This window comes from Variovorax sp. PBL-H6 (assembly GCF_901827155.1).
Lineage (GTDB): Bacteria > Pseudomonadota > Gammaproteobacteria > Burkholderiales > Burkholderiaceae_C > Variovorax.
The window spans coordinates 108,302-217,419 of sequence record NZ_LR594660.1 but is presented as its reverse complement, the minus strand read 5'-3'; the positions used below and the strand labels follow the sequence as shown (position 1 = coordinate 217,419).

Annotated in this window: 117 protein-coding genes, 6 tRNA genes and 2 pseudogenes; 56 read left to right on the top strand and 69 right to left on the bottom strand. The window is 62.4% G+C overall.

The window, feature by feature from the left end:
- Positions 1–46: 46 nt before the first annotated feature.
- The 9 genes and pseudogenes from G3W89_RS29380 to G3W89_RS29340 all read right to left on the bottom strand — a co-directional run bounded on the left by G3W89_RS29380 (position 47) and on the right by G3W89_RS29340 (position 10,492).
- A complete protein-coding gene (locus G3W89_RS29380; RefSeq protein ID WP_162571007.1) occupies positions 47–1,942 on the bottom strand; it encodes a ribonuclease R family protein in 1,896 nt (631 codons plus the stop codon).
- 617 nt (positions 1,943–2,559) lie between these two features.
- Positions 2,560–4,416 (bottom strand): hypothetical protein, encoded by a 1,857-nt coding sequence (locus G3W89_RS29375; RefSeq protein ID WP_162571008.1) that lies wholly within the window; start codon positions 4,414–4,416, stop codon positions 2,560–2,562.
- Positions 4,417–4,817: 401 nt separating this feature from the next.
- Entirely contained in the window at positions 4,818–6,656 is a 1,839-nt protein-coding gene (locus G3W89_RS29370; RefSeq protein WP_162571009.1) for a type IV secretion system DNA-binding domain-containing protein, read from the bottom strand.
- Between the two features lie 72 nt (positions 6,657–6,728).
- On the bottom strand, positions 6,729–7,406 hold the full coding sequence (locus tag G3W89_RS29365) for a uracil-DNA glycosylase (RefSeq protein ID WP_162577707.1): 678 nt from the start codon (positions 7,404–7,406) through the stop codon (positions 6,729–6,731).
- 36 nt (positions 7,407–7,442) lie between these two features.
- Positions 7,443–7,850 carry a hypothetical protein gene (locus tag G3W89_RS29360; protein ID WP_162571011.1) on the bottom strand — a complete coding sequence of 136 codons (408 nt, stop codon included), beginning with the start codon at positions 7,848–7,850 and terminating at the stop codon, positions 7,443–7,445.
- 150 nt (positions 7,851–8,000) lie between these two features.
- Complete coding sequence (locus tag G3W89_RS29355) at positions 8,001–8,576, bottom strand: hypothetical protein (RefSeq protein ID WP_162571012.1); 576 nt, start codon at positions 8,574–8,576, stop codon at positions 8,001–8,003.
- 178 nt (positions 8,577–8,754) lie between these two features.
- A pseudogene (locus G3W89_RS29350) lies at positions 8,755–8,952 on the bottom strand (efflux RND transporter permease subunit); the annotation flags it as partial.
- Between the two features lie 101 nt (positions 8,953–9,053).
- On the bottom strand, positions 9,054–9,992 hold the full coding sequence (locus G3W89_RS29345; RefSeq protein ID WP_162571013.1) for a hypothetical protein: 939 nt from the start codon (positions 9,990–9,992) through the stop codon (positions 9,054–9,056).
- A 146-nt stretch (positions 9,993–10,138) separates the two neighbouring features.
- Positions 10,139–10,492 carry a hypothetical protein gene (locus G3W89_RS29340; RefSeq protein WP_162571014.1) on the bottom strand — a complete coding sequence of 118 codons (354 nt, stop codon included), beginning with the start codon at positions 10,490–10,492 and terminating at the stop codon, positions 10,139–10,141.
- 909 nt (positions 10,493–11,401) lie between these two features.
- Here G3W89_RS29340 and G3W89_RS33435 point away from each other — a divergent pair.
- The 5 genes from G3W89_RS33435 (at position 11,402) to G3W89_RS29315 (ending at position 13,780) form a co-directional block, all read left to right on the top strand.
- Positions 11,402–11,554 (top strand): hypothetical protein, encoded by a 153-nt coding sequence (locus tag G3W89_RS33435; RefSeq protein WP_232076895.1) that lies wholly within the window; start codon positions 11,402–11,404, stop codon positions 11,552–11,554.
- A gap of 79 nt (positions 11,555–11,633) precedes the next feature.
- Positions 11,634–12,113, top strand: a complete 480-nt coding sequence (locus G3W89_RS29330; RefSeq protein WP_162571016.1) for an NUDIX domain-containing protein — start codon at positions 11,634–11,636, stop codon at positions 12,111–12,113.
- A complete protein-coding gene (locus G3W89_RS29325) occupies positions 12,110–12,418 on the top strand; it encodes a hypothetical protein (RefSeq protein ID WP_162571017.1) in 309 nt (102 codons plus the stop codon). Before G3W89_RS29330 ends, G3W89_RS29325 begins: the two co-directional genes overlap by 4 nt.
- Positions 12,415–13,221, top strand: coding sequence for a metallophosphoesterase (locus G3W89_RS29320; protein WP_162571018.1), 807 nt, complete (start codon positions 12,415–12,417; stop codon positions 13,219–13,221). Before G3W89_RS29325 ends, G3W89_RS29320 begins: the two co-directional genes overlap by 4 nt.
- 28 nt (positions 13,222–13,249) lie before the next feature.
- Complete coding sequence (locus G3W89_RS29315) at positions 13,250–13,780, top strand: HD domain-containing protein (RefSeq protein ID WP_162571019.1); 531 nt, start codon at positions 13,250–13,252, stop codon at positions 13,778–13,780.
- A 21-nt stretch (positions 13,781–13,801) separates the two neighbouring features.
- On the opposite strand, the gene G3W89_RS29310 is transcribed toward G3W89_RS29315, so the two are convergent.
- The 3 genes from G3W89_RS29310 to G3W89_RS29300 all read right to left on the bottom strand — a co-directional run bounded on the left by G3W89_RS29310 (position 13,802) and on the right by G3W89_RS29300 (position 17,074).
- Positions 13,802–14,629: a hypothetical protein gene (locus tag G3W89_RS29310; RefSeq protein WP_162571020.1), complete on the bottom strand. Its 828-nt coding sequence runs from the start codon at positions 14,627–14,629 to the stop codon at positions 13,802–13,804.
- 70 nt (positions 14,630–14,699) lie between these two features.
- Positions 14,700–15,317 (bottom strand): hypothetical protein, encoded by a 618-nt coding sequence (locus tag G3W89_RS29305; RefSeq protein ID WP_162571021.1) that lies wholly within the window; start codon positions 15,315–15,317, stop codon positions 14,700–14,702.
- A gap of 179 nt (positions 15,318–15,496) precedes the next feature.
- Positions 15,497–17,074 (bottom strand): hypothetical protein, encoded by a 1,578-nt coding sequence (locus tag G3W89_RS29300; protein ID WP_162571022.1) that lies wholly within the window; start codon positions 17,072–17,074, stop codon positions 15,497–15,499.
- Positions 17,075–17,191: 117 nt separating this feature from the next.
- Here G3W89_RS29300 and G3W89_RS29295 point away from each other — a divergent pair, with 117 nt between their 5' ends.
- The 4 genes from G3W89_RS29295 (at position 17,192) to G3W89_RS29280 (ending at position 21,020) form a co-directional block, all read left to right on the top strand.
- Positions 17,192–19,276, top strand: a complete 2,085-nt coding sequence (locus G3W89_RS29295; RefSeq protein WP_162571023.1) for a hypothetical protein — start codon at positions 17,192–17,194, stop codon at positions 19,274–19,276.
- Between the two features lie 130 nt (positions 19,277–19,406).
- Positions 19,407–19,784 carry a hypothetical protein gene (locus G3W89_RS33055; RefSeq protein ID WP_174258344.1) on the top strand — a complete coding sequence of 126 codons (378 nt, stop codon included), beginning with the start codon at positions 19,407–19,409 and terminating at the stop codon, positions 19,782–19,784.
- Positions 19,785–19,872: 88 nt separating this feature from the next.
- Positions 19,873–20,583 (top strand): HD domain-containing protein, encoded by a 711-nt coding sequence (locus tag G3W89_RS29285; RefSeq protein WP_162571024.1) that lies wholly within the window; start codon positions 19,873–19,875, stop codon positions 20,581–20,583.
- An 89-nt stretch (positions 20,584–20,672) separates the two neighbouring features.
- The gene (locus G3W89_RS29280) at positions 20,673–21,020 is read left to right on the top strand and encodes a DUF4145 domain-containing protein (RefSeq protein ID WP_162571025.1); all 348 of its coding nucleotides are present in this window, start codon (positions 20,673–20,675) and stop codon (positions 21,018–21,020) included.
- Between the two features lie 979 nt (positions 21,021–21,999).
- Here G3W89_RS29280 and G3W89_RS29275 read toward each other — a convergent pair.
- The 8 genes from G3W89_RS29275 to G3W89_RS29240 all read right to left on the bottom strand — a co-directional run bounded on the left by G3W89_RS29275 (position 22,000) and on the right by G3W89_RS29240 (position 28,823).
- Positions 22,000–23,112: an NUDIX domain-containing protein gene (locus G3W89_RS29275; RefSeq protein WP_162571026.1), complete on the bottom strand. Its 1,113-nt coding sequence runs from the start codon at positions 23,110–23,112 to the stop codon at positions 22,000–22,002.
- Positions 23,113–23,310: 198 nt separating this feature from the next.
- On the bottom strand, positions 23,311–23,922 hold the full coding sequence (locus tag G3W89_RS29270) for a hypothetical protein (RefSeq protein ID WP_162571027.1): 612 nt from the start codon (positions 23,920–23,922) through the stop codon (positions 23,311–23,313).
- 124 nt (positions 23,923–24,046) lie between these two features.
- Positions 24,047–24,559 carry a hypothetical protein gene (locus tag G3W89_RS29265; RefSeq protein ID WP_162571028.1) on the bottom strand — a complete coding sequence of 171 codons (513 nt, stop codon included), beginning with the start codon at positions 24,557–24,559 and terminating at the stop codon, positions 24,047–24,049.
- Between the two features lie 44 nt (positions 24,560–24,603).
- Positions 24,604–25,122 (bottom strand): hypothetical protein, encoded by a 519-nt coding sequence (locus tag G3W89_RS29260; protein WP_162571029.1) that lies wholly within the window; start codon positions 25,120–25,122, stop codon positions 24,604–24,606.
- Entirely contained in the window at positions 25,122–26,831 is a 1,710-nt protein-coding gene (locus tag G3W89_RS29255) for an NAD+ synthase (protein ID WP_162571030.1), read from the bottom strand. The genes G3W89_RS29260 and G3W89_RS29255 overlap by 1 nt, the downstream gene beginning before the upstream one ends.
- Positions 26,832–26,966: 135 nt before the next feature.
- Positions 26,967–27,485: an NADAR family protein gene (locus G3W89_RS29250; RefSeq protein WP_162571031.1), complete on the bottom strand. Its 519-nt coding sequence runs from the start codon at positions 27,483–27,485 to the stop codon at positions 26,967–26,969.
- A 58-nt stretch (positions 27,486–27,543) separates the two neighbouring features.
- On the bottom strand, positions 27,544–28,095 hold the full coding sequence (locus G3W89_RS33430) for a nucleoside triphosphate pyrophosphohydrolase family protein (protein ID WP_232076894.1): 552 nt from the start codon (positions 28,093–28,095) through the stop codon (positions 27,544–27,546).
- Positions 28,092–28,823 carry a nucleotide-binding protein gene (locus G3W89_RS29240; protein WP_162571032.1) on the bottom strand — a complete coding sequence of 244 codons (732 nt, stop codon included), beginning with the start codon at positions 28,821–28,823 and terminating at the stop codon, positions 28,092–28,094. The genes G3W89_RS33430 and G3W89_RS29240 overlap by 4 nt, the downstream gene beginning before the upstream one ends.
- Before the next feature lie 214 nt (positions 28,824–29,037).
- Between G3W89_RS29240 and G3W89_RS29235 the strand changes: the two genes are divergently transcribed.
- Positions 29,038–29,268, top strand: a complete 231-nt coding sequence (locus G3W89_RS29235) for a hypothetical protein (protein WP_162577705.1) — start codon at positions 29,038–29,040, stop codon at positions 29,266–29,268.
- A 419-nt stretch (positions 29,269–29,687) separates the two neighbouring features.
- On the opposite strand, the gene G3W89_RS29230 is transcribed toward G3W89_RS29235, so the two are convergent.
- From G3W89_RS29230 to G3W89_RS29175, 12 genes are all read right to left on the bottom strand, one after another.
- Positions 29,688–30,545, bottom strand: a complete 858-nt coding sequence (locus tag G3W89_RS29230; RefSeq protein WP_162571033.1) for a hypothetical protein — start codon at positions 30,543–30,545, stop codon at positions 29,688–29,690.
- A 5-nt stretch (positions 30,546–30,550) separates the two neighbouring features.
- Entirely contained in the window at positions 30,551–31,051 is a 501-nt protein-coding gene (locus G3W89_RS29225) for a hypothetical protein (protein ID WP_162571034.1), read from the bottom strand.
- 246 nt (positions 31,052–31,297) lie between these two features.
- On the bottom strand, positions 31,298–31,798 hold the full coding sequence (locus tag G3W89_RS29220; protein WP_232076893.1) for an alpha-ketoglutarate-dependent dioxygenase AlkB family protein: 501 nt from the start codon (positions 31,796–31,798) through the stop codon (positions 31,298–31,300).
- Positions 31,799–32,030: 232 nt separating this feature from the next.
- A complete protein-coding gene (locus G3W89_RS29215; RefSeq protein WP_162571035.1) occupies positions 32,031–32,249 on the bottom strand; it encodes a hypothetical protein in 219 nt (72 codons plus the stop codon).
- A gap of 11 nt (positions 32,250–32,260) precedes the next feature.
- Positions 32,261–33,499, bottom strand: a complete 1,239-nt coding sequence (gene pncB / locus G3W89_RS29210) for a nicotinate phosphoribosyltransferase (RefSeq protein WP_162571036.1) — start codon at positions 33,497–33,499, stop codon at positions 32,261–32,263.
- Positions 33,500–33,659: 160 nt separating this feature from the next.
- Entirely contained in the window at positions 33,660–35,387 is a 1,728-nt protein-coding gene (locus G3W89_RS29205; protein WP_162571037.1) for a hypothetical protein, read from the bottom strand.
- On the bottom strand, positions 35,380–36,204 hold the full coding sequence (locus tag G3W89_RS29200) for a protein phosphatase 2C domain-containing protein (RefSeq protein ID WP_162571038.1): 825 nt from the start codon (positions 36,202–36,204) through the stop codon (positions 35,380–35,382). Before G3W89_RS29200 ends, G3W89_RS29205 begins: the two co-directional genes overlap by 8 nt.
- 122 nt (positions 36,205–36,326) lie before the next feature.
- Positions 36,327–37,241 (bottom strand): hypothetical protein, encoded by a 915-nt coding sequence (locus G3W89_RS29195; RefSeq protein ID WP_162571039.1) that lies wholly within the window; start codon positions 37,239–37,241, stop codon positions 36,327–36,329.
- Between the two features lie 132 nt (positions 37,242–37,373).
- Positions 37,374–37,712 (bottom strand): hypothetical protein, encoded by a 339-nt coding sequence (locus G3W89_RS29190; RefSeq protein WP_162571040.1) that lies wholly within the window; start codon positions 37,710–37,712, stop codon positions 37,374–37,376.
- Positions 37,713–37,859: 147 nt separating this feature from the next.
- Entirely contained in the window at positions 37,860–38,501 is a 642-nt protein-coding gene (locus G3W89_RS29185; protein ID WP_162571041.1) for a hypothetical protein, read from the bottom strand.
- 133 nt (positions 38,502–38,634) lie between these two features.
- Positions 38,635–39,036: a hypothetical protein gene (locus G3W89_RS29180; RefSeq protein WP_162571042.1), complete on the bottom strand. Its 402-nt coding sequence runs from the start codon at positions 39,034–39,036 to the stop codon at positions 38,635–38,637.
- A 69-nt stretch (positions 39,037–39,105) separates the two neighbouring features.
- A complete protein-coding gene (locus G3W89_RS29175) occupies positions 39,106–39,735 on the bottom strand; it encodes an alpha/beta hydrolase (protein ID WP_232076892.1) in 630 nt (209 codons plus the stop codon).
- 559 nt (positions 39,736–40,294) lie between these two features.
- On the opposite strand from G3W89_RS29175, the gene G3W89_RS29170 reads away from it, so the two are divergent.
- Complete coding sequence (locus tag G3W89_RS29170) at positions 40,295–40,708, top strand: hypothetical protein (protein WP_162577704.1); 414 nt, start codon at positions 40,295–40,297, stop codon at positions 40,706–40,708.
- Positions 40,698–40,976, top strand: coding sequence for a hypothetical protein (locus G3W89_RS29165; RefSeq protein WP_162571045.1), 279 nt, complete (start codon positions 40,698–40,700; stop codon positions 40,974–40,976). The genes G3W89_RS29170 and G3W89_RS29165 overlap by 11 nt, the downstream gene beginning before the upstream one ends.
- A gap of 178 nt (positions 40,977–41,154) precedes the next feature.
- Here the strand turns inward: G3W89_RS29165 and G3W89_RS29160 are convergent, their stop codons facing one another.
- Positions 41,155–41,388, bottom strand: coding sequence for a hypothetical protein (locus G3W89_RS29160; RefSeq protein ID WP_162571046.1), 234 nt, complete (start codon positions 41,386–41,388; stop codon positions 41,155–41,157).
- 318 nt (positions 41,389–41,706) lie between these two features.
- On the opposite strand from G3W89_RS29160, the gene G3W89_RS29155 reads away from it, so the two are divergent.
- On the top strand, positions 41,707–42,714 hold the full coding sequence (locus G3W89_RS29155; protein WP_162571047.1) for a hypothetical protein: 1,008 nt from the start codon (positions 41,707–41,709) through the stop codon (positions 42,712–42,714).
- A 256-nt stretch (positions 42,715–42,970) separates the two neighbouring features.
- Complete coding sequence (locus G3W89_RS29150) at positions 42,971–43,435, top strand: hypothetical protein (protein WP_162571048.1); 465 nt, start codon at positions 42,971–42,973, stop codon at positions 43,433–43,435.
- Between the two features lie 42 nt (positions 43,436–43,477).
- On the opposite strand, the gene G3W89_RS29145 is transcribed toward G3W89_RS29150, so the two are convergent.
- Complete coding sequence (locus G3W89_RS29145; protein WP_162571049.1) at positions 43,478–43,768, bottom strand: hypothetical protein; 291 nt, start codon at positions 43,766–43,768, stop codon at positions 43,478–43,480.
- Positions 43,769–43,931: 163 nt separating this feature from the next.
- Here G3W89_RS29145 and G3W89_RS29140 point away from each other — a divergent pair, with 163 nt between their 5' ends.
- Positions 43,932–45,200: a site-specific DNA-methyltransferase gene (locus G3W89_RS29140; protein WP_162571050.1), complete on the top strand. Its 1,269-nt coding sequence runs from the start codon at positions 43,932–43,934 to the stop codon at positions 45,198–45,200.
- A gap of 119 nt (positions 45,201–45,319) precedes the next feature.
- Here G3W89_RS29140 and G3W89_RS29135 read toward each other — a convergent pair whose 3' ends face one another.
- On the bottom strand, positions 45,320–45,715 hold the full coding sequence (locus G3W89_RS29135; protein WP_162571051.1) for a hypothetical protein: 396 nt from the start codon (positions 45,713–45,715) through the stop codon (positions 45,320–45,322).
- A gap of 523 nt (positions 45,716–46,238) precedes the next feature.
- On the opposite strand from G3W89_RS29135, the gene G3W89_RS29130 reads away from it, so the two are divergent.
- The 5 genes from G3W89_RS29130 (at position 46,239) to G3W89_RS29110 (ending at position 46,731) form a co-directional block, all read left to right on the top strand.
- Positions 46,239–46,315 (top strand) — tRNA-Glu (locus G3W89_RS29130).
- A 43-nt stretch (positions 46,316–46,358) separates the two neighbouring features.
- A tRNA-Arg gene (locus tag G3W89_RS29125) sits at positions 46,359–46,434 on the top strand.
- A 9-nt stretch (positions 46,435–46,443) separates the two neighbouring features.
- Positions 46,444–46,520: transfer RNA gene (locus G3W89_RS29120), tRNA-Asp, on the top strand.
- A 10-nt stretch (positions 46,521–46,530) separates the two neighbouring features.
- Positions 46,531–46,606 (top strand) — tRNA-Arg (locus tag G3W89_RS29115).
- Positions 46,607–46,657: 51 nt separating this feature from the next.
- Positions 46,658–46,731, top strand: a tRNA-Asp gene (locus G3W89_RS29110).
- A gap of 101 nt (positions 46,732–46,832) precedes the next feature.
- On the opposite strand, the gene G3W89_RS29105 is transcribed toward G3W89_RS29110, so the two are convergent.
- Positions 46,833–48,076 (bottom strand): IS3 family transposase gene (locus G3W89_RS29105; protein WP_162571052.1). Its coding sequence is split into 2 segments (ribosomal slippage): positions 46,833–47,779 and positions 47,779–48,076, totalling 1,245 coding nucleotides; the frame shifts between segments, so codons are not numbered across the junction.
- Between the two features lie 150 nt (positions 48,077–48,226).
- On the opposite strand from G3W89_RS29105, the gene G3W89_RS29100 reads away from it, so the two are divergent.
- Together G3W89_RS29100 and G3W89_RS29095 are read left to right on the top strand one after the other, a co-directional pair.
- Positions 48,227–48,310 (top strand) — tRNA-OTHER (locus tag G3W89_RS29100).
- Positions 48,311–49,537: 1,227 nt separating this feature from the next.
- Positions 49,538–50,329 carry a glutamate--tRNA ligase gene (locus G3W89_RS29095; RefSeq protein ID WP_162571053.1) on the top strand — a complete coding sequence of 264 codons (792 nt, stop codon included), beginning with the start codon at positions 49,538–49,540 and terminating at the stop codon, positions 50,327–50,329.
- On the opposite strand, the gene istB is transcribed toward G3W89_RS29095, so the two are convergent.
- Both istB and istA read right to left on the bottom strand, forming a co-directional pair.
- Positions 50,330–51,169 carry an IS21-like element helper ATPase IstB gene (gene istB / locus G3W89_RS29090; RefSeq protein ID WP_162570835.1) on the bottom strand — a complete coding sequence of 280 codons (840 nt, stop codon included), beginning with the start codon at positions 51,167–51,169 and terminating at the stop codon, positions 50,330–50,332.
- Positions 51,162–52,685 (bottom strand): IS21 family transposase, encoded by a 1,524-nt coding sequence (gene istA, locus G3W89_RS29085; protein WP_162571147.1) that lies wholly within the window; start codon positions 52,683–52,685, stop codon positions 51,162–51,164. The genes istB and istA overlap by 8 nt, the downstream gene beginning before the upstream one ends.
- A 148-nt stretch (positions 52,686–52,833) precedes the next feature.
- On the opposite strand from istA, the gene G3W89_RS29080 reads away from it, so the two are divergent.
- Both G3W89_RS29080 and G3W89_RS29075 read left to right on the top strand, forming a co-directional pair.
- Positions 52,834–53,133 carry a hypothetical protein gene (locus tag G3W89_RS29080; RefSeq protein ID WP_068673940.1) on the top strand — a complete coding sequence of 100 codons (300 nt, stop codon included), beginning with the start codon at positions 52,834–52,836 and terminating at the stop codon, positions 53,131–53,133.
- Entirely contained in the window at positions 53,133–53,582 is a 450-nt protein-coding gene (locus tag G3W89_RS29075) for a peptidyl-tRNA hydrolase (protein ID WP_068673938.1), read from the top strand. Before G3W89_RS29080 ends, G3W89_RS29075 begins: the two co-directional genes overlap by 1 nt.
- 66 nt (positions 53,583–53,648) lie before the next feature.
- Here the strand turns inward: G3W89_RS29075 and G3W89_RS29070 are convergent, their stop codons facing one another.
- The 5 genes from G3W89_RS29070 to G3W89_RS29050 form a co-directional block, all read right to left on the bottom strand.
- The gene (locus G3W89_RS29070) at positions 53,649–54,506 is read right to left on the bottom strand and encodes an NAD(+)/NADH kinase (RefSeq protein WP_068673936.1); all 858 of its coding nucleotides are present in this window, start codon (positions 54,504–54,506) and stop codon (positions 53,649–53,651) included.
- Between the two features lie 48 nt (positions 54,507–54,554).
- Positions 54,555–55,043: a nucleoside 2-deoxyribosyltransferase domain-containing protein gene (locus G3W89_RS29065; protein ID WP_068673935.1), complete on the bottom strand. Its 489-nt coding sequence runs from the start codon at positions 55,041–55,043 to the stop codon at positions 54,555–54,557.
- Positions 55,044–55,100: 57 nt separating this feature from the next.
- Positions 55,101–55,724, bottom strand: a complete 624-nt coding sequence (locus tag G3W89_RS29060) for a hypothetical protein (RefSeq protein ID WP_068673933.1) — start codon at positions 55,722–55,724, stop codon at positions 55,101–55,103.
- 40 nt (positions 55,725–55,764) lie between these two features.
- Positions 55,765–56,490, bottom strand: a complete 726-nt coding sequence (locus G3W89_RS29055; RefSeq protein ID WP_162571054.1) for a hypothetical protein — start codon at positions 56,488–56,490, stop codon at positions 55,765–55,767.
- 62 nt (positions 56,491–56,552) lie between these two features.
- Complete coding sequence (locus G3W89_RS29050; RefSeq protein WP_162571055.1) at positions 56,553–57,425, bottom strand: cysteine hydrolase; 873 nt, start codon at positions 57,423–57,425, stop codon at positions 56,553–56,555.
- Positions 57,426–57,649: 224 nt separating this feature from the next.
- Between G3W89_RS29050 and G3W89_RS29045 the strand changes: the two genes are divergently transcribed.
- The 5 genes from G3W89_RS29045 (at position 57,650) to G3W89_RS29025 (ending at position 61,285) form a co-directional block, all read left to right on the top strand.
- Complete coding sequence (locus G3W89_RS29045) at positions 57,650–58,324, top strand: NUDIX hydrolase (RefSeq protein WP_162571056.1); 675 nt, start codon at positions 57,650–57,652, stop codon at positions 58,322–58,324.
- 12 nt (positions 58,325–58,336) lie between these two features.
- On the top strand, positions 58,337–58,783 hold the full coding sequence (locus tag G3W89_RS29040) for an NUDIX domain-containing protein (RefSeq protein ID WP_068673924.1): 447 nt from the start codon (positions 58,337–58,339) through the stop codon (positions 58,781–58,783).
- A 22-nt stretch (positions 58,784–58,805) separates the two neighbouring features.
- A complete protein-coding gene (locus G3W89_RS29035) occupies positions 58,806–59,303 on the top strand; it encodes a regulatory protein RecX (protein ID WP_068673922.1) in 498 nt (165 codons plus the stop codon).
- A gap of 58 nt (positions 59,304–59,361) precedes the next feature.
- The gene (locus G3W89_RS29030) at positions 59,362–59,895 is read left to right on the top strand and encodes a macro domain-containing protein (RefSeq protein ID WP_068673919.1); all 534 of its coding nucleotides are present in this window, start codon (positions 59,362–59,364) and stop codon (positions 59,893–59,895) included.
- Between the two features lie 844 nt (positions 59,896–60,739).
- On the top strand, positions 60,740–61,285 hold the full coding sequence (locus G3W89_RS29025; RefSeq protein WP_068673915.1) for an alpha-ketoglutarate-dependent dioxygenase AlkB: 546 nt from the start codon (positions 60,740–60,742) through the stop codon (positions 61,283–61,285).
- Positions 61,286–61,579: 294 nt separating this feature from the next.
- Here the strand turns inward: G3W89_RS29025 and G3W89_RS29020 are convergent, their stop codons facing one another.
- Together G3W89_RS29020 and G3W89_RS29015 are read right to left on the bottom strand one after the other, a co-directional pair.
- Entirely contained in the window at positions 61,580–62,167 is a 588-nt protein-coding gene (locus G3W89_RS29020) for a ribonuclease HII (protein WP_068673913.1), read from the bottom strand.
- Positions 62,168–62,355: 188 nt separating this feature from the next.
- Entirely contained in the window at positions 62,356–62,694 is a 339-nt protein-coding gene (locus G3W89_RS29015) for a hypothetical protein (RefSeq protein ID WP_146041332.1), read from the bottom strand.
- A 160-nt stretch (positions 62,695–62,854) separates the two neighbouring features.
- Here G3W89_RS29015 and G3W89_RS29010 point away from each other — a divergent pair, with 160 nt between their 5' ends.
- Both G3W89_RS29010 and G3W89_RS29005 read left to right on the top strand, forming a co-directional pair.
- Positions 62,855–63,247: a hypothetical protein gene (locus tag G3W89_RS29010; RefSeq protein ID WP_068673909.1), complete on the top strand. Its 393-nt coding sequence runs from the start codon at positions 62,855–62,857 to the stop codon at positions 63,245–63,247.
- Positions 63,248–63,346: 99 nt separating this feature from the next.
- Entirely contained in the window at positions 63,347–64,258 is a 912-nt protein-coding gene (locus G3W89_RS29005; protein WP_162487226.1) for a S49 family peptidase, read from the top strand.
- Positions 64,259–64,369: 111 nt separating this feature from the next.
- Here the strand turns inward: G3W89_RS29005 and G3W89_RS29000 are convergent, their stop codons facing one another.
- On the bottom strand, positions 64,370–64,726 hold the full coding sequence (locus G3W89_RS29000) for a hypothetical protein (protein ID WP_162571058.1): 357 nt from the start codon (positions 64,724–64,726) through the stop codon (positions 64,370–64,372).
- 143 nt (positions 64,727–64,869) lie between these two features.
- Complete coding sequence (locus tag G3W89_RS28995; RefSeq protein WP_068673903.1) at positions 64,870–65,259, bottom strand: hypothetical protein; 390 nt, start codon at positions 65,257–65,259, stop codon at positions 64,870–64,872.
- A 235-nt stretch (positions 65,260–65,494) separates the two neighbouring features.
- On the opposite strand from G3W89_RS28995, the gene G3W89_RS28990 reads away from it, so the two are divergent.
- Positions 65,495–66,385 (top strand): hypothetical protein, encoded by an 891-nt coding sequence (locus G3W89_RS28990; protein ID WP_162571059.1) that lies wholly within the window; start codon positions 65,495–65,497, stop codon positions 66,383–66,385.
- A gap of 57 nt (positions 66,386–66,442) precedes the next feature.
- Here the strand turns inward: G3W89_RS28990 and G3W89_RS28985 are convergent, their stop codons facing one another.
- Complete coding sequence (locus G3W89_RS28985) at positions 66,443–66,832, bottom strand: hypothetical protein (RefSeq protein ID WP_162571060.1); 390 nt, start codon at positions 66,830–66,832, stop codon at positions 66,443–66,445.
- A gap of 112 nt (positions 66,833–66,944) precedes the next feature.
- On the opposite strand from G3W89_RS28985, the gene G3W89_RS28980 reads away from it, so the two are divergent.
- A complete protein-coding gene (locus tag G3W89_RS28980; RefSeq protein WP_068673897.1) occupies positions 66,945–67,190 on the top strand; it encodes a hypothetical protein in 246 nt (81 codons plus the stop codon).
- 118 nt (positions 67,191–67,308) lie between these two features.
- Here the strand turns inward: G3W89_RS28980 and G3W89_RS28975 are convergent, their stop codons facing one another.
- Positions 67,309–68,031 (bottom strand): DUF262 domain-containing protein, encoded by a 723-nt coding sequence (locus G3W89_RS28975; RefSeq protein ID WP_162571061.1) that lies wholly within the window; start codon positions 68,029–68,031, stop codon positions 67,309–67,311.
- A gap of 88 nt (positions 68,032–68,119) precedes the next feature.
- Entirely contained in the window at positions 68,120–68,557 is a 438-nt protein-coding gene (locus tag G3W89_RS28970) for a hypothetical protein (protein WP_068673893.1), read from the bottom strand.
- A 419-nt stretch (positions 68,558–68,976) separates the two neighbouring features.
- Here G3W89_RS28970 and G3W89_RS28965 point away from each other — a divergent pair, with 419 nt between their 5' ends.
- The 3 genes from G3W89_RS28965 (at position 68,977) to G3W89_RS28955 (ending at position 72,237) form a co-directional block, all read left to right on the top strand.
- Positions 68,977–70,002, top strand: a complete 1,026-nt coding sequence (locus G3W89_RS28965) for a tyrosine-type recombinase/integrase (RefSeq protein ID WP_162571062.1) — start codon at positions 68,977–68,979, stop codon at positions 70,000–70,002.
- Positions 69,986–70,435 (top strand): helix-turn-helix domain-containing protein, encoded by a 450-nt coding sequence (locus tag G3W89_RS28960; protein WP_162571063.1) that lies wholly within the window; start codon positions 69,986–69,988, stop codon positions 70,433–70,435. The genes G3W89_RS28965 and G3W89_RS28960 overlap by 17 nt, the downstream gene beginning before the upstream one ends.
- 707 nt (positions 70,436–71,142) lie before the next feature.
- Positions 71,143–72,237 (top strand): hypothetical protein, encoded by a 1,095-nt coding sequence (locus G3W89_RS28955; RefSeq protein WP_162571064.1) that lies wholly within the window; start codon positions 71,143–71,145, stop codon positions 72,235–72,237.
- A gap of 924 nt (positions 72,238–73,161) precedes the next feature.
- Here G3W89_RS28955 and G3W89_RS28950 read toward each other — a convergent pair.
- Both G3W89_RS28950 and G3W89_RS28945 read right to left on the bottom strand, forming a co-directional pair.
- Entirely contained in the window at positions 73,162–73,506 is a 345-nt protein-coding gene (locus G3W89_RS28950; protein ID WP_162571065.1) for a hypothetical protein, read from the bottom strand.
- 193 nt (positions 73,507–73,699) lie between these two features.
- On the bottom strand, positions 73,700–74,281 hold the full coding sequence (locus G3W89_RS28945; protein ID WP_162577702.1) for a hypothetical protein: 582 nt from the start codon (positions 74,279–74,281) through the stop codon (positions 73,700–73,702).
- 238 nt (positions 74,282–74,519) lie between these two features.
- Between G3W89_RS28945 and G3W89_RS28940 the strand changes: the two genes are divergently transcribed.
- A complete protein-coding gene (locus tag G3W89_RS28940) occupies positions 74,520–75,395 on the top strand; it encodes a hypothetical protein (RefSeq protein WP_068673887.1) in 876 nt (291 codons plus the stop codon).
- A gap of 61 nt (positions 75,396–75,456) precedes the next feature.
- On the opposite strand, the gene G3W89_RS28935 is transcribed toward G3W89_RS28940, so the two are convergent.
- Positions 75,457–76,605, bottom strand: a complete 1,149-nt coding sequence (locus G3W89_RS28935; RefSeq protein ID WP_068673886.1) for a hypothetical protein — start codon at positions 76,603–76,605, stop codon at positions 75,457–75,459.
- Between the two features lie 115 nt (positions 76,606–76,720).
- Here G3W89_RS28935 and trxA point away from each other — a divergent pair, with 115 nt between their 5' ends.
- Together trxA and G3W89_RS28925 are read left to right on the top strand one after the other, a co-directional pair.
- Positions 76,721–77,032 (top strand): thioredoxin, encoded by a 312-nt coding sequence (gene trxA / locus G3W89_RS28930; RefSeq protein ID WP_162571066.1) that lies wholly within the window; start codon positions 76,721–76,723, stop codon positions 77,030–77,032.
- 151 nt (positions 77,033–77,183) lie between these two features.
- The gene (locus G3W89_RS28925; protein WP_162571067.1) at positions 77,184–77,405 is read left to right on the top strand and encodes a DUF2158 domain-containing protein; all 222 of its coding nucleotides are present in this window, start codon (positions 77,184–77,186) and stop codon (positions 77,403–77,405) included.
- Positions 77,406–77,480: 75 nt separating this feature from the next.
- Here G3W89_RS28925 and G3W89_RS28920 read toward each other — a convergent pair whose 3' ends face one another.
- Positions 77,481–77,969 carry a hypothetical protein gene (locus G3W89_RS28920; protein ID WP_162571068.1) on the bottom strand — a complete coding sequence of 163 codons (489 nt, stop codon included), beginning with the start codon at positions 77,967–77,969 and terminating at the stop codon, positions 77,481–77,483.
- A 1,313-nt stretch (positions 77,970–79,282) separates the two neighbouring features.
- Between G3W89_RS28920 and G3W89_RS28915 the strand changes: the two genes are divergently transcribed.
- Positions 79,283–80,785 (top strand): replication initiation protein, encoded by a 1,503-nt coding sequence (locus tag G3W89_RS28915; protein WP_162571069.1) that lies wholly within the window; start codon positions 79,283–79,285, stop codon positions 80,783–80,785.
- On the opposite strand, the gene G3W89_RS28910 is transcribed toward G3W89_RS28915, so the two are convergent.
- Both G3W89_RS28910 and G3W89_RS28905 read right to left on the bottom strand, forming a co-directional pair.
- Positions 80,782–81,540, bottom strand: a complete 759-nt coding sequence (locus tag G3W89_RS28910) for a hypothetical protein (RefSeq protein ID WP_162571070.1) — start codon at positions 81,538–81,540, stop codon at positions 80,782–80,784. The two genes, G3W89_RS28915 and G3W89_RS28910, sit on opposite strands and share 4 nt — an antisense overlap.
- 266 nt (positions 81,541–81,806) lie before the next feature.
- Positions 81,807–82,607 carry a vWA domain-containing protein gene (locus G3W89_RS28905; protein ID WP_162571071.1) on the bottom strand — a complete coding sequence of 267 codons (801 nt, stop codon included), beginning with the start codon at positions 82,605–82,607 and terminating at the stop codon, positions 81,807–81,809.
- Positions 82,608–83,613: 1,006 nt separating this feature from the next.
- Here G3W89_RS28905 and G3W89_RS28900 point away from each other — a divergent pair.
- The 9 genes from G3W89_RS28900 (at position 83,614) to G3W89_RS28860 (ending at position 90,936) form a co-directional block, all read left to right on the top strand.
- Positions 83,614–83,907, top strand: a complete 294-nt coding sequence (locus tag G3W89_RS28900; protein ID WP_068673866.1) for a hypothetical protein — start codon at positions 83,614–83,616, stop codon at positions 83,905–83,907.
- A 94-nt stretch (positions 83,908–84,001) separates the two neighbouring features.
- On the top strand, positions 84,002–84,706 hold the full coding sequence (locus tag G3W89_RS28895; RefSeq protein ID WP_162571073.1) for a hypothetical protein: 705 nt from the start codon (positions 84,002–84,004) through the stop codon (positions 84,704–84,706).
- Positions 84,707–85,347: 641 nt separating this feature from the next.
- Positions 85,348–85,767 carry a hypothetical protein gene (locus G3W89_RS28890; protein WP_146039457.1) on the top strand — a complete coding sequence of 140 codons (420 nt, stop codon included), beginning with the start codon at positions 85,348–85,350 and terminating at the stop codon, positions 85,765–85,767.
- A gap of 13 nt (positions 85,768–85,780) precedes the next feature.
- Positions 85,781–86,125, top strand: a complete 345-nt coding sequence (locus G3W89_RS28885) for a hypothetical protein (protein WP_068673860.1) — start codon at positions 85,781–85,783, stop codon at positions 86,123–86,125.
- A 42-nt stretch (positions 86,126–86,167) separates the two neighbouring features.
- Positions 86,168–86,497 (top strand): hypothetical protein, encoded by a 330-nt coding sequence (locus G3W89_RS28880; RefSeq protein ID WP_068673858.1) that lies wholly within the window; start codon positions 86,168–86,170, stop codon positions 86,495–86,497.
- Between the two features lie 446 nt (positions 86,498–86,943).
- Positions 86,944–87,357, top strand: a complete 414-nt coding sequence (locus G3W89_RS33050; protein WP_174258345.1) for a hypothetical protein — start codon at positions 86,944–86,946, stop codon at positions 87,355–87,357.
- 130 nt (positions 87,358–87,487) lie between these two features.
- The gene (locus tag G3W89_RS28870) at positions 87,488–88,207 is read left to right on the top strand and encodes an SIMPL domain-containing protein (protein WP_162571074.1); all 720 of its coding nucleotides are present in this window, start codon (positions 87,488–87,490) and stop codon (positions 88,205–88,207) included.
- Positions 88,208–88,454: 247 nt separating this feature from the next.
- Positions 88,455–89,405: a hypothetical protein gene (locus G3W89_RS28865; RefSeq protein ID WP_162571075.1), complete on the top strand. Its 951-nt coding sequence runs from the start codon at positions 88,455–88,457 to the stop codon at positions 89,403–89,405.
- A 319-nt stretch (positions 89,406–89,724) separates the two neighbouring features.
- Positions 89,725–90,936, top strand: a complete 1,212-nt coding sequence (locus tag G3W89_RS28860; RefSeq protein ID WP_162577701.1) for a WGR domain-containing protein — start codon at positions 89,725–89,727, stop codon at positions 90,934–90,936.
- A gap of 51 nt (positions 90,937–90,987) precedes the next feature.
- Here the strand turns inward: G3W89_RS28860 and G3W89_RS28855 are convergent, their stop codons facing one another.
- The 3 genes from G3W89_RS28855 to G3W89_RS28845 form a co-directional block, all read right to left on the bottom strand.
- Complete coding sequence (locus tag G3W89_RS28855) at positions 90,988–91,398, bottom strand: hypothetical protein (protein ID WP_162571077.1); 411 nt, start codon at positions 91,396–91,398, stop codon at positions 90,988–90,990.
- Positions 91,399–91,498: 100 nt separating this feature from the next.
- Positions 91,499–91,963 carry a GatB/YqeY domain-containing protein gene (locus G3W89_RS28850; protein WP_162571078.1) on the bottom strand — a complete coding sequence of 155 codons (465 nt, stop codon included), beginning with the start codon at positions 91,961–91,963 and terminating at the stop codon, positions 91,499–91,501.
- A gap of 224 nt (positions 91,964–92,187) precedes the next feature.
- Positions 92,188–93,573 carry a hypothetical protein gene (locus tag G3W89_RS28845; protein ID WP_162571079.1) on the bottom strand — a complete coding sequence of 462 codons (1,386 nt, stop codon included), beginning with the start codon at positions 93,571–93,573 and terminating at the stop codon, positions 92,188–92,190.
- Positions 93,574–93,651: 78 nt separating this feature from the next.
- Here G3W89_RS28845 and G3W89_RS28840 point away from each other — a divergent pair, with 78 nt between their 5' ends.
- Complete coding sequence (locus tag G3W89_RS28840; protein ID WP_162571080.1) at positions 93,652–94,728, top strand: GIY-YIG nuclease family protein; 1,077 nt, start codon at positions 93,652–93,654, stop codon at positions 94,726–94,728.
- Positions 94,729–95,424: 696 nt separating this feature from the next.
- Here G3W89_RS28840 and G3W89_RS28835 read toward each other — a convergent pair.
- Positions 95,425–95,874, bottom strand: a complete 450-nt coding sequence (locus tag G3W89_RS28835; protein WP_162577700.1) for a hypothetical protein — start codon at positions 95,872–95,874, stop codon at positions 95,425–95,427.
- A 192-nt stretch (positions 95,875–96,066) separates the two neighbouring features.
- Between G3W89_RS28835 and G3W89_RS28830 the strand changes: the two genes are divergently transcribed.
- Positions 96,067–97,167, top strand: coding sequence for an AAA family ATPase (locus G3W89_RS28830; RefSeq protein ID WP_162577699.1), 1,101 nt, complete (start codon positions 96,067–96,069; stop codon positions 97,165–97,167).
- A 118-nt stretch (positions 97,168–97,285) separates the two neighbouring features.
- Here G3W89_RS28830 and rnhA read toward each other — a convergent pair whose 3' ends face one another.
- Positions 97,286–97,786, bottom strand: coding sequence for a ribonuclease HI (gene rnhA / locus G3W89_RS28825; RefSeq protein WP_162571082.1), 501 nt, complete (start codon positions 97,784–97,786; stop codon positions 97,286–97,288).
- Positions 97,787–97,946: 160 nt separating this feature from the next.
- Here rnhA and G3W89_RS28820 point away from each other — a divergent pair, with 160 nt between their 5' ends.
- The 4 genes from G3W89_RS28820 to G3W89_RS28805 all read left to right on the top strand — a co-directional run bounded on the left by G3W89_RS28820 (position 97,947) and on the right by G3W89_RS28805 (position 102,471).
- Positions 97,947–98,981 carry an ATP-binding protein gene (locus G3W89_RS28820; RefSeq protein WP_162571083.1) on the top strand — a complete coding sequence of 345 codons (1,035 nt, stop codon included), beginning with the start codon at positions 97,947–97,949 and terminating at the stop codon, positions 98,979–98,981.
- A gap of 18 nt (positions 98,982–98,999) precedes the next feature.
- Complete coding sequence (locus tag G3W89_RS28815; protein WP_068673835.1) at positions 99,000–99,926, top strand: hypothetical protein; 927 nt, start codon at positions 99,000–99,002, stop codon at positions 99,924–99,926.
- Between the two features lie 22 nt (positions 99,927–99,948).
- Positions 99,949–101,235: a vWA domain-containing protein gene (locus tag G3W89_RS28810; protein WP_162571084.1), complete on the top strand. Its 1,287-nt coding sequence runs from the start codon at positions 99,949–99,951 to the stop codon at positions 101,233–101,235.
- Positions 101,236–101,454: 219 nt separating this feature from the next.
- Positions 101,455–102,471, top strand: a complete 1,017-nt coding sequence (locus G3W89_RS28805; protein ID WP_162577698.1) for a glyoxalase superfamily protein — start codon at positions 101,455–101,457, stop codon at positions 102,469–102,471.
- A 58-nt stretch (positions 102,472–102,529) separates the two neighbouring features.
- On the opposite strand, the gene G3W89_RS28800 is transcribed toward G3W89_RS28805, so the two are convergent.
- From G3W89_RS28800 to G3W89_RS28770, 7 genes and pseudogenes are all read right to left on the bottom strand, one after another.
- Positions 102,530–103,537, bottom strand: coding sequence for a hypothetical protein (locus tag G3W89_RS28800; protein WP_162571086.1), 1,008 nt, complete (start codon positions 103,535–103,537; stop codon positions 102,530–102,532).
- A gap of 110 nt (positions 103,538–103,647) precedes the next feature.
- Entirely contained in the window at positions 103,648–103,962 is a 315-nt protein-coding gene (locus G3W89_RS28795; protein ID WP_162571087.1) for a hypothetical protein, read from the bottom strand.
- A gap of 111 nt (positions 103,963–104,073) precedes the next feature.
- Entirely contained in the window at positions 104,074–105,747 is a 1,674-nt protein-coding gene (locus G3W89_RS28790; RefSeq protein ID WP_068673825.1) for an ATP-binding protein, read from the bottom strand.
- Positions 105,748–105,912: 165 nt separating this feature from the next.
- Positions 105,913–106,866, bottom strand: coding sequence for a queuosine salvage family protein (locus G3W89_RS28785; RefSeq protein WP_162577697.1), 954 nt, complete (start codon positions 106,864–106,866; stop codon positions 105,913–105,915).
- A gap of 92 nt (positions 106,867–106,958) precedes the next feature.
- Positions 106,959–107,330: a hypothetical protein gene (locus tag G3W89_RS28780; protein ID WP_068673821.1), complete on the bottom strand. Its 372-nt coding sequence runs from the start codon at positions 107,328–107,330 to the stop codon at positions 106,959–106,961.
- 117 nt (positions 107,331–107,447) lie between these two features.
- Positions 107,448–107,798 (bottom strand): annotated as a pseudogene (ssb, locus tag G3W89_RS28775) (single-stranded DNA-binding protein); the annotation flags it as partial.
- A gap of 55 nt (positions 107,799–107,853) precedes the next feature.
- Positions 107,854–108,240, bottom strand: a complete 387-nt coding sequence (locus tag G3W89_RS28770) for a hypothetical protein (RefSeq protein ID WP_068673817.1) — start codon at positions 108,238–108,240, stop codon at positions 107,854–107,856.
- A gap of 187 nt (positions 108,241–108,427) precedes the next feature.
- Here G3W89_RS28770 and G3W89_RS28765 point away from each other — a divergent pair, with 187 nt between their 5' ends.
- Complete coding sequence (locus G3W89_RS28765) at positions 108,428–108,649, top strand: hypothetical protein (protein ID WP_146039464.1); 222 nt, start codon at positions 108,428–108,430, stop codon at positions 108,647–108,649.
- On the opposite strand, the gene G3W89_RS28760 is transcribed toward G3W89_RS28765, so the two are convergent.
- Entirely contained in the window at positions 108,636–109,043 is a 408-nt protein-coding gene (locus G3W89_RS28760; protein WP_068673813.1) for a hypothetical protein, read from the bottom strand. The two genes, G3W89_RS28765 and G3W89_RS28760, sit on opposite strands and share 14 nt — an antisense overlap.
- Positions 109,044–109,118: the final 75 nt, after the last annotated feature.

Genomic DNA, 109,118 nt, shown 5'->3' with positions numbered 1-109,118 from the left:
CCAAAGAAAAGCCCCCGCCGGATAACCGATAGGGGCTTGAAATCACTTAGTACAGACGCGGGCGGACCGCCTCCGGAATCGCGTAGAGCTCGGTGCGGCCGTCCGCGTCCTCGAGGTCCACCCAGCTGACGCTGAGCTTGTGGCCAGGTTCCCAGACGGCGCCGTTGACCCAGTGGCCGGCCTCGGCATCGTACTCACAGCCGTGGGCCTGCAGCACATCCGACTCCAACAGCGCAGAGCACTGCCAGGCTGGAATCACCACCCGCAATCCGCGCCGGCTGGAGCTGACCACGTGGGCGTTGAGCAGGTCGCTCTTCGCGACGTCGCGTGCGAGCAGCCGCTTCTTGATGCGGTCCCAGACATAGCGTTCGGCCATTCGCGAACCGTGCGCGCGTCGCGAGCACTGCTCACCTAGCGAAACCACGGACTCGCCGAGGTCCTCGCCCAGCAGGAGCCGGTGCACCAGCAGGTCAACCAGCCGACGAATCGGACTCGTGAAGTGCGTGTACGCCGCATAGCCCAGGGAGAAGTGGCTGGCGGTGCCCGGTTGGTACACAGCGGACTGCATGACGCCCCGAACTGCCAACTCAGCCTTGAGGCCGCTGCCGCCTTCATGCGCGCTCTTGATGAGCTGAGCGAGAGCGGGCAGAGCGGGCGTTTCACCCTCGAGCGTCAGGCCGTGCGCGGTAGCCCAGTCCTTGAGCTCCGTCCAATCTTCCATTTCGGGGGTTGCCTGGTGCCGGAAGAGGCCGGCGGGCAGCTTGTCCTTCAGGTGTTGGCCGACGGCATTGTTTGCCAGCAGCATCAGCTCTTCGACGAGCTTGTGGGCGTCCGTGCGTTGTTCGAATTCCAGGCTGTACTCGCCATCCTCGCGGATGACCAGCTTTGCCTCCTTGTCATCAAAGGACAGCTGGCCGCGGACCTCGCGTGCTGCGAGCAATTTGCGGAAGACCGCCGTCAACGCCGTCAGCGACGTTTCGATGCTGTGCGGAAGGTGCGTCGCGTTGTCAAACCAGGCCTGAACCTGGTTGTACGTGAGGCGCGCTGCCGAGCGCATTACAGCGCGATAGAACTTCTTGCTCAGCACGCGAGCGTCGGCGTCCAGCTCCAGCTCGGCGACCACCACGAGGCGGTCTTCGCCCGGAACCAAGGAGCAGACCCCGTTGGAGAGCTTCTCGGGAAGCATCGGAACCGTCTTGCCCGGCAAGTAGACCGAGGTGCCACGCTCGCGCGCCGCACGGTCCAGAGCACTGCCCGGCTTGACGTAGTGAGAGACGTCGGCGATGGCCACGTAGACCTTCGCGCCCCCAGAAGTCAAAGGCAGGCCGTAAACGGCGTCATCGAAATCCCGGGTGGACTCACCATCGATGGTAACAAAGGGAATCTGGCGTAGGTCCGCGCGACCCTTGAGGTCGTCAGCCGACAAGCTCAGCGGGATGCGAACCGCTTCCTCGTGGGCGCGCCGGTCGAAGTGCGGGGGAAAATCGTGCAGCGCAAGTGCGTAGTCCTGGTCGAAGCCGCGGCGGTCGCGCGCCCCCAGGATGCGCTCGAGGCGAGTCCGGAGAACCGGTGCCTTCAAGTCGATGGCCTCGGTTCGAACCGAAACCACGCCAGCGGCGGCGAACGTCAGCCCTCGCACCTCGATGGGCATGAAGCACGGCGCATCGGGAACCAGCATCAGCCGGCCGTCAACGACGTTGATGGTGCCCTGCCAGGTAGAAGGCTTGCGCTCCAGAACGCGGATGTCGCCCGCCTGGAATTGGCCGGGCTTCTTGGGCGACTCGACGATGCTGCAGAGAACGGTGTCTCCGGGGACCACCTTGCGCATGAGTGGCGGCGGAACGAAGAATTCTTCGCCGGCAGCCGTGGTCAGGAAGCCGAAGCCTTTTGGATGGGCGGTGACGACACCTTCCTGGGTGTTGTGTTTGTTGTTGTTGGTCATTGGATTGGTCTTTATGTTGAGTGTCCTTGTCTGGCGTATAGCGCAGAGAGGGCCACGCCGCCCTTGCGCCGCTTGGTGCGGGTTTAGGCAGGCTGTAAGAGATAGAGGCAGTGCTTAGGCGTTGCATCTATTTTAGCAGCTTAAGGTCTGAAGCTAAACCAGTTTAGCTTCTTCGCCGGCAGTTTAGACGCATCATTTGGCGTTACTTCGGAGCTCTCGGGAGCGGCAGAGCTGTCGAACACCATTCAAGGACTGGACAGCCTGGCGGACCCCGCCTACAACAAGCAGATGGACACCGTCCGTGACCGGTTCGACCAGGAGTCTCGCGGCAAGCCCGACGTCGAGGTAGCCAAGGCCGTGGACTTCGAGCAAGCCGCCCGGGTTTCGGGGGCAGGAGACCAAGCCACACGACCTGGCGGAAACCTTCAGGAAGTTCGGCGAGGAGACTGCCACCAGTTCGCCTGATGAGCCAGACTTCAGGGAAACAGCAGGCGAACAGGAACGCGCCTCGGAAGCGCCTGAAGCAGCCGAGGCGGAAGAGATGTCCATGGCCGAGTAATCCCAGGCTCCGCAAAGCAAAGGCCCCGCATCGCGGGGCTTTTCTCGTAGCGCATCGTTTACGAGCCGCCGCCCAGCTTGAAGACCTTGACCCTCTCTAGCTCCCTCGCAGCCGGTTCCTCCCGCTTGAGCTCCTCGCGGGAAATCGCAGGCGCCTCATGATGGCTCTCGCTGACCTGCCTTGTGCGGTCACGCATCTCCTGGATGCGCCTCTTGAGGGTGTCATCGCCCAATTCAGCCGCCGCAGGCGCCGCTGCAGGCTGTGCGCTTGCGGCGGCCCGCGGTTGCGCCGCATCCCGGGGTTGCACGCTACGGTCCGCTCGCTCAAGGAAGTCCCGACCGGCGCGGTCGGCCACTTCAAGATTGGTCGTCCCCACAGGGAGGTTGGGCGCAGCGGCACGCAGGTTCCTGACCGTTTCAAGGTTCAGGCCTTTCTCTGCGATGTGCTCCAGCGTCTTTGCAAACACGACGGTGTCGCCCTGCCTCGCCACCTGGGCAGCGCTGCGCTCGGTGGTCGCCGTGGCAAGGGCCTCGCCGGACTTGTGCAGCACGACAACGCTCTGCCCTTCGGGCCGCACATTGGCATTCGCGCGCACAGCAGCCGCAATCTCTCCAACTTTGGACACCGCCTCGCGGTCGAAGCCCTGGCTGCGCATGTGCTCTGCGAGCGTTTGTTCCAGGGTCGCGCGAGGCACGGCCGCTGGCGCAGGGGAGGGCGCTGCGAGAGCCTTCTCCAGGTCCCGCGATGGCTCAAGCTTGCCAACAGCAGGACTGTTTTTGTCAGCGACGACAGTAGCCGGCAGGCCGGGTTCGCGCGCGACCACCGGCTTGGCTTCGGACATCTCCTTCGTTGGTGCACCGGACTGCGGGTGGGCGAGGCCACCTGAAGCACGAACCTCCGACGGCTGAACAACTTCGATACGCTTGGTGTCGACGGGCCTTTCGGCAGGTGCGGCCTCCCCGCGGCTTGGACCTTGGGATGAGTTTCGCAATCCAGATGGTTCGGGTTCGGCACCGGGGCGCTCACCGGCTGGATTGGACCGCAGGGGCGCCGCAGATTCCGGAGCTTCTGCGCTTCCGCGCCCACGCTCGGCAGCCACCCTGGCCTGCTCGCCCTGCCCGTCAACCTGCCTGGGCCCTGGAGCGGAGCCCTGCTGCGGTGTTGGTGCTTCAGCGGCGCGAGTCACATCCTTGGCCTGTTGCCCCGCCCCTTGGACGGTCGTGGGTCGGGCAGGATGCGAGGCGCTCTTTGCCGGCTGCGGCGGCCCTTGCTTCACTGCCGCAGGTTCTTCTCGCTGAGCCTTCGCGACGGACGCTGTGCTGGCCCCTTCTATCGTGGCAGTAGCCTGAGCTGTGACCACCTCCCGCGCCGCGGCGGCGTCAGGCTGTTCCGCGCGTTGGGACGAAGCATCAATCTGGCGGTCTGAAGCTTCGAGCACAAGCTCGCGATTTGCCTCCAAGGCCGTCAGTGGCTTGACTTGTGCGGTCGAGGTGCTGGGCGCGGCACTCGCACCTGCAGCCCCTTCGGGTGCTCGCTGCTCGGCGACCGCGGCGTCCAACGCCTTCAGCAAGCCTGGGTGCTGGGCCACCCCCTTGTTGTGCGCAAATGAAATGGCGTCGCCAGGGGCGTCGCCTCGGTCAGCGGCACGCTGCAGCGCGCCAGCGACCTTGTTGAGTGCGCCGACCTTTTCCTTGATGAGCTCCAGGGACTCCGAATCTGCAAGCAAGTCGGAGACATGAGCCAGAGGCGGCCCGGTAAGTCGGCTTTGGGCAGCGACCAGCATCTCCTCGCGAGCCTTACCTTGCTGAAGCGCCGAGTTCAGGAAGTTCGCAGCTCGGTTGAGTTCCTTCGATTCGGCCTTGAACTGGTCGCGCCAGGCAGCAGAAGCCGCGACTTTAGAATTCGCCTGCTCCACGCCTGCGAGACCCACAGCGGCGGTGACCGCCCCCTTGACCGCGCCGCCAAGGCTCAGCGGCGCCGCGTCAGGCGCGCGCTTGGCTTCTTTCCTCTCAGTTTCCCTGCTCTGCTCGCCCTGTGCACTAGCCGCTGCGCCGGTCTGAGCCGTCGACGCAGCTGTGCGTGGCTTTCCCTTCACTCCGACAGGCTGTGAAGGCGTAGCAGCTGACGGCCCCCTTGAAACGGAAGCCGCAGGGGCTTTCTGCGCGCCGGGCCCGCCGGCAGGGCGGGAACCGCCAGTTCCCAGGAAGGAGAACACGTTTTCCGCGGCGTGAGCGCCACTGCGCGGCCGCTTTCCCTTTGGACGGGGCCCTCCCCCGGAATTCGACTGCGATGGGGACGAGTGAGGTGTCGACATGGTCAGCGGCTGGAATCAGATTGCGGAGCTCGGCGCAGCAGGTCGAGGCCGGGAAGCTTGACGGCAGGGCCAGCTCGGGAAACAAGGAGCTTCGAATCCGCCGGAAGTAGTCCGACCTCGGCCTTGGCAGGCGCCGTCGCTTGTGGATGGACTGGCAGAAGTGGCGCGCCGCCTAGCGGTAGGACGGGCGCCTTCGGCTTCGCCGCGGCCCCCACCTCAGGGCGTGGGGGCGTCGAGGCGTCGGCGGCCGGGACGTCAGCCACGAGCTTCAGCATCGGGCGCTTCGTGAAGTCCCGGCCCACAAAAGCGGCGGCAGTAGTGGGGCGGCGCTTGGCAGGCAGCTCGAGCTTCACCTGGCAGATGGGGTAGTTTCCGGTCAGCTTCAGAAACCCTTGCAGGTTGGGAAGTCCCTGAATCTGCGACGGCAGCAAGGCCCGTTGGGTGGCCTGCTGCTCGTTCTGGCTCGTCGAGTCGCCGGTGTCGGATGTGCTGCTGCTGCGGTTCTTCCGCAAAAGCTCAACGTCGCCGATATAGCGCGACATGTATTCCGAGGTGTCTGCGTCAGCGCACCGCAACACCAGCCAGCTGGACAAGCACGATAGGATGGTCTGCGCCCCGAACTCGCCGTATCGGTCCCGAAGCTGCGAGACGGACTGAACGCCCAGCAGCAAGCAACCTCCCGCCTTGCGAGCCTTCGTGGCCACAGCCTCGATGGACTGCACGCGGCCGATAGAGGCGAACTCGTCCAGCACCAGCCAAATTCGACGGTTCTCGTCGGGGGGCATCGAAAGAATGGTTCGCGCGGCCACGTCCAGCACGCAGGCGATTAGCGCTCGAAGGCTGTCGAGCTGGTCGTCCCTGTAGGTGACATAGAGAAAGCCTGAGTGTTCCTGTCGAATCATCTCCGACACGGAAAACGGCTCACCGGCATTCGGCAGGTATGCGTAGGGGGTCAGGTAGTTCGCGGCGATGGTCCGGATGGAGCCGAACGTCTTCTCCGACGAGAGCTGCGCCATCGCAGCTGTGCCTTGAAGCAGCTCCTTGAGCTCAGGGACCGTGGCCGCCTGGACGTAGTAGAGGAAGTCCCGCAACGTCATCTTGTTCTTTGACCACAGCTGCCGCAGCACGCACGACACCAGTGTCTGAGCGTATCCATTCCATTCCTTACTGTCACCGACACCATCGGGAACGATGGAGCGCGCCATGGCTTCGGCATCCCATTCACCCTGCATCTCGAGAACGGGCGACCAGTTGACGCACCGGGCGTCGAATGGGTTGAAGACAAAATCGGTGTCGGCACGGTAGTGCTTCTCCATGAAGCCGCCGCCGCTGTCGACAAGAATCACCGTGTCATTGGCTGCACGGAGCTGGTCCAGGACCTGGTTGATGGCGACCGACTTGCCTGTGCCGGTTGAACCGGCGAAAAGCAGGTGGTACGGCTCGGAGTCGAAGGGAATCGGCACGCCCCCGATTTCGAGCCGGGTGGGCTTGCGATTCGCTTTGACCTGACGCTTGACGACAGCAGCGGTTGCGACGTTCGTCCCGCGTTTGACTTCATCCTTACCGCCTTGACGCGACTTCAGGAGGTTGTAGATGGCTGGAACGGCGAAGCCGGTCAAGCCTGCAACGAGCGCGAGCTTGAAGTCCGGCGCATGCCCGACGGCGTAGAGGAACCAACCCGCGGATGCTATGGCCCAGGCCCACAGCGAGAGCTCCAACGCCTTCTTGACCAACGGGAAGGCGTTGTTCCACCGGGATGCGCACTTTCGCCACATCCACAGGAGCGCAGCGCCGCTGAGTCCGGCGCAGAAGGCTGGCGCCAATTGAGAAACGAAGTCCATGACCACGGAAGTCCAAAAATGGGGTACTAGCCGTGTAGGGAGGGGACTTATCCCGCGCGCACGCGCGGCACTTCAACGGAACGACGAGGCGAGAGCCTGAACCTGTTCGCGAAACTGATTGATACCTGCCATCGCCGGGTGGCGAACGTAGGGCGCTTCGACGCCCTGGACCTGCAGTTGCCGTTGGGCCACTCGGCCGACCGCAACAACACGGGCCGTACCTAGCAAGGTCAGCATGTCACGAAGCACGTCCGCGCAGGCAGCCACCTCTTTCGGCGTTGGGGCACGGTTCGACAGCGGTTCACCGGGCTTGTGCGGGTGACACGGAAAGGCGTTCCAGAGAACGAATTCTTCCGGGGCCAGTCCGAGGGAGAGCAGCAAGCCCCATACGGTGCTGGCAGTCTGCTCGTTGGCCCCCTTTTTGTGCAGCTCCGGGAGGCTGGTCTGCTGCTTCGGTCCCTCGAAGACCGCGTGGTGTGGAATCACCGGGTGGTGCCCGAGCATGATGCGCTCCGACGTCATTGCAATGCCACTGACGCGGCAACCTCTGTGGCCGGGTGCCTCTGCTACCAACAGCAGGCGGGCCTTGCCCACCCGCGCGGCCAGGTAACGCTCCAGATTGGCTGCCCGGATGCTGGGGCCCAGTTCGTTCTGGTCGTTCACCGGGTCGTGGTCTCGCCATGGATTGAAGACATCCGGGAAGGCTGGGAGCGCCCTCAGGGATTCCACGAATTGGAGAGGGGTGGTCATATGCTGCGTCGATTTCCGGGCCTGAACGGACTGCGGTTAGCGACCGGGCGCCTGCCCGGCCGAGCCGGCGCGCGAGCCCAGCGGCAGACCTCGCAGCGGTGCGCCGGGGTCTTTGCCACCTTGCGCTGCCTGGATGAGAAGGCGCTTGGCCTTGAGCTCCTCGAAGTCCGCCTTCAGCTTCTGCTTGACGGCCGCCATCGAGTCGATGTCGCCTTGCGTTTTCGCCTTACCCAGTCGCTCGAAGGTGGCGTTGATGCGAGCTTCGATGGCGTCTGTTTCCGCATTGGCAGGAATTGCGTGAGCGCCACCGGGGACGCTGGCGGGGTCCAGCCAGATTTGGCGGGCGCCCGAGCTCGGCGCGCCGGCCAGCGACGGGGACTGCGCCAGGCACACGGATGCTGCAACGCACAGGGCGGTAGCAACAGAGATGCGGTTGAATGTCATTCGGAATCCTTCGTGTTGGGGAAGCTGACCCGTCTAGCCAATGGGTCAGACGGAGCGCTATAGCAATTGCGTGCAGCTACCTGGTTTAGCCGCGGCCCATGAAAAAGCCCCGCGCTGCACGAAGCAGGGCGGGGCTTGGGGCCTGTCGGTTCAGCGCGCAGGTTGCGGAGCTGGCCGGGCGGGCGGCGGGCCGAAGCCGTCGCGCGGGGGAGGCGGATGGCGTCCTTCGGCATCAGGGCCTGGTGGTCGGCCGCCTCGGAACTCGGAATGCCGGAATTCGGCGTCCGCGCGCTGCTTCAGCTCGGCACGTGCTGCACGCAGCGCGGCGTGGTCCCGCTTGAGCCTGTGCTTCATGGCCAGGGTAGCGGCTTGGTCGCCCGTACGCTCGGCCTCTGCCAGGTTGGCGTGGCTCTCGGCAATCGCGGCGTGGAGCCGGTGCATCTCCGGGGTCGGCTTGAACTTCGCGCGCCTGGCATGCGCGTGCTCACCGCGTTGGACCTTCTCGGCGTGTGCACGCAACTCCGGGCGGGGGCCGAGCTCCGAATGGAGCGGCGGAGGGAGAGCCTTGAAGTCGTCTCGAGCCTGCGCAGGCGTGGACACTTGTCCCGGAGCGTGGTTCGTCGGGGGCTGCACGCGATTCACAAGCGGCGCGCCTTGCGCAAAGGCGCTCGCTCCGGCGAGTGTCATCGCGCTGGCGAGCAGCAGGCGGTTAATTTTCGTTCTCATCTAAATCCTTTCACTAACAAACGGCGAGGGACGCCGCCCTTAGTAAAGGCACCTCCCCTAGCGTGGGGCACGCGGAAACCTGGCCAGGGGGCCGGGCCTCGTTCATCTGCAATGCAAAGGGAAAGGCACCTGCGGGAGGTGCCTTTTTCTTAGAGCGAGTATTCGCCGCTTGCGTCGGTTATGCCGTCACTCTGCGACCGGACAAGCTGTAGGCGGCAGGCACCACGACCAGCCTCAGAAGAGTCGAGCTGACCATGCCGCCGATAATGGCGACTGCCAGAGGCTCGTTGTTCTCAGAGCCAGCTCCGAAACCCATCGCCGCCGGCAGCATGGAGAGAATGACCGTCAGCGAGGTCATAAGGACCGGGCGCAACCGTCCGCGCACGTAGGTCCGGGTAGAACTTGAGTAAGGCCGAGGCGCGGCAAAAGAAAAGAAGCTCGCCCGATACTGGCGAGCTTCACGAAAATGAGACGGCGCTATGCCTTCGCGGGCTGCTGGAGCAGGCCTTGCGCAAACAAGGACCCGGCCTGGCGCCGAATGCCGTCGGCGGCCACTTCCCTCTTGTGCTGGGAAGCACCCGACATCAGGACCTGCACAACGACCATGCACGCGACCAACGAGCAAAGGAAAACCACCGGCAGCCACCACAGGTACTTCGTACCATCCGTCGCGGCGAACTCGAGCGCCCCTGCGACTGTCCAATTGCGCTGGCGGGCCGCATTGAATTCGGATTCAACCTCCTTCAAGCGCCTTTGCGTCGCGCGGTATGCCGAATAGACCCGCTCGGTTTCTGCGTAACGACCAGGTGTCAGACGGAGGCGGTCGGCGCGTACAGTGACTTCCCTGGCCTTGGCCATCTCCGCGTATGCCACGTTGTACGGCGGATACTCGGCGAGCCAGCGAGGCGGCCGGTCGTTGGCATAGCTCGCGAGCAGGTAGAACATGGCGAACGCGGTGACGAGAAACGTGAGCACGTAAATCGTCTTCATCCAAATCACGTCGGCCACCAAGCCGCCGCGCCGCACGAACGACCGGAACCCCTTCGGGTCTTCTCGCGACTCGCCGGTATCCAGGTTGCTCGCAAAGAGGTACGTGCCACTGCTACTTCCTTCTGGGCCACCCCACATAACCGAAACCCTGTTCCCCGGCCGTACGGGCAGGGACCAACTGTTCCAGCTGAAGGAATGCTCGACGCCGGCGTCATCTCGCACGAACAAGTCCTGATGCTCAACGGACTCCGAAGTGATGCGCGGGGGCGCCACGTAGCCCCCGGAGGGACCTACCGAGCCGCCGCCGCCACGCGACGACACGAGCGTCTCAAAGGCACGTTCGGAGTGCAATACTTCGCCGGTGACTTGGCACGTCCAGGCCGCCTTGCCGCTTGGCCCAATCAGTTTTTGGTTCACGACTGCCATTACATACTCTCCTCTGACACACGCGAGAGTCACCCTTGGGCGCCCGCGTGCTGCTAAAACTCATCTCTCGATGTCCTAATCGGTCTAGCGACCATCGCCGCTGCGCCAAAGGACACCCCGGGCCAGCAGCGCCGGAGGAAATGAGGTCAAGCAACCATCTGGAAAGTCGGCAGGTCTTCGAACTGCTCGTTCTGCGCCGTCAGGAGGCCGAACAGCGTCTTGGCGGCCCAACTCTTGGCGGTCAGGGCCTCAGCAACCTTCTTCTCGACGGAGAACATGTAGCTCATCACGAGCGAAGTGCACTGGCGATACACCGACTTGTCCATCTCCAGGTCGCCACCGTCAACGCAATCCATGTACTCGCATGCAGCGAGGGCGTCACCAGCCTGCACCGCATCCGCGGCAAGGGCGCGTTCAGCGTTGCGTTGAAGCTGGAAAAAATAGGCTTGCTCCGACTCTTCAATCTTCGTACTGGAAACAACCTTAAAATCGTAAACCATCTAAAAGCTCCGTAAACACCATTTAATCGATAGGCTGAAATGTACGCAGGTAGGACATTTCCTGCATCCGGTTTCAGAGCTCAAATGTGGGCATCCTCACATTCGCGCTCACTTAAGCATTCAGCGAATACTTTAGACCTATCGAGGTGCCGCGCGGGGCAAATCAGCTGGCAGACGGGCATTCAAGACGCCCGTTGTCCCAATAGAACGGGACTCCAGGACGGCCGTCCCAACGCTGCCGGCCTCGCGGGCGGGGCGTTTCTCGGAGGGCGTGGTGGAGGCTGTTGCAGTGCTTTTCATCTGTCGGTCGATTCCTACATGTCTGCGTTGTTGGAGCCTACATTTTAGCTTGAGACCTATACCGTTGCAAGGCTAAATCGGCTGCTATTTACGGTATAGACTAGAAAGTATCAGCTATTGCCTTGACACTATCACTTTATGCTTACAGCTAACGCAATTCCCCTATGCGTTCCACGTTGGGATGAACGCGCCGCCCTGAAGGAAGGGGCGGAATACAGCCGAGAGTTGGGCTTCCACGTGCCCGCGGAGGCCTACCTTGACAACGTCTGGAACTGGCTTCCGCTGCGGTGGAAGTACCCTGACAAGCCTGCGCTGCTCCCCGAGATGCTCCCTTCCTCCAGTTGGGAACAGAATCTGCGAACGGCCCTCACTCCAGCCAAGTGGGATGCCTTGCGTCGCCACTGCTACGCGGCGGCAGGAAACCGCTGCGAAATCTGCGGGGAAGCAGGGCGGGTCGAATGCCACGAAAAGTGGGCCTTTGACGACCTGATGTGCGTCCAGTCTCTCGGGGGGCTCATCAGCCTTTGCGGTATTTGTCACAAGGCGCACCATCTAGGGTTTGCGAGACGCCTTGGCGTCTATGGGCAGGTGCTCGAGAAGATGATGGACGTGAACAGCTGGTCCCACGCACAGCTTGGGCAGGCCATGGAGCAGGCCGAAAAGCTTGCCCAGGAGCGAGACCGCTACTACTGGCACGTGGACCTGTCCTGGCTCGAAACGGGCCGATATAACCTTATCTACCAGCTCGACGGCAAGCGCTAAGGGCGTGACGCGCGACGGCTAAACAGCGCTCGCTAAATGGGTGACATCCCCCGCGGCCGCTTCCCGGCCCTTGTCACCTATGCAACAATACGTTTTAGGGTTTGCGTTTGAGCAGGCCAGCGCCCAGGTCGCTCTCATCATCAAAGCTCGCCCCGCTTGGCAGGCGGGGCGGCTCAACGGCATTGGGGGGAAGGTAGAGCCGGGCGAGACGGCGCTCCAGGCGATGGTTCGCGAGTTCAGAGAAGAGGCCGACGTGAGCACGGAAGTGGGCGAATGGGACTTGTATGCGGTGCTCCGCGGTGACGGCTTCGAGGTTTTCACGTTCCGAGCCACTCTGGACAGCGCCCGGTTCGCACAGCTGCGTTCTTGCACGGATGAGGCCGTTGTCGCGATTCCGGTCTTCTCCGAGCAGTTGGCCAAGCATGCCCTATCGAATGTGCCCTGGCTCATCGCCGCGGCGCAGGACCCTGACTGCGGGCGCATTGTCCTGACCGTCGACTACGCCGGCGGAGCCAAGGAGCGCGCGCGGCAGGCGCTCGAGGCGACGGGGGCGCCATGAAGGAATCGTGGGAGCACACCAAGTTCGGTGGCCGGGCTCGGCCGCACCTCCCGGTGACGGTCGATTCGGTCAAGGGCCAGCCGTATACAGGGCCGCGCGAAGAGCTCCGCCCCGACGGCTTCTACATCGCCAAGCCAAAGGGCTCCTACGGACCGTTTTGGCTACGCGCGTACCACGCTTGGCTGATTCTGACCAACCGCGCGATGGCCTTCCAATTCACGGTCGACCACCTCCGGCTCGCGGGGCTGCCAACAAACCCGGCGGAATACGAACGAGTGGCCAAGACCACCCAGGGGAACTCATGAAGCTGCATGTCCTGTCGGACCTCCATTTGGAGTTCTACGCCTCCGGCCCACTGCCTGTCCTCGCGGATGCGCTCGTTCTCGCGGGCGACATCGTCCTGACGCGCGACCTAGGCCCGCTGCGCGAACTGGTGTCGAACTACGCCGCCGCCGGCCGGCCAGTTTTGTTCGTCCCTGGCAATCATGAATTTTATTCTGCGGTCATGAGCGACGCCTTGCGCCAACTGAGCCGTGAGCTGCCGAAGGCCGGCGTCACGCTGCTGCACAACCGCTTGGTGCAGTTTGGGGGTGTACGCTTCTTCGGCGCCACGTTGTGGACCAACTACCTGCTGGGCACAAACGGTGGTTCTGCCGCCTACAGCATGCACGCCGCGCGTTCGATGCTGGTGGACCACCGCGCGATTGCGCTGCGCCGCAAGGGGGAGCTCAGGCACTTCGACCCTTCCGACGCTGCAGCGGCGCACCGGAAGTCGTTGCGGCTGCTCAGAACCAAGCTGAGCACGCCGTTTGCCGGCCGTACGGTCGTCATCACGCACCATGGCGTTCACCCTGGAAGCATCGCGCCGCGCTATGCGGGGGACTCCATCACCCCTGCCTTCATCAGCGACCTGCGGCCCCTCATAGAATTGCTCCAGCCCGCCCTGTGGGTTCACGGCCACGTTCACGACTCCTTTTCCTACGAGCATGGGCAGACGCGCTTCGTCGTGAATCCACGCGGATACCCGCGCTCCAAGTACCCTCCCAAGGGCGAACCGATGCGCTTCGAAAACTCGTCCTTCAATCCAGCGCTGGTCGTCGAGGTTTGACGACACCTGACAATTTCCGAGCTAAACGATGACTTCAGATGCTGGTAAAGTGATGCGGGCCGCGCTCTTCTCGGCGGAGAAGCATCGCAGGCAGCGCCGCAAGGACGCGCAGGCGGACCCGTACATCAACCACCCGCTCGCCCTGGCCGCGGTGCTGGCGGATGAGGCGGGCATCGATGACGGGGTTATCCTGGCCGCTGCGCTTCTCCATGACACGCTGGAGGACACGGACGCCACGGAAGCTGAGCTGCTGGAGCTGTTCGGCGCTGAGGTCCTTCAGGTCGTTCTCGAGATGACCGACGACAAGAGCCTACCGAAGGCACTGCGAAAACAGTTCCAAATCGACCATGCGCCTCATGCCTCCCGAAGGGCGAAGGCCGCCAAGCTTGCTGACAAGATTTGCAACCTGAGGGACATGGCCAAAAGCCCGCCTGTGGGATGGCCGGACGAGCGGGTGGCGGCGTATTTCGCTTGGGCGAAAGCCGTGGTTGACGGCCTGCGGGGCGAGTGGCCCCTGCTCGAGCGCCTGTTCGACGAGGCCCACGCCCTCCGCAGCTGAGACCGAGCGGAGGCGCCCTGACTATGCGCCAGCCCCTTGCAGGCATGGCTGCCCTATGGCCGTGGTCAGCATCGAAAGCGTTAGCTCAGGCGCCAGCGCTTCAGTCACGACCCGCTGAGCATCCTGGACACTTTGCCACGCCAGCGTTCCTTCAAGTGCTTTAGCCTGGCGAAAAGCACTGAGCGCGGTGTAGGCAGAGCCTCCATCCAGCGGATGCGCCTCAAAATAGGCCGTCAGTGCCATCTCGTCGACCGCCACTCGAACTCGCTGTTCGTAGGATGGGAGGGCTTTGAACACCTCCGCGGCCGTCAACCAGGCGGGCTCAGGCACCTCCACGGTGAAGCTCGGCCCAGACCGGCCATCCAGGCACTCATCCCAGGCGAGCCGGCGCTTGCTCCACTGCAGCACCGACACATCGTCCGGCTTGTCCGTGTTGTTCCAATAGCCGTATGCCCGTGCGACGCCCAAGCCAAGAACCCGGTTCAGGGCCCCGGGAAGTTCCGATTGGAGCAGGCCGAGGTAGCTGTCCTGGCGACGGCAGTGCCACAACACGAACTTGGCTTCAAAGTCGACCGCAGGGTCGCGTCGATTTGTGCGGCGAATCGCTGCCTGCCGAGCCTCAAGTTCGGCCTGCGCCGCCTCCAGCGGGCTCTGCCCCGCTCCCGCCCCTGCCGAAGCCTTGCCAAGTGCTACAGCGTCGACGAATGAAGCCGCTCGCAGCGCCAGGAACTGGTTCTGCTGGCGCTCGGCCAAGTCAGCCAGCTGAGCAGAGGCCCTCCCGAGGCTCGAAAGCACCTCAGGAAAGTGCTTGGCCGTCATTCGAAAGCCGGTATAGACCTTGGTACTCATTGATGCGCCAGATGTAGAAAGGCCGCGCCGGGCGAGGGCGCGGCCTTTAGGTAACGGGGGCCCGGATGCCTCAGCGGATTGCCTTGCCGTCTTTGTCGTACTTCGGCGTGAACGTAAAACCGTACTCCTGAACGCTTGCCGGGTAGAGCGTTCCCGTCTCGCCGAAGCCGGGGAACTTCCCGATGCGCGGGAGCTTCTTCAAGCAGTCGTCGTATCCAGGGTCACCCTTGCTGCACAGGACGCCTACGACGATGTTGCCTTCACCCTTGGCCACAAAGTCCTTGTTCACGTCGTACATGCCAGTCTGCCGCACCTCCACGCGGTCGCCCGCCTTCAGGGCCCGAAGGTGGTCAGGAACCATGGCCGACGTCGGCCATACCTTCTGCCCCGTGCTCACCCACGCGCCGTACTCGGGTTGCCGGATGTTCAGTCGAACTACGCGCATGTCGTACTCCGGAGAGCCAGACTCGATTCCGAAGGTGTAGAGAATATTGCGATTGGCAAAGGGGTAGTTGCCGGGCCAAGCCTCGTCGAGCACGACTTCAGCCGCGATATTCCGATGCTGCATGTTCGCAGGAAGCCCCGTCCCAGCGTTGAGCGTCTTGTTGATTCCATGGATGATGGGAGTTTGACATGCCGACAGCATCACTGCCGTGATGGCCACGGCGAATCGGGAAACAATCTTCACTTCTTTGCCTTGATATAGGTGGAATCTTTGCGCCGACCGTTGTCGGAATTCTTTCGTACTTAGTGCGCCTATTTTAGCACACAAAGGCGGCCTATACCATATGCCATCCCTATAAGCCAACGGTCCCCGACGATTTTAGATGTCGGCGCCGTTGTGTGGCATGAGAAGGATGGGCCCCTTTACTGGCCGAACCCGCCACCCGCGTCGTTGCGAACAATCTTTCCGCCGTTATCCCGCAAGAATTGAACCTGATTTTGCTCGATATATTGGTCCGCGTGCTGGATGACGCCAGTCGCACCGGCGCAGTTGGCCAAGGCCGCTCCAGGAGGGCAGGTCCCCTGAAAGGTGGTTGCGAAGCCAGTCAGCGCGTTCCCGTACGCGTTTCCGGTGATTTCGTTGTGCGTCAGGGGGACGACCTTCATGTTCAGCAGCTGGTTGTTCTTGTCGTAGTTAGGGGGGTCGTTGTATCCCTTGACGTTCTCCACCTGGCCATAAATGGCGTTGTAGCCGAACTTCAAGGGGCCACTGAGGTCGGCCCCCCCTAGCATCATCGCGCCCCCGATAAGCGCAGCCTCCACCGCCACGGACATGGCGAGGCTACCCATGGTGACGCCAGCAGCCGCAAGGTAGCCGCCCATGACGCCTGTCGCAACGCCGGACGTCACCGCGCCGGTCGCGGCCGCGGCATTCAGACCGACGGCTGCACCAATGCCTGCAACGGTAAAGCTGAGCACCACCGCGACGACCAGCACAGCGAGCCAGCCAAGGCCGGACTTCGTCCATTGGTCGATAAGCCAGGCGTCCTCATACGCGGAGAGCGAGCCGCCTTCGTACTGCTCAAACATGACGCCGGCACTTGCCGTCTGGTACAGGGCACAGGTTGTGGCGCGAGGGTCATTGGCGCAGTATGCGGCCATGGGGATGGTGCTCGAGCGCGCTTGGAACTGGGCGGGATAGCCAATCAGCCATGCGGGTTTTGCCATCCCGTAGACCTTGGTGGTCACCTTTTTCTTAAAGGCGTTGCCACTCTTGGTCTGCGTCTGGTCGAACCGAGTTTGAGCAACCGCAAGGACGCTCAGCGGAGCTCCGACATATCGCATTGCATGTCCCACAACCACTTGCGCTCCCGACACGCTCAGGTTGCAGAACGTCGTGCTAGCCGGGCAGGTGAAGGCCTCGAAGGGGTTCAGTCCCGGAGTGTCCCCTGCGATACGGCGCTGAGGGTCGAGATAGGCGCCGGACGCCTTCCAGAAGTTGCCGTGGCTCGGCGCGAACTTCGCATGGTAGAGGCCCGATGTCACACTGTTGCCGCTACCACCCTTTTCGAGCTTGAAGATGTCGACCGACATCGTGTTGTCCAGCGGGTTGTAGCGCGCGAACACGAAAGGCACGTTGGACGGAAACATCTGGACGGCGCTCGTGACCTCGCTGGAGGGAACGCCGAGCGCGATTGCAGCACGATTGGCCATGGCCAACGATTCGGTCGAGGGCGGCAAGACGCCTCCGCCGGTTGTCACCGTGGGGGCTGGGACCTCGGCAATGCGCTCCCACTGGAGCTTGGGATAGGCGACGACCTGGCTGCCGAAGCGCTTCGCACTGCAGGCGGGGTCCATGCCCTGGTCGGCTGCGAGGACGTTGGCGCAGTTGCTGATAGGCGCGGCTTGCGCGAAGGCCTTGGGCATGGGCGCAGGCATGCCCGTGAACAGCAAGCTTGCCATCACGAGATAGGAGACGGAGCGCAGAAATGGCTTAAGCATTTTCAGCTTTCATTGAGACGTTACGCCGTCTAGCTACCGGCGGTTTAGACAGGCCGAACCGGCGTGGCTAAACCCTCGTTCCCTATACCGCGTACACCACAACCCGGCCTCACCTCAATGAAACGCCTGTTCATCATCCTTGCCGCGCTGCTTGTCGGCACAAGCAGCCTCGCGCAGACGCCGCGGGCGCGTCCTCTGACGTCCTCTCCCTTCAAGACCGTCCTGTACAGCAGCCAGGAGGTCAATATCAAGGGCGAGAGCGTGGCGCATGCTCGGGTTGCCCCGTTGGCGGTAGCGTCGGGGGGGCTCGCTGCCGACAGGCTTGTGACGGAGGTTTCAGGCTATGACGTCGGGACGCTCCCGAACATCCCGATTGGAAATCCGAGCACCCAGCAAGCAGCCCTGATGGCCGCAGAGATGTGGATGCAGATGAACCAGAACGCGTTCACAACGAAGGTGGGGCGGTACATCAAGAAGGAAGGCATCTCGAATGCTTTCTTCTCCTTTACCCAGGAATTCAACCTGGCCACGGCGACCGGTGTGCGCAAGAAGGCCATGGCCTGGAATGCAAACATCGACACCAGCGGCCGCGCTGTGTACGGCAGCCCCAAAATCATCGACAGCGACCCTGTCTTCATCCTTGCCCAATACACGCCCAAGACCATGGTGGATGGCCTCCCTCAGAGCTGGGCAAATAGCCCCCTCGCCGGGATGCTCTCATACGAAGTGCGCAACAAGAAGTGGGAGCCCATCACCAGCCGTGTCACGGTGGACACAGGCGGCGCCTATGACCAGGACCAGTCCGGCTCGGACAAGTTGGCTTGCCTGATGGACCACGGCTACTACCCGGGCATCTGCTACGGGCCGACGACTATCCGGCAGCTGCTCAACGATTATGGGGCAACGGCGGCCTTCGTCGACTACGTGCGCCAGCTCGAGCCGGTGTACGTAGAAGACGCGAACGGCGACATGGTCGCACAGGGCGCGATTTCCTATGACGCACGCATTGTCAGCTGCGGCTCGCTCAAGAACTCCGGCTTTTTCGGCTACGCGTTGAGCTTAACCGCCGAGCGGTACCTGGCTACGCCGTCCACCGGTCTGGTTCAGTACCAAGCGATTCAGCAGTTCCAAGGGAAGATGGCCTCTCCGACTGAGCCGTTCTCGAAGGAAATCCCTATCGGCGAGCTTCAAGGGCTTAGCCCCGATACGTACGTGATTTCACCGCATCCGGGCGACAACAGCCTGATGCGCCACGACAGCACGCCTAACATCCTGTACGTAGCGCCCCTGCGCTCGGACGCTGCAGGAAGCGGCAACTTCGACAACATTGCAGCCTCACCTGACATGGCGGTGAATCAAGTGTCGCAAGTCGGACCGGTGCGCGAGTTCTACATCGGCACGATTGGCGACAACTACTGGCCCTCGGGCGTCTACGACCGAGCTGTCGGGTTCACGACAGGCAACCCAAAAGCGACGGATGAATTCGCCATGATTGCCGAGGGCTTCGACGACTGGATGATGGTCAAGGTGAACGAGCACATCGTTTTCCTTGGGCCCGCCCCAGGCATGGAGACACTGGAGCTCAGCACGACGCCAGGGACCGGTCTCCCCGCTAGTGCCGGCTGCACCCTTGGTGCGACCGGGAAGTACGAGTGTGCAGGAGGGGCCATCGTCGACTCAACCCCCGCCAGCTGCTTCGGGGGCCGGTTGAATTGCCAGTGCCCCGAGGGGTACACCCTGGAAGAGCAAACCTGCGTGATTCGCGCGCCCCAGTCCTTCGACTATTGCGACGCTCAGATGTCCGGCGTAGGTGGCGATGCATCGAATCCGACCGTGGAAGGGTACACCTGTGGGCAGGGCTGCAGGCCCTTCATGGTCAAGTACCTGCACAACATCAACAACCTCAACCCCAACCCGTTAACAGGCACTGGCTGCGGGTACCCCGAACTCAACCAAAGCTGGTTCTTCAACGCTTATGTTGACCTTCGCCCCTTCCTGGTCGCGGGGTACAACACCCTCTCCTTCCGCGTCATCGTTGCCGGCAACGGGGAAGGCTGGATTCGCGTGCGTACCCAATCGTGCGCGATGGCAGACATCGCCCCGGGCGGTGAGCCTCCGCCGGTGCCGGCAAATGGGGGGAACGGCGGCGTTGGAAATACCGTAGGTGGCATCGTCAACGAGCCCGTGCTTCCAGGCCAGTGATGAGCTGCTAGCTCCTCTACATAGAGCCCGCTTCGGCGGGCTTTTTCTTTTAGCAGGGCGTGTCCCGGTTGCTAGACATGTCGTTACCCCTCCGATACGGGGCTCACCAGAAGGACAGGACACCATCACCATGACCAAGAAGACCACGGCCAAGGCCAAAAAGAGGACCGCATCCAGCAAGGCCGCTGCGGCGACTGGCACGGCAAAAAAGCCGGCCACGAAGAAGGCTCCTGCGGCCAAAAAGCCTGCTGTCAAGAAGGCTCCCGCCAAGCGGGCAACGCCGAAGAAGGCTGCTGCGAGTAAGTCTGCACCATCGGCCTCGGGGCTGTACCTTGGCAAGGAACTCTACAAGCAGACCATCGATGGCCTGCGCGCCCAAGGGCTGGACCAGCAGGACGCGGTGGACACCCTGCGCGTTGGCCTCCGCGAAGCGAATGGCCGGCCCGTCCCGGTCCAGCTGCGCGGCACCCACGCCTCGAACGAACCGAACATGCAGCTCGCTGCCTGATTCAAGAGCCTACCAACCTGGTAGGCTCTTTTTTGGGGGCTGCGGGCCGTTCGTGTCTAGACGGGCAATAGAACCCCAAGGAAATTGCATGACGATTCACTTTGACATCCCCGCCGAGCTCGCCTGGCTAACTGCCCCAGCCCCTCATGAGGAGTTGGCTCGTCTTCGCGCGAGCGGTGAGCTCAGACGATTCCTGCCAGAGGTCGACGCGCTTTACGGCATCCCGCAAAGCCCGGAGCACCACCCCGAAATCGACACAGGAAGGCACATCGAGCTGACCCTGGAGGCCGCAGCGATGCTGTCCTCAGACCCCAAGGTGCGCTACGCCGCTCTCGTCCATGACCTGGGCAAGGCGCTGACGCCACAGGGCGAGCTGCCCCAGCACATCAACCACGAGCACGCCGGCCTCGCTCCGGTCGCTGAGGTGAGCGACAGGCTCGGCGTCCCGAACGACTGGAAGACCCTGGCGTTGCTCGTCTGCGAGCATCATCTCAACGTGCACCGCGCGTTTGAGATGAACCCACGGGGCGTGATTCGGCTGTTCGAGCGGCTTCCGCTCGTTGCCCAGCCCGAGTTGCTCGAGCCTTTCCTGATAGCCGTCGAGGCTGACAAGCGAGGCCGGGCCGGGCAGCTGCATCGCGACTATCGGCAGGGAATCTTCCTGCGCGAGGCGTTCCGCTTCCTGCTTGAGAACCCCATCCCTCCCTACGAGACCATTGACACGCCCGCCGGCGTCGCCGTTCACAGAACGCGCCTCACTGCCCTGGCGGAAGCCCGTAGGGCTGTCCTGGCCGCATAGCCTGCGGTAATTCTCCCAAGCGCCCCTCACATCCAGGGGCGTTTTTTTTTATGCTCGATACCTAGACGCGAGAACTACTTCTGCGCTGCATGTCCGACATCGAGCTTGTCATCACCTGGTCCCGCCGGCTGGAAAAACTGCTGGCCACACGCTATGGTGCCCGAGGAAAGGGGCTTCACGCGCTCACGACTGCCGCGCGCCACCGATTGCCTCCAAACACCGAACCGGGCCTGCGCTGGATTGCCACCATGAGGAACAAGGTCCTGCACGACGACGGTTTTCGGCTCGGAAGCCGCCGCGATTTCGCCAAGGAGTCGCGGCGACTGCAGCGCGCGTTGGGCTCGGCGGGCACCGGCCTCCTGGCGAAGGCTCGTGCAGTTGTGGTGCTTGGGCTGTTTTTGGCCGGAATCTGGGGATTTTCCCGCGGTTTTTATTAAGCGCGAGCCAATTTTATGCACGAGGTTGCTAGACGTTTTATATACCAATCATTAGCACCCCATGCAAACACAACGAAAGGCGCTCCTTGCTGCCATCGCGCTCACCGCGATGCAGCTATCCACAAGTGCCCTAGCTGCCAAAGAGCAGTGCCTGGTCTTCAACCGGGAACTTCAGAAAATTGAGCACAAGCTCTGTGACGTCCCGGACAAGCTGGTCGACGCCGCCGTTCAGGAAGCCAGCCAAAGCGGGCAGGCATGCGCTTTACCGGACCCCGCGCTAGCCAGTTCACCTGAGCCGGGCGCGCCGCTTCCAGCCGCCGCTTCCCCAGCGCCGCCCGACGTGCTCTCGACGGTTGAATGGCGGCAAGCGCAGCCCGAAGGTGGAAGCCCGCCGACATACCAAGGCTTCAGCGCGGGGGTTTCCGCTTCAGGCATGGGCAGCCCCGCGACGCCTACCACGAGCGCGGTAAAGGCAACGCGCGAATCGTATGCCGCTAGCCGCCCTGGCGAGTGGAGTCCGAGCGTGAAACGCGAGACTTCGAGCAGTTGGACGCCACCGGACGTGCTCAAGCCGAACCCGAGAGGCAAAGCAGCGTGGAACGCCTTCGAGTGCCTGCTCGTGCTCGCGGTCATCGCGACCTTGATGGCCTTCGCGGTCAACTGGAGCGATGCGGACGACCGGCGTCGCGCAGAGGCCCGGCCCCGGACATCGCCGCCGGGACCGCCGGCGGGCGGCCCAAAGGCCTCACGCAACACAGCCTTCCAACAGCCTGTCCGTACGCTCTCCATCCCGGACCGCAAGAAGTATGGTCTGAGTTGGCTCCCGGCTCCAGGCTCGCCGGGAGGTCCCTTGGCACGGTTGGTCAGCGGTTCCTCTGTGACACCAAGGGCCTGAACACCGTCGCCTTCACAAATACCGAAAGCGGAGCACATGCTCCGCTTTTCCATGCGCTGCCAACCCTCCCGGCCGGGGAGGGCGTTAGGCAATCGACAGTTTCTGTCGGGATGCACTCTTTTGACCAACGCCGAGCGGTCGCGACGTAATGCGCAGGAAGTGGTCAAGGATGTGAAAGTGGTCTTCGAAGAACTGGTCTTCCATGCGTGCCAGGTCAGAGATTCGCACCCATCGCGCCTTCTTGGCACCTCCATCAGGGTCGAACTGCGCGTTGACCTCCGGGAGTCGCAGGTTTCCGAGATTGAACTTGAAGGCCTGAGAAATGATGCGGCCGCGCGGGCTGCGACCTGGGTGGTCGAAGACGGCCGAGTCCTCGAGCGCGTCCAGCAGCGTGGTATCCAGGAAGGCGAGCCCGGTCTCCTCCGCAAGCTCCCGCACCGCTGTCTCATAGAAGCGGTCGCCATCCTCCATGAAGCCACCGGGCACGGCGTAGAGCCCCTTGCCCGCGCCTTCACCTCGCTGGATGAGCAGGACATGCCCACCGCAGATGACCACCGCGTCGCCGGCGTTGGAAGACTTGATATGCCCCCACTTTGCCTTGTAACCACGCAGCCACTCAGCCTCCCATGCGAGGGTCGACCGACAGGGCAGCGACCACCAGGCCGTCAGGTAGTCGTAGACGCCCGCGGGGACCATTGGCTTGAGCAACATGAAAATTGCTTCGCGCGGCTGGCCAGGGGTGTCGAACAGGACACTGCGAATCGCTGTTGCGTCCAGGTCCGAGAATCGGGGACGCTCTTGAAGCGCCCACCCAGGGAATCGGTTCAGGTAATAGCTCGTGTGGTCTTTGAAGTGTCCGACCAGCGCGACCTTGCGGGCAGCGGGCACCACCTCGGCGACACCGGCACGCACTGCAGCAACCCAGTCAGCGTCCTCGTAGTAGTCCCGGACCGGCACGAAGAACACGCGCTCGCGGTCCGATTCGGGCAGCGCCAGCCGAATCATGTCGGCGCGCTCCTGCCAGGTGAAGGGATTCTTGGGGCTGCGCGCCTGGAAGGCGGAGCCCAGGACGATGGCAACCTGCGGTGCGAGCGCCAGTGCGTCGAGGATGAGGGCCTGGTGGCCGAGGTGCATGCCCTGGAAGCGGCCGATATAGACAGCGAGGTCGAAGGAAGACGGTGGGAGCGGGGAAGTCATGCTTTATGGTGTGAAAAAGCGCAAGGCCTGCGCAGGCCTTTAGTATAGCATCGTTCGTTGCACTGCGCAACTAACGAAAGCAATGTCGTTTGAGAGCCGTTTCCTCTTTTCTTCTTCACCAAACGGCGCCCAGTTGCTGCAACCAAGCGCCATAAAAAAACGCCCCGTGATTGGGGCGTCCTAAAATGAAAGTGGAGGTCAGATGCCGTCGGTCAGCCCAAGCTTTATCCGCGCATTGGCCACCGCGGTTGCGGCATCTCGTGCCTCGGCAATGACGGCCCACGTCGAGTCGGTTGGCTGCACCACTGTCCAGCGACCGTCGCGTTCGCCAACAAAACAACCTGGGGGCAGTTGGTCAAGCGACGACGCCGCGGGGCCTTCGGGAACAAGGGCCACCTTAGGCTCCGCCGTGTGCTTCAGCAGATAGGGGTCCGTGAAATGCACGCCGTGTCCGCCCTCGGGTGTGTGCACCCAGGAAAGGCGATGGCGAATGGCCTTGTAAAGCTCGAACGCAATCTTCGCATCCGTAGGGGTGGATTCGCTGCCGATGGACTTGGAGCCTCCGAGGGTGTAGCCCGTCAGTACGGCCTTAAGCTGTTCGACCAGCTTGTCGCCCTCGAGCAGCGCGCCGTTGGCCAAGGGCTCGCCCTTCTGGCTCGTTATGCCGCCGTAGCGGACGAACTCCATCAGGTATTCGAGCTGGCCCATGCCCAGTCGCCCCACGAGCTCGAGTGCATCAGCCAGTACGTGGCTTTGCTTCTGGCTCAACCCGATGAGGCTGTATCGGAGGTTGGCGTCAAGCTGTGTCATGAATGTCCTTTTGTTTGGTGGAGCGCGCGAAACGGCGGGCCCGGATTTGAGGTCTGTGCGGCGTGTAGCAATTTTGGCGCAACTACCGGCCCCGGCCGTTACAGCACCGTTGCGCCAACGGCGGTCAACGGGGAAGGGTCTCAAGCACCGTTTGAGGCAGCTCGCCGGCGTCAATCAGCTTCTGAAGTCTGCGCATCCGGTACTCGGCGCCGCCTTCCGTCACGATGAGCTCGTGCTCGAACCAGGGCCACGCCGTCTTGCTCATGTCGACGCCTCTGGCCACCTCCTGACCGTAGACAGCCCGAAACTTCTTGAGCAATTCCGTTAGGCTGTAGCGGATGCCGGCAGCCACCTGGTTGAACTCCGAAAGAGCGGGCTGCTCCGTGGCAAGTTGAACCTTCAAGTCACGGTTCTGATTCCAAGCCGTATTGCTTCTCGCGGCGGCCGCCAGCCCCGCGTTCAAGGCGCGCAGTCCATTTTCCCGGTGCTCTCCCTCCGGAAGCTGCAGGACGGCGTCAAGGCCTTTCCTGTAGATGTCCAGGGCGGAGCCTGCCAAGCCGTCTGCGCTGTTCGACTCGAGCAGGCCCCTGAGGTAGTGGTGGCTGAGGGGGTCGTTGTAGTTCTTCTGTGAAGTCATCGTGGTCCTTAAGGCAGCGGAGCAGGGCAGGCAAAACCGCGGGGTCAGGACGCGGGCGCGTCAGAAGGCGAGTCAGGAGCGGCGGGGCTGGCCAAGCTCGACTCGAACCGCCCAAAGATGTGGTTCACGTAATTCGCGGATACGGCCAACTCGTGCTCGAACCAGCACCAGCTTGTCTTCCAGATATCCACGCCTTTCGCCTCCTCCAGCTTCGCGGCCTCCCTGAACTTGCGCTCCACAGTCGCCATCTGGCCCCGGGCTTGCCTGGCGAGTTCATTGAGCTCGCTGAGCTCCGGACGCTCGAGCTTAAGCTGCTCCTTCAGGCGCACGTTCTCGCCGTAGAGCTCAGCTCGGCGTATGGCGGCGCTCACGCCGCTGTTGAAGGCAAACAGAGCCGCCTTGCGGCCCTCGCCGACCGGCAGCTCGAGCAGCCCGTCAAGGCCGGCGCTGAATGACTTCACCACATGGTCCGCCAGGCCCAGCTTCCCCGGGCTTTCGAGCAGGTCGGCCAAGTAGCCGTGGCTTTGAGGGTCGTTGTAGTCTTTTTTGGGTGCGTCGGGCATCAGACCACCTTGGCGGCAATGGGCATCTGACGGCCGCTACCGAACGCGCGCGCCCGGACACGGATGATGGGAGGTGCCTGACGACGCTTGTATTCGTTCCGTGCAATCATCGTTCGCACCCGCAGAACCAGCGCGCGGCCTTCCTCGGTTTCCATCAAATCGCTGACGCGGCGGATTGCGTTGGCCTTTTCGTCAGAAGCCAGGCGGCCGCCCTCGATGAGCATGCGAAGCACGTCGTCCAGCACTTCGTAGGGGGGCAGGCTGTCGGTGTCCTTCTGGTCGGGCGCCAGTTCCGCCGACGGGGGCTTTTCGATGATGGCCACAGGGATGATTTCGCGCTCGGCCGTCGCGTTGATGTGGCGGCACAGCTCGAACACCTCGGTCTTGTAGAGGTCCCCGATGAGGCCGAGGCCGCCATTCGTGTCGCCATAAAGCGTGCAGTAGCCGACCGAGATTTCGCTCTTGTTGCCGGTGGTCAGCAGCAAGTGACCGAACGCGTTCGAGTACTCCATCAGGATGGTCCCGCGGGCGCGGGCCTGGAGGTTCTCCAGGGGAAGCCCCTTCAGCGGCTGCCCGAAGGCTGCCTCGAAGCCCGCGCCGAAGGCGCTGACGACGTCCTTGATAGCGTGTGTGAGCAGTGGGATTCCCAAGTTTCGGCAAAGCGTCTCAGAGTCGCTGACAGAGCCCGTACTGGAGAACTTTGACGGCATCGTGATGGCCGACACGTTCTCTGGCCCGAGTGCTTCAACGGCCAGGGCGAGCGTTAGCGCGCTGTCAATGCCGCCCGACGAGCCGACCACGACTTGTTTGAACCCGCAACGGCGAGCGTAGTCACGCAAGCCCAGGACGATTTGCTGGCGGTAAAACTCCATCGTGGGCAGGCCTTCGACGGACACGACCGGTAGTTCCTTGTCATCGGTTGCGAAGAAGCGCCCGTTGTCGAACCCCAGCGTGCGCACCTCTTCCATGAAACGCGCCGCCTCGTATTGCACTGTGTATCCCTCGCGGGTCGGGACGACAGCAAACGAGCCGCCGTCGTAGACCAGTTGGTCGTGCCCGCCGATGTGATTGACGTAGAAGATTGGGAGCTGGTTCACCGCGCTCGCCTGGCCGAACACGCGGTGGCGCACCTCACGTTTCCCGATGTCGCAGGGGCTCGCGTTCAGCGAAACAATAAGGTTCGGTGCTGCATCACGGAGGCGGTTGAAAGGGTTGACGATGTAGTCGGAGCCATCGTTGTTCCAGCCGTCCTCGCAGATGAGCAGGCCAACTCTCGTGCCTTGCACGTTGACCACGCAGGAACGGTCCGGGCCCGGCTCAAAATGGCGACGTTCGTCGAAGACACCGTAAGTCGGCAAGAGTTGTTTAGCGTACATCCCGCATTCCTTGCCGTCACGGATGACAGAAAGCGCGTTGTGCAGCTGTTTCCCCGGGCCGCTGCGCCGGCGCGGAAGGCCGAATACCCAGGTGAGCTCCGGATGCGCCTTCGACGCGGTCAACAACTGGGCGAAGCCGAGTTCGACCCGGTCCAGGAACTCGGGCTCGTCCAGCAGGTCTCCGGGGTAGTAGCCGGTAAGCGCGAGCTCCGGAAAGACGACCAGGTCGGAACTGGCGGCCGCGGCCTGAGCCGCCGCCTCGGCCATCTTGGCAACGTTGCCGAAGATGTCGCCGACGGTGAGGTTGAGCTGAGCGGAGGTGATGCGAATCATTGTGGTTTTATGCAGCTGTGTTGTCTGGGAAACATGCACAGTATAGCATCGTTCGTTGCACGGTGCAACTAACGGCGGCTATAGAAAACCCACCGCAAATGCGGTGGGTGATTCGAAGTTTCGGACGGGTGGTGCCTAGAAGAGCGTCGGTGCCGGCGCTGCGCGCTGAGCCGAACGGATGGCGGAGCGAACACGCATCAGGAGGTATCCCAGGCGATTCGCGCCGCGCCAGGTCTCGGTGTCAAGAATGCGGGGGTCATAGGCCGCAAGACCCACGCCGTACAGCCGGTCGGTCGGGCTCGCTTCGATGATGAGCTTCTCCTCGCTCGCCATGAGCACGCCATGCGCAGACGCGACCTGCGTGAACTTGTCGAAGAGCCCCTCGAAAAGCACCGCTTCGCTTGCGGCGTCCCAAATCGGCTTGACAAAGCCTGACACGGCCCGGCCCAAGGCCTTTTGTTCGCGCGGGTCCGGCTCTACCAGGATGGCTGCCATGCTGGTGGCATCCCCGAACAGTTCGGCCTTCCGGTACATCATCAGCTGCTCGGAGCAGTTGAAGTCGATGCCGCGGCTGGTGAACTTTCCTATGTTCCAGTTCGAAAGGGGGCTTTGCGCGCCCCAAAAGGTGACGATTTCGGTGCGAAGAAGCTTCATTGTGATGTCCTGTTGGTTTCCTATCCGGTCTAGCGACAGGACAGCGACCTATAGGACCTCAGCGGTCTTCGCCACTACCGTGCATCGTTCCGCGCGCCTTGCGGCCGAGAATCTTGTGCTGGTTCTCTCCCAGCACTTCGGACGGCGTGAAGCCATGCGCCCGGCAGAGCCGCGCCCAGTAATAGGCCACGTCACCCAGCTCCTTGCGCAAGTGAGCGCGGTCGAGCTTGCCGTCGCGAAGCCACTTTTTAAGCAGCTCCATGACCTCACCGGTCTCACCCGACAGGCCGAGCGACATGACGGTGTGCTGGCGCAGGTCCAGCTTGTCGCCATCACCGCTCATCCAGAGGTCGACGGTGAACTGTGCGTACTCGTCGATGTCGGTGCACGGCTTCGCTTCAGCAGGCAGGGGCGGCGCCGGGGCCGGTTCTGCAGCGCGCGAGCTTTTGACCACCCAAAGGCCGAAGAGCAAGCCCACGATGACTGCAAGATGCTCCATCCACAGCTCGAGCTCAGCGCCCAGATAGGCCGCGCTACGCACCAGGAGCACGCAGATGGCGATGGAGCCCAGTACCGTACGAGCAGCGGCGAACTGCCGGGCCGCGCTCATGCGTCGACTGCCTCGATGCCGAGGTTGCTGAAGATTAGGTCCAGCTGCGTCTTGAGCTTCTTGGCGCTCGCGGCCGCCAGCACGTTGCGCACGCCGGCCTTCGGGTCGCCGCCGTCTGCCGCCAGCGCCTTCGAGTCGGCCAGGAGCTGCTTCGGGTCCATTGCGGCCAGTTCCTCGATGGTCTTGCCCAGCGACGCGGCCAGCTGAAACGTGTCGCTCTCCGGAATTTCGCCGTATGCCATCACGCCGAGGTTGGCTGCCTCCTCGACCAGCTTGCCGAACACCACTTCTGAGCCGCGACGCGGCGGCACCTTGTTCAGCACCAGCATGATTTTCCCCTCGTCGAAGCCAAGTTTCTCGATAAGGAAGTGCAGGGTGCTGATGGTGTCCGTCTGGACCTTCTCCGAAGGCTCGGTGGGCACCAGCACCTTGCCGATGAACTCGTGCATGCCGTCGTAGCTCGACAGAGCAGCAAAGAAGTTCGACACGTTCGAAGCGCCCACGTCGACGATGACGGGTGCGGACATGGCCGCTTCGATGGCTTGCTCGAGGATTGCGCTCGTCTGCTCGGCGGAGAGCTGCACGGCCTCCCCCTGGTTGTATCCAGCGTTGACGTCTTCCACAGCAAAGACCCGCACGTCCTTGAGCCGTGGCACAAGCAAGTTGCGCGTCAAAGTTGTTTTTCCGACGTTGCCGCTGAAATTTGCGACCATCACGATTGGGTACATGCGCTCTCCGGAGGAAGTTGACGCCACGGCCTCTGATGGGCCACAGCACTTCCTCGTTTAGGGGAACGTTTTAGCCGGGGGGTGGGGCCTAAGCCGAGACGCTACTACCCGTTACCCCTTCGTTACGCTCGTCGACTGGGCCTCGGTTAAAATCCGCACTTCTCGAAACCGTCACTCCCCTGCGCTGGGACATCGACGGAACCTACAGAGCTCCATGTCCAAAGCAGCACCCCAGACCTCCATCGACTCCGGCGGGCTTCGCTACCGCAACAAAACCCCCGGCTCGCCCTTTGCAGTGGGCGGCAACTTCGGAAGTTCGACCATGTCGTGCTTCAAGTGCGGCACTCACCGCAACCGCTCACTGCTGCAATCCAAGCAGCTGCTGGGCCGGACACACTTCGTCTGCGCCCCGTCTTGCAAGGCGCTGGCAGAAGCCGCGAACTGACGCCAGCCCCGAGCGCGCGCTCGGGAGGCCCCGCTGCTAGCGGTTTCGAATCCGCAATTTCCAGCGAAATTCGGTCGAGCAGGGCTGCGCTCGGCGCCTCTGCGGGGTGAGCCTCGTTAGGGTGACGCCGTAGCCGTCGAATCCGAGGTCATACCGGATGTGCCGCTCAATCTCCCGCAGTGCTTCCTCTGTCCAAGTCACCCAAGACGGTGACTTCGTCGACACGCCCAGATAAACGATGCGGCTGGCACGCGGCCAATGTGCCATTAACCCGTCAGAGAGGTCGAAGCGGCGGTTTGTGCTCGTATGCAGCGGTCTGCCACGGCCATCTGTGAAGTTCAGCGTTGACCGGGATGGCCATAGGTTGGGCGCGCTCGGCCGCTGGTCGCGGGTCAGCAAATTGAGGTTCCGTGCTGTAGTCATTTGTTCTCCAGAAACCCGTCCGTGTCCTGATGGACGGCGGCAGCATCAACCGGACGGCAGACGGCGACAGCCTCCCGGGGCTCACGAGCTGTGAAGTGCCCAGCAGTCAGGCTTGTCACCGTGTCCCGTGGCCACGCCGCGGAGTGAACAGCCTGTCGAGGGTCGCACCAGCAGGGGACGATGAGCGTGGCCGAACTCTGCAGGCAAGGCGTCGCCCCTCCTGGCCAAACCAAGCCGACGTCTGCATTCCATGCACCCGAAACAACGCTGCTGGGCGCGTTCGCGGGCCCAAAGAACTCACCCATTGCCGCCCCATCGAGCTCCTGCAGCGCCGACGCGGCCATCGTTGTCGAGGCTACCTTAAAGACGGCGCTAGCGGCATCAGCGACCTTGCCTGCCGGCCCGCACGCGAACGCCTTCACCGTCTTCAGGCTTGCCCATTCCCACGGCACACTCGCAACGCCTAGCACCAGCTCGAGTTGATGACGGCCGCTGGCACGAATTGCCATCACTGCGGCGTCAACCGCTTCGGCCTCCTTTATCCTCCGCGCCGGAAGCTGCGCTACCACAATCAGGCCTGATGGCCGGAACTGGGACAGCAGCTCGCTTAAGGTTCGCAACAGGTCCTTGGCAGACGCTCGCACCCAGTGCTCGGTCACACCCTGCAATTGCCCAGCCAACGCAGCGGCACTTGGCTGCATTCCGGCATCGAGGTTGAGCAGCACAACAAGCCGCGGGACTTCGGTGCGCTCGCCGTCAGGGAGGTCGAACGCATAGCCTCCGCTCGCAACGAAGATTTCGGCCCCGTCCTGCAAACAGGCCAAGGGTACCAAGGGGGCGGCGGCGCGCGACACCGGCGTCAGGCCGGCAGCTGGGCGCTGTACTTCTCGCAGAACGACTGAATCTTGACCAGGTCTGCCCGGGTGACCGTCTCCGGGAACTGAATCCTCGCCTTACGGCGCGTGTCCAGCTGGATGGCCCATTCATGTACCACGGTCGACGTGGCATTGCCCACGGACTTCATGATGAGGGCGGCCACCGGGTCGACATCCTTCGGCTCGTTCGGCTGAGCTGCCGGGAGGATGGTCGCGAACTTGCGGAATCCCTCGTCCCAGACGAAGCGCGTGCTCATCCCGCGACGGCCAAGAACGAGTTTGCCCATCTGCAGGCCTTCCAGAGCGTTGAGTACCGTTCGGATTCGTCGGGGTCCAAGTTTAGTCAGCTTGACGAGCCGCTCAACCGTGACCGTTTCCATCTTGTTTTCATAGGACCGTAGGGCGTCGAATACGCGGCGGGCATCGCCGCTTTGGATGCGCATGGACTTCAGCTTCTTCTGCAGGTGCATCGTCACGGTGGTCATTCTGGAAGCTCCTTCTATTGCAACCGAATGTACCAGGTAAACAGCGTAAGCGTGCAGTCGCTTAGCCTTTTTAGGCTCTTAGCGTGAGACCGGTGAGCAGCCGAGCGACCGGAGCAGGGCGGCTGCCTGCTGGCAAAGCCCTTTCCGGCTATCGAAAGGTTCTGCGAAACGTAAGGTTCACCCGACTCGAATCGCCAGGCTCCTTGAAGATGCCGTGGCGCCATTCGTTCTGACAATCGCCCTTCATCACCAAGAGCGAGCCCCCTGGGAGCGAGTTCTTGTGCCGCATGCCGGTCTTCTGTGCTCGAAGACGAAGGTTCGCGAATCCCCGAGAGAGATTGAGGCGATGACGGGCTGCGGGCCCAACTGGGTCTCGTCGTCCGAGTGCATGCCGATGGAGTCATTCCCGCTTCGATAGCGGTTCAGCAGGACGCTATTCAGGTCCGTCGGCACCCCATGGTCGCAAAGGTAGGCCTCTATGCGCTGACGGACGGCTTTCAAGGGGGCGGGCATCGCCACCGGTTGGTGAAGGATGCCGGAGTAAGCGTAGGGCACGTCCCCGAACCAAGCCAGTTGGCGGGGGAACTCCACCAGGCGACCGCCCCAGCTGGCCATCTTGGTCTGCCACTGAATCCCGTCCAGGCAGAACTCAAGCAGCTCCGCATGGTGTGCGGGAGTGAGGAAGGCGGGTTCCCACAGCACGTCAGGGAACGGGCCGATGAAATCTGAGAAGAACGAGTTGTCCATAGGTCCTTGCAGCGGTCTCTTTCCCCAGGAGGCGGGCTTCGGTCCGATTACGCGACGGCGGTGGCAGCGAAGCCGATGACCGTCATGCCCGCGCCGAACGCAAGCAGAACGGCCAGCTCGAAGTTGTCGAGGAATCGCGATTTGAGAGAGTAGGTTGCAGGCCTGTTCCTGGGCCTTTGAGGGTTGAACCTCGTGTAGGCAGGTGGTTTACTCGAGGCCGTCTCCGCGCCTGCTACGCATCCGCTGTGGCCAGGTCCAGCTCCGCGAGCTTCCATGCCTCTGTACCGGAACAGAACACGTCCTGAGGCCGGTTCGCGCGGTCCAGGCCAAAGTAGAGGCCAAGGTCCTCGCCATCGACGGACATCACCATTGCGTCCTTGCCCGCCCGACGACCGTCGGGGTGGTCCGCTCGAACCCGGACGAAACCGCCCCTGTTGAGAATGTGCGCCATGCAGTGCCCCTTCAGACGGCGGGCGCCGTGTGGTTGAAAACCTGCCGGAGGTACGCCAGGAAGGTCTCGTCCTTGCACAGCGTCTTCCCCGCGGAATCGGACAGCTTGGCAGTAGGCTGACCATTGCAGCTCATGAGCTTCATGACGATGTTCAGCGCAGGGACGCCCATGTCGTTGGTCAAGTTCGTACCGACACCGAAGCCCACCTGCACGCGGTCGGCAAAGTGGCGATAGAGGTCGAGCGAACGCGGGATGTCGAGGCCATCCGAGAACACCAGACGCTTGGTCCCTGCGTCAACGCGCAGCTTGGCGTAGTGGGCCAGGGCCTTTTCGCCCCACACCTTCGGGTCACCTGAGTCGTGGCGCAGACCGTCGAACAGTTTTGCGAAGTACAGGTCGAAGTCCGCCAGGAACGCGTCCATGCCAACAACGTCCGTGAGCGCAATCCCGAGGTCACCGCGGTACTCCTGCACCCAATCCTCCAGGGCGGCCTTCTGGAAGTCGCGCAGGCGCACGCCAAACGATTGGTAGGACTGAAGGTATTCGTGCGCCATCGTGCCGATTGGCACCAGGCCGTGCTTGCGCGCCAGGTAGACGTTGGACGTGCCCTTGAAGTATTCCGGGACCTCCCGCGCGAGGGTGGCGACCACCTCGTCCTGCCATGCACCAGAGAAGCGTCGGCGCACGCCGAAATCGGAAAGGTCGAACGGAAAGCGCCGTGGCGCCTCCTTGCCGAAGGCCTTGAGCATTGCAATCTTCTCGGCGAGGCGCGCGCGGCCTTCTTCTAGCGCGAGAGCTTGGTCGACATTGCGGAAGTAAAGCTCGTTGACGATGGCGAGCACGAAAATCTCAAACATCATGACGTGAACCTGAGGTCCCGTCGCGACAATGTTCAGGGCATCCCCGCTCACGGAAACCTTGATGAACTTGCGCTGAAAGTGGAACAGCGCAAGGAAGTCGACAAAGTCCGATTTGATGTACCGCAGGCCGCGCAGATAGGTCAGTTCGTCTTCACTGAAGCGCAGGGTGCACAGGTCGTCCAACTGCTCGTTCACCTCCGCCTCGAGCTCTGCCAGCGGAAACTGCGGTTTGTTTCGACAGACAAACGCATACTCCGCGTGTGCACCAGGGTGCCGATGGAGCATCGCCTGCAACATCGAGAACTTGTAGAGGTCGGTTTCCAGCAGGGAGCGGATGACAGGAACGAAGGGCTCTCTTGCGGAGGCCTGGGTTGCGGTGAAAGCGGTCATTTTTTGAGGTGGCGGCATTGCCGCGCGGGAAGGTGTACGTGCAGTATAGCACCGTTCGTTGCGCCGCGCAACTAACGAAAGAGGCGAGGCCGCGCCTGTCGTTCTCTTCCTCACCATGCTGTGCGTGCATCGAGGTGACGCCTACATGCATCCTGCCGAACTAGCTCAAGCTGAGCTTCATCACCTCGCCGTCCTCGAAAGCTCCTATACCGGCGCCGAGCGAGAAGAGCCGCAGCTCGCCGGCCAACCCACTCCTGTCAATCTGCTTGCGGGCCGCCCCTTTGGCAACAACGAGAGCGTCCTCCTCGCGCAGCACCCCGACACCCGAGGAGCTGGCCGCCGCGTCAACCCCCAGCGTCGCAACAACCACCACCTCTTCAACCGCCCACCGCCCGGCCTTGAACGCAAGGGACAGTCGGACGGTCTCACCGTCGACGCGGCGGACAGCCGTAAGCCAGACATTCGACCGGTCAAGGCCAAACCCTTCGGCGACCTTGTAGCCCTTCAGGCCCTCGGCCGGCCCCTGCAGCACGCCGTCCCCTTCAAGCACCCCCACGAAAGGCATGCCCAGGCAGTCTTGCACGAAGCCTCCTCGGAAAAACGATGTCGAGAGGATGGCTGCCGGCCATTGCTGGCGCACAGCCAGCACCAGGCGCCCGCCCAGCTCAGCGGCGTCAACCTCGACCAGACCGTTCGACACGCCAGGCGCAAGCGCGAACACGCGATTCCCGGACTGCCAGACTCGTAGAGCGGTCGAGGGGAGGTTGCTGCCCGACGGCCCGCCGAGCGCGCGACAGGAAAGCGACACCCCTGGCCGGAGCCGTAACACGACCCGGTAACCAGCCGTCCTGACGATGGCGGCCTCGTGCCGAAGGACTTCTTGCAGCTCGCCTTCAGTGACATCAGCTACGGGCGACTTGGCGAGCGCATCCCAAAGCACCAGGCCCGAGGGGCCACGCGCGACGACAAAGCCGTTGAAGGCGGCCAGAATCTTGTCGCCAGCGTGGCCAAGGCGCTCCAGCTTCAAGGAGCCTGCGAGCGTCTGCCGGACGCGCAGCCGCGGCGCGGTCTGTGTCGCAAGCGTGCTCGCAAAGGTTGACGGCGGTTCCGAGCGCTCTCCGGTAGCGAAGGTGAGTTCGTACCAAGCGCGCAAGGCGGGCGGGATGCCCGCCACGAGCCTCGCTGCGGGCGGTAGGCGAACCTTGCTGTCAAAGAGGGACGCGCGCGACCGCATACGCTCCTCGAGCGCCCCGCGACTGAAGTCCGGGTGGGTACCCTTGTAGGGATGAATGCCGGTCCACAGCTGAAACGTGACCACGGCCCAGGCAAACCAGTCACTGCCTTCGGAAAACTCGTTCTGGGAATAGTCGCGGATGGAGGGCATGATTGCCGTGGCAGGGAAGCCAGGCAGCTGCCAGGAGTCCACATCGATTGCCGTTGGCAGCAACCCGTGGACGAGCCAGTTCATCTCGTTGGCGTCGACCATCAAGGCCTGGTGGTCATGAGCGGCGATGGTGATGCCTCGCATGGCCTCTACAACCTTCGCCGTCTCGGTAAGGCCAAACTGATGGGTGTCCCTCCAGCTGTTCGTGAATGCCTTGTAAAGGGCTTCTCCGGGCGCCTTCGGCAGCGACAGCCCAATGAAAAGTCCATTCTTGTCTCGAAGGATGGCTTGCGGAGCGGCGATGCCGGGGTGCTTGATGGCCGCCAGGGCGGCGACCTTGCGCTCCATGCCCGCCCGGATTGCTTTGGCCGGCTCCAGGTAGACCTTGTACGCCGTGTCCCCCTTGACGTAGACCGAACCTTCGCCACCGGTGGCAAGGTGGTCGTTTCCCGTCAACACAAGGCTTCGGCCTCCTTCCGGGTAGACGGTGACGCGCTCACTCATCGCCCGGCTCCCGGTCAAGCCAGATGCCGGCGACCGCGAGGTCATCTGTCGGCATGCCCCCCGCCTTCAGCCAGTCTCGAGCAAGCTTGGCCACCCGCCTACGCACGAACTCCCCTGTGGAGTTCTTCACTGCGGCCACCGCGGCAGCCGTTGCCTCAAGGCCTTCCTTGGTCGTGCCGAGCCCGTCACTGCACACAAAGACGGCATCCAGGTCCTGGCGCTTCACGTCCAGGGTGAGCTCCCAAGCCGGCGCCTGCGAGCTCTGAGCACAAACGTCGCTGCCCAGGACGCCGCCGTTGGCATCGAGCCTGGTACGTACGCAGTTCCGCAGCTGGTCCCTGTATTGCTCGTCGTAGGCAGTCTCCAGGGCAGGGTCTCGGAGGTACTGAAGGTAGAACGGGGCATTCGCAGAGTATTCGACCGACCAGACGGATAGGCCTCCGTCCCTGTGTCGGGCGATGACGACTCCGTCCCCGAACAGGCAGCAGCGCACAAGTGCACCATCGCTTTGGAGTACGCCGAGCGTCGAAAAGCCGTCCTCTGTGCTGAGGTTGGCCAATAGGGGCTCCGCCCTCTCAAGCACGCGGCGCTGCAGCTCGTAGGCGGGCAGCAGCTCCCCCGCAGCGCGAATGAGGACGCGTCGTGCGGCAAGCGCCCAGACACGGGCGCCGAGGTCCGAGGCCCCTCCACTAGAGCACCCATCCGCGACCACTGCCCATGCGACTCCTTCGGCCGAGCCCGCAAGGCAATAGTCCTGGCACGCCGTCGCCGCTGCGGTATGGCTGCTCCCTGTCAACACGGCATGGTCTGTGTGCATGCTCAACCCCTTTTGCTTGCGATGCTCAGTGTAGCTTCGTTCGTTGCTTGGTGCAACTATCGAACCGCAGGAAAAGGCCACCAAGGATTGATTCATCCCTGGCGGCCCGAATTAACGCTGTGCTACGCGATTGCAGGTTCCTGCTCTTCTTCGAAAGCGCGCACGATGTTGGCTCCGTGGAAGAGCCTGCCACCCCCGATGACCCCCGACGGCACCCATCCCGGTCCCTCGATGAACTTCATCCACGAGGTGAAATTGCCTTCATCACGGCGATGCCGATACTCCGTGACCATCCAGGCAGCGAGTTCCTTGGCAGTCGCGAACACCGGGGAAATGGGGCTGCCTTCGGTGGTGTGCTCCCAAATCTGGTAGCCCAACCCTGCCGGAGGCTCCACCTTAGTCCACTTCTCGGCCTTTTTCCTCAGCCGGTTGGTGCGCCAGATTTGACACTCGCCTTCACACGCGCTGCACGACATCGGGTGGCCCAACCGCTTGCATTCGGCTCTGATAACAGCCCAGGAGTTGATACTGTCGTGCCCCATGCCTCCGATGCTCCACGCGTTGACTTGCGCCGCAGTGGGCACGACCGCCGGCTCTTTCTTCACCCAACCGTCGCCGGGGCTGAACGTGGAAGTGAAGTCCCAGAGGCGGTCAGCCTCCAGCAGAGCTGCGACGTCGTCGTCGTTGAGGTGGTGGCTCCACTGCTGATTGAACAGGTCGCACAGCCGTTGCGCCTCACGATTCAGTGCGACGGGCCCTTGACCGTAGAACCCGGGTGCGCTCTCCAGGTTCCTCGACGCGAACGCGATGATGGGCGCGTCTTCGGTCGTCCAGGGCCTGCTGCCTCTGTCCTCCGGTCGAAAGGCCGAGTAGCCGTACCACTGGTTATGCAGCTCGGTGAGCTGCGGCGATTCGCCTCGCCCGCCGCATTGCCGGCACGGTCGGGCATGCTTGCTGAACGGATTCAGGAAGCCCTTCCAGACCTTTTCCAGCGGCCACTTGAAGTCCAGTGCGACTCGCTTGAGTTCACGTCCCATGGAAGTTCCTTTGACGCAGTGCGTCGTACTTGGGCTCGGGGCCCGTTGATAGAAATGCTCTGGGACGTGTAGAAACCGCGCGAGGGCCGCGCAAGCCCGCCTTAGGGCCAAGCGCGTGGACCCTGGCTATGGTCAGGTGAGCGATTCCAGGTCTGCTATGACCTTGGTGCAGACCTCGAGCGGAGGCTTCCCGGGGAACTCGTTGTTGGCCCGGTCCACGGCAGCGTGGACCGCTTTACCCAGCGCCAGGCGGTCGGCACCGCTCTGGTCCGCCTCCGCGGCGACCACATCGGCCAGTGCGTCCGAGAGACGCTCGAGCGCGTCGGAGGGCATGCCGCACTTTTCGGCAACCCGAAGGCCGTAACCGATTTTTCCTGCCGTAGCCAAGAGGTCGTCATCGGCTGCGGTCGCTGCCAGCGGCAGCAGCAGGAGGGCGGCCGCGAGGCCGAAGGGGGCAAGTTTGCGAGTCATGTGCGTGAAGGAAGTGCGGTTGCGCAGTGCAGTCACCGCCTTTAGCCAGCCCTGCTGGGCCTAGGCGGCACGGCGGCGTGGCGACTTTTGGCAGAAAAAAAGAGCCCTCCGTCTAAGCGGAGGGCTGAGCGCGGCGAGCGCGCGAATCTAGGCGGTTGCGGTGCCCTTGCGAGCTTTGCTGGCCTTGGTAGCAGAGGGCTTCGCGCTGCCATTCGACTTGGCTGCGCGAGTGACACGATAGAGGTCGAAAATCATCGTGGCCTCGAGCTGCGCAGGCGCCATGCGGGCATGGTGAGCCACGAATTCATGAGGACGGGTGAACACCGCCTCGTGGTCCGCAGGAAGCTTCAGCGCACCGGGCGCCGGCAGCTTGCAGCGGTTCGCCAGAAAGATGGCGTGACCTGCGCACTGTGCTGAGGTCTTCGCCTGCTCCTCCCAGTTCGGGCTTTCGTAGTCGATGCCTGCCGTGTGGCAGGGCATCCGGATACCCGAGTCAGCTTGTGCCAGAAACTCGCCAGGCTCCGAGGCTCCGAGCCAGCCAGGAGCGCTGTTGCGCCGCCATGGACACTCGAAACATGGTTTTTCGTGTTGGGCGCAGGGCGATGCGTCGGCAGGCTTGAACTCGGGATACTCCTCGTAGAGCGCTTGCTCGGGCGTTTGCCCGTCCTCGTAGGGGCCCATCCAGGCGTCCTCGTCGGCGACGGATACGCCATGCTTGCCCGCGAGCTTCTCGAGCTCGAGGTACCAGTGTTCCCAGATGACGCCCCGGGCCTTGTTGAATTCAGGCATTTCGTTCCTTCGTAGTTGACCTACAGGCGTGTAGCGAAGGGCGAGGCGCCGAGCTTGCCGGACCGCCGGCGCGGTTTAGGCAAGAAAATGGCGCCCGGTGAGGGGCGCCAGTTGTAAGCAGGGAGGGGTGCGCTTAGCTGGCGTCACAGGTGACGCGCCAGGCGAGAAGGCGGCTAGCTGTGGCAACGACCTGGTCCGCCCAGGCCTTGTCCGCCTCGAAGTCCTCGGTCGAAACGCCGAATCGCGCCGCGATGTCCGCCATCTCGGCGGCCGACGCGACCGTGGCGCCCAGGGGGAGCGAGAACAGATTGCCTTGGTGGTCGTAGCCGACGCCATCGACCTCCACCCAAGCGTGGGTGAAGCCGTCCGCACGGTAGCGGAGTACCGGAGCTGCGCCTAGTAGGGTGAAGCGCTCGTAGAGCGCTACCGCCATGGCCCAGCAGCCGCCCTCTTCGAAGTGGAAACCAGCTTCGGCATGTTCGACGGCTAGCGCCATCCCGGAGGAGATGTTCCCCGGATGAAATTCAGCATGCATGGTGTCCTCTGTGTCCTTTCGCTGTGTAGCAAGCGGAAGGCGAGGGAGGCCGTGGCGCGGCGCTTCGAGCTACCTCTTGAATTCCCAGTAGGTGCCTGTGGCCGTCGGCACCTTCGTCAGGCCGAACCGGCTGCTCGCTCCGAACCCTCGAAAAAGTGCTGCCAGGTCGCCAAGGAGAATGCGCGAGTCACCGTACGCTGAGTGGCCGAGGAAATCCGTGTTGACGTTTGAAGCGTCCATCGTCTCCAGGCCCGGCAGGACGATGAGGTCGGCGCCGGCGGAGCCCGCCCGTACTCCTCCCCAGAGACCCATAGATGCCGTCAGCGCTTTGTCCGCCTGGGAGGCGTACAAGCTGACGGGGGCACCGACTGCGACCAGCCGGGGAATGGTTTGCGAGGCGGCCGTGAAGTCCCAGGTGTACGCGGGCAGGGAACCATTGGAGGGCCAACTGTAAAAAACGGGGACCGAGGATAGGCCCAGGTCGGCGGAGATTTGTGCGGTCCGGTATGCCGCGTCTACGAAGGGAACGTTGAACCCGTGAATGAAAAGGAAGGCAGATTTCACACCTGGCGCCCGGCTAAGCGCAGTGTTCATCTCTTGGTAGAACTGTGCGGAAGTCAGCACCCGCTGGTCGAGAATTACGAAGTGCTTTTCGGTGCTCTCCTTCTGCCAGGAGGACGGCCTTTCGATACGGCCCATCTGATGAATAGGGCTAGGTGGGACGCTCACCTTCATGGCCCCCAGGACGATTGGGCCCCCCCTCTTTTCCAAATCTCTCCGGGCCCTCAACAGCTTTGCGGTCCGTTCCGAAGAAAACGTCCAAGACCATTGGCTTGGGGGGCCCCGCCAGGCCCGCGCAGCCTGAGAGCGCCGCCGCCAGGACTGCAACGGCCATGGAGGCCGACCAAAGTTGACGCGATTTCGCGGCCATCAAGGATGCCAGTGCCATGAACCCCTCCATTGTGGAAAAGCGGACAGACGATGGCGGCCTAGTGGTTTTAGGAGTTTGGCCGGCTACGCATTACAGCCGAATTCTGGAGTGACGAGAAGCCCCGCTCCGAGGGGCCAGCGCCCTGAAGCCACGTGCTCTGAACGACCGCGGGGCGAGCTCGAAGCGGGGAGGGCACCGGCTAGTGGTGGCTAGACCGAGAAGAACTACTTCTTCTCAGTCGATAAGGAACCCATGCCAACACACGCATCCCTCTCGAAGTACCAACAAGGCCAGAACCTCTGGTTTCACCCCGAAACGGGCGTCGAGGTGCGCGCTGCCCTCGAAGCAGCGTTCAAGACGCGATATGCCGTCCGACTCTGGTTCGGCGACACCAAGACAGGCCGCGCCTGGCCGGAGCAAGACCACGTCATCGGGCAAATCGGACGGTCGGCGGGCAAGCGCAAGCTGCCGCTCCTCGCGTCAGCCGATGGCGAGGCCGAGCTGCAAATCGAAGACCAGTGCATCGTTCGAATCGACCTGGCCGCACCTGGAACGCTGCCGGGTAGCTCCGTTTACCGGCATCAGGCGTTCCACACTGGCGACTGGGCCGTATCGGCCTCAGATAAGCGTGGTTACGCCGAGGACGTGCTGAACGATGGAAAGGTGCTGGCGCGCTTCAAGCAGAATGGCGCCGGCGCCCGCTACATCGACTTTCTGACCGGAGCATCGAATGCCTTCTGAGCAACCACGGCCCGTCCGCCCGGAGCTCGCTCCCGCATTCCAGCCTGGCCAGGTCATCGAGTTCTGCGACGACTTCTTTGTCGTCAGGGACAACCTCGGCGCCAGCGGGACGGTTACCCACCTTGACGGGCAGCACTGCTCCAGCAACTGGCGCTGGTCCTTTGAAGACGAGGTCTGCCGTCTCGCGACGGAGGCAGAGCTCAAGGCTCTCGACACCGGCCTGCCTCTCGTTTCCGCCGCGCTGGCGAGACTCAAGGCAGCCTCCTAACCAACGTCATTCCAAGCCGGGCCCTATTTGGGCCCGGCTTTGCCTTGTGCTCGGTGAGCGTTCCCGCAGCGCCGCAGGCACCGGTAGTGAGCATCGGGCGCTTGGCCCCGCCACCAACCCCGAAAGAAGGGCCGCTGTCCGGGAGGGAGCAGCGGCCGCTGAATTTTCGCGCCCTGGGTCAGCAGGCTTGGGTCCAAGCCAGCTCGCCACCCTGGTAGATGCGAAGAATGAGCTTGTCGTGGGTGCTTAACCATCGGCGCTTCACCTCAGGCACGAGGAGGAGCAGAAAAGATGAGAACTCATTAGGGTCGAGCCCTTGGGCAAGGTCTGGATGAAGGAGCTGAAGTTCAACTCGTGCAACATCGACCTCCTGGTCGCCTTTGACGGCAACAAAGACAATTGAAGTAGTCATGTGGTATCTGCTGAAGTTTTCCTGTCTTCTATAGCCAACCGCCGCCGCGTCGAGCCCTGCTCCGGGCAAGCTTCGGGAGGACAGGGGCCGGCGCGCCCAGCAACCCCCGGCACGCTAGCTTACCGGCGGGGCTCTCCTGGTTAGCTGCATATACTGAGCACGCGCAGCCCCAGCGCGCCGTCCTCGCCTGCTAACGCAGGTACGGTGAAACGGGGCATTCAGGACACACACACGAACTTTTTGCTTTGCGCAAAGGCGAGTATGTAAAGAGGACAGCATGCATTCACGCCAACGCGCGTATTGCAAGGAGTATTTCACGTGAACGTTACCCAACCTACGCCCAGCCAAGCCGCTGTGGTGCTGAAGAACTTTTTCCGTCGCAAGAGCATCCCGGTCGACCTGGGCACAGCCCAAGAGGCCGTGGCGCTTACCAGGGGCTACGCCTCCTGGAACGTCCTTGCAGCCAATGAAGCCCCGCGCGGTGGCAAGCAGCGCCCAGGTGCTGCGGCCTCCAAGCCGCTCGCTAGCGCCACAGGCGATGAGCTCTGGGTGGTCTGCGGCCGGCTCGGAGGCGATACATTCGACGAGCAACGTAGCATCTGGGCACCAAGCGGCCAAATCGCGGCTCAACGCTTTCAGCGTGCTCTTCTCGAAGACGACGGCCGCATCGATGAGGGTGAGACCTACGACCAATACGACGAGTACTACTCGGTGCTCGTCAACTCCAAGACGCTCGTCGGCAAGCTGGCAGGCGGGCGGTTCGAACTGGACGCGGATACGCTGCCGGAGGAGCATGTCGCCAAGGAACCCGCTAACCCGCAGGCTCCAGAGCGCAGCGAGAAGGCCAGCGAGTCACCCTCTCTGGCGGATATTGAACAGTGGTCGGCCGAAGTTTCGGCGCTCAAGGCTGACAAAGAGGACGCCCTGGTCGTGCTCAAGGACCGGCTCGAGAAAGCCGTTGACGCTACCGGCCTGCTCAAGGCTGCCAAGCGGATGGACGGCCGCGATGAACGGGCCATCGAGGAAGACAAAGGTAGCCCCTACGTGCAGCTAAGCTACAACTTCAAGCTCAGCAATCGTTTTGCCACAGAGCTCGTGGTCACCCTTCGGGATGACACGCTTGCCGTCTACGTACGGACTTGGGAGATGCTCGATGAACTCGACATGAGCAGCAACTACCAAATCTTCGACGAGCGGTCTGGCGACTTCGACACCGATGCCGAGTTGCCTGACAAGGATGAGCCGCTCGCGGTGCTCTTGGCCAACGCGCTCAAGGAAGCGAGGGGCCACAAGGAAATGCTGCAAGCACGCTACAACGTAGCTTGAGGGCGACCTAGCCTAAACCATTCGCCGCCGGACTCAGTCCGGCGGCTTTTTCTTGGCGAGAAGGCATTGCCGACGCGGCTTCATGCCTCTTATACTTTGAGCACGACATCCCTGATGAGCCGTCCTCACCTGTGAAAGCAGGTAGGCAATTCGGGGCATAAGCACCTCCGAACTTCTTGCAAAAGCAAAGGCTTCGCGTGTACCAGAGGACGACACCGAATCCAAGAACCCCTTTGTTTTAGCAAGGAGCATTTGCATGCCCGCTCGTTTTGTATCGCCAGGCCAAGCGGCATTGGCGCTGAAGTCGTATTTCTCTCGTCAGGGGATTGAACTCGCGCTGTGCATGGCAAAAGAAGCCGTCGCAGTGACGAGAGGCCACATCTCCTGGAACAGCCTCATGGCCGCGAGTGCGCCCGGTACCGACGAATCTGACGAGCCAACCTGGTGCCACCACTGTGAGGAGCCGCTCGAGGGCAAAACCGGTTACTGCACCGACCCGCGCTGCCCCTACCACCAATGGAAGCAGGAAGTGCCGTACGGCCGAATGGTCCTTCAAACGACCGAGCAGCTCGAGGCACGCTATGGGCCGAGACGTGGCCAAAGCGTCTGCCTGAACGAGGCCGAGAGCGTCGCCCGCACGGAAAGCGCCGGGCGGCTGGCCGCTGAGCGCACCGATGGGCCCGACGCCAAGCTGTGGCTGGTGCCGCCGCCACAGGACTAGCTCAGCCCGCGAGTGGAGTCCGGGGCGTCTCGGCCGGCCGGTTCAGGGCAATTCCTCTGGGTTCGGGCCCAGCCCGTCGATAGCCAGGTCCTGGTCGGCGGCGTTCTCCTCGGCTACGTCCCCAGAAATCTCGAAAACTTCCTTCCAAACCTCCGGCAGGGGCACCCCGGTTTTTGCGGCCAGGTCAGCCGCGAGCCGGCCGGCATCTGTCGAACTCGGCTGCGCCTCCTCGTCATGAATCTGCGCGCTAGTCAGGTTATTGCAGATTTCTTTGATGCCGCTGTAGAAAACCGGGGAGTCTTTCGGGTCGGGGGTAGGGTTGTCGTGTTGCATGTGTACTTTCAAAGGCCCCCGGAGTGGGGCGGCGATTCTAGTGAGCGACCCCGAGCTTGCCAAGTGCTTCGTTGAAGCGCTCCGACAGGCGGGGTTCTCGGAAGAAATCGCGGTCACGGGGTCGAGCTAGCTACACGCAAGCAGGACAACCACAAGCAACCTCATGACCCCCAACAACCAAATGGACCTCTTCTCGAGCGTCCTGCACGCCTACTCCAAGGAGCAGGAAGGTACGCTGGACAACGACAGCCTGTACAAGGCCGTCGCCGTCGGCATGGAACTGCCTGACGACACCGTGAGCCTGCGCAAGGCCACGGGCGAAGAAGGCGCTTCATTTAATGTGTTCAAGCGCAAGTGCCGCTGGTACCAGCAAACGCTGAAGCAGGCAGGCATCCTCGAGCACGTCGAGGGCGAGCGCGGCGTTTGGCGCCTTACGCGACCTGCGTCGAAGGACCTGAACCGCATCGAGCCCACAGTTTCGGTGGTCGGCTTCTCCACGAAGCTGGGCATTGCCATCCTAGGCTCATGCGAAACGGTCTTCGCCAGCATCGACTCGCCCATCACGCTTGTCATCACGAGCCCGCCGTATCCTCTGGCCAGCGCCCGAAAATACGGCAATCCCACGGAGCCCGAGTACGTCGACTGGATTTGCAAGACGCTGGAGCCAGTTGTTCGCAACCTGGTGCCTGGCGGCAGCATCTGCCTGAACATCTCCAACGACATCTTCCTGCCCGGCTCACCGGCGCGCTCTCTCTACCGCGAGCGGCTGGTGCTGGCGCTGCATGACCGGCTCGGTCTCCACAAGATGGACGAGCTCATCTGGTCGAACCCTTCGAAGGCCCCAGGCCCGTTCCAATATGCCAGCAAGGCGCGCACGCAGCTCAACGTGGCGTACGAGCCAATTTACTGGCTGACAAACGACCCTCACCGGGTCAAGTCGGACAACCGTAGGGTGCTGCAAGCCCACACTGAAGAGCACCTGAGGCTCATCCAGCGTGGCGGCGAGACCCGCGATACCAGCAACTCCGATGGTGCATATTCGATTCGGCCTGGCAGCTACGGCAACGAGACCGCCGGCCGCATTCCGCGGAACATCCTCACGTACGGCCACCGGTGTGCCGCTCAGACTGCTTACAAGCGGGATGCTCGAGCACTCGGCTTGCCTGCGCACGGAGCGCCCATGCCCCTGAAGCTTGCGTCGTTCCTGGTCGAGTTCCTCTCGGAGCCCGGCGACCTGGTGGCAGACCCATTTGGCGGTTCGTTCACAACCGCGGACGCTGCTGAACGGCTTGGCCGCAGGTGGTTGTCGACAGAGTGCATGGTCGAGTACGTGCTCGGCGGGGCCACGCGGTTCCGCCAGGCCGAAGGCTTCGTGCAGTCGCTGCTGCTACCAAGGAAGGCTCAGGCCGACCTGGAGCTGATGGCAGCGTAGCCGGAGCACAGCTTCACTTCATTCAAGCCGCCGGACCTAGGTTCGGCGGCTCCTTTTTTTCCGGACAGGCCTGCGCCGGCGCTCTACTCCTGGCTCGCGCCAGGATGAACCGTATCTACTCATCGGGGATGCAACAGTAGCCAGTCCTCTAGCGCGGCCGGAAGTTCCGAGTCGACAGATGCCTCCGCTACCCAGATGGTCCACTTTGCACCAAGCAGCCCCCATTTCCCGTCCTCGCCGGCGAACTTAAAGATGCCTTCGACCTGCACCGGCACGGCAGAGGGCGCAGGGAATCGTAGCGCCTCGTTCGCAGCTACGACGCGCGCGAACTCAGCGCGGGCTACCGCTCCAGCCGAGGAAATCAACAGCGAGAAGGTCGCGTCGATAACGTCGCGGGCCGCTCCTGGCCCGACTTCGTACCGGCATTCAGCGTGGAGTACATGGTGCACGCGAAACTCGAAGGCGTCACACTGTTGCCAGTGGAGGGGGTGAGTGGAATACAAGTCTGTTTTCATTTGAGTACCTTTCAAAGGTTGGTTAGAGGGTCACGACGGAAGCAGTACTCGCCGTCAAAGAGTGGAGGGAGTGAACGCCGCACCCACGAAAATCCTCTAACGCCGGGCACCCGCACGCAGAACGAATTTTTCTAAAAAAGGCTTGCGCGTATAAACTCCGCGACCTATAATGCTCACACATTCAAACCTGACTGACCGCAACATCATGAACGCCCTCAACATCACCGCCGCTTCCATCCGGGTCTCCCGGACGGTCGACTGCGCTCGTGATGAGCGTCGTGATGAACGTGCGGAGCGCGACGAGCGCTCCTAAGCAGTCACTGGTCGTCTCCGCCAGTGAGCTGGCGGACCCTCAGACGGCCAAAGTCTCACGACACCTCCCTCTGTATTCCCGCTAGCTGCGTCCAACAGGACTCGGAGAGCTTGGTTTTGCCTTGCCGCGGGAAGCTTCCCCTGGCAATGCGGACCATCGGTTTTAGACACCGAGGCGGAGCTATATCCGTCGAAATCTTAAAGGTTTCCTACTCCGTTCGACTTCTGGTTGAGGTCACCAGGCTTTCACCCTGGGCAGGCCGGGTTCAAATCCCGCACGGAGTACCAAATTCGCCGCGTGTCGAGTGACGCCGACGCGCCTTAAACAACTGCGCCATTGGCTCAATGGATAGAGCACCAGGTTGCGAACCTGGAGACTCCTGGTTCGATTCCAGGATGGCGCGCCATGCTTGCAAGGACTAGTAGCTCAGCTGAGAAGAGCAACCGCCTGTCCAGCGGTAGGTCGTGGGTTCGAGCCCCATCTAGTCCGCCAATCATTCGATGCACCCGTAGCTCAGGGGATAGAGCGCCGGCGTCCGAAGCCGGAGGTCGTCTGTTCAATTCAGACCGGATGCGCCAGCGGCGCGAAAGCGCTGCCAAGGGCAGTTTTGTCAGATATGAAAGTTTTGCAGAGCCGTAGCGCAACTGGTTAGCGCACCGGCCTGTCACGTCGGAGGTTGCGGGTTCGAGTCCCGTCAGCTCTGCAAAGCTTTTACGTCACGTTCGTCTAGTGCTCAGGACGTCACCTTCTCAAGGTGATTACACGGGTTGGAATTGATCTTGCCCCCGTATTTCAGGACACGGGCTATTCGCAATGTAGCGCCTGCTCGATCTGAGCAAGACGCTGTTGGGCAGCGCGATGCTGCCTGAACTCCCTGGGTGATCTCATCTTCAATGCCGAGTGCGGGTGTACCTCATTGAAGTGCTCGAAGGCCGCGGCCATCTGCGCCATCACCGTTCTCGCGTCGGCGAGGTCCATGCGGCTGACGTAGTCGCGCTTAAATGTGTTGACGAAGCTCTCGGCCATGCCGTTGCTCTGCGGGCTACACACGGGCGTGTTCACCGGCTTCAGGCCCAGCTGTCGAGCAATCTTCCGGGTCTCGGCCGCGATGTACGCGCCGCCGTTGTCCGAGAGGAACTCCAGCGTGTGAGTCCCGGGGATGCCATCGATGTTGCCGAAGCGCTTTTCCACGGCTTCGATGAGCATCTCACGCACCGGCTCGCCCGGCAGCCCCTTCCCCTCCCAAGCCCGGAAGGCAAGGATCTCGCGGTCGCAGCAGTCCTTGGTGAAGGTCGCGGTGACTGTCTGTCCCGAGTCGCACTTGATCTCGAAGCCGTCCGAGCACCAGCGCACATTGCTGTGCGCGACCGCCACTTTCCCCTCGTGAGGCCGGCTGGACTGGCGCCGTCGGGGTGCCTTCGGCAACAGCAACGCGTGGCCCGCCATCACGCGGTAGACGCGCTTGGCGTTCACGCGCGCAGCGCCGGTGTTGGCTCGATACCGGTTCACCAGTGCGCAGGCGCGTCGGTAGCCATAGGTTGGCAACTCGGTGATCTGCGCCTTGATCTCGTCGAGCAACGTGGCGTCGCTGAGCTTCGCCGGTCTCTGTGTGCGCGCGTCGATCCAGTTCTCTGGGCGGGTCCGCAGGCGATGAACATTCGAGCGCGCCAACCCCAAGGCCTGGCAGACAGCCTTCACTGGCCGTCCCCGTTCAGCAAGGGCGAGCGCGCAATCCACTTTTTTTCGGCGGCGTACTCCACGGCTTCCTTGAGGATTTCGTTCTCCAGCGTCTTCTTGCCGAGCACGCGCTGCAGCTTGGCAATCTCGGCACGAGCGGCGGCGAGCTCAGAAGCCGGCACCACGGCCTCGCCAGCGGAGACCGCCGTCAACGCTCCCTGTCGCTCCAGCTTGCGCCACTGGAACAACAAGCTGGCGGCAACGCCTTCCTGGCGTGCAACCAGCGACACGCTCATGCCCGGTTCGTAGCTTTGGCGAACCAGTGCGGCCTTCTCTCCAAGGGACCAGCGCCTACGGCGCTGGTCCCTCATGATCACTTCAACGGTATCCGTATTCCTAGTCGTACTCACAGTCCTACTCCTATCTTGAAAGATAAGCGATAGACCGTGTCCTGTCATTCAAGGGGCCAGCTCAGAATCCCGTACGTGACTCCAAATCTCTCGGGGCTAGCGCCTCGAAATCCGTCCGTAGCCGGTCTGGTCTTCGAAGCCAGTACGCCGTAGTTGGAGCTGCAATCGGGAGTTCGAATCTCTCCGGACGGGCCACTAAACTCAGTTCGTTAATCCACCTCTCCGACGAGCCAGCTGCCAATGTCTCACCGCCGAGCACCCTTTCTGATAACGGACTTCAAGACTATCGCGTGGCTGGCGGGGTACCTTGAGGGGGAGGGTTCGTTCCTGCGAAACTCCAAGCGCGTTGCCATAAGCCTTCAAACAACAGACTTTGACGTTGCGCAGAGGGTAGCTGGGCTTATGAACGCGAAGGTGCATCCGGTTTCTCAAGCGGCGGCGCACCACAAGCAGGCCTACGCTGTCCATGTCACCGGCAAGCGAGCGGTTTACTACATGCAACTCGTTCAACCCTACAGGGGGGTCCGTCGTCGCATCCGTATCGACGAGTGCCTCGACGCAGTCGCTCAAAACAGCCAGCATAGGAAGCGACTTGGCCAGGCGTCGGCCCGCATCTCGGATTCGGCTCTATTGGCGGCTTGGTTAGGCCGAGGAGAGGGCGTATCGCTTCGGGCGTTCTCAAACTCCGTTGGCATTGGCCGTAGCTCCGTGTCCCGTCGGTTGAACATCCTGGGTTGCAAGGTCAGTCGAGCCGCGCAGCATGACTCATGCTCAGATGCGTCAAGTTCACCACCAACTCAAGCTTGCTACCCGGCCCTTGACGAGCCGTCGGAGGTCTCGCTGGAATGGACAGCTGGGCTACTTGAAGGGGAGGGGAGCTTCGATTTCATCCAGGGGCGCACACGCGTCTCACTGAAAATGACCGACGAGGACGTCGTTGCCCGGTTCTCCCGCCTCGTCTCAACGACCGTTTGCTACCAAGCGCCCACGCGCGTTGGGTGGAAGGCAAGCTACATCGCAGCAGTACACGGCAATGCGGCAAAGGACTTGATGAGTCGCGTTGCACCACTGATGGGCAAGCGAAGACTAGCCAGAATCTCCCACTGCCTGACTGCGGCTCATGAGCATCGCGTGGCGCTGACGCTAGCGGCAAACCGCGTGTTCGAAGCCCGCTATCCCCAGGCGGCCATTTGCGCCAGATGGGCCAGCCGTCTGCCTGGCGAATCCCTCGAGTCTGTTGCAAAGGAGTTTGGAATCAGCCTCGAGTCGCTCCGGCGTCGGCTAACCGAATGGGGCGTCTATGAAGGCACGCCATCGAAGAGCATTCGCGCGTCAGTTCGCGTGGCCAGCCCTGCCTCTTTGCTCTAAGCCTAGCGTATCAGCGCACGCCACTTTGTCCTGAACCTCTTTCTCTGAGCACCCATGGTCTACAACACACGCATCGCCCCAAGCCCATCTGGATTCTTCCATCTCGGAACCGCACGCACGGCTTACTTCAACTGGCTGGCCGCGCGCGCCTCTGGCGGCAAGTTCCTCCTGCGCATTGACGACACGAACACTGCCAAGTCGCAGGACCAGTTCGTTGACGTCATCTACCAGGCTATGGACTACCTCAAGCTCGGCCACGACCTCACCTTCAAGCAGAGCGACCGGCAGGCCCGCTACCAAACGGTCGCCGGCGACCTGGTCGCAAAGGGCAGGGCGGTCCACCGCGATGGCGCGGTCTTTCTGCAGCACGACCTGGTCCATCAATCGTTCGACGACCGAGCGCTCGGCACAGTCAAGGTCACGAAGCTCGACCTCGACTTCATCAAGAACATGGTGCTGCTGAAATCGGACGGCATGCCGACGTACCACTTCGCGAGCGTCGTCGACGACATCGACTTTGACATCAACCTGGTCATCCGCGGCAACGACCACGTGAGCAACACCATGAAGCAGGTCGCCATCTACGATGCGCTAGACGCCGCCGTGCCCCAGTACGCGCATATCGGGTTGCTTTGCGACCTCAAGACCGGCAAGAAGCTCTCGAAGTCGGACGGCGCCAAGTCGCTGCTCGACTTCCAGGCAGACGGCATCGGCGCAGACGCCATGTGCAACTTTTTGCTCCGCCTGGGCTGGGGCTGTTGGCGCCGATGGAATATTGACCAGCTGTGCCGGTTGAATTTTGACCAGGGGCTAAGGCTGCCTCCGCAGGAGGTCAGCTGTGGATAACTATAGAGACGTTCCTGGTTTCTCGCTCCCTTCATTCAAGGGTTGACTGGCTGAAGTCTTGCGCTCCTGCTCCCTGGACTTGATGCGGCCCTTGGCCTCCTTGGAGCTGTGGCGGAAGCGGTAGGACTCGTTTCCGGTCTCGATGATGTGGCAGTGGTGCGTCAACCGATCGAGCAGCGCGGTGGTCATCTTGGCGTCCCCGAACACGCTGGACCATTCCGCGAAGGTCAGGTTGGTCGTGATCATCACGCTGGTGTGCTCGTAGAGCTTGGACAGCAGGTGGAACAGCAAGGCACCACCGGACTGGCTGAACGGCAAGTAGCCCAGTTCGTCCAGAACCACCAGGTCCATGCGCACCAAACTCATGGCAATGCGGCCTGCGCGACCTTGGGCTTTCTCCTGCTCCAGCGCGTTGACCAGATCCACCGTGGAGTAGAACCGCACCCGCTTGGCGTGCCGGCTCAACCCGGCAATGCCCAGTGCGGTGGCCAGGTGCGTCTTGCCCGTGCCAGGCCCACCGATCAGCACAGCGTTCTGCGCATCGTCGGTGAAGGACAGGTCTGAGAGTTTCTGGATCAGCGCCTTGTCCACCTGCGACACCTCGAAGTTGAACCCGGCCAAGTCGCGGTGCATGGGGAAGCGGGCCGACTTCATCTGGTGCGCAATCGAGCGCATCGCCCGGTCCGCATCTTCGGCTTGCAGCAGATGCTCCACCAGCCAGCGTGAGGCATCCAGCGTCGAGTCCCCACCTTGCTCGACCAGATCCGCCCAGGCCACGGCCATGCCGTTCAACCTCAATGCCTTGAGCTGCGCGTGAACATCCCGTGTCGTATCACGCATGACGCACCTCCTGATCATCCAGGTGGGTGGGACGCAGCCGGTCGTACCGCGCTGTGTCGGCCTTGGGCGCCAAGGTCAATTGCAGCGCGGTCTCGGCCTGCATTGGGGTCACCGGGTTGTTCAACCGCGCCAGCACATTGCGAACGTGCTCCACGCTGATGCTGCCGCTGGGGGCCATGCCTTCGAGCACCAGCTCTACAGCCACCAGCACCGCCTCCAAACCCGCCTGCGGAACCACCGCCAGCACCTGCGCCATGACCCGGTCACCTCCGGCGTGGCGCAACAAAGACTGCCGCAGCCGCAGCAGCGCAGGCGGCAGATCCAGGAAGGGTGTTCCATTGCGAAGCGCACCCGGCTTGCGCTGCACCAGGTCGATGTAGTGCTGCCAGTCAAAGACGGTCTGTCCACTGCCCGAGAGCCGGGCGTGGCTGGCCACCACCGCATCCATGGCAGCCACCTCCACCCGCTCCGGATACACCCGGGTGCTCACGATGTGACCCGCCCATTCACACGGCACCGAGTAACGGTTGCGGGCGGCCACCACCAGGCAGGTGCTGCTTACCCGGGCCAGGCGCTCCACATAACCATCAAAGAGCGTCGGCATGGACATGAGGTGGCCCCTCTCCAACTCCAGCATCTCACCCACGGTGAACTGTCGATGGATCGGGTGCGACGTGTCGGCCCACACCGAGCGGCAACGCTCTGCCAGCCAGGCATTGAGTTCGATGAATGAGCCGAAGCGCCGGGTGCTCGCCTCGATCCAGATACGCCGGCGGCTGTCCTGCACGTTCTTCTCCACCACCCCTTTCTCCCAACCCGAGGCCACGTTGCAGAAGTCCGGGTCGAACAGGTAGTGGCTGCACATGGCCGCAAAGCGCGCGTTGACGATGCGCCCCTTGCCCCGCTTGACCTTGTCCACCGCGGTCTTCATGTTGTCGTAGATGCCCCGCCGCGCCACCCCGCCAAGCGCCTGGAACGAGCGCGTGTGCGCGTCAAACAGCATCTCGTGCCCCTGGCTGGGATACGCCACCAGCCAGAACGCTCGGCTGGCACACAGCTTCAAATGCGCGACCTGCACGTTGTAGAACACGCCGCCCACCACCATCGCCTCATCGCTCCAGTCAAACTGGAACGCCTCGCCCAACTCAAAGCTCAAGGGCACGAACGCCTTGGCCGGACTGCTGTCAGAGCGCGTGCGCCACGCCCGGATGAAGTCCGTGACCGCGCTGTAGCCACCGCGGTAACCCTGCGCCTGGATCTGGGAGAACAGTGCCCTTGCAGAACGCCGGCTTTGCTTGGGCCGGTGCGCATCGGCCGCCAGCGCCTGGTGCAGCGTGCCCTCGAACGCCGTGAGCTTGCGCTCAACGACGCGTCGCTCGTACTTCGGAGGCTCATGGCCGGGGGCCTTGAGCCATTTCTTGACCGTGTTTCGGGCCAAGCCGGTTCGCTTGGAAATCTCGCTCAGGGAGAGTTGGTCGCGCAGCTTCATGCGCCTGACCTTGCCAATCATGTCCATGGTGATCACCTAATTTCCCTGCTGAAAGTTTCAGCAGGTCAGTGGAACACCCTGGTCAATTTTCAGTAGGCACTTCGACCTCTAGATGGTCAGTTTTCGGTCGGCGTCAACACCTATACGAAGCAGGACCACTTCGTACTAGGAAACCATGGAACTCATCGGAACAATCAAGGCCTACGGTCAAGACCTCGAGGTCAGGGAGACACGCTATCGGGACGGAGCGCTCGCGTTTATCGTGCAATCCCGGCAAGGCGAGGCGTACGGGACTCTGAGCGTCAACGTGCCCGGCCTCGAGCTGGCCGAAGGCGAATTCCTCGCCAAGACCTGGTCGGAAAACGAACCGCTTCGCGCGCCAGCGCTGGCCTTGACAGCATTCACCGACACCGGCAAGCGCGTGCCAGTCGGGTTCTGCGACGCCGAGGTGTGGGTGCGGCAGAGGGCCCATTGATGGCAGCCTTCGACCCTGACATCCAAGCCATGCTCGACGAGCGGGCACGCACGATGGCAGCTTTCACGGCGGACCATCGGCCACTGGCGCTCTACGCGCTTTATCGTGCGGACCTCCAGATGCCGACCGGCAAGCTGGCTGCACAGTGCGGTCACGCGTTCGACCTGGCCCATGACCGCGCCAAGCTCGAGCGACCGGAAATCACCGCTCAGTACCGAGGCAGCGGCAACGGAACCAAGCTCGTGATGTACGGCAAGAACGTCGGCCAGCTGATACGCGCATACCGGGAAGCGAAAGCCGCGGGCCTGCCCTGCGAGCTCATCATCGACCGGGGCCATATTCTCCTGCCGCACTTCACCGGCAAGCCCATCATCACTGCCGTTGGTATCGGCCCAGCCTACAAGGACGAGGTCGCCAACATCACCAAGCGATTCACGCTGGCGCGCTAGCCCCGTGCGTCTCATTCCAACGCCCCCACGTCATCGACGCTGGGGGCGCTTTTCCTGGTCAGGCGCTCAACGCTCGCGCGGCGAGCTCCAGTTCAGCTTTTGCTGAAGCGTCTTGAACAGGTTGTAGTCCTTCAGGTGCAGCATCTTCACGGTGGTCGCACCCTGCGAGACGTGGACCCGCGTTCCGTCCGTGAGCGGCCCGCCGTATGGCTGCCCGTCGCAGACCACCCTCGACTCCACCGTCCCTCGCACAACGACTTCGACCTTCACCGAGCTCGGAAGCGAGATGGGCCTTGCGGTCAACGAATGTGGGTTCAGTGGCACCAGGGCGATGGCTGCCAAGGAGGGGTGCAGGATGGGCCCGTTGGCCGACAGGGCGTAGGCGGTCGAGCCGGTGGGCGTCGTGATGATGAGCCCGTCCGCACGCAGGGAGAAGACGGGCTGCTCGTCCACGAAGACGTCGAACTGAGCGAGCCGGCCGAAGCCGCCGTTTGTGAACACGACGTCGTTGAAGGCAAGCCCCCTCGACTCTTCGCCGTCCAGCCCTGCCTCCAGAAGAATGCGGTCCTCGACCGTGTACTCGCCGGCCTGGATAGCATCCAGCATCCGTTCAATGTCCTTGGCAGCAACGTCGGTGAGGAAGCCGAGGGTTCCAAGGTTGACGCCAAGAATGGGTTTGCCCCAGCCGAAGAGGTTGCGAGCCACCCCGAGCAGGGTGCCGTCCCCGCCGATGGCAATGGCAATGTCCGCCTCCTGCCTGGCCGACTCGATGAGCTCAGAACTCCAGTTCTTGCCGTCCCATCCGCCCTTGTCGGGCCCCACCAGAACCCGTAGGCCCTTGAGCTGCGCCCAGGAGACGATTTCGTTGAGAACACCCCATGCGTGGGGGTTGTTGGGCTTGCTGAAGAGGGCCAGGGTCGTCATTGTTGTTTTTGCGGTGCAGGAATCGGAAAACTTGTTCTTTGGGGAAACCTAGAAGGCCAGCTCTGCGCCGGCCCCGTTGAAGGGGTAAGGGTTCTTCGTCTTCTCGACCGCCGCCTCCAGCAGCTCGGCCAGGTCGGCGTGTACGGGGATGTGGTAGCGCTGTGCCAGGCGGTCAAGGTAGCGCATCTTCTGCGCGTCTCCAGGAAAGCCCAGCAGCAACTTTGACGACGCCGCCAGCAAGCCGAATTCGGTGTTAGTCGTGAAGCCAGGCAGGGTTGCGACGTCACGGGGCACCCAGAACACGACCACTGTGGCCTGATTTAGGGCCTGCCATTCCCACTGCACCTGCGGGTCATACGTGTTGGGAGGAAGCCCGCCTCCAACCGTCTCGGGGACGAAGACCTTCCCGTCGAAGTCCAGACCCCGAAGAATCTCCAGCGCTTGCGGGCGCCAGGACTTCGTGGCGGCATCGCGCGGCGTGGGGCCCGCGAGGAAGATGGATTTTTCGAGGGGCTGCTGTGCAAAGATGATGTGCATTTGGAGAAAGAAGTAGGATTTCGAGGGCTTTAGCCCGTGAAGCGGACGGGGTGCTGCTCACCCCGGGAACTGACGAAAGCGGCCCGCGCCATGCCACTCATCGCCATCCACCGGATAGGCATGACCAATACGCGCAGACCAGACGTCCACCATGTGGCAGAACGCCGCGAGCTCGTTCATCACACGACCGTTGCTCGAGTAGTCCTGCATTTCGCCTTCCACGTACGTCAGCGCGTTGAGCTGCGCAGGTGTCAGTACCAACGCATACTCCTGCAGCTTGGCCGCGCGAAAAGCCTTGAACGCGGCTTTGGTATCCAGGCCCTGGCGGTTTACAACCTGGCCGTCGGAGTGCACCAATATGCGCCAAGGCTTCTCGAGGTCGTGCAGGTACAGGATGAGCAATGCGTCTGAAATCGAGAACGGCAGCGGGCGACCCAACGCTTTGGTCAGCGCATACAGGTGGCGACCGTAGTTCATCGAATCGACCACATGGTCCAGGTAGCCCCCATCCCAGGCCTGATGGTTGTGCGTCGACCCGCGCGTGGTCTCGAACAGCTTGCGGTTGTCCGCGAGGATGTGCTTGCAGGCTGTGTGGGCAGGTTCGTCGATAAGGTCCAGCAGGTCCTGGATTTGCAGGTAGTCCAGGATTTGACTAAGGCAGCGAACGTTGGTGGTAGGCATGAAGCAAAGGCTAGATTGAGCGAAGCCTGGCCGGGCGTTCTCAGAAGACGAGAGCTTGGCTGGGACCGCCAGTGCCAAGGGATTGGGACTGCGCGGAGATGGAGCGGCTGACAAAGTCCGCGAGCTTGGCCAGGCGTTGTGGCGTTGCATCCGCCAAGTCGACGTACTGGTCGATGCCCGCTTCGACCTGGAAGGCCTGGAGCTCGCGGGCGTATTGGGCGGCGTTGATGCCAATCAGGACGGTGCGCAGCGATTCGATGTGCTCGCCCTTCAACGCACCCACAATCTCCTTCTGGATGTCCGCTGGCCGCATGCGACTATCGTTGTCGACGCCGTCGGTGCCGATGAAGACGATGCCGTTGACCAGGTAGTCCTGCTGGGCCAGCGTCTTGGCGTAGGCGTTGGTTGCACTTACCGCGGCAAAGGTGGCGTCGGCCAAGGCGGTCAGCCCCTCGCAGGTTGGGGCCACGTACGAGGCCACATCCACCTGATTCAGAGGCAGGAACCCGTGCACCTCGTCGACGCTGCGATTGAATTCGACGACGCGCAGCAGGAGGAACTCGGCACGAGGGCTCTTTCTGCAAGCACCGACCACCGTGACTTTGAGCTTGTTCAACTCGTCCGCGAACGAGGAAACCGAGCCGGTCTTGTCCATCACGACGGTCACAAGGGTGTACTCCGTCGAGCCGAGCGTCTCTGGACGGACGGCGGAGAACGCAAAGCCGGAGACGCTGCCGAGCGTCATGGTGTCATCAACGAGTTTCATGGGAATCCTTTCTGGTCTAGAGACGGGTTGTCTCAACCCGCCCGGTCCAAGCGGTTTAGAGGTTACTTGCGCCCGTTGGCCACGAGTTCGCCCAGCACGTCGGTCGACGTCGCCGTACGCAGGCCGCGAGCGGTCATGTCCGCCAGGAACGACTGGTACTGGGCTTCGAACCCACCTACCGGCGAGATGCAGTCGGTCAGGAGCACCAGCTTGCTGAGACTGTCGGCGCCGAAGTTGTCGGCAATGTGCTCGGTCGTGGCCTTGACGCAGTGGCTGCCCGCCTCGCCGGCAATGAGCACTATGTCGGCCTGGGCCAGGATGTCGATGAGGCCGCGATTGAGCTGCGTGGTGGGGTCGTCGGCCGCCGGAACCTCGGCCATGACCGCGCTGTAGTGCTCGGTCCAGGGGTTCGAGCCCTTGGTCACCTTGTTTACGATGCCGAGGAACGCCTCCTCCCATGCGACGTAGGCGGCGCGCACATCGGCGTGCACGTTGTGCCCCCAGGTTCCGATTTCGCAGTGTGGCGTCCAAACCATGTGGACGTAGCGGCCACCCGCCTCGAGCGCGTCCAGGTAGGCCAGCACGCGGTCCGTGGCCTTCGGGTGGCGCGGCAGATAGGCGCCAGCTCGCACCTGGGCGGCGGTGATTTGGGTGAACGGGTCAACGGGCGAACCGTCACCCTTCATCCACATGGCCGGGCGCTCGATGCCCACACGGTGATGGGAGTCCAGCGTGACGGAGATATCCGAGAGGCCGCGCAGACCGCGATTCAGGAGCTCGGTCAGTCTCAGCATGTCAGCGTGCGCGCCGGGGACGGCGAGTTGCGGCCGGAGGACCTCGCCAGGCTTCAGTGGGTCCGCGGGCAGGTAGGCGGACGGCAGGTCGCAGAAGTCGTTTTGCGGGTCGATGACGAGAAGGTGGATGTTGTGCTTCATGCGGAGCTCCTTTGCCGTTGTGTTGTGCTCAGTATAGCATCGTTAGTTTCTCCGTGCAACTAACAGCGGAATCGAGGGCGCCCAGCGCAAAAAAAATGAGTGCGGAACAGGCAAGGGGAGGGGCCTTGTCGTGGCCTTGCCCAAAAAGTGTCGTTAGTTCTATAATGATACTAACGGCCTTCCCGCAGGCTTATCCCACAAAGCTCCCTCTAAAGAGGAATCCCATGTTTCAAACTGTCATCTGCACGGTCGACGTCGTGCTACTGACCCTGAAGGAGCACAAGCTCCACGTCGCGCTCTTCAAGCGGGACAAAGAGCCCTTCGCCGGCAGCTACGCCCTGCCCGGGGGCTATATCCATGCCGACGAAGACAACACAGCGTTTGATGCGGCGCTGCGCGTTCTCAAGGCCAAGACCGGGGTCACGAGCCCCTACCTCGAGCAGTTGGCGACATTCTCGGGCGCGGAGCGCGACCCTCGCGGATGGTCCGTCTCCATCGTCTACTACGCGCTGATGCCGCTGGAGGTTTTGGAAGCCGCCGACCAGGCGGGAATGCAGGTGTTGCCCGTCAGCGCCGTCAAAGACCTGCCCTTTGACCACAATGACATTGTTGCGGCGGCCGTCAAGCGCGTGCGCAGCAAGAGCATCTACTCATCGCTGCCGGCACATCTGTGCGGCCCGCAGTTCACGCTGCCTGAGTTGCAGTCGGTTTACGAAGCGGTGCTGGGCAAGACACTGAACAAGGTGAGCTTTCGCCGAAAGGTGGACGAGCTCGACCTGGTGGAAGAGATTCCTGGCGCCAAGACCGAGGTCATCTCGCAGCGGCCCGCGCAAATCTACCGCCTGAAGCGCAAGTTCCGCCACAAGCTTTCGACCGTCGAGCGGGCACTGCTGTCCTGAGGCGGCAACGCGATGAAGACCACATCGTGCGGCGTGCTCATCCGGAACGCGGCCGGCCAACTCCTGGTGGCCCATGCCACGGGCCAGCGCCACTGGGACATCCCCAAGGGCGGTGCCGAACCCGGTGAATCGCCCAGGGAGGCAGCGGTCCGGGAGGTCCTGGAGGAAACAGGGCTGGTGCTGGCGGCCGAAGCGCTTCGGGAAGTGGGCCTTTTCGCCTACAGGTCCGGCAAGGACCTCCATTTGTTCACAACGACGCTGGCGGAGGCCGATTGCGACCTGGGCCGGTGCCAGTGCACAAGCCATTTCCCTCACTTCCGGACCGGCGTCTTGACGCCTGAGGTCGACGAGTACAGGTGGGTGGACCTGCCGGAAGTACCGAAGTACTGCGCGCTTTCGATGACGGCGCTTCTCCGAACGTTGCCGGGCCTCGAGGCAATCGCCGGACCAAAACGCTGAAACCCGGCCGCTACACAGGCTCATGCCCAAGCACACTCGCGAACCACCGAAGCGCTCTGCAAAGTCCTACGCCGTCTGGCTCCTGAGCCGCCGGGAATACTCGGCCAGGGAGCTTCAGGACAAGCTCACGAACCGCGGGTACCCGGCCGAGGAGGCGACCTCTGCGGTGGGTGAAATGCAGCGTCACGGCTTCCAGGATGACGGGCGGTTTGCCGCGGGTGCCGCGCGCACCTCCGCCCTCCGACTGGGCAACCGCAGCGTGACCGCGAAGCTTGCGGCCAAAGGCATCTCCAAAGAGCTCGCGGCTGAGCAGCTCGAGCAGCTCGAGCCCGAGGAGACACGCGCCCTACGCGTTGCGGAGCGTTTCGAGGGAAAGCCCCTCGACGAGGCCCTCAAGGCCAAGGCCTACCGGTACCTGGCATCGCGGGGATTTTCTGGTGGGGCGGTCAAGGCCGCCATGCGTCACCTCCACGCAGAGGCCCAGCGGCGCGCCGAAGAGGAGGATGGACGGCCTGTCTAAAGGGGTGAGGGGTCGAGTTGCCTATACGGCTGCAGGACAACACACAAAGGAACCCTTCATGACCATCCGCTTCAACACCGGTGACCTCCTGGCCCAGCAAGGAATCATCGTCCACGGCTGCAACTGCTTCGGCAAGATGGGCTCCGGCATGGCCAAGGCCATTCGAAACCGCTACCCGTTCGCCTACCGCGCCTACATGAACCGCTTCGAGGTGTTCGGCCTGCAGCTCGGCGACATCGTCGCGGTGGCCAATCCAAAGCTGCGCATGCAGCAGCCCGAGCTCATGAGGCACATCAGCCAGTTCGACGAGAGCATCCCCGAGGGAGTCATCGTCGTCAACGCCATGACGCAATACGACTACGCCACGAGCGACGACACCAGCACCCGCGTCTTCGCCGACTATCCGGCCATCGAAGCTGCGTTTGCCCGCATCTACATGATTGCCGCGGCAACCAAGATGCCGGTGAACTACCCCCTCATTGGCTGCGGCCTTGCCCGAGGCAAGTGGCCCGAGGTCCGCGAGCGTATCGAACGCTCGATGAAGAACATCGACAGCGACCTGTGGCTCCTCCCCGGCGCAACCGTCGAGTAAGAAATCCGTTCTCTACTTCAACCACCGCTCCTTTTCCAAAGGGCGGTGGTTTTCTTATGGGGTTGGGCGTGATGTTCGTCGCGCATTGACGGGATTTGGGACGCACCGAGGCGCGTTTCGGACACGAGGCGACAGCTATCATTGGCGCCAAACAGGCAAGAAGCAGATGATGAGATTCGACTTTCGCAGGGAGGGGCTTTTAGCCTGCTTCCCATGACCGCGCGCAGCACGCAGGCGCTTCGCGCCCGAACCGCTCAAATCCTCAAATTCCTGGACTCCCCCGTCTACGGGGTGACGCGGACATCCAGCCTCCCGCTCACCGGCGCGGCATTCTTCTACGCGACAGGCGCTGCAAGTTGGCTGTTCAGCCCCGCCCTGGCTGGCGCCCTGGCAGCCACGTTGACGCTGCGAGCGGCGCTCAAAGGCCTTCGCATTCGCCTCGACGCTGCTGGGTTCGCGGCACAGAGCCACCCGAGCATGTCTGCCGCCGAGCGAGCCGCGATGCAAGAGATTTGGGGCCGCTGGTCGATACATGCCGGCAAGAGTGCGCTCCAGGCGCTTGCGTTCTGCGCAGGCGCCGGCCTGACTCCCGCGATTGCCTACGGACTTGGAACGCTCCTGGCCGACCCTCTCGAAATCTTGATGCAAGCGTTGGGCACAACAGGAATTGCACTGGCCTGGAGCCTCGTTTTCATGTCCAGGCGAGGGTACTGGGTGCGGCCGCTGCGAAGGGTCTTCGGCAGTTCAGGGTCGGTCCAGAACACTGACATTTAGTTTAGGTCGAGGGCTTCCTAAAACGTATCGGTCGTGCTAAAATGCTTCTCCTACGCTAAAGAGAAGAGCCATGAACGCGCCAATCACGTACATCCCCGGATTTCTGAAAGACCCCGACGCCGTCTTGAACGCGCTTTGGAACGAGCTCGCCTGGGAACGCCGCGGCACGACGCCGCGTCGTGAGTACTACTCCAACGAGCATCCGGTGCCCTACGCCTACGGGGTGGAGGAGTTCAAGCGCGAATACCAGCCACAGCCTTGGCATCCGGTCGTCCTTGACATCAAGGCGGCTCTCGAGGAGCGCACGAACACCAAGTTCGAGGTCTGCTTCTTGAACGGATACGAAGACCAGCGTGACCACCTTGGGTGGCATGGCGACAATTCCAGCGAAATGGACGACGCTCGCCCTATTGGCATCGTCACAGTCGGCGCGGAGCGCGACATCATGTTTCGACGCAGAGGCGACAAGGAAAGCATCGAGCGGCTCAAGCTCCAGCATGGAAGCCTGTGTCTCATGGCCCCAGGTATGCAAGACCTGTGGGACCACAAAATCCCAAAGGCCGGCTTCTCCTGCGGCACGCGCATCAGCTTGACGTTCCGCGGCTACGTCGCCTGACAACAACTGACCCTACGAGCCCCGAAGCCGCAGCTGGCCTCGGGGCTTTTTCTTTGCCGCCGTGCGTGCATCCAACGAAGGAGGCAAAGGCGCGGCCGGCGGGGGACTGAGGCCGGCACGACTCCGTGCGAAACACAGCAAAAGGCTAAGGGCGCTATCCCTAAGGGCGGGGAGTGAATCGCGGTGGTGGGCCCGCTGCGCTCCCGGGTCAGCGCAAGCTGTTAGCAGCCGCTTGATTCCCGCCGGACCCCGCCACCTCGACGGAGTTTTCCTTGGTCGGGCGCGATGGCTTTCCTATCGACGCGCGGCCGCCCGGACCGGAGCAAACGATTGCCGGTGCTCGGGGCAGGGACCGCGCGTGCGTAGTGCTTCCATATGGGCGGCAACGCCGTACCCGGAGTGCTTGGAGAAGCCATAGCCGGGGTAACGCGCGTCCAGCTCGACCATATGCCGGTCTCTGCGCACCTTGGCAACGATGGACGCGGCGGAAATTTGCGGGCATAGGGCATCACCGCCGACCAGGCTCTCCAGCTGGTTGGCTGCAAAGTTCTCGAAGCGTGGCAGCCGGTTTCCGTCAACGCGAATCAGGTCCGGACGGACGGGCAAGGCGGCAACGGCGCGCTCCATGGCCAGGAAGGTCGCCTGCAGGATGTTGATTTTGTCGATTTCCTCGGCGGTGGCCACCCCGACGCCTACCCAGCAATGCTCCTCGATGAGCGGCAGAAGAGCCTCGCGTCGGCGTGCACTCAGTTTCTTTGAATCGTCGAGGCCTGGAACCAAGACGTCGCGGAAGATGACCGCAGCCGCATAGACAGGCCCCGCGAGCGGGCCGCGGCCTGCTTCGTCAACACCGCAAACCAGCTTGAAGGGGGAATTGCTCATGTGGCGCCATTTCGAGACCTGTGAGCTTTTCGAGGGATTCGCCAAGTCTCTGGTCCGTCCCCCTATAGGCGCCGTCGTTTAGCCGCTGGCCCGGGCGGCTTCGCTACACCGGGGCAGGACCAACAGAAAGGAATGACATGACAATCTCTCTTGCGCCCACCGATGCAAATGCGACCGACCCTCTAAGCTCAGTCGCGCTCAACCAAGCGCTGGCGGAAAATGAGGCTGAACTTGCCGCCGTACAGGCGGAGATGGACCGCCTGCGAAAAATCCGAAGCGGGCTGCTGCGACAAACGCCCGTCGCTTGCGAGCGCAACAACTTCGGCCAAGGCTGCGGTGCGGTCACCTCCATCGGCGAACTGACCTACATCCAGACGCACTGGTATGAGGGCCCGCATGGCTGCAGCGGCGGCGACACCTGGCATCGAGGTGAAGGTCAATTCGTCTGCCCAAGCTGTGGGCACCGCAACCGGCTTTACAACCGAAAGGACGTCGAAAAGCTGGCTGGGCTCTTCAGGGTCATCCAAGCCGTGTACGACCGCTGAACTGATTGAACGAACGCCTTGGTCCTTCCGGGGCGTTTTCTTCTGCCTGCCAGGCTAACGAAGAACGCAGAGCCAGCACCAAAGAGTACTTCCGGCTAAACGAATGCTCTAGATGTGCAAACGACTCTACGCAGCACACCCAATGGAATTCCCGGCCCTCACGGAACGAACCTACAACGACAGCCGCCGCAAGCTCTCCGTGCTGGCACAAGCCATGGCACTGGACGTCATCCACCGCGCCCAATCGCAGGCCGTCACTCTCATCCTTCAGGCCGGCCTGCCGGACGATGCTGCACGGCTCCTCAAGAGCGATATTGCCGAGTCGCTGCTGGCAAAGGACGTTGCCCGCGTTGTGGAATGCGAGGGCTACCTGCAAGTTCCAACTGCAGCCCGGAGGGAGGAAATCCTCGAGCAGGCGCTGGTGGGTACCTTGCTCGGCTGGGTTTCGCAGAAGGTGGAGCAGGAGGACGCCCATCGGCTGCTTCAGGCGGTGCTTTCGCTATACGAGCCGTCCAACCCTGACGGAAGACCCTGACCACCCCGAGCGGGTCGCCCCCAGGCAGTGCCACCCCAAGCGAGACCCGCGATGACAACTGAATACACTCCTGACCGCAAAGAGACGCTCGAGCGTCGCATGTTCGACGACCTCCTCGCGGACCGACGGCTCTCCCGCCGATTGACCTACGCGAAGTACGCGGTCATCGCGACCCTCGGCCTGAGCTATCTGGGCGTGCTCGGTTTCGGCTTCTTCAAGTCCGCGGCCCAGCCCATCGTTCCCGGTGGATACGCTGCCATGATTCGCATCGAAGGCGAAATCGGACCAGGCAAGGCGGCCAGCGCCGAGCGGCTGAATCCCCTCCTGGAGAAGGCCTTCGCTGACGTGAACGCCAAGGGCGTCATCCTGCGCATCAACAGCCCGGGAGGCACGCCGGTCCAGTCGGCGCTCATCAACGACCGCATCCTGCAGCTCAAGAAGCAATACCCGGAGAAGAAAGTGGTGGCGGTCGCCGAGGACATGATGACCTCGGGCGCGTACTTCATCTCCGTCGCAGCGGACAAGATTGTGGTCAACCGCTCCACCATCGCTGGCTCCATCGGCGTCATTACCAAGGGCTTCGGTTTCCAGGGTCTGATGGACAAGCTGGGCGTGGAACGCCGGGTCGTGACCGCAGGTGAGTCAAAAAACATGATGGACCCGTTCGGGCCCCAGACGGACGACGAGAGGACGAAGCAGTCGGAGCTCCTGTCGGCCATCCACAAGCACTTCATCGATGCGGTCAAGGCCGGCCGGGGTGCCCGACTTCACATGGAGACACCGAATTTGTTCTCGGGAACCGTTTGGACGGGCGAAGAGGCCGTTCAACTCGGCCTTGCTGACACCCTCGGAGATATCGAATCTGCGGCCCAGGCAAGCTTCGGCACCAAGAACATCCATGAGTACGCGCCGGCGCGTGGTCTGCTGGAGTCCCTCATCTCGGGCGTCAGCGTGCAAGCTGCGGCGCTCCTCAAGCCAGAGGTCGAAGGCCCGCAACTCCTTCCCCGATAGGGTCATTGCTGAGTCCAAAGGAGGGCGCCATTGGCGCCTTTCCTCATGGCCCAACCCGGTCTACGACTGGCAAGAAAAAAGCGCCTCCTGGGGAGGCGCAGAAGAAGAGACTTAGTGAACCGTCGAGAATTCTGCCTTGAAGCGGTCGATTTCCTTGAGAATCCCTGCGTCGCGGCAGCACAAGTTGTCGATGAGGCAGACGCGGTGGCTGCCGTTGACCACAAGCTGGGCTCGGAGGAACCAACCTCGAAGCCAGTCCTTCCGGACATTCTCCACGACGTACTTGCGGCCGGTCGTCTTGTCGATGACCTGCTTGCCGACCAGGGGATGGCCGGGCACGTAGTGGTGCGACGGGTAGAAGGCATTGCGTTGAGCGCGCGCAGCCTTCACCTTGAGCCAATGAACCAGGTCGAAATGCGAGTACTCGACAGCGGGAACCGAAGAGTGCGGGAGAGCGATGGCGTTCATGAAGCGTCCTTACTGAGTTAACCTGCCTCGTCTAGATACGAGCTCGAGTGGCCGGCGGCGAGGTCTAACCCTTAGGCACCGCCGCTGCCAACACGGCAAAACGCCCTCGGGGGAGGGCGTTTCACGGAGGAATCGGAGAGCTGCTAGTCCGAGCGAAGGCAGAACTGCTCGAAGGCTGCCTGAAGAAAGCCGACCGGTCCGTACTCGCGGTTGACCGCCTCTGCGCCTTCGTGGCCACCGGATTGCCGATACGCAAGCGTTTCTCCTTCGCGCACGTACCAAAGCTGCTCTCCCGCTGGTCCACGGTCCAGGCTGACGAACAGCGAAAGAGCCGGGCGCAGAAGAGAGAGGCCATGACAGACGTCCGACAAGATGCTCTCCGAGGGCTTGGTCTCGTGCAGCCACATGGCGGTCGGTTCCTCGCGCCGAACCTCGACCCCTCTCGCCTTTAGAAGAGGCAGGACTTCGGCTTTGAACGCGTTGATTGCGGTCGCGCTGGCGTGAACAACGAGGGTGGTCTCGTACTTGGACAAAGGTAGCGCTCCTGTTGGGTTAGATGCTCGGTGTAGCCATATGAGTTTGGCGAGCACATCGCGAACCGCAGGCTCGCTCCCGCAAGGTTGGGGCGGCGAGATGAAGCTGGCCGGCAACACTTCCCCCTCCGTTAGTGCGCCCAATCTGGCGCAAAGGCACTGGAAAGGCTATTCTCCGAACGTCGCGATAGCCCGCGTAATTGGATTCAAACTGAGCCAACGCGAAGGTGCACTTATGGACATTCCCAAACTCCCCGCCTTCGTTGGCCCTGATTCACCCACCGCGGACCGCATGCATTGGGTCCGTGTCCCTTTCGATGTTGTGCTCGGGATGTACAAGGAGTCCGTGCTTCGCGTACAGCGCCATCACTTGCGCCGCGCTAAGGAAGCTCGACACATCACAGGTTCCGACAACCCCCTGCACGTCAACTTTCTTGCAGCACGGACTGCTGACGGAAAGACTCGACTGATTGACGGGTACACCCGCATCACCGCCATCCTGCACGAGGGGAAGGTTGCTCCTGCCCAGGTGTGGCTGGGGGTTGCCGATTGCGAGAGCATCACGGATGCAGAGAAGCTCTATGACGCCGTCGATAGCCGCGCGGCCGTCAAGCGGGGCCGGGATGCATTTGAGGAAGGGTTACGTCGCTCAGGCCTTCTGGGCAAGCTCACCAGCCCGGCCTTCGTGCGAGGCCAGGCCGTGTCAGCTGTCGCTGCGGCTGCCGGCGACCGCGACATCCGTAAGGCCGTCTACGAGCTGCGCAAGGGTATTCAGGTGCTCGACCCCATTTCAATTCGAGCGGGCCGCAGCGGGCTTCCTGCTGGCGCCCTGGCAGCACTGCTGGTCGTCGCATCGAAGGAGGAAAGCCGGGCGCCGGAGGTACAGGCCTTTGCAGCTGCGATTCAGCATCCAAAGGAGGTGCCGCTCGAACGACGCAAGGAGCTCGAAGCAGCCTTCAAGTGTGCCGAAGCCTTGAAGCATCGACGAGAGGCAAACGCGCTTTCCGGCAAGAACGTGGAACCCATCATGGAGTTGGTCCTCGGGTACTGGGAGCAGCATTCGGGCAGGGGTGGTCCTCGAGCAACTCCTGTCAAACGCGACGAGTACCTGGCGACCCCCGCCTGAAGCACGAAAAAGCTCCCCTCAAAGCACTTGCTTCAAGGGGAGTGTTCGGAATGATGGCTAGGCCAGTTCGGTTTCGAGCGATTCGATGGCGGTGATTTCCCATCCTCGCTCCAGGCTGAGAGAGGCTTCGTTGCCCTGGTTCTCGCCCAGCACATCGAAGAGGAGCTTCAGGAAAGCACTTGGAGGATAGAAATTCTCCGCGGCCTCCTCATGTGGGGCCTCGACTGCCAACACGATGGTGACAAAGCAGCGGGTTCCAGCTCGGTTACCAGAGCGCTCCGGGCAAACCTGGCCGCGCACCAGGGTCGCCACGCCTTTCGGGAAGGTCCGAGCCTTCGCGTGACGGGCATTGAACGCCTGGATGAACGCGTCACTCAACTGGCCTGCGGAGACCGTAGCGTTGCGGGTAAAGCCGGTAGCGTCGAATTCGACGTTAAATTGCGCCATTTATGTTGCCTTTTTGATTACAGGAGGGGCACAACGTGCCGATGTACTACTTCCTGTAGAGACGCCGGCAAGGCGGCCCTATACCGAGCAGGTCAACTCAGCGAGCATCTCCATGCCCAACAAAATCGTGTTCATCGGCAACTGGCGCTTCTTCGAAGGCCGCAAGTACTGGCACACGGACATCGACCTTGTTGCCGATATGCGGCGCAAAGGCGTGCGTGACGGCAAACTCCACGGGGTTGCCCTGGAAGCGTTCGTCGTCGCCTGTCTGCGGACGCCGGACTATCAGGTACTCGGCGTCCCAATGGACGCTCAGGACTATGCCGCGGTCAGCGCTGCTGCACTCGAGGCGGCGTAAAGGCGCCTCGTTCTTCAATCCCCTGTCGACTCCTTGTCTACAGGGGATTTTTTTCAGCCAAAAAGGAAATCCCCCGGCAGCTCAAGCTGCGGGGGGATGAATCATCCCGCGGGGCCCATCACGGAACCCAAGAGAGCGCGGCATCGAAGTCGCTTGCGGCCATGGGGACGCCGACCTTGCAGATATGCAAAAACGCGTCCTTTGCTTCCTGCGCAGTGGCGTACTCCATCTCGGTGACCACCACGCGCGCTCCTGAGAATGCCCCAGAAGCTTCGTCGAACCACTTCAGGCCATCGTTGAGAACGGTTTCCTCGAAACCAGCCCACTCGTTGGTCCAGCGGCGGCGCATCAGCGGGCTTGCGACCAGACTGCTGAGCAGGGCTCGCGCCGGCAGCCGGAATCCCGAGTCAGCCTCTGCCTGGTCGACGAACTCCAACTTCTTCTCCCGGAGGTTGGCAACCAGCGCCTTGCCGTCGGCCCACACTGCTCGTTCGGCAGTCGTCAGGTCGTCAGGAAGGGGGCTCGCCTCGTCACGGGCCACCCAAGCGAGGGTCGCAAGCCGGTTCTGGCCGTCCAGTAGCAGCGAACTCGTGGAGTTCCCGCGCAGCATGTGCACGGGGCCCAGCCTTGTACGGCCGGCTTGACTGATGTCGGCCCGGCCATAGGGGGACCAGAGCAGGAAGGCGCCGATAGGGTAGCCGCGCAGGATGGATTCCAAAAGCGCCATTACATCGGCCCTTGTCCAAACGTAGGGGCGTTGGAAGCCGGCGGGCAAGAGCCGCGCGTTGGTTAGGTCCTTCAGCAGGTTGATGAGGAACACCGAATTTTGCTGAATGTTCATTCGTTCTAGTCCTGTGATGTTGTCCTGCGCCGTATAGCTGACGGTCGCGGGAGGCCAAAAAAAACCTCGCGTTAAGCGAGGTTTGGAATCAGGAGTGCAAGCGGGAAGCTTGCGAATGATGAATCAGGGGTTCAGAAAAAAGCAGCGGTTTGCTGCGCAACTTCAATCGAAGCACGAAACTGAGAGCAGAAGCCCTCAAAACGCGCATCGCAGAAGGCGTTGCGAGCACAGCGATTGCAAAAGCAATCGTTGAATAGCCCAACGAAGCAGTGAAATTCGCATCCATCACAATGGACGCAAATAACATGGCTACGGAACATCCCGTAGCCAGCATGTGAGACATGAAGAAGCGTGACAGCTTCAACATAGCCTTCAACATGGCTAGGAATGCTTCGGCGCCACTGATTTGCTTGCCAAGGAGACCTTGCTCCCAGACAGACACAATCAGTACCTTTGTCATACCGCCGACGGCAGCAACGACGAGGGCTAGTGTTACCAGCGACCCAATAAAGTTTGCGATTTCCATATGTGTGCCTCGATGGACGACGCGCAGCGCTCGATGACGAACTCTGGCGAACAACCAAAAAATGTTTCCTATGCACCATATAGGCACCCGAATCAATCGGGTTCGCAGGGCACCCTTCAGGGTCGCTAAAGCGCGGATTTCCCTTTTTGCATCAATGACTTAGGCGCGCATGCCGCGCCAACAGATGTCCATCTTCGACATCCAACGTCATGGGCGCACATGAAGCGCCGCTTCACATGTCACCTCTTGCGACTTCATGACCTAAAACGTCATACTGGGACGGCTGCAAGACCCTCATCGCGCAGCACTCCCTCAACAATACAGTTCGTTGTACTTTGAATACTAACCGTAATGCTTTAGACGCGCAACCGACCCGTCTAAAACGCTTGTCCTGGGCCAATGACTCCCATCGGCAGCTCGTGGATGAACTCCTGGAGGCCTATCGCGTCCACCGAGGCAGCCTTCGCCATCGCGAGCGGACCGTCACCCTGGAAGAAGGCATCATCTTTGACTTCATGCGGCATGCCCAATGCCCGCCAGGCCATACGCAGCCGCACCACTTCGAGCAGTGGGGCGACAGCCTGTTTCAGCAGCGTGGGGTTAGCGCGGGCACGCAGCGGCGCTACCAGTCCAGCGTGCGCCTGTTCTACGACTACGTGGGCAGGGAGCCGCGGCTACGGCAACGCGTGCGCGACGTCACTGGGCAGGAGCTCGTGCAGGTCGCAACGCCCGAGAACTGCATCGTGCACGTGCGTGTACGAGAGCTCGAGGCCGACAGCAGCCGACGGTCATTCACCGATGACGAGACGCAGGCCCTCATCGAACGCATGGACCTCGAGATTCGTCTGGCTCACCAGCAACGCTCCAAGGCACTGAAAGCGCTGCGACGCGACAAGGTCGTGTTTTGCACCGTGCTCGAGCTCGGGTTGCGCGCAGCCGAAGTCTTGGGACTGAACATCGACTCCTTTGAGCGCAACCCCAAGCATCCGAAGATGGGACGGTTCGGCCTGGTGAGGGTCTACGGCAAAGGGGGCGTGTGGCGCAGCGTCCCCATCCTGAACCCAGACCTCAGCCGACTCCTGCAGTGGTACCTCGACGAGGTACGCCCAGACTTCCTGGGCAACGCGGCCAACGGGGAGAAGGCCTTGTTCCTCTCTGAGCAAGGCAAGCGCCTGAGCTACAGCGCGCTTTACCGGTCCTTTGTGCGAATGCGGCGCCTGGCCGGTCTGTCCGAGGAGCTTGTGATGCATTGCCTGCGGCATACCTCGGTGTCCAACAACACGATGCTGGGCTTGTCATCCGAGAGCGTGCGGCTTCGCCACGGTCACCGCCACCAAGCCACGACGCAGGGGTACACCCACTTCCCCGACAAGTTCGTACAGAAAGACTTCAGCAAGGTCATCAAGAGGAACCTGAAGGAACGTGACGATGGCGACTCGGATTGACGTCCAGGAGGCCCCCGCGCTGCAGTGGCGGCTGCATACCGTCATGTCCGAGCGGGGCATCCGTAGCAGCGCCGAGCTGCATCGGCGACTGCAGTCCCGAAAGGTGGACATCACCCACCGCCAGCTGGCCCGTATCGTCTCCCAGCTGCCGCAGCGCCTGAGCACCGAGCTCATCCTGGCGTTGATGGTCGAGCTCGATTGCCGCGCCGACGAGCTGCTCAGGCTTTCGCGTACCGGCAGAAGGCAGGTCAAGGCCACGCCGACGAAGGCCTCCGTCGCAGAGGCCCCGCGCCAGGAGGGAGGGGAGCCACCGGTGACGGGGGCCGACGGCACGCAACCGCCGGCCACCATCGCGCCGGCGCCGGACGACGGTGTCTGCGGACCCGACATGAGTTCGTTGGTGCTGCGCCTGGACGAGGATGAACTTGGATGAGCAGCAACACCAGTTCGGCCAAATCGAGCGAGCCCTGCGCGCTGTGCAAGACCTTCACAGACGAGCCGCAGGCTTTCCTTCCCGACGGACCTGTTTGCTTTGCGTGCTACCAGCGCGACTTCATCGCCGTGGCGTGCAGCGGTTGCGGTGCCTCCACTAGGACGTACCTCGGGCAGGGTGAGGCGCTGTGCCGCAGTTGCCGGGCCGCGGCGCGACCTGGCTGCCTGCGTTGCGCTAAACCGGTCTCTCGACGCTCGTTCGAAGTCCCTGGTGGCCACGTCTGCGCGTACTGCAGACGCTTCTACGAGCCACCCAGGACCTGCTGCCGTTGTGGTCGCGAAAGCCGTCACTTCAGCAGCAACCGAGCCATCGGCCTGACGGAGCGGGTCTGCGCAGGTTGCGCCCGAGGTGACTGCCAGACATGCCGAGGTTGCCGAAAGCACCGGCGTGTCTTTGCACGCGATGCGAAAGGCCACCCGCTTTGCCGCCATTGCGCAAGCGGCCAACCGTTCCAGTGCCCGTCGTGCGGGGAGCAGGGCCGGCGACATTCGTCTACCGAGTGTGAGCGCTGCTACCGACGCCGCGGCGTCCAGGAGGAAGCAGCAAGCCTGGCCAGCCAGATTGCGGCACCTTGGGCTCGCGCGTGCTTCCTCGAGTTCGCGGGGGCCTACGCCGGACAGCTCCTCAACGGACGCGCCAAGGTCAAGTTGAGACGCTACGCCAGGTTCTTTGCGGCGGTGGGAGAGCTTTGTACCTCTGCCGGCGAACTAACCTCCATCGCGTTGCTCAACACTTTTGGAACCGAGGGTTTGCGTCGGCACAAGGTCCCCTTCAGCTGGATGGCTGCGCGATATGCCAATGCTCGCGTCGATTTAGAGCAGTCAGTCGCCCATTCCGGCATGAGTACGCGAAGTCGCTTGCTCGCTCGAGTGGAAAGCGGCTGGCAACAGGAAATCCTGCGTCGCTACCTCGCGTTCCTGATGCGCTGCCAACAGCGTTGGCGTGAGCACGGCTGGGTCGGTGACCACGAACGGTTCACGGACCGTACCGTCACGCTCCTGCTGCGCGCAGCAAAGCGGTTTCTGGAGACGCTGGATGACGACGTGACCTCGGTTCATGCCATCGACCGGCTCGCCCTTGAGCGTTTTGTGACAAAACTGCCTGGGCAACGCAATGCTCTGCACTCGTTCATTCAATACCTCAACCGGCGCGAGAGGCTGTTCCAGAAGCTGGAGCTCGTGTCACCGCCCAAGGGTGCGCTGCCCTACCATCACCTGCTCACGGAGCCGCGGGCTCGCGCCCTGATTCAACGCTGGCTCCATGACGAATCCGTGCACCCCCGAAACGCGCTGATGTGCCTGTTCATGCTGCTGTATGCGCGCAAGGCCGTGCAGGTATGTCGGCTGCGCAGGAAGGTGTTCAGGGTCCACGAAGATGGCCGCGTGTTCGCAAGGTTCGGCCCGGTTTCAACTCCGCTGCCCGAGCCACTCGCACGGATGCTCCTGGACTACCTGGCCGCCATTGAAGAGGCAAGGGGCGAGTTCCTGGCGCCTGATGACTACCTGTTCCCAGGACAACTGCCTGGCCGACCGTTTACGCCGGAAGGCCTGCGCTACATCCTGAACCAGGAAGGGGTCAGCGCCCACGAACTGTTCACCACGGCCATGGCCTCCCTCTTCAGAGGGAGGCTGACCCATCCGAAAGTCATTGCGCGGGCCCTGGGAATATCCATCCCGACGGTTATCCGCTACTGGGAAGCGTTCAGTCCGCGCGTCTCCGACGAGATGACGCAGCTGACGTGACGGACAGTTCAGCGCGGAGGTCGTACAGCTCTTCTGTCATGCGTGGGCTCAAGCACGGGCCATATTCCGAAGTGAAAGGGAGCAGTTCATTGATATTCGCCATCCCTCCGCTAGCTGCCATGTGGCTCATGAGTCCCTTGGCTAGCTCACGAGTCGACGCGGGCAATGGCCGTTGCCCTTGAGCCAACTCCGCTTTGTAGCCGGGCAGAGCTTTTCCCAAGGCCTCACCCGCAGCAGTCTGCCGCCGCCCAAAATCGGACATGTGGCCCACGAGGTCCTCATACTCTCCCAGCCACGATTCGGACTCAACCTCGGAGAGAGTGCGCAACTTGTGGTCCTTGACCTCCCAGAGCCCTTTCGCAATGGCGTGGTCCACGAAGCTTGCGTAGACCGACTGCAGGGTGTCCGGGCAGTAGGCACGCTCAACGTACCCCTGACTCATTGCTGAGAACAGATGAAGTTTGATGACCGACTGGTTATCGATGAAGAAGGCAGGAGGCTTGATGGTGGGGATTCCGATGCAAGACATCGCAGTACATGGGGGAGTTGATGGTCCGCCGTGTAGCGAGGCTCTCCGGAAACTTTTTCCCACCCCTGCTTAGCGCAAACCTGCCGGCTTGGAAGCAGGCTCGGAAGCACTGCCAGCGGCCAACCCGTGAAGGCGAAACCCCTTCCCCGGACCCCATCCCCAGCCTATGGATTTGTGAATTTCTCCTTCGGAGACCGGCAGCTTCCTGATGGACAAGCTCATGGACAACCCTTTGGGTTGCCCACGACCTTGACCACAGGACTCCTGCCTAATTCACAAGCTCCACAGGCTTCTAGTCACTGCGTTTTAGAAAGAAAGAAGAGAAAGACATTCGTGGCAAAGGTCAAGGGTTCGTGGATTTGAAGGAACAAGCTTCCCAGTCGAAAAAAACAGCCTCAGGCGGCCACAGGCGCCAGGCCGAAGATGGCGAAGTGCACGTTCCCGCGCCCTCGCGGCGCACTGCGCTGCACGACCCAAGGCGGGTAGGGCATATGCTTGGGGCTGTCGTCGGTCACCAGCCCCAGGCCACTCGGATTCTTGGAAGATTTGACAACCAGGCAATCGAGAATTGGCTTGAGCCCGCCATAGGCGTTGTCCCAATCGAGCTCGCCGGCTGACCTACGGACCACGACCAAGGCAGCCTGCGCGAGCGGCGCGGCAGGCCTCCGGTCGGCAAGGCCCCGGCTGAAGACCTTCACCGTCCACAACCGGCGAAGTGCCATGTAGGCCTTGGGCGCCATCCCCCGAATCATGTTGTTCGATGACGTCTCCTGGCCAATTTCAAAGCTGTAGGCCAGTCGCGCGCCCTCGCACCACCGCGGCAGCTCGAGGTCGCCTGGAAGCTCAAGGGGGAGGGTGGTCAGAACGGTCTACACAGGTGCAAAGCAAAGTCCCGGCATATCCCGTCGGGCCGTCGGCGGCTGATGGGCAAGCTCAGCCCATCTGGACGGCAGCACGCTGGCCAGGATTCGGGTCTTCTGGCAAGCCAGCCTGGTCAATGTCCAGAGAATGCCGGTGCGCGGACTCCGGATACTTGGCAAGGCCCACGGCGTACGCATTCTTTCCCAGCTCGATGGAGAACGCCGGTCCGCTGATATTGAGCGCCGGATTCGCACGCAGTTGCGCACCGGTGGCCGCCCGCAGGTGCCAGTTGGAGAACTCCGGGTCGGTGGGCTCCGACTGCGGCTCGTAAAGCAGCACCGGACCATGGCGGCCCTTGAAAGCCGGACGCAACGCGCCCCACTGCTTCACGCGAGCGCTATGGATGAACAAGGTCCAGACATCGTGCTGTGCCTCTCGGGGGAGCACCACGCGATGGAAGCACTCTGGCCCGATGTAGTTGAGAAAGCGCTTTACGACACGGCCCGACCACCGGTCCTCGTAGTACCAGCCAGCCAGAATGAGCGACAGGCTGCGCAGGAACGGGTGGTCGTGAAGGCCGTCAGCGTCGCAAGCAACGAATCGGTGCAGGTAGAAGCGCAGCCCCATCGCCGTTCCGATGTACGACCTCTCCATGTAGGGTTGGCCGAGATGGGAAATGTGACGGGTGGGAAGACGGCCTTGCAGCCAAAAGAGACCTCGACGAATCATTCCTATGCACTTTCTCGTGGGTGAGGCGACATCCAATATAGATGCAAGCCTGTTACATTTTAGCACGGCTAATCTAAAACGCAATATCTCTTCGGTTCGGGGCCACTCGGGCCCGCCAATCACCGCGGGCTATACGCGGAAGGACAACTTCACAGGAGAATGGATGAGTTACTCATCAAAGGTGCTGAAGCTCTACTTCAGCAAGGGAACCTCCGACAAGGAGTACCACATCGTCATCGAGGCAATGGCGGGCGGCTACCGCGTTTACGGTCTCAACGGACGCCGCGGCAATGCCACGACGCTTCAGACCAAGGCTTCCGGCCCCGTGTCGCTGCGCGCCGCTGAAGCCGCGTTCCACGCGGTCGTCGAGGAGAAGCGAAAGAAGCAGTACACCACCGACTGGTCGGGTCGACCAGGCGCCGGCATCGACTTCAGCGCCGCAATCATTTCCGGCACGGCGCCCGCATCAGTGGTCAGCCCCGTCATGACCGCAATGGAAGCCGAGCACCTGGTACCGGCTCCTTGGCTGGGCAGCGGTCCGGACATCGACGAGGCCCTCCTGAGCGGTGAATCGGGGACAAGCGCCCAGCTATTGCCAGCAGGGGAGCGGCTCATGGCCCTCGCCACGGTCGGGAACCCTCTCGTGGTGAGCGCCGACGACGGCAAGCCCGGCTTCCTTCCGAAGGACGTGTTGGATGAGCTGGAGGCAGCGCTGCCCCAGTATGTCCTGGACGGCTGCTACGCAGCGGGCACGTTCGTCATTTGTGACGGCTACAGCCTGAAGGACACAGCGGCAGGGCAGGGGGCGCCCTTCGCAGACCGCATCCGGTCCATCGAGGCAGGCCTGCGCCGGCGCAAGCTGGCACCAAGCCATGTGATGCTCCAGCAAGTCTTCTTCGACAGCGACATCCCCCAAGGGGTATACATGCTGGCCAAGCCAGGCTCGGACGTCTTGGTTCGAAGGAACCACCTTCCGTACCAGCGCGCGGCCGCTACGAATGCCGCAGAAGCCTACGTTTGCCGCTTGACGGTCGATTGATTTTTCCTGGTCCGCCTCCGTGGCGGACCTTTTTTGACCCGCGGGCCAGGCAGCGGGGATGTCAGACCGGCGGAAAGGCAACGAACGTTTCCGGCGCTTCTTGCCAACCCTTGCCGGGCACCAGGAATCTGAAAGTGCCGCCCTTGTCGACCTCTCCGCAGCCGAAGGCAGAGTCGGAGACCGACAGGGCCCCAAACCGCAGATTTCCCATCATCCGGCGCACCGCGGCCGCGTACTGGTCAGGCTCCGCCAGGTCGTGTTCGATGACGCCCGTCAGGAGACCTTTTTCTGGATGGATGACGGCTGCCCGTGCAGTCATGCTCTCCCCGTCCGGGTGGTCAACGAAGGCCAGGCTGACCTGCAGCTGCGCAGGGTCACAGCGGTGGTCGACCGCTGCCTGAGCCATGAGTCGACATAGCCCGAATGCCTGTGCAGTGTGCAGTGAGGCTCGGAAGACCTCCCAGGGGGTGCCAAAGCCAAGCACGGTGTGGTGAATCTCGAGCGGCTCGGCGATACCGCCGTCCATCTCGTAGCGTGCGCTGAACGTCAGGGCCGGGCGGCCGGCATCGGAGTCATTTTCTCCGGGCGTGATATCGCCCCGAATGAGAACCATGAAGAGCGCTTCGTCGTTCACAGGGTGCGCCTCCGGCGCACGCCATCCATTGACAGCATCCAGGGCCAGAACCGGCGCCAGGCGGTTGGCTAGCCGCTGCCGGCGCGCAAGGGCGCCTACGAGATTGGACTCCACCTCCATCGCCGTCTTCAGCTCGCGGCAGAAGCGAAAGACATCGGCAGGAGGCATCAGGTACGCGTCCTGGGTCGCCACCTGGCCCGCGACGACCCGGATGTCCTCGACGGGGATTCCGGTCGAAGCGGCGATAGACCTGGCGATGACGCGCGGGTTGGCGGCAAGCGAGAGCACGGCTCCCGCGGGGCGCTCGAAAATCGTCGAAAGGGCGTACGCGCGCCAACCACTCGTCGGAAAGCCGCGCAGCGGGACCGGCTCGCAGGTCAGCATGCCCATGAGAGCGTCGAAGGCGCTCAGCGCACCATCGTCATTGAGTCGGGTGAGCTCTACGGACAGCCGCATCAGCTTCAGGCTGTTCCGCGCGTCCAGCATCTCGAACATGTCTTCGATGAGTGCTCGCCGATGCGCTTCATCTCCCCGTGCGAATGCGTAGAAGCTCTGGGCCAGGTCTTGCGGGGTCATGGGGCGGGTACGTTGTAGTAGTAAGGTGCTGGTAGTATTGTAACCAGTTCTATCACTGTCAGTCAAATCGTGCCCTGCCTATACGGTTGCCGAACTATTTTTTAGGACTTACACAATGGTTGCTTCCATCACTGACTCCACCTTCGAGCAAGACGTCGTCAAGTCCGATGTGCCCGTGCTCGTCGACTTCTGGGCGCCCTGGTGCGGCCCCTGCAAGCTGCTTGCGCCTGTCCTGGACCAACTCGCGGCCAACCACGAGGGCAAGCTGAAGGTTGTCAAGGTCAACATCGACGAGGACCGGGAACACGCCAAGAAGCTGGCCATTCGCGGGGTGCCCACGCTCGTGCTTTACCGGCACGGGGAGGTCGTTGCCCGAGCAACCGGCGCCCAGTCGCTAGGAAAGCTTGAAGCGATGGTCGCCGCCTAAGCCGTCAGCCTCTTTTTTCACAGCCCGCTTCGTGCGGGCCTTTTTGTTAGAAACCAACCCCCGCGATTCCTGGCCGGCCGCCAATTTTTCCGACGTCCCTACACGTGGCTTCCTCAACAGATTCGCCCGAGCAGGGCAGGAGACACACAACATGGCAATCAAGCTCGCCGTCGGCGACGTCGTAGAACTCAAGTCGGGCGGCCCGCTGCTGACCGTGGTCAAGGACCGCGTCGAGCAGGGCAGCAAGTTCGTCCAGGTCGCATGGTTCGACGGTGCGGCGGTTCTGAAGCAGGAAGTGCTGCCGAAGGATTCCTTTCAGGTAAAGGGCATCAAACCGTCACCCGAAGGTGGTACGGCGCCCACCGCTGAGTAACGGGTAACACCCAAGACTGAAGCCGCCCACGAGGCGGCTTCTTCACGCGCGCCCGGCCCGGCGCGCGAGGCCCGATTACAGGCAGGTGTCGTGGGCCACCAGGTTCGGCGAGTCGAACCGGGCACCTGTGGGAGAGATGTAGCCCCCTTTAACGTCAAACGCGATGAGTGGGTAGCCCCCGTCATCGTCCACCACCGCCTCCGACACAGTGGCCACGAGCCATGCGCGCTCCTTACCCGGGGCCCGGAATTTCAGGTTAAGCGTGTCGCCTCGGCCCAATACGTCCTTCACCCGTAGTTTTTGGTCCAGGCTGGCAAGCTCGAGTGTGCGAACGCCGTCCGCGGTGCGCAGGAAGAGCACTCGGTCGGTCGACATGAACATCACACTGGCTGCGCCGGGCAGCGTCCCCTTGCTGTGCACGTAGGTCCCGCACTCGCCTTGCGGCGCATCGCCGACTTGCAGAAGCTGGAAGGCGCCATCGGCGGGGGCGGCGGGAGGAGGTGCGGACGCGGCTCCGCTTCCCAGGTACAGGGCAGCAGTGAGCGCGAGTAGGGGCTTGAGCATGGTGCAGAGGAAGTGAACAACCGCGTCTAGCTTCCCGCCTTTAGCCCGCTCGACGAGGGGCCGCCCTGGGCGTCTCCGTGGGGCTCCGCGCCGCCTACCCGTTCGCTGGCAGCCGTAGCCGGTTCACCACCTGCTCATACACCCAGCTGCTGCGATTCACCTCCGCCGGAGCCGCCGGGCCGACCGCCCTCACAAGTTTCGTGACCGTCCCGGCGTCGGGCTGCAACTCCAGGAGGGCGGCCCACTTGTCGGCTGCCAGGCTGACTGACGTTCGGTGGCCGTTGGCTTCCTTGAAAACAACGATGACGGGCTTGCGTTTCGGCTGCGCCCCTGTGGACAGATTGGGGGATACCAGGCCACCCGGCCGTTCCGCGGTGCTACGGGGGAGGCCGAATGGCGTCGTTATGTCGCGCGGGCTCGCCGGCGTGGGGACCGTTTGTGCACGGTCGCTCGTTGGCGGAACTGCCGAGAAGCCCGTGCGCTCCCCCGCTGCAAGCAACTCGCGTACGGCTTGGCTGAGCAATTGGTCCGACGCACCGGCGGCCGCTAAGGCTCGAAGGGCTTCAAGGTAAACGGGGTCTTCAGCCGACATAACTTCGAATTATGCCTGTCCGACCGGCATAACATAAACATAACTCGCATAAGTTATGCCGTATTATGTCGTTTATGCGATGTGAGGCAATGCAGTAGCGTTGCTTTTCGTGACCGATGCGTTTGATTTCTTTAATTCAATGTTTACTTGCTTTACGCCATCTAAGCTGTTGATATGGAAGGAATTTCCGTTGGACATGTGAGTCTTTTGAGGGGCAAATGTGAGCGAATTGAGGGACACCCGGAGCTTTTGGAGGGACCGTTGTGAGCATAAGGAGGGCGCATAAAGCCCCACATGTGAGCGTTTTGAGGGACTGGGCTGTGGATAACCGGCCAGCTTCGCAAAGGACGACATGTGAGCTTTTTGAGGGATACCCGAACCGCCGACATGTGAGCTTTTTGAGGGAGAGTCATGTGCACGTGTCGGCCAGGCCCGGGCAGTTGTGAGCTTTTTGAGGGACCTTCCCTGGACAGGCCGACCTGTGAGTGTTTCGAGGGACTGAGAATCCGTGCGCGACCTGTGAGCTTTTTGAGGGACCTACTCGACCGCGTGGCAACTCGCCGATAAATGAGGGGATGTCTGTTTGCAAGGAGACAACCTCGTCCGAGGACCCCGATGCCCATCGAAAGAACAGCGGCCTCATTACCTCGTTGCTCGCCGTTGACCTGTGAGGAGGTGACTGTTAGCCTTCTCACATCAAACGACCTACGCGAAAATCCCATTGGCCAAAGTCATAGGGGTCACCGGCGAGATACTGACCGATGACAGCCGCCAGCTATCCTTGCTCGCCGACAGCAATCTGCCGGAGCGACTTCGCAAGGCCGTTGAGGTCGTTCACATGTACCCGGTGTCCGGCCAATACAGCCATTTTTGCCGCCGGGTGTTCAACGCTTTGTTGTTGGTGACGACCAAGGGCTGGCAATCTATCCCTTCCGAGCTGCAGGCCAAGGTTCTAGACGAGCGACGAGTCCTCAGGTTCGCCGCCACCGTGGGGGAGCTGGGTAAGGTGTTGCGGGCCACGACCAGAGCAACTGAGAGAATTTACGACGCCGTGGAGAACCTGTACGGCCAGGAATTCCGCTTCGACGCGATGGGCGAGCGGGGCGACATGTACAAGGTGGCCAGCCGCCTGATATCCCAGTATTCGAGGAGTTCGGACGGCTCGGGAGAGGTGCAATGGGAGTTTCCGCCGGATGTATTCGAGATGCTCATGAGCCCAGGGCGCTGGGCGGCCATCGATATCCACCTAGCAAACCGGTTCAATTCGGGCCATTCGCTCGCGCTCTATGAAAACACGCACCGGTACATTCGCGTTCAACTGACGGCGCGGATGCCGGTTGTCGATTGGGTCAAGCTGCTCGTGAGCCCTGATGCGGCCGAGACCTTTCTCCAGCAAGGGAACTATCGCTACTTCAAGCGCGACATTCTCTTACCGGCAATGCGAGAGCTGGAGAGCACCGAGGCCTGTCCGTTTAGCGTCGAGCTGCTGGAGACCACAGGTTCGCGTAATAAGGTGACCCACCTTCAATTCCGGCTGCACCTGAAGGTCCAGGCCGCTTTAGACATGGACACCAGCCAGACCGGGGACCCTCGCCTCGAGGCCAAGCTGCGTGAATACGGAATCACGGAACGGGGCATCGACCAACTGCTGACGAAATACGACGAGCCCGTTCTCAGGCTCCACATAGCCGCGTTCGACAAGCGCCTGGCGGAAGGGGGTATCCGGGACAAGGCTGCAGCCTTCGTCCATCAGGTCAAGAATGATTACTACGGTCGCAGTCCCCAGCAGGAAGGTCAGGCCGACGCCCCCGCTCTCCCGGCTCCCGCGGTGGACACGCGGAAGCAGGATGAGGCCGATTTCGCCAAGCATATTGCGCAGCGAGTTCGAAAGTACTACTTGGGCCAGCCGCGATTTGTCCAGGACCAGCTGCTCCAGGCCTTCCTCAACAGCCCGGACACTCCGAACCTGGTGCGAGAACAGTTCGCGAAAAAGGGGTTCAAGACACCCGCCGTGTCCGGGACGTTCTACGCGTGGATGGCGAAGCAAGAAGGAGTTCTTTCCCTTCCGGAAGACGCATCACTAGATGCGTACCTCGACTGGCGCAACGAACCCAAAAGAAGCAAGGGCCCGAGAGTTTTGTCGACCAAAATCTCTGTAGGGGGGCCAATCTCTTCCGGCACGCGAAAGAAGGCGGCATCGCCTCGGGAGGTTCCGGCCGACTAGCCCGGTATTGCCGCCACGGCAGCGCCTGGCGGGCGCTCCTTGTCGAGCAAGGTGCCAAGCAGGCTGTAAGCGAACGCTTCGTCGACGACCCCAGCCTTGGCCAAGTCTAGATACTTAGCCAGCACCGTTTGGTGAATTGGCGCCACTGCCGTCGGCAGCGGCCAGTCGCCCAGCCCGGCAGCGCCCCCCACCGAAGGCCCACGTGCGGCAATGGCTCGTGTACGAGGGGCAGAGCTCAACTGCCGGGCTCGCATCCCTAAAGCCGGGGGTACCGGCTCGTCCCGGTCCAACCAGCCGTCCGGCAGGCCAAGAGCGTCCTCCATCGCTCGCGCCCGTCGCGGTCCGAAGGCGCGCCGCTGGCTAGCAGCCCGCGTCTCCGAGTTCATCAGGTCAGAGAGCATCGACGGTGCCGTGTTCAGCAACGTCGCCAAATGGGTCGTATGCGTGCAGGCGTCCGCCAGTCGCCTAAGGTTGCCGCGCCGCAAACGCTGGAGTTCCACGCTGCTGGCTTTCGCCCTGGAGTTGCGCTGAAGCGCTCGAATCATGTCCGGATGCCAAGGCTCGCCCGAACCCAGCCACGTCGCCGGTACCTCGGCGCACTCCGCGATTTGTGCCCATTGCAAGGGGGACAGCAACCCGTAGTCGTCCATGGCTCGCTGAAGCAGTGGCACTGAGCATTCAGCAGCTTTTGCCACGGCACCTGCCAAGTCGGGCGATTGCTCAAGGAGCTGGGCGACATGTGCGGCGGGGTTCATGGTCACTCCTTGCTGACAGCCTCGGGTCAGGTTGTACTGCGACTTTAAGGCGTTGAAGTATAACTTTACCCAGGCTACACCTTGAGGTCAAGAAGAACGGCGCGGCTGCGTGGAATTAGGGCAGGCCGGCCGCGCGAGCCCAGAAAAAAAGAGAGCCTGGGGCTCTCCTGGGGGAATGTGCCGTGGGGACCGGGCGTGCCCGCTGGACGGCCCATGGCAAGACGCCCCGCGCTGGGCGGGGCGTTCGCTGACAAAGCTAGCAAGCCCTATCGGCCGGCGTAGAGCGAGGCGGAGGCCATAACCCCGGCAGAGCGCATCGCCATGTAGCGTGTACTGGCCCCTGCCATCTCCGTGAATGCGGAGGTCACCGATTCGGTTTTGGTCGCATCGTAGGCCTTGATGTTGCCCGCCTGGAGGTTCAGGGCAGCGGCAAACTCGTCCACCTGGCCGGTGGGGCCCACCAGGGTGAACGTCCAGCGGCCTGTGGCCTCGAGCTTGGCGACGAGTTCGCGCAGCAGCTGCGGAGGGTAGCGGTACGACGAGGTGTCCTCGCCATCGGTGAACGGTGCCACGAGGAACGCAGTCGACGGCGAATCAGCGTCCGGGCGGGCCAGGAGCGAGGCGATGGTGTCCCCGATGGCGTCGTAGAGGGCGGTGCCGCCGGTGGGCGTGTACTCTTCCTCGGGCAGCGGACTCAGTTGCTCCGTCGGCGCCGCGCTCAGGACTTCCCGCGGCGTGCTGCTGAACACGTTCAGCGTGACCAGTGTCTTTCCGGCCTCCTTGGCGCCTTCCTTGATGACGCCGACCTGGTGGTTGTAGCCAGCCAAGGCAGCTGCGCGGTGGCGGTTCATCGACCAGGACTCGTCGAGGAGCAGCGCCGCATGTGTGGTTTGTTCGCCAACGGCGGGCCGGGAACGCTCGGCGCGACAGTCTTCAATCGAACGCGCGAGCAGGCGCTGGATGGCGGCAGGTAACTCGAAGGCCGGGAGGGTGGGCCGGACATGGGACTGGACGGTGAGGCCAAGGTAGGGCAGTACCAGGGGGCCGAGGCGGGGGTTATTGAGCACGGTGAGTCTCCTTGCGCGATTTGAAGAATTGAGCGATGGGGTTGGCGGGGGTGTGCACGAGCTCAGGAGAGGCCGCGCTGGGGGTGGTCGGGAAGTTGGCCTGGGCCGAATGGGCGCATGCGCCCTGCACACCGCCAGATGCGGCGAGCCAGTCGGAAGAAGTTGTCTGAAGGCTCGCGCCAGGTCCCTGGCGCATTGCGCTTTCGTAGGCGCTCAGCCCCAGCCGAACAAGGCCTGCGACCGCAACGTCGGAGGTCACCTGCAGCTCTTGGCGGACGCGGTCCACGCGCTCCTTTTCGTCGCTGGCGATATAGCCCTCGACTCGGCGGAAGCTGCTCTCCGCCAAGCGGCTTCGAAAGGCCTTCGTTCGTTCCGCGGGCTCGAGTGGCTCGGGGGGTGGTGATTGCTTGTACGTCATCGGTTTTCTGTCGTTACCGGTAACGTCTAGCGTGATGTTTTATACGCGCCGTTTTCGTCAGTTCGCTGGTTAAAGGCCCGCCCGCCCCACAGTGCCGAGCGAGAACCAGCGCCTTGCGAAGGGGCGGGCGGGCCCCTCGGATGTCCCGCCGAGAGCCGGAGGTCCAACCGGTCCGTACCCGTGTCACGCCCATGGGCACAAGAGCTTGATTGCTATCCGAGGGATGCCTGTCCTCGTTCCCGCCGCCTATTGCCTGGTCGTCATGCTGCTCGCAGCGTGGTTCGCCATGGACGCGCTCACGCTTCCCATTGGGCGTGGGCTGAAGCGCTATGCGATTGTCGTTTGCGCCTTGTCTGCGGCCCCCTTGCTGCACTTGCTCGAATCGCGAGCGCAGGCACCAGGCTGGACGACCGCCATATTTCTCGGCTGGGCGCTCGCCTTGGCGTCCGTAGCGGTCCTGCGCGACCGCCGGCTCGCACAAACTCGCGCGGCAAAACCGGCGTAGTGAGCCCGCCTCGGGCGGCGCGGAGGCCCCTTGGCCGCGGTGACTATAGGGGGAAGGTCACATCTTCTCTTTAAAGGCAAATCATGCAAACCGTTTTCGCTATCGCCATCCTCGCTGTTGTCATCGCCTCGACTTCTGTCCTGGTAACGATGCTCATCGAGCAGGTCAAGGCTGAACGTCGCGTGGCTGCCGAAAAGGCCGCCAAGCATCAACGTCTCCGCACGCTGGAAATGAACCTCCGGCACCTGGAAGCAGACTCGAAGTCCCGTAAGCTTTCCCAAGCTGAAATGGACGACTACGCTGCTTTCATCGCTGAGCGCAATGACTTGTCGGCCGCGTTGTTCCCGCAACGCAATCCGTCCCTGGCATTCGCTTAAATTGATTCCGCGCCCCTAACCCGGGCGCGTTTCTTTTTGGGCCTCGGCCTTGCCGACTAGCTACACGAGGCAGGAAATTTGCCAGGAACACACCATGAACCAAGATTCGAACACCGGCCTTTCGGTGCGCTACCTGCTGACAGTGCAGGGGCAGCCAGAGGAACTCGAGGTCTTCGTGACCAGCGTGCGGCATCCGACGGACGGCGACAAGCTGTTCCAGCCGAGTAGGGCGGTACCGGTGCCTGCTGGCCTGGAGGCCGTCGACCCCTTCGCTATCCCGTACTATCACTTCATCCAGAACCAATACCGCATGGCGGCTGAGGCGCTGGAGGCGCTCAACGAAGAGCCCAAGCTGGTGGCGTTGCTGAAGGACCCCGCCAAGCACCAGGAAGCACGCGTGCTCCTGAACCGCACACTGGACACCGAGGCGCTAGCCGGCGTTGCCCTTGTTCGCAAGAACGTGCGTCAGTACAACGCCCTCACACGTGCCCAGTGGGCGCAGAAGAACTGGGGGCAGTTTGACGACCGGCTGACATGCGCGCAGTTCGAGCGTGTCACGAACCGCCGAGGGCAGTACCACTTCACGTGGCACACCCTGGACGTTCGGATTCTCGACCAGCTCGGCGCGCTCCATCCGACCCTCTCCTTTGGCCTCGTCGGGGTGGACGAGCTCAACCTCAAGCAGGCCTACGGTTGGCACTGCGAAGGCTCAAGCACGTTCCACCACGGGGCCGGCGCAGTCGACCCGGGCAGGCCTACCTGGCTTGACCATCTCCCCGCGGCGTTTTCCGTCGCGTGATTCTCTCCAAGGGGCCGCATCTGCGGTCCCTTCCTTTTTTTTGGAGGCGCGCTCATCGCGTCCTTCGCTACCTCCACAAAAACTCCTTTTCTTCCGCCTCAGCGCACAAGCGCAGCCTCCTTAGCTGGTCACTTGGCGGCCAAGGCGACGACAGGGGGAGCCAGGGCGGCCTGGGTCGAAGGTTCGAAGGGGTCGGCGGGTGGCAGAGGTCGCGAGAGACCGTTTACAGAAAAATAAACGTCATCCGCTAAAAGACTCTTTCTCTCGCCTGAGACTTCATCAATAACTCTTAAACAAGAGCAAGAGTCCTTCGTGCGAGCGCGAGCGCGCGACCGCTCAAGCCCGGTCTAAAAACTCGCCCCTATACCTTGCATGTTCAACGAACCCGCCCCGCCGTGACACACCGGTGCCATGCGCAGGCCTGCCTGACCGCTGTGCGCCCCGAGCTGCTGATGTGCGCGAAGCACTGGCGAATGGTTCCTCGAGCACTGCAGCGCGACGTGTGGCGGGAATACCGCCCGGGTCAATGCGATGACAAAAAGCCTTCGAGTGCCTGGAGGGGTGCCGCCTGTGCGGCTATCAACTTCGTGGCCGAAATCGAGGGTCAACCCAAACTTCCGCCGCTGGCGGTCTGAAAAATCATGTCTCTCGACCTTATCCCCAACGAAGTCGCCCGGTACGGACTCAGAGCCGACTGGCACTCCATGAACGTCGTCGTGGTCAAGCGCCGCGGGGCGTCATCGAAGAACGCCGGCCAGGAGTACGAGGAAACGCTGGCGTACTGCCGCGACGTCCGAAACGCTTCGCTCTGGCTGTTCAACCACATCATCCGTGCGAACGGGGCTGACGCCCAGGCGGCCGCGGAGGTGACCACCAGGTCGCTCGCCGACGTCGAGGCCTTGATGGCTGTCGTCGACGAGGCCCAGCGGCACGTGCTGGCTGCGGTCGAATCGCTGGAGACCAACCTTGCAGCGCTGGGGCTCAGCCAAAAGGAGCTCGTGAAGGCTTTGGCGGCCGCGGATACGCCTGCAAAGGCCGACGGCGAATCTTCGGGCCAGTGAGCCTTCGGCGGCGATGAGCGGCGAGTTCTCCTATCGGCTTCGGAACGACCTGTACGAGTTGTACCAGGGGGAGAAGTTGCTTGGCCAGCCCATGCTGGCCGTCTCATTGGCTCTCGATGAGGTAAGCGGTGCGGTGCTTCAGCACGGCAGCCCGGAGCTCGTGGAGCCGTGGGGCATGGACCGCCGCGCCAAGCTTCGAGCCGACAAGAATTCCGCGGAGGCCGAGCGCCTGGTGGTGCTCACCGGCCGAATTCCGGTGGTCGAGCTGAACCGCTGCTTCACCCAGCCTGGGCATGCAGCCGAAGTCCTGGCGCGCGCCAGGGCGGGCACCCTTGAGCCGGAGCCGACAAACAGCTAAGCGGCGTTCAGCAGATAAGTCGCGGCGCTACACGCCGGACCTATGCCCAACTCCATTGAGCCCCGCCCCGACCACCACGGTGGTGAGCATGACGCGCCAGAGCTCCTGCGAGACCGACTTGCAGCTGCTTACGACGACGAGATGCTGTTCCTGGACCCTCCAAGTCTCGACAAGGCAATCGTTGGTGTCGCCGAGCGCATCAACCTCGGGCCGGTCGTCGTATACGACCGGAACAAGCTGGTGCAGGCCTTTGCTGAGGAGGGCATGACCGAGGAAGAGGCGGACGAGTGGGTCTCGTTCAACGTCGAAGGCGCCTTCGTCGGCGAGCGAACGCCGCTTATCCTTTGCTCGGTCGACCCCCTGGCGCCATAAGCTCGGTCATCGGCTTACACCAGAGACGTCGCGCCCCCGAAAAAAGCGCCTCGAAGGTTCGGCATTGAATTTCGACGTGGCGGTGCAGTTGGCGGGCCAGTACTGGAAGTTGCCTTGGCCGGCCTCGTTCCAAGCACCCAGGAGCGCCGGTAGGCTGGAGCATTCCGACGTGGCGTCGAGGGTTGCCATGTCGAAAACCACCGATGCGGGACCGAATAGCCTCAGGGCGGAGCGCCTCGGCCTCAATGCACCCGTTGGCATGTGTCGGCGAAATGCCGCGTGTCCGGAAGAATGCGGAGCTTGCGAGCAAGGCAGCTTTCGTCATGCGGAAAGGTCTTTCGTCGAGAATGTACGACTTGGCATGTTGGTTGTCCTTGGTTGCCGAACGTCCTATAGCCGGCCAAGCCGACGCTCGCTAAACCGAGAAGACCATTTCTAGGAACACCATGGCAGTGAATCTTCCAGTTAGGAAGCTGGCGAAGCTTTGCAACCCCTTCTCGAACCCCTGGACGACCGGCCGCTTCTCGGCACCAGACGTGCGCCGGGCATTGGCAGAGGGTCGCCTACGCTCCGAAGCCTTCGGGATGGCCACTGTCGAGTGGACCTTGACGGAGCACATCGAGCGCATCGCCTTTCTGGTCCACTACGGCTGGTCAGAGGCGGTAGCGGTCGATGTCGGCGTCCCCAGCCTAGGCTGCGTCGTCAATTGGCCCCTGACCGACGGCAACCATCGCCTCGGTGCAGCCCTCGTTCGCGGTGATGACGTCATCGCAGCTTCGGTCGCCGGGGACATCGACTATGCCTTCAGGCTCTTCGGGGTGGACGTGCGAGAATCGGATTTCGAGACCGTGCCGGCGTAGCGCACCCTTCGACGGACACATTTTCTTCTTTTCGATTCCTAGAGGTCCTCGCTCTTGCGGGGACCTCTTCCTTTTGCCGTCCGCGCGCATGGCTACACCATTGGCAAAACAACTTTTCCAAAGGATTTCCATGCGCCTTCATCGCTCCCTCATTTCAATCCTCGCCGCCACCGTTTTGGTCGCCGGCGCACACGCTGCTCAGGAAGGGCTGGAGTCCCAACCTCCGACGCTGCGCCTCGATGCAGCGGCGAATCTGGAGGTCGTGGAAGACACTGCATGGGCCAGCCTGACCGTCGAGCGTGAGGCGCGCGAGGCCAAGGACGCCCAGCGCCAGGCTGCAGCAGCGTTCGCGAAGGTCGTGGCACAAGCCAAGGAGACGTCCGGTCTCGATGTGCGCACGGAGAGCTTCTACACCGGCCCGGTCTACGGGCGCGACGGAAAAATCGCCAGTTGGCGCTCGCGCGGCGAGATTCGCATCGAATCCAAGAACACCAGTGCCGTTGCCCAAGCGGCCGCGGAACTGGGCACTCAAGCGCGTCTGACCGGCTCCGGCTTCTATCTCTCGACCACGGCGCGTACCCAGGCCGAGAAGGGACTCATCGGGACGGCTGTCGAAGAATTCCAGGGTAAGGCCAAGGTGACTGCCCTCGCCCTGGGGTTCCCTCAGACCGAAATCAAGGAAATTTCCATCGGCCAGAGCGGCTACAACCCCCGCCCGCCGGGGCCGATGATGAAATCGATGGCAATGTCGGCCGAAATGGCATCGCGAGCGACTGAGCCGCTGCCCATGGAGCCTGGCAAGGCGACGGTGTCCGTCACGGTGTCCGGCGCGGTCACCCTAAAGCGTTGAGCCATTGTGAACTCCTGAAGCCCCGCTAGCGGGGCTTTTTCAATTCTGGCCCTTCCCTATACGTGCCAGGCGCGCGCTGTCGCCCTCCGCCTGCCCCCTCACGGGGACGGTGAATTGAGCAGCGCATTCAAGGAAAACACACCCTGAGTGCCTTCGTGCATGTCACGCGAGGCGCCTATCGGTAATGCAGGCAATCGACACGAAATGAACGTGATGGCGCTTCGCGCTCATCCACAAAGGAAAACTCATGCTTCACATCTACAACGCACAGTCCGCCAAGAAGGCGGCTCGCTCCCTCGAGAAGTTCGCTACGAGCCTGGGCTTCGAGCTCAAGCATGGCCAGGCGCTCGACGCCCTTGCCACCATGACCGGCTTCCAGAATTGGGCCGCTTTGAACGACAGCGTCTCCCAGGAGGCGATTGACGCCAAGCTGATGCCAGTCGAGCTCGACCACATCGAGGACAACCAGGACGTCACCTATGGACCGGAGTATGCGGTCATGGCCCACAACGGCTTTGAGCTGCGCTACGCCCAAGGGGACGAACCGTTGGACTACGTGCGCATCTGCGACCCACTGGGCCGCGAGATTGCCTACTGGGTCAGCGATGAGTGGCAGCAGGACCCGCAGGCGGTGATGGGCGCCATTCTTGGAGCCCTGGTTCAGGGCGGACCTCTCGAGGTCGGCGCGGCCAAGAAGCCTGCGAAGGCGTCCGGGCCGGCGCGCGAGGCGACTCGCCCGCCCACCATCATGGACCTTTACCCCTTCGACGCGGTCGCGCACGTTGTCGTTGACGGTCGTTCGTTCCCAGTGCGTTACCTCGACGGCGATGTCGCGCAGCTGCTGGAGGAACCGGCCGCCGACTTCGACGAGGAGGACGACGCAAGCCATGTCGTTCTCGACTTGCACTTCGAAGAGGACGGGCGCGACGTGGACCACCCGCTGACCGTCGCCGAGCTCCGCGAACTCCGCTGGAGCGCGAAGGAGGGCGGGTTTGTGAACAAGAAAGGGACCCTCTACGAGTTCTACATCGAGCAGAAGTTTGGAGCTTCCGCTTCCGTTGCCCCCAAGGCGGCGGAGGTGGCCAGGTCCGAGGATGGTCCGATTGAGCTTTTTGAGGTTTTCTGCCGCGCGCCTGACGGGGTTCAAGCCACATCGGGTGTTGCCCGCGTGGCGGCCAAGAGCGCACAGGGGCCATAGCCGCCTGCCGCGCTGCTCAGCAGCGGTTCTGGAACGGACCGCAGCGGCCGCCCGTTGGCGAGTTCTCGTTCGATACGAGGAAACTGTCCAAGGACGCGTTTGGGCCCTACAACGTTTATGTTGACGGTGGCTATTACGACACGGTCGAAACCCTGACACACGCCATGGATTTGGTGGAACTCTTGCAGGGGGCAGCGACCAGCGATGTCGAGGTTCGGGATAGAGACGCATGGACAGTTGGATTCGCAGCCGCGGACAACCAGGCGTAGTTGTCTAAACGAGCACTGACGCTCAATTTCATAGCCGCACCAGTTTCCTGGTGCGGCTTTCCTTTGCGGACGCGCCGGCGCCAGTTTTAGCGGAGGGCCGAAGGCTAGCTAGACCTTGTACAGCGGATGCTGTTTTCAACACAAGGACATCGATGCAAGCAGAAAAAATCTCGCTCTTTTACAAGGACGCCAAGTCCAACAAAGAATACCACGCCCAGTTGGAGCAGAAGGAGCCAGGGTGGGTGGTTCTGTTTCAATACGGGCCGCGTGGCGGTACGCTGACCTCGGGCGCGAAAACGAAGGCTCCCGTCGGCTACGAGGCGGCGAAGAAGACCTACGACAAGCTCGTCAGCGAGAAGGTGGGCAAGGGTTACTCGCCGGGTGAAGCCGGCAGCGCCTTTGTCAACACGTCGATGGAGGAGCGCTTCACCGGCGTCGTGCCGCAGCTGCTCAACGTCATTGATGAAGAGCAGGCTCAGCGCTTGCTGGACGACCCCGACTGGCTGATGCAGCCGAAATACGACGGACACCGTCGTCTCACTCAGCACACCGGCACCGAACTGCTGGGCATCAACCGAAAGGGCCTGGCAACGGGCCTCCCAGAGTGTGTGGCCAAGGCGCTTGCTGCGCTCGAAGGGCATGCACCCTACGTCCTGGATGGCGAGCTCATCGGTGAGACGTACTTCGTGTTCGACATCCTCGAGTGGGAAGGCATGGACATGAAGGTGCAGGAGTGCGGGTACCGGGTGAGTATGCTGCAGGCTGTGCAGGACCTCCTGAAGGCCGCCGGCGCCAAGCAAGTGGCCATCACCGGCACGGCCTACACCAGCGAAGCCAAGAGAGCGCTCTATGCGGCTGTGAAGTCCGCGTCCGGCGAAGGCCTTGTCTTCAAGCATCGAGACGCCCAGTATGTGCCTGGTCGCCCCAACTCCGGCGGCAACCAGCTCAAGCGAGTGTTCACCCATCGAGCCACCGTGATTGTCGGAGCGCAAAGCACGACCAAGCGCAGCGTGAGCATGGTGCTGCTGGACGAAGCCGGGGCCGAAGTCGATGTGGGCAACGTGACGATTCCGCCCAACCACCTCATCCCGGCCGTGCGCGCGCTGGCTGAGGTCGAGTATCTGTATGCGTTCAAGGGCGGTAGCCTGTTCCAGCCGCGGTACCAAGGCGCTCGTGACGACGTCGGCACCGACGCCTGCTCGTTGAAGCAGCTCGTGTTCAAGCCTGAAGGCGTGAGCAGCGACGAGGCTGACGAAGCCTGATTCTGAAAAGGCCGCCGAGTTACCTCGGCGGCCCTTCTTTTTGTCGAGGCACTAGTTCTGCGCAGGTGCCGCTGTTGACGCAGGCTTGTCAGAAGTCGCCTCAAGGACCAACTCGCCGAGCGAGGTGAGCCTATTTGAGACGTGCTGGACGCCGGCTTGCGCCGCCTCACCGACCTTGGTCAGCGTGGACGCTGCAGTGTCGCTCGCTGAAGTGACGTTCTCACCGAACGAGGTGAGGGACTCCTTGACGCCATCCGCGGTACTCGTCGCAGTGACCGCCGCGCCCTCTGCGCTGGACTTTGCGGTCTCGGCAGACTGCTTCGCAGAGTGCATCGTTGTCTCGGTGGACTGTCCGAGCCGGATGAGCTGCTCCTTCAGCTGGTGAGGGCTCGAGGGCACGTTGCCATTGCAGCCAGCAAGTAGCGCAAAGGCGGCCACGAAGGGAAAAAGATTTAGATTCACGAAGGGGCTCCAAGGGTTGATACCGGGTGTAGCGGAGTGCCCTGGAGAGGCCAAGAAAAAGAGCCCTCGGAGAGGGCTCTTAAATTGCTCCCGGATAGGCCTAGCTGGCGGATGCCAGAGCCTCCTTGGCGATGGCGCTCGCGGCACTGCCGTCGTAGTTGGTGCCATGCTGTTCCTTCAGGGCCTTCATCACAGCGCCCATCTGTTTGGGTGAGCGCTCGGCCAGGCCCTGGACAATGCCAAGGATGGCCGAGGTGAGCTGCCCGTGGTCGAGCTGCTGCGGAAGGTAGGCGTTGTAGACGCTGACTTCCTGGCGCAACGCGTCGCGCGCGGCAATACGTGCGTCATCGGTTGCATTCTCAAGTACCACGATGGCTTCCTTCGCGTTCTTGATGAACTTCTTGACGGTCGCTGCGACCTCCTCGTCGGTCGTCTCGCGATTGCCGGCATTCTTGCCAATCATGGCTGCCTCGGAGTAGAGGGTGGTCAGTGTTGCCGCCTTTGCCGCCTCCTTGGCCTTGCGGGCTTGGAGAGAGTCGTCTTTGATGCGTTGAAGCAAACTCATGGGGGTCCTTTGTTGTTTAGAGGTCTACTTCCGTATAGGCGACGCCGAAGCCCGTCGTACACGTCTAGCCTTCCAAGCCTTACCGATTAGAAGGTGGACAGCCTCGATGGCCCGATTAGAACCTGGAGGGTTGGCGGGAAAGCCGCACAGTGCGGGTACCCGCCCAAAAAGCGAAACGGCCCGGTTGGGACCGGGCCGCCTGACGGTCGGAGGGGGGCTAGCGCCTACAGTGCGGCAGCCTGCGTCAGCATTTTGAGAGCGGTAGCCTCATCCAAGCGACCCTCGCGCGCCTTCAGCGCCAGCGTTTGGACCAGCGCGGTCGCGATGGGCCCGATGGTTCCCACGTCTTCCGGAATCGCAGAAGCAGCCGGCGCTGCAGCGAAACGCCGCTGCTCTGCCGAAGCCGGTGCGCGGACCGTGGCGGGAGCAAAATCGGCCGCCGACGGTGTGGACACGGGCGCCGATGCACCCACGGAGGCCAGCGCAGGGACTGACACGGGAGCGGGCGCGCGCGTCGGAGCGACAACACCCGTCGAGAGCCGAGGCATCTTGACATCAGCCGGCGCCAGGACACGGGTGGTGGGGCCCTTGCGAGCAGCAGGCTTGCCAGGAATGAGGCCCTGGGCAGCCTCGCGAAGGGCCTTCTTGGTACCACGAGGCTGCTTCGGGCCCGGGTCCAGCATTTTTACGACTGCAGGAGGAATGTCCTTCGCCGTCCGCGGACCATCGAACCAGTCCTTGGGAAGGTGGAGAGCAGTCGTAAACCGCTTGACCTCCGCATCGTCGAGCTTCTTGTTCCTGTGAATCCGATGGGAGATGTTGGCCGGGCTCATGCCCATGATTTCACAGAGCTTGCTCTTGGCACCAGGGGCTTCGGTCAGCACGGCCAAGTTGATGCGGCGGGTGTCGAGGATGTCCTCGCCGGGCGTGTGTGTCGTTGGAGCGGTCGCAGCGGGCGCCCGCGTCTTCTTGGCGGCCGCCGCGGGCGGAGCCACGGTCTTGGCCGCCGCTGTCTTCTTCGCGGGCTGAGAGCTTTGTTTTTTGGCCATGTCTTCGTCCTGTCGTTGAGGTGCGGCTTCTGTGCTGGCTGGCGCTGCTTCCGGCACCGCTGCGAGCGTCAACTGGACCGGTGCCTGAACTGCCACTGCTGTTTGCGTTTCGGTTGATTCCGCTTCGTTTTCAGTCGCGTTGAAGTTTAGCGGAGATTTTAAACGATTTACAACTTCAGGTGTCAAGCGGGCGTTTACGCGGTCAAGGAACCCGCTGGGCAGCTCTAGCGTTACCTCGATGTGGTACGCAACGTCGTGGGGAAAGTTTTCGCCTCGAAGCAGCTCATTCACGCGCTGCAGTGGCATGTCCAGGGCTAGGGCGAGGTTTTCGACGGAGGTCGCGGCGTCCAGGAGAGCTTTAAAGTTTCTGACCTGGATGGCCGAGGCGAGCTGGGTGGGGTCTATCGCGGGCGGTTGATGCCGTGGCGCATTGTTGCGCTTCTGAAACTCACCAAATTGGGGCTGTCGGTTCGACCGTGCCTGGTGTCTTCCGGGGCTTTGATACATAGGGAGACGCTCCTGAAACGAATAAAGCACGTTAAGACGGCGAGTATAGCCCATGAACACTTTCGATTGCCTGTCTTTTTATCGGTATGAAACAGGCCCTCTATACGCCCAAAGCACTTTGAAGCGGATTGAATGGACCACGATTTTGGCTACGTCTACGTACTCACCAACCCCTCGATGCCGGGGCAGGTGAAAGTGGGCATGACCAGGCGACGGCCTGAGCGTCGAGGCGCGGAGCTGTCCAGTGCCACCGGGGTTCCGCAGCAGTTTGAGCTCTTCTACGCGCGCTCGTTCGAGGACTGCGCGCTCGCCGAAAAGGTCGTGCATTCGGTCCTGGATGAGCAGGGTGCCAGGACGGCGAAGAACCGCGAATTCTTTAACCTTACGCCCGAGCAGGCTAAAGAACTGATTGACAAGGTCGCGGAAAGGCTTGCGGTACCCGAAACGGCCGATGTCTTCGCCGAAGCCTTCACCGCCCGCGCCCAGCAACACCTGACCTTACCCCGGCCTAGCGTCGCCGAGCTGGAGGAGGCTTTAACGCTCTTGGAACACGCGGCGTCTCTCGGTCACCATCTGGCGCCATATCTGGCCGGCGAAACAGCCGTTGCGCTGTCCGAGAGAAAGAAGGGTCCTGCAGGGGTCGCCGAGCGATTGGTTGCTCGGGGCCGCGAGCTCTTTCAGCTGTCCGCGGAGCGCGGAGTCAGTCGCGGCTTCGGTAGGGCCGCCGAGGCCTCTTTGCGCCTGGGAGAGACCTTTGAGTACGCCACGCTCTGGGGCCGCTACCTCGCGGCGCTTCCTCCGGACGAGCCTATTCCCGAAGAGGAGCTCGAATTCATCCTCGTTTTCGTGCACGACCACATGTTCAGCGGCGAAAAGGCATGCCCACCGGTTCATGGCTATCTCCAGGCAAACTATCGTCAGTTGCGCGCCGGCGCACGCGGGGGAGGGGCGTCCAAGGAGTTTCTTGTCTGGCTTGACGAATACGCCAGTACGCTCAGCAGCCGGCTGGTGACAAAGGCGAAGTGGCCCCTGGTCGGCCTCGCTGGTCTAGCGGCATTCTGGGCCATTCGGCCGGAGGCCTTCGTGCTCTTCCTCGCTGCAGCCTTGCTCCTCGCGGGCGTAGGTGCCGGCATCAGAAGGCGGTACCGGACACGCGCCGCTTTGAAGGCACCGAAGACGGGCCGAATCGACGTTAGCGGGCGACGCTAAAGCCTTGGCGCAGGAGGATTTACCCCATCCACTGCGCTTTTCGACCCGTAGGTGTAACCGATGAAGACGAGGTTGCTATAGGTGTTTGCTGACGCTTTCTGAAGCACTCAGCGGCCTTTCATCGGCAAGCGGCGTGTCCGGACGCGCTGCTTCCCGGGGAACAAGCAACTACCGACCCACCGGGCGCGCTCGTCGCGATGGCCGGGAATCCAGAGTGGCACCAAGTGCGCCTGGGTCGTGTCGCGGGGCCGTTGAAGCGGGGAAGTTGGTCCGCTGGCTTGGCCAGTCGTTGCTTTCGTAGATTTGTCCTGACGAAACTCGGGGCTCCGCGGAAATCGAAAGAGCAATGGCGCGTGCTGGGCCGGCGGGCTGAAATCCCCTTCGCATTCGTGCGAGCGCCAGCAAAAACCAGACAGTCGGTTTGAGCCAGGCAGGAAACTGCTTGACTGGGTCCACTTGAGGTGACGTCGTCGACGGGACTCGAAGTCGTTGCCAATGGTAAGCTCTACGCTCACCAGGCCGAACGCGTTGACACAGGGCTGCCTTAGCCTAGAGACCGGTGGAGTTCGCTTCACCGCGGTACACGAGGCGGCCACCGTGGGTTTGTTGCAGGTTGCGCTATGTCTCACCAGGCCGACCATGGAATCGACCATTCAGAGGGCTCACGTACGGGAATACGGGGGCCCTTTTTTCTGCTCAGCTGCCGCCTCGCATGACATTCCCCAGGCTGATGACGTTGGAATCGACCTCATGCGGCGTCATTTCGTCCAACCCAAGGAACACCATTCCCCGGCCGGCTGGACCGTCTCCCGCGCAAATGAAAGTGCACCGGCCCGGTGCAGGCAGCGCTTCCGCGGGGCGAAGAAAGTCCACAACGAACCGCGCACGCTCTTCGGAAGCGGCGCAGAAACGATATTCCCTGCCCAGGCGCACGCCCCAGTTGCGATAGGCCGCCTGGCCGGAGAGCAGTAACGCCCTGCGCCGAGCGGCAGCCTGCTTGGCCACTGCGTTGTCGTGCAGGAGCTGCGCCTTTGACAGGGCTTCGGAAGCCAGGCCCCTCGAAAATGCATTCGACCAGACCATCTCGGCTTGGCACCGGTTCACCGAGTCCGCAAAGAAAGCTGCCTCCCGCTCGGCCTCGTCCACAACCTTCCATTGCTGGCAGGCCTGGATGTACGTGAGGTCGATTACCTGCGCTTGCATTGCTGAGGGGTCGGCCGCTTAGTGACCCGCGTCCTCGACACCCAATGACTTCGCACCGCCGCCGATGATGCGGTAAGGCAGAAAGGCGAGCTGTACCCAAAGGCGAATGCAGCTGTCGAAGTACGCTTCCATGAAATGGTTCCCGTTGAGGTGACCGGCTGTTTAGGCAAGCGACTTAAATGTTTGCGCAACGGCATAAAAGTCAGCGCTACACGACGTCAATCCAGCCAGCCGCTGGCGTCAAGGCTCACTTCGGGAGATTCCATGAGTCAGTTCACGATGTCGCTGTCCCTCGGCGGAACCCGCGAGATTTACAGCCCCGAAGCTGTGGTCAAAGCCATGGCCCGCTCAGAAGGAACGAACAACGCGCTCCTGATGAAAACCTACGGTCGAATGCTTGACGTCGGTGCCCAGCGCTTCATCTCCAAGCCGTCTTCCTCCGACGCGCTTGCGCCGCTCGCCCAGGCGTGCCCCAACTTCCAGGGCGTGGTCGACGACTTGCGCAAATACCTGGAGCTCGCGCTCTATGGCTCATCCCCGCTCAACTTCGTGCCAATCCTGCTGGCAGGCGAGCCTGGGGTCGGAAAGACGCACTTCGCCGCAGAACTGGCGAAGGCGCTGAACATCCCGCATCGCTTCGTCTCGATGGGCACCATGACCAGTGGCTGGGTGCTGTCCGGGAGCTCGTCGGGCTGGAGCGGTGCACGCCACGGCAAGGTGGCCCAGGCGCTGATTGAGGAGACCATCGCCAACCCGGCGTTCACCCTCGATGAGGTGGACAAGGCAGGTGGCGACCACCGCTATGACCCCTTCGGCGCGCTGCTGCAGTTGTTGGAGCCGGACACGGCCAAACACTTCACCGATGAGTTCCTCGACGTCGAAATCGACACGTCAGGCATCTTCTGGGTCGGAACCGCGAACAATCTCTCGGCCATCCCCGACTACATCCTCCAGCGAATGATGGTGTACGAGGTGCCGTCCCCGACGCGCGCCCAGGCCGCCAGCATCGCTCAAAGCATCTATTCGGGGCTTCTGGCCGCTAACGGCTGGGGTTTCGACCCGGACCTCACCGATGCCGTGCTCGAACACATGGCGGAAGTGTCCCCGCGGGAAATGAAGAAGGCCCTGCTCGACGCCATGGGGTCCGCGCGCCTGGCCAAGCGTGAGACGGTCCTTGCCGACGACGTCGGACATTCGCACGTGAAGAAGAAGACGTCGATGGGCTTTCGAGCCTGAATGCTCGCCGGCAGGATTCGGGCGTGATTGAGCGGGAAACGCCGAGCTTTAGCTGGGCGTTATGGCATGAGGGGCCTGCGGCAGCTAGCCGTCGGCTTGCCGGCGGGCCGGAGCCAGGTCAGGCGGACGCGAGGGCGTTCGCCGCGCCGAGATTGGCCAGCGCATCCGCGCGTTCATTGCCTGGGTCGCCATTGTGGCCCTTAACCCAGGTCATCTTCACCTTCCGCTTCGCGAAGAGGGCATCCAGCTGCTGCCAGAGGTCGACATTCTTGACGGCGTCGCCGCCGGCGGTACGCCAGCCCTTGCGCTTCCACCCGGGCATCCACTCGGTTAGGCCCTGAATTACGTACTTCGAGTCGGTGAAGACCTCGATGCGGGCGCCTTCCGGGACGCGGCGAAGCGTCTCGATTGCAGCCGACAGCTCCATCTTGTTGTTGGTCGTTCCAAGGGCACCGCCGTGTCCTTCCACAACCACGGTGCCATTCTGGTCGCGGAGCGAGAACCCCCAACCTCCGTTGGCTGCGGCGCCGACCTTGCCGTTGGCCTTGCAGGCACCGTCGCAGTAGGCGACGTAGCTGAGAGCAGTCGGAGCAGGGGCGGCGAACAGGTCGTTTTGCATTTTAGATTCTTGTGAGTGGTGTCAGCATTATAGCAGAAAGAGCTTGGCTCTAAAGCCCCCTAAAACGTTTTAGCCTTCGGGCGTCGTGGATGCACCGATAGCCGCGTGCGGGCTGTTCGCTAGACCAAGCAGGACAACTTTCACTCAAGAGGACAAACCAATGAAAATCAACAGAGTTCGTCAAAGCCTGGTGCGCAACATCAGTGCGGGTCTGGCGGTTCTGCTTGTTGGCGCCCCTGGCGTCGGCAAGACGGACGTCGTGCACGAAGTCGCAAGACAAACTGAGCGGGAACTGCTCGTTTCGCACCCGGTGGTCTCCGACCCGACGGACGCGAAGGGCTTGCCCTACCCGAACAAGAAGGGCGACGCAGCGCGGTTTCTGCCGTACGGTGTGATGGCTCAGGCGCTCAGCGCCACGAAGCCGACGCTCTGGTTCCTGGACGACCTTGGCCAGGCTGCCCCGGCGGTGCAAGCCGCCTTCATGCAGCTGCTGCTGGCGCGGCGCATCGACGAGCACGTTCTCCCGAACTGTGTCACCTTCGTTGCCGCCACGAATCGCAAGCAGGACCGCGCCGGCGTCTCTGGACTGCTGGAGCCCGTCAAGAGCCGCTTCGTGACCATCTTGGAGGTCGAGCCTGACCTGGATATGTGGATTGACTGGGCGCTCGCGAAGGGACTTCCTCCGGAGCTCGTCGCTTTCCTGCAGTTTCGCGGGGGCGACCTCTTTCACAAGCCCAACCCGACGACCGAGCTGGTGAACAGCCCGTCGCCACGTACCTGGCACAACCTGGCAAAGCTGCTCAAGGCTGGCGCTGCCGATGACCTCAAGGAGGACAAGGCCGGCGTACTGGAAGAGCTAAGCGGCTCTGTGGGCAAGGAAGCGGCAACCGAATTCGTCAACTTCCTGGAAGTGGCGAAGGACCTGCCGAGCCTGGACGACATCCTGCTGTATCCGGACACCGCGCGCATCCCTGATGAGGTCTCCACTTTGTGGGTCCTGGCATCAGGGCTCGCATCGGCAGCGACGAAGACCAACTTCGGTGCGCTGAGCACCTATGCAGGACGCATGGTCCAACAAGCCTACGGCGAAGCCGCGGCCTTCATGGTCCGCAAGAGCATCGTTCTGACCCCCGGAATCACCCAAACCGCAGCCTACTCACGGCTGCTGGCTGGTGAGGTGGGCGCATTGCTGTAAACGAACAAGGAATCAAACATGGAAATCAAGAATGCAGTGCTCGTTTCGCTGAACATCAGCGTGTGGCAAGCCAACCGCCAAGACAAGAAGATTTCGGAGCAGGTCACCGACGCCCACCAGGTGACGGACCGCCGCCTCGGACGATTCTGGAAGAGCCTTCTGCCGAAGTGCCAGGTGCTGGACACGCTCTACGCGGCCCAACGGGCGGCGCGGACGTTCCACTACGAAAACACCCTGGCGTGGATGCATGACGGCCCGCGCATCTTGCCGACGGCAAACTACGAGTCCTACATGAAGGCGATGCGCGGCTTCAAGCATCAGTTTGAAGTCGCCGTGCTCGGTCTCATCGACCAGTACGACGGTATCCGCGAAGAAGCGCGCAAGGTGCTCGGCCAGCTGTACAGCGAGAGCGACTACCCTGACAAGCAGTCGCTCAAGTACAAGTACGACTTCGACATGAAGGTGATGACGATGCCGGCGTCTGAAGGGATGCTGCATCTGGGCCTGGCCGACAAGGAGGCGCAAGACCTTTGCGCCAAGCTGGAAGCCGACATGCGTGACACGTTCAAACGGGCCAACCGCCGGATGTGGGAAGACCTGCACGAGCGCCTCGAGCGCCTGTCGGCGAAGCTGATGGACGGGGACGCCTACGTGCGCGAAGAGACGATTGCAGCGGTGCGCGACCTCGCGGACCTTCTGCCTCGGCTCAACGTGACGAACGACGAAAAGCTGGACATGCTGGCAAACCGCCTGAAGGGCTCGTTGACCAACGTCAGCGCCGCGATGGTGAAAAACGACCCCAGCGCGCGCAAGCGCGTCGCGGACGAAGCCAAGACGGTGTTCAGTGTCATGCAGGCGTTCATGGGCCAGAAGCGTGCCCCGCCGGCGCCAATGGCCGCACCTGCGGTCAACGCGACGGTGATGGAGCTCAAGCGTGCAGCCTAAGTCGGCACACGTCAAGCGGGTCATGAAGGCCCGCTCCGACATGCTGGCCGACCAGCCGTTCTTCGGGTTTCTGGCGCTGCGCCTGAAACTCGCCGAGGACCCGACGTGTGCGGGCATGTGGACGGATTCGGTGACGCTGGGATTCAACCCCCGGTATATCGATACCCTGGTCGACGTTGAGCTCAAGGGCTTGATTTCGGCTACCGTCCTGCACATCGTAGCGGGCCATCCCTGGAGGCAAGACAGTCGAGAGACAGTTCTCTGGAACGAGGCGTGCGACGAGGCCATCCATCCGATGGTCCTGAAATCGGGTTTCCGACTGCCGCAAGGCATGGCAACAGGCAAGGAGCACCTCGGATTCTCCGCGGAGTTCATCTACTCGAAGCTTCTCGAAGCTCGGCCGCCGGCGCCGCCGCCCGCGCCCCCCACACCGGAAGGTGGCGGCGGGGACGCGGATGGCGGGGACGGAGGCAGCGACCCCACCCCCTCACCCGAGGGTCAGGAAGGCCCCGAGCCCCGGTCACCGGACAACGGAAGCGGGTCGGGCGAGCCGGAGACCGGCGAGCAGGACGGCGAGGGCGGGCAACCGCAGGCCGCTCCCGTAACGCCGCAGATGCTGGGTGAAGTACGCCAGGCCCCCAAGGAGGCCGAGAACGGCCAAGGCACCAAAAGCCTGGAGACCGAATGGCAGCTTGCGGTGGAAGCGGCGACGCACATGCAGGGTGACCTGCCTGGCAACGTGATGTCACTAGTCGGTGAGGCGCTGAAAAGCAGGGTCGACTGGAAGTCGGTGCTGCAAAACTTCGTCGAAACGTCGATGCACGCCCCGGACTACACGATGGCCGTCGTCAATCGCCGCTACCTGCACCTGGGGTTCATTCTCCCAGGCCTGCGCGGGGCGAGCATGAAGACGTTGGTCGTCGCGCGGGACACCAGTGGCTCGGTGAAGAACGACTACCGGCGCCTGTTCAACGGGGAGATTCTCGACATCGTCGAGCGGCTCAAGCCAGAACGGGTTGTGGTTCTGGACATCGACACGCATATCCGCAAGGTACAGGACATGGTGGACGACGTCGCAGAGGAGCTGGACCAGACCACCTATGGTGGCGGCGGTACGCACTTCGAGCCCGCGTTCAGCTACGTCGAGGACGAGGACATCGAGTGCTGCTGCATGGTCTACCTGACCGATTTGCTGGGAACCTTTCCCTGCGAGGCACCCGACTACCCGGTTCTCTGGGCAGTCCCAGAAGGAAGCAACCGAGGAAAGCTACCGCCATTCGGCGAAATGGTTGAACTCGACGTCGACTGAAAACATCTTTTCCAATCCCGGACGCTCACGCGGTCCGGGATTTTTCTTGGGGTGCGGGTTCCGGTATAGGTCGCTAGACACAGAGCAACAGCCTTGTGCTGGGGTTGCTTCACCTCCCGTTCGCACCTCGCAAGAGGCACGGCAAACGAAGCGTCTCCCGAGCTTCGGCTCAAAGGACACCTATCTCAACACCCATGACAACTCAACCTAGCGGTTGGCATGTCGGGACAACGCGAACATCTTGAAAGCAACAGGCCAACTGCCAAACGGAGAAATCTCATGGAAGTTCAAGAACAATCGAATGTCGACCTCTTCAAGGAGTCGGCACGCCGCATGACCGAATTCTTTGCGTCCAAGGGCGTGAAGGTCAAGAACACCATCGCTCTCGAGGCGCTTTCGACCGCCCTCGGCGCGAAGAACTATCGTACGCTGCTCGCCTCGCTGAATCGGCCGGCCGCCACGCGCGCCGAGGAGGACCCGAATGCCTGGAAGCCTGGGCAGCCGCGATACACCGTGCACGCCCTCTATGAAGACAACAATCAGCGCTACTCGGACGACTTCGGGGGTGCTGACGCGCTAGAGGCCGCGGTCTGCTGTCAAGTTGACCGCAATGCGGACTTCTGCAGCGTCACCATCGCGTCTGTCATCGACCGGGTCACCGGAAAGATTGCCGACACCGGCTGGTGCGGGGACGACGAAATCGGAAAGCACGGAGCGGCGGTCCGAGCCATGCTCGACGTTGCGAAGGGTGTCCTGAGACAGGATACCAAGGTGCCAGAAGACGTGGCCGCAGCGTTTCTCTACCTGAACGTGCAAGTCGACGGAACCAGCACAGAGCTCATCGACGAGATGTCTCCGGGCGAAGGCGACATCAAGGAAAGAAAGCCGGTGACGCTCAAAGCCTACGGCCTTGAGCATGTCGTAGAGCCGGTCGAGGCCCTGGAGACCGTGGCTCGGTACATCCTGGACTGCGTGCATGTGCATGGCTGGGTCAAGCTGACCAACGAGGAGCTTCGCAGCGTGTATCACGCTTCGGCGCTCACGCGGTATTTCGAGTACGAGCTTCGTGGCGCATTATTCGACGAGAACGAGCTCGAAATCCTCGATGAAGCACTGCCTGCGGGCAATCTCGCAGGTCACCCGATGGCCCCAATCACCTGGCTGGCCATTGCAAACGACGAGCAGGTCTTCGCGCAAGGTACGCATTACACCGTCGCCGGGTCAACTCCCGCCTGACGTCATTCGAGCCGCCATCTTCGGATGGCGGCTTTGTCTTGGCACTGGCCACGCGCAGCTACAGGCGATACACCTTGTCCACAACGCCGCGTGCGCCGGCGCCGATGGTCGTCGGACGAACGAAGGTAATCCGGTCTGGCGCCAGGCGACGGATATGGCCGCGTCGCAGATGTTGCCGGGGCGGATTGCGCTGGCCATCAATTTCGTAGCCGCCGGCCCGGGCGGGCCCAGCAGGCGCTTTCATGAGGTCCAAGACCCAGCTCTCGTAGAAGGGTGGTCGGCCGTTTTTGATGCGCTTCTTGTTCAGCTTGTCAGGCGCGGGCATCCGCACACGGCCCACGTTGCTGGCGTTGACCGTCAGGCAGAACCCCAGCGCCGTGCTCGCCTCGTCACGCACATCGATGGATAGACGCGCGATGGCCTGCTCCATTGAACCAGTCTCTTGGGCCATGAGGGCGACCATCTCCGGGCACAGGTTGACGGTCTGGCACTCGTACGTTGCCGTCGTTGGTTTGAGGCGCCCCTGGCTCAAGAGAAACTCGCGCTCCAACTGGTCCGAGCCTGGCAGTGGCTCCTCTGCACCTCGCCAGATGCCCGGGTTCAGTGGGATGAACGAAGCCAGGGGTGCTACGAGCCAGCGCTTCGCATCGTCGTGGTAGTACACGGACGCAACAAAAAAGCCGGGTCGGCTCATGCCTGTGGGGCACAAGGCCGGATACCGTTTGGCCAGGCTGCTGGACCAGCAAGCAGCGATTCTCCTGGAGGATGCAGTTTCCTGGAACGCACCTCCGCCGGCGTATACCTCCTTATCCTGGGGGAAGGGCGCCTCGAGCGCGACGGCGTCGAACGGAAGCCGGATGAATTCCGAGAAGCTGTCCGTGGAGTTTTCCAGCGCAACGAGCTCGCCATGTTCGGGCAGGTTGAATTTCACGGCTTCGCGCAGGAGTTGGCCAAGTTGCTCATGGACCGCTGCGGTGGTGGTGAAGCCGTTACCTCGCAAGCCTGGCACGCGCGCTTCGAGTTCCTCGATGGCGGTGGTGGAGTAATTCAGGGCTGTAGGTGACACGCGCGGGCCTTTGCTGGAGTGCGTCCATTTTCTCTCATCAAAAGAAAAAGGCGCCGGGGGGCGCCTTTTGAATCATGAAGAAAGCTTAAGCGATGGACTGGTCCATGTAATTAGGCTTTCGGCATGACCGCTTCACCCACGGGACTGGATGTTACGGCTTCTGCTTCAGGCTCGACGGCGGCAGCGGATGCTACGCGACGACGACCGGCGTGAGCGGCAGTGGTTTCGACGAGCCCAAGGACGAATCCGAGGAACGCGACGAAAGAGAAGGCGAAGCACAAGATGAGGTTCAACGAGATGTTGTAGCCAAAAATCGCGTAAATCGGCCAGGGAGCGTCGACGATGAGTGAACCAAAGGCCAACGCGCACCCGAAAGTGATGAGGCGCTTCGACAGGGGAACCGATTGCTGCATGTTGCGGGACATGGATACTCCAAAAAATGGTCTATGCGCGGTATAGCAACGGCAGGAGGCGGCCCGAGAAAGCTGAATCTAGCAAGAAAAACCCGACCTCAAAGAGGTCGGGTTGGAATGACATTACTCGATGCCGAGCTTCGCCAGGTCCGCGAGCTTGCGCTGCGGAAGCGGCAGGTCTTTCTTCTTGCACTCGTAGACGTACCTGGCCGCGGCGGTTTCAGCAAATTCGCCGACCGCCGACGTCTGCGTCACCAGCGCAAGCAAAATCTCGTCCACGCGCTCTCCGAGCGGCTCTGCGAGTGCATCGCGCAAGGCCTGCATCAGATAGCTGATGACCTTGGCCAGGCCGCCTTCGGCCGCCTTGGTGGCTTCCTTTCGACGCAGCACGAGGCTGCCATCGTCTCCGAGCCACGCGAGGTGGTCGGGCGCATCGCCGAACTCGAGGTGCAGGGCCCCCTTCGACAGCGCCAGTCCGCGGGATTCGACGAGCGAGGCAAGGTCCTTGGCGAGGTAGATGGTCGACGTCTTGAAGGCTGTTTGCGCTGCCTTCTCGGCAGGCTCCAGCTCCGAATGGGCCAGGACAATGCGGTTGCTCACCAGCGAAGGGAAGGTTGCCCGTCCGTCGGCGGTCCACACGTTATTCTCGAATCGCGCAAGGCGCGAAGGGTCCTGCACTTTCAAGCTTTCGGCGAAGACTGCCTTCAGCTGGCTCGGCTCCGTAAAGCCCCAAAGCTTGAGGGTGTCCAGGGAGACGGCCGTACCCTTGCGCAGCTTGACAATCCGCTTGCCCAGCTCGTCCCCCTTCGGGGCGAACAGAACGACCGGTGCGCGCCAGTCCGACACGAGGTCGAAGTACTTGATGCCGCGGCCGAGTACGGACGTCACCAGCTGAGGGTGGTTTTCCAGCGCGGAGAAGAGCGGTTTGGTGCCGGCCTTCACGGCATTGGCGACTTCCTTCAGCTCTTCCTCGGTGTCCTTTCGGACCTTAGGCTTGTCCTTCTCCTTCGCCACGGTTGCGGGGAAGTGCTTGGCGATGCGGGGCCAAACAGGGCAGCTCGACATGATGTCGTTGCGAGCAACGTTCAGGCTGAGCGTGAAGTCCGGCTTGGTCACGACCTCGCCGGCACAGGAGAACCGGTAGCGGCCGAAGTGGTTCACCAGCACGCCGCCGTTGTAGACATCCAGGCTGTAGCCCTTCGGGTCAAATCGGTAGTAAGCCTCGTTGGTCTCCAGGTCCCAGGCCTCGGTGGCAGGGTCCTTCGTGATGAGCTTCGCGTTCAGATAGACAGCGCCAGGCACGTAGCGCACGAGGCGCTCGAGCTCGGCTTCCAGCTGCAGCAGCTCCGCGTCGCTCAAGGCCTTGTAGAACTTCCCGAAGATGGAGGTACCTTGGCGAGCTTCAGTCTCCTGCAGCACGTAGTCGAGACCTTTGGTCTGGACATCGACGTGCATGAGGAACTCGTTGGAGTGCCAGACGTTGCTTGCGTAGGCCCATTGCTGAGCTCTCCCGAGGCCGAATTTTCCGTATATGCGGTGGTTACCTTCGTCATGCGGAAAGCCCAGGGTTTCAAACCAGGCATAAATTTCTTCGCGCGACAGAAAGCCCGAGCCGTCATCGACGATGGTGTACTCGGTGCTCGAGACGTTGATGTCGACCCGTGTGGCGCCGGCGTCGACCGAGTTCATCACGGACTCGGACAATGCCTTGCCCATCGAGCCGGCTTGCGCCTTGATGAAGGTGTGGATGGCCAGCGGATGAAGGGTCAGCTTGCGACTCTCGATAACAGTGCTCATGGTGTCCTTGAGTTGTGGGAAGACGAGCTTCCGGTTGTGATATTTCCTTGTCCGTCGTCTAGGAACCGCCAGCAGGTGGTCTGGCGCCGTCCCGTTTAGGCAGGGGCGCCGGCATAAAAAAGCCCGGCTGTGGTGACAGCCGGGCGAGAAGCGAGGAGGTGGGGCCTAGTAGTTGGTGGTCCGAGTCAGGTGGAATTTCGCGTCGCGTGCCTGGTTTCGGTTGGCCCATAGCCAGAAGTCCACCGCCTCCACAGAGCACCTGAAGTGTTCGGCAAGTTCATTGACAGCCAGGATGGTTGCCGCACGGATAGCCAGTTCCTCCTGGCTGCCTGCCTCGATGAGTTCCTGTCGGTCGATGGCCGCCGCCCACGCCGGCGAGTAGTCGAGCAGTTCCAGCGCGCGCAGGACTTTCGGCAGCTGGTAGTCGGCCGCGGCGGTCACGTCGAGTCGCACCTCCTGGCCCCCCATGCGTGCGTTCCACTCGCTGGCGGCAAACATGAGGGTGAGCTGGGCCTTCTTCAGGTAGCGGTCGCCGTACGCAAGCGGGAACATGTACGCGAGAACCTGCGCGTCCGCCCAGGCAAGTTCGCCGTTCCAGAGCACGCGCCGTGCAATGAATTCAGCCGCGGTGGTGAGCTTCGAGGGCTCCAGCACCTCGTGAAGGATGCGGGCGCGGGCTTGAGCGGCCGGGATGTCTCCGAAGATGAAGCCAATGCCTTCGTGCGCGATGCGGGAACGCAGTTGGCTGGCCACTTCGGTGCACTGCTCGTGGATGGAGCCGTGACCGCCTAGGCCGCCGAGGGCCTCGAGCCAGGCGGCGTGGAATCCTTCCTGCATTGCAAGGGCGCCGACCTTGCCATTGTGGGCATAGCGGATGAACTGGCCCTCCGCATCGACGTCCCAGAACTGGAAGTTCATCGTGTTCATGACGATGAAATACGGAACGAACATGTGCGGATGCGCAGCCAGCGGGCTGGCACCGAGGGACGAGCCCATGGCGCCGAGGTCAGAGGGTCGTTCGAGGGCGGTAATCGCCTCCGATGCGACGCGCACCATGTGCGGGGTGTAATCGGCTTCAGCGACGACGAGAACGGGGTTTCGAAGTGGGTGAGGGTGCATTCCCTGGTTTCCTTTGAGGTGTGTTGCCTCAAAGGTGTAGGGAGCCCTCTTATCGCTATGGCGGCGATACCTCGCCGTACGGTATACGTGCGCTAGGCTGCGCGGCGCGCGCGCCACTTCAGGAAGTTGACCACAGGTGCTGCGCCGCAGGGGGCGTGCGCCAAATGCGGCTGACCAAGAAGCTCAGCCATCAACAGGCGCTCGGGGCTGCCAGGAGGCTGCTGCCGCAGGTGTGTGAGGTCGGGGGCACGGAGGTCGGCGTACGGAAGGGCTTTGATGGCAAACGCCGCAAAGTCTTGCCAAGGCAGAGCGACGTAGGGCGCCCCGAGCGCCGTTTCGAGCGGCGCGGCCAGGGCGTACTGGCCTGCTCGTGTCAACCACACGCGGCCATCCGCGGCCACGAGGACCAGATGCCGAAAGGTGTTCCAGAATTCCTTGGAGGGTGACGAGGTACGCGCAGCCATCGGCTGAATCTAGCACGCGGGTTTCACATCACAAAATCCAAGAGAAAACGCGTTCTCCCCAATGACAAAGGACCGGTGGTCCGGTCCTTTGAGCTTGGGGGGGGAGGGAGGCTATCAGGCGCCGGATGCGGCCTCGTCGCGCTTGCCCAGCAGCTGGAGCTCGCGGCCGACGATTTCGGTCGTGTACTTCTCCACGCCATCCTTGTCGGTGTACTTGCGCGTGCGCAGCTTGCCCTCGATGTAGACCTGGCGCCCCTTGGTGACGTATTGGGCCACCACGTCGGCCAGCTTGCCGTACACGGTCACACGGTGCCACTCCGTCTGTTCCTTGCGCTCGCCCGACTCCTTGTCGGTCCAGCGTTCGCTCGTGGCGACACTGAAGTTCGCGACGGCCTCGCCGGAAGGCAGGATGTTCATTTCCGGGTCGTTGCCAAGGTTGCCGACGATGATGACTTTGTTGATGGACATGGAAGGTTCAGTTCGAAGTGAGAGTGAGTTGTGGGAGGAGGGGGTGGGAAAGGGGTCAGTGCAGGTGCGCGCTCAGCGCGCCCGAGGCTTGAAGTTGTGTAGAGAGGCCCAAGCGTTTGAGGGTCAGGGTTGCGACGTTGAGCGCGACGTCATCAGGCCCTGAGAACCGAGCGACATCGACGGCAGCGGCGAAGGGCGGCAGGAGCGCCGCGGCGTCCTCAATGGGGAGCCCGTCATCCTCGGCAAGCGCCGCAACGAGTTGCAGGAGGTCCTCGACTTGAGCTGTTGGAAGCCCTACGCAGTGCAGCGCCTCGAGCTGACGCGCGAGAGCATCCAGGACCGGCGGGTCGAGGACGACGAGGAAAGAGCCCAGAGAAGGACGGAACCTTGTCTGGCTGCTTGCCTGTCGGTAGACACTGTAGAGGGGGAAGAACCTTCGCATTGCGGCTCATGCCCGCGGAGCTGTGATGCGACTTGTAGAAAGACGAGTTTAGCCCTCGACCTAAAACAATGCTTACGGGATGCATTTTAGGTGTGCTACAATGGCTGCGCTTTAGATTGATGAAAGCGGCTTAAAGTGATTCATTCCGCTCCCGTTCCCCTGTAGCTAAGTTGGCGAGGAAACCGCCTTGAAAATCAAACCCATGTCCAAGTCCCAAGCAATCTCTCTGGCGAAGCTCTTCGCCTTGCAAATCTCCGCCCAAGCTATGCTCGTCACCGATGGCATGACCATGGAGCGCGCCTGCCTCGCGGTCAGCGCGGTGATGTTCGTCCTGCCTTTCATCTCCCGCTCCGTTCGCAGCTTCTACCGCAGCGCGCTCGGCCCGCTGCCGGGGCTCATCCGCCCGTAACTCGCGCCCAGACCTGGCTCTCCATCCGCGCGAGGGCCATGTCCATCAAGGGATGCAGGCGCCTCGTGAGGGCACAGGGCCCAGAGAGCTGGCCGTCGACGTCGGTGCAGGCGAGCTCCGGGCCACCCATCATCTCAGGGTCGTACTCGTACGCGCAGAGCTGCACCCGTTGCTCGCCGGCGAACAGCGCAAACTGAACCCGAGTGGGGTCGACCTGGCTGAAGAGCACGCGCAGCTGTGCCTGGGCGCTGCCATCCCTTGCCGACTGCTCGTTGAGTTCGGCCAGCCCGAGCAAAACCGCGTCGACGAGGTGGGCCGACTGAGCGCCTTGCATCTCAAGGACGGCGAGCGCCTGGCTGCGGCTGAAGGGACGAGGGGTCGTGGTGGTTGTCATGGATGAAAAGTGGCTTCCTGCTCCCGTCTAGAACACGCAGCCGGAAATCTAAATCCATGGGCTATAGGTGAGGCC

Coding starts and splice junctions, on each gene's coding strand:
- G3W89_RS29380 (WP_162571007.1), bottom strand. CDS start 1,942: ATGACCAACAACAACAAACACAACACCCAGGAAGGTGTCGTCACCGCC.
- G3W89_RS29370 (WP_162571009.1), bottom strand. CDS start 6,656: ATGGACTTCGTTTCTCAATTGGCGCCAGCCTTCTGCGCCGGACTCAGC.
- G3W89_RS29365 (WP_162577707.1), bottom strand. CDS start 7,406: ATGACCACCCCTCTCCAATTCGTGGAATCCCTGAGGGCGCTCCCAGCC.
- G3W89_RS29360 (WP_162571011.1), bottom strand. CDS start 7,850: ATGACATTCAACCGCATCTCTGTTGCTACCGCCCTGTGCGTTGCAGCA.
- G3W89_RS29355 (WP_162571012.1), bottom strand. CDS start 8,576: ATGAGAACGAAAATTAACCGCCTGCTGCTCGCCAGCGCGATGACACTC.
- G3W89_RS29345 (WP_162571013.1), bottom strand. CDS start 9,992: ATGGCAGTCGTGAACCAAAAACTGATTGGGCCAAGCGGCAAGGCGGCC.
- G3W89_RS29340 (WP_162571014.1), bottom strand. CDS start 10,492: ATGGTTTACGATTTTAAGGTTGTTTCCAGTACGAAGATTGAAGAGTCG.
- G3W89_RS29330 (WP_162571016.1), top strand. CDS start 11,634: ATGCAACAATACGTTTTAGGGTTTGCGTTTGAGCAGGCCAGCGCCCAG.
- G3W89_RS29325 (WP_162571017.1), top strand. CDS start 12,110: ATGAAGGAATCGTGGGAGCACACCAAGTTCGGTGGCCGGGCTCGGCCG.
- G3W89_RS29320 (WP_162571018.1), top strand. CDS start 12,415: ATGAAGCTGCATGTCCTGTCGGACCTCCATTTGGAGTTCTACGCCTCC.
- G3W89_RS29315 (WP_162571019.1), top strand. CDS start 13,250: ATGACTTCAGATGCTGGTAAAGTGATGCGGGCCGCGCTCTTCTCGGCG.
- G3W89_RS29310 (WP_162571020.1), bottom strand. CDS start 14,629: ATGAGTACCAAGGTCTATACCGGCTTTCGAATGACGGCCAAGCACTTT.
- G3W89_RS29300 (WP_162571022.1), bottom strand. CDS start 17,074: ATGCTTAAGCCATTTCTGCGCTCCGTCTCCTATCTCGTGATGGCAAGC.
- G3W89_RS29295 (WP_162571023.1), top strand. CDS start 17,192: ATGAAACGCCTGTTCATCATCCTTGCCGCGCTGCTTGTCGGCACAAGC.
- G3W89_RS33055 (WP_174258344.1), top strand. CDS start 19,407: ATGACCAAGAAGACCACGGCCAAGGCCAAAAAGAGGACCGCATCCAGC.
- G3W89_RS29285 (WP_162571024.1), top strand. CDS start 19,873: ATGACGATTCACTTTGACATCCCCGCCGAGCTCGCCTGGCTAACTGCC.
- G3W89_RS29280 (WP_162571025.1), top strand. CDS start 20,673: ATGTCCGACATCGAGCTTGTCATCACCTGGTCCCGCCGGCTGGAAAAA.
- G3W89_RS29275 (WP_162571026.1), bottom strand. CDS start 23,112: ATGACTTCCCCGCTCCCACCGTCTTCCTTCGACCTCGCTGTCTATATC.
- G3W89_RS29270 (WP_162571027.1), bottom strand. CDS start 23,922: ATGACACAGCTTGACGCCAACCTCCGATACAGCCTCATCGGGTTGAGC.
- G3W89_RS29265 (WP_162571028.1), bottom strand. CDS start 24,559: ATGACTTCACAGAAGAACTACAACGACCCCCTCAGCCACCACTACCTC.
- G3W89_RS29260 (WP_162571029.1), bottom strand. CDS start 25,122: ATGCCCGACGCACCCAAAAAAGACTACAACGACCCTCAAAGCCACGGC.
- G3W89_RS29255 (WP_162571030.1), bottom strand. CDS start 26,831: ATGATTCGCATCACCTCCGCTCAGCTCAACCTCACCGTCGGCGACATC.
- G3W89_RS29250 (WP_162571031.1), bottom strand. CDS start 27,485: ATGAAGCTTCTTCGCACCGAAATCGTCACCTTTTGGGGCGCGCAAAGC.
- G3W89_RS33430 (WP_232076894.1), bottom strand. CDS start 28,095: ATGAGCGCGGCCCGGCAGTTCGCCGCTGCTCGTACGGTACTGGGCTCC.
- G3W89_RS29240 (WP_162571032.1), bottom strand. CDS start 28,823: ATGTACCCAATCGTGATGGTCGCAAATTTCAGCGGCAACGTCGGAAAA.
- G3W89_RS29235 (WP_162577705.1), top strand. CDS start 29,038: ATGTCCAAAGCAGCACCCCAGACCTCCATCGACTCCGGCGGGCTTCGC.
- G3W89_RS29225 (WP_162571034.1), bottom strand. CDS start 31,051: ATGACCACCGTGACGATGCACCTGCAGAAGAAGCTGAAGTCCATGCGC.
- G3W89_RS29220 (WP_232076893.1), bottom strand. CDS start 31,798: ATGGACAACTCGTTCTTCTCAGATTTCATCGGCCCGTTCCCTGACGTG.
- G3W89_RS29215 (WP_162571035.1), bottom strand. CDS start 32,249: ATGGCGCACATTCTCAACAGGGGCGGTTTCGTCCGGGTTCGAGCGGAC.
- pncB (WP_162571036.1), bottom strand. CDS start 33,499: ATGACCGCTTTCACCGCAACCCAGGCCTCCGCAAGAGAGCCCTTCGTT.
- G3W89_RS29205 (WP_162571037.1), bottom strand. CDS start 35,387: ATGAGTGAGCGCGTCACCGTCTACCCGGAAGGAGGCCGAAGCCTTGTG.
- G3W89_RS29200 (WP_162571038.1), bottom strand. CDS start 36,204: ATGCACACAGACCATGCCGTGTTGACAGGGAGCAGCCATACCGCAGCG.
- G3W89_RS29195 (WP_162571039.1), bottom strand. CDS start 37,241: ATGGGACGTGAACTCAAGCGAGTCGCACTGGACTTCAAGTGGCCGCTG.
- G3W89_RS29190 (WP_162571040.1), bottom strand. CDS start 37,712: ATGACTCGCAAACTTGCCCCCTTCGGCCTCGCGGCCGCCCTCCTGCTG.
- G3W89_RS29185 (WP_162571041.1), bottom strand. CDS start 38,501: ATGCCTGAATTCAACAAGGCCCGGGGCGTCATCTGGGAACACTGGTAC.
- G3W89_RS29180 (WP_162571042.1), bottom strand. CDS start 39,036: ATGCATGCTGAATTTCATCCGGGGAACATCTCCTCCGGGATGGCGCTA.
- G3W89_RS29175 (WP_232076892.1), bottom strand. CDS start 39,735: ATGGGCCGTATCGAAAGGCCGTCCTCCTGGCAGAAGGAGAGCACCGAA.
- G3W89_RS29165 (WP_162571045.1), top strand. CDS start 40,698: ATGCCTTCTGAGCAACCACGGCCCGTCCGCCCGGAGCTCGCTCCCGCA.
- G3W89_RS29160 (WP_162571046.1), bottom strand. CDS start 41,388: ATGACTACTTCAATTGTCTTTGTTGCCGTCAAAGGCGACCAGGAGGTC.
- G3W89_RS29150 (WP_162571048.1), top strand. CDS start 42,971: ATGCCCGCTCGTTTTGTATCGCCAGGCCAAGCGGCATTGGCGCTGAAG.
- G3W89_RS29145 (WP_162571049.1), bottom strand. CDS start 43,768: ATGCAACACGACAACCCTACCCCCGACCCGAAAGACTCCCCGGTTTTC.
- G3W89_RS29140 (WP_162571050.1), top strand. CDS start 43,932: ATGACCCCCAACAACCAAATGGACCTCTTCTCGAGCGTCCTGCACGCC.
- G3W89_RS29135 (WP_162571051.1), bottom strand. CDS start 45,715: ATGAAAACAGACTTGTATTCCACTCACCCCCTCCACTGGCAACAGTGT.
- G3W89_RS29095 (WP_162571053.1), top strand. CDS start 49,538: ATGGTCTACAACACACGCATCGCCCCAAGCCCATCTGGATTCTTCCAT.
- istB (WP_162570835.1), bottom strand. CDS start 51,169: ATGCGTGATACGACACGGGATGTTCACGCGCAGCTCAAGGCATTGAGG.
- istA (WP_162571147.1), bottom strand. CDS start 52,685: ATGGACATGATTGGCAAGGTCAGGCGCATGAAGCTGCGCGACCAACTC.
- G3W89_RS29080 (WP_068673940.1), top strand. CDS start 52,834: ATGGAACTCATCGGAACAATCAAGGCCTACGGTCAAGACCTCGAGGTC.
- G3W89_RS29075 (WP_068673938.1), top strand. CDS start 53,133: ATGGCAGCCTTCGACCCTGACATCCAAGCCATGCTCGACGAGCGGGCA.
- G3W89_RS29070 (WP_068673936.1), bottom strand. CDS start 54,506: ATGACGACCCTGGCCCTCTTCAGCAAGCCCAACAACCCCCACGCATGG.
- G3W89_RS29065 (WP_068673935.1), bottom strand. CDS start 55,043: ATGCACATCATCTTTGCACAGCAGCCCCTCGAAAAATCCATCTTCCTC.
- G3W89_RS29060 (WP_068673933.1), bottom strand. CDS start 55,724: ATGCCTACCACCAACGTTCGCTGCCTTAGTCAAATCCTGGACTACCTG.
- G3W89_RS29055 (WP_162571054.1), bottom strand. CDS start 56,490: ATGAAACTCGTTGATGACACCATGACGCTCGGCAGCGTCTCCGGCTTT.
- G3W89_RS29050 (WP_162571055.1), bottom strand. CDS start 57,425: ATGAAGCACAACATCCACCTTCTCGTCATCGACCCGCAAAACGACTTC.
- G3W89_RS29045 (WP_162571056.1), top strand. CDS start 57,650: ATGTTTCAAACTGTCATCTGCACGGTCGACGTCGTGCTACTGACCCTG.
- G3W89_RS29040 (WP_068673924.1), top strand. CDS start 58,337: ATGAAGACCACATCGTGCGGCGTGCTCATCCGGAACGCGGCCGGCCAA.
- G3W89_RS29035 (WP_068673922.1), top strand. CDS start 58,806: ATGCCCAAGCACACTCGCGAACCACCGAAGCGCTCTGCAAAGTCCTAC.
- G3W89_RS29030 (WP_068673919.1), top strand. CDS start 59,362: ATGACCATCCGCTTCAACACCGGTGACCTCCTGGCCCAGCAAGGAATC.
- G3W89_RS29025 (WP_068673915.1), top strand. CDS start 60,740: ATGAACGCGCCAATCACGTACATCCCCGGATTTCTGAAAGACCCCGAC.
- G3W89_RS29020 (WP_068673913.1), bottom strand. CDS start 62,167: ATGAGCAATTCCCCCTTCAAGCTGGTTTGCGGTGTTGACGAAGCAGGC.
- G3W89_RS29010 (WP_068673909.1), top strand. CDS start 62,855: ATGGAATTCCCGGCCCTCACGGAACGAACCTACAACGACAGCCGCCGC.
- G3W89_RS29005 (WP_162487226.1), top strand. CDS start 63,347: ATGTTCGACGACCTCCTCGCGGACCGACGGCTCTCCCGCCGATTGACC.
- G3W89_RS29000 (WP_162571058.1), bottom strand. CDS start 64,726: ATGAACGCCATCGCTCTCCCGCACTCTTCGGTTCCCGCTGTCGAGTAC.
- G3W89_RS28990 (WP_162571059.1), top strand. CDS start 65,495: ATGGACATTCCCAAACTCCCCGCCTTCGTTGGCCCTGATTCACCCACC.
- G3W89_RS28985 (WP_162571060.1), bottom strand. CDS start 66,832: ATGGCGCAATTTAACGTCGAATTCGACGCTACCGGCTTTACCCGCAAC.
- G3W89_RS28980 (WP_068673897.1), top strand. CDS start 66,945: ATGCCCAACAAAATCGTGTTCATCGGCAACTGGCGCTTCTTCGAAGGC.
- G3W89_RS28975 (WP_162571061.1), bottom strand. CDS start 68,031: ATGAACATTCAGCAAAATTCGGTGTTCCTCATCAACCTGCTGAAGGAC.
- G3W89_RS28970 (WP_068673893.1), bottom strand. CDS start 68,557: ATGGAAATCGCAAACTTTATTGGGTCGCTGGTAACACTAGCCCTCGTC.
- G3W89_RS28960 (WP_162571063.1), top strand. CDS start 69,986: ATGGCGACTCGGATTGACGTCCAGGAGGCCCCCGCGCTGCAGTGGCGG.
- G3W89_RS28950 (WP_162571065.1), bottom strand. CDS start 73,506: ATGGCGCCCAAGGCCTACATGGCACTTCGCCGGTTGTGGACGGTGAAG.
- G3W89_RS28945 (WP_162577702.1), bottom strand. CDS start 74,281: ATGGAGAGGTCGTACATCGGAACGGCGATGGGGCTGCGCTTCTACCTG.
- G3W89_RS28940 (WP_068673887.1), top strand. CDS start 74,520: ATGAGTTACTCATCAAAGGTGCTGAAGCTCTACTTCAGCAAGGGAACC.
- G3W89_RS28935 (WP_068673886.1), bottom strand. CDS start 76,605: ATGACCCCGCAAGACCTGGCCCAGAGCTTCTACGCATTCGCACGGGGA.
- trxA (WP_162571066.1), top strand. CDS start 76,721: ATGGTTGCTTCCATCACTGACTCCACCTTCGAGCAAGACGTCGTCAAG.
- G3W89_RS28925 (WP_162571067.1), top strand. CDS start 77,184: ATGGCAATCAAGCTCGCCGTCGGCGACGTCGTAGAACTCAAGTCGGGC.
- G3W89_RS28920 (WP_162571068.1), bottom strand. CDS start 77,969: ATGCTCAAGCCCCTACTCGCGCTCACTGCTGCCCTGTACCTGGGAAGC.
- G3W89_RS28910 (WP_162571070.1), bottom strand. CDS start 81,540: ATGAACCCCGCCGCACATGTCGCCCAGCTCCTTGAGCAATCGCCCGAC.
- G3W89_RS28900 (WP_068673866.1), top strand. CDS start 83,614: ATGCAAACCGTTTTCGCTATCGCCATCCTCGCTGTTGTCATCGCCTCG.
- G3W89_RS28895 (WP_162571073.1), top strand. CDS start 84,002: ATGAACCAAGATTCGAACACCGGCCTTTCGGTGCGCTACCTGCTGACA.
- G3W89_RS28890 (WP_146039457.1), top strand. CDS start 85,348: ATGTCTCTCGACCTTATCCCCAACGAAGTCGCCCGGTACGGACTCAGA.
- G3W89_RS28885 (WP_068673860.1), top strand. CDS start 85,781: ATGAGCGGCGAGTTCTCCTATCGGCTTCGGAACGACCTGTACGAGTTG.
- G3W89_RS28880 (WP_068673858.1), top strand. CDS start 86,168: ATGCCCAACTCCATTGAGCCCCGCCCCGACCACCACGGTGGTGAGCAT.
- G3W89_RS33050 (WP_174258345.1), top strand. CDS start 86,944: ATGGCAGTGAATCTTCCAGTTAGGAAGCTGGCGAAGCTTTGCAACCCC.
- G3W89_RS28870 (WP_162571074.1), top strand. CDS start 87,488: ATGCGCCTTCATCGCTCCCTCATTTCAATCCTCGCCGCCACCGTTTTG.
- G3W89_RS28865 (WP_162571075.1), top strand. CDS start 88,455: ATGCTTCACATCTACAACGCACAGTCCGCCAAGAAGGCGGCTCGCTCC.
- G3W89_RS28850 (WP_162571078.1), bottom strand. CDS start 91,963: ATGAGTTTGCTTCAACGCATCAAAGACGACTCTCTCCAAGCCCGCAAG.
- G3W89_RS28845 (WP_162571079.1), bottom strand. CDS start 93,573: ATGGGCTATACTCGCCGTCTTAACGTGCTTTATTCGTTTCAGGAGCGT.
- G3W89_RS28840 (WP_162571080.1), top strand. CDS start 93,652: ATGGACCACGATTTTGGCTACGTCTACGTACTCACCAACCCCTCGATG.
- G3W89_RS28830 (WP_162577699.1), top strand. CDS start 96,067: ATGGTTCCCGTTGAGGTGACCGGCTGTTTAGGCAAGCGACTTAAATGT.
- rnhA (WP_162571082.1), bottom strand. CDS start 97,786: ATGCAAAACGACCTGTTCGCCGCCCCTGCTCCGACTGCTCTCAGCTAC.
- G3W89_RS28820 (WP_162571083.1), top strand. CDS start 97,947: ATGAAAATCAACAGAGTTCGTCAAAGCCTGGTGCGCAACATCAGTGCG.
- G3W89_RS28815 (WP_068673835.1), top strand. CDS start 99,000: ATGGAAATCAAGAATGCAGTGCTCGTTTCGCTGAACATCAGCGTGTGG.
- G3W89_RS28810 (WP_162571084.1), top strand. CDS start 99,949: ATGAAGGCCCGCTCCGACATGCTGGCCGACCAGCCGTTCTTCGGGTTT.
- G3W89_RS28805 (WP_162577698.1), top strand. CDS start 101,455: ATGTCGGGACAACGCGAACATCTTGAAAGCAACAGGCCAACTGCCAAA.
- G3W89_RS28795 (WP_162571087.1), bottom strand. CDS start 103,962: ATGTCCCGCAACATGCAGCAATCGGTTCCCCTGTCGAAGCGCCTCATC.
- G3W89_RS28790 (WP_068673825.1), bottom strand. CDS start 105,747: ATGAGCACTGTTATCGAGAGTCGCAAGCTGACCCTTCATCCGCTGGCC.
- G3W89_RS28785 (WP_162577697.1), bottom strand. CDS start 106,866: ATGCACCCTCACCCACTTCGAAACCCCGTTCTCGTCGTCGCTGAAGCC.
- G3W89_RS28780 (WP_068673821.1), bottom strand. CDS start 107,330: ATGGCTGCGCGTACCTCGTCACCCTCCAAGGAATTCTGGAACACCTTT.
- G3W89_RS28770 (WP_068673817.1), bottom strand. CDS start 108,240: ATGCGAAGGTTCTTCCCCCTCTACAGTGTCTACCGACAGGCAAGCAGC.
- G3W89_RS28760 (WP_068673813.1), bottom strand. CDS start 109,043: ATGACAACCACCACGACCCCTCGTCCCTTCAGCCGCAGCCAGGCGCTC.